109 protein-coding genes, 1 tRNA gene, 2 rRNA genes and 1 pseudogene (2 of these 113 cut by a window edge) are annotated in these 109,316 nt (G+C 48.4%); 54 read left to right on the forward strand and 59 right to left on the reverse strand.

Annotation, left to right across the window (positions count from 1 at the left end; translation table 11 throughout):
- The 4 genes from BCY86_RS07270 to BCY86_RS07280 form a co-directional block, all read left to right on the forward strand.
- Positions 1-685 carry the 3' portion of a segregation and condensation protein A gene (locus tag BCY86_RS07270; RefSeq protein WP_075277649.1) on the forward strand. 128 nt of this gene lie to the left of the window's left edge, so only the last 685 of its 813 coding nucleotides appear in the window; its start codon lies off the left edge, out of view; its stop codon occupies positions 683-685.
- Positions 682-1,290 carry an SMC-Scp complex subunit ScpB gene (gene scpB, locus BCY86_RS07275; protein ID WP_075277131.1) on the forward strand — a complete coding sequence of 203 codons (609 nt, stop codon included), beginning with the start codon at positions 682-684 and terminating at the stop codon, positions 1,288-1,290. The genes BCY86_RS07270 and scpB overlap by 4 nt, the downstream gene beginning before the upstream one ends.
- A 320-nt stretch (positions 1,291-1,610) precedes the next feature.
- Positions 1,611-1,742, forward strand: coding sequence for a hypothetical protein (locus tag BCY86_RS10550; protein ID WP_275935822.1), 132 nt, complete (start codon positions 1,611-1,613; stop codon positions 1,740-1,742).
- Positions 1,743-1,974: 232 nt separating this feature from the next.
- Positions 1,975-2,232 carry a hypothetical protein gene (locus BCY86_RS07280; protein ID WP_075277132.1) on the forward strand — a complete coding sequence of 86 codons (258 nt, stop codon included), beginning with the start codon at positions 1,975-1,977 and terminating at the stop codon, positions 2,230-2,232.
- A gap of 760 nt (positions 2,233-2,992) precedes the next feature.
- On the opposite strand, the gene BCY86_RS07285 is transcribed toward BCY86_RS07280, so the two are convergent.
- Both BCY86_RS07285 and BCY86_RS07290 read right to left on the reverse strand, forming a co-directional pair.
- Positions 2,993-3,373, reverse strand: a complete 381-nt coding sequence (locus BCY86_RS07285; RefSeq protein WP_075277133.1) for a hypothetical protein — start codon at positions 3,371-3,373, stop codon at positions 2,993-2,995.
- A gap of 27 nt (positions 3,374-3,400) precedes the next feature.
- On the reverse strand, positions 3,401-4,843 hold the full coding sequence (locus BCY86_RS07290) for a TldD/PmbA family protein (RefSeq protein ID WP_245776218.1): 1,443 nt from the start codon (positions 4,841-4,843) through the stop codon (positions 3,401-3,403).
- 207 nt (positions 4,844-5,050) lie between these two features.
- Between BCY86_RS07290 and BCY86_RS07295 the strand changes: the two genes are divergently transcribed.
- The 7 genes from BCY86_RS07295 (at position 5,051) to BCY86_RS07325 (ending at position 10,889) form a co-directional block, all read left to right on the forward strand.
- The gene (locus BCY86_RS07295; RefSeq protein ID WP_075277134.1) at positions 5,051-5,974 is read left to right on the forward strand and encodes an FHA domain-containing protein; all 924 of its coding nucleotides are present in this window, start codon (positions 5,051-5,053) and stop codon (positions 5,972-5,974) included.
- A 74-nt stretch (positions 5,975-6,048) separates the two neighbouring features.
- Positions 6,049-7,497 carry a zinc-ribbon domain-containing protein gene (locus BCY86_RS07300; protein WP_075277135.1) on the forward strand — a complete coding sequence of 483 codons (1,449 nt, stop codon included), beginning with the start codon at positions 6,049-6,051 and terminating at the stop codon, positions 7,495-7,497.
- A 123-nt stretch (positions 7,498-7,620) separates the two neighbouring features.
- Positions 7,621-7,770: a 50S ribosomal protein L34 gene (rpmH, locus tag BCY86_RS07305; RefSeq protein WP_075277136.1), complete on the forward strand. Its 150-nt coding sequence runs from the start codon at positions 7,621-7,623 to the stop codon at positions 7,768-7,770.
- A gap of 26 nt (positions 7,771-7,796) precedes the next feature.
- Positions 7,797-8,165, forward strand: coding sequence for a ribonuclease P protein component (gene rnpA / locus BCY86_RS07310; RefSeq protein ID WP_172824830.1), 369 nt, complete (start codon positions 7,797-7,799; stop codon positions 8,163-8,165).
- Positions 8,166-8,193: 28 nt separating this feature from the next.
- Entirely contained in the window at positions 8,194-8,496 is a 303-nt protein-coding gene (gene yidD, locus BCY86_RS07315) for a membrane protein insertion efficiency factor YidD (RefSeq protein ID WP_075277138.1), read from the forward strand.
- A gap of 51 nt (positions 8,497-8,547) precedes the next feature.
- Positions 8,548-10,251, forward strand: coding sequence for a membrane protein insertase YidC (gene yidC / locus BCY86_RS07320; protein ID WP_172824831.1), 1,704 nt, complete (start codon positions 8,548-8,550; stop codon positions 10,249-10,251).
- A 44-nt stretch (positions 10,252-10,295) separates the two neighbouring features.
- Complete coding sequence (locus BCY86_RS07325; protein ID WP_075277140.1) at positions 10,296-10,889, forward strand: Jag family protein; 594 nt, start codon at positions 10,296-10,298, stop codon at positions 10,887-10,889.
- A gap of 202 nt (positions 10,890-11,091) precedes the next feature.
- Here BCY86_RS07325 and BCY86_RS07330 read toward each other — a convergent pair whose 3' ends face one another.
- The 7 genes from BCY86_RS07330 to purQ form a co-directional block, all read right to left on the reverse strand.
- A complete protein-coding gene (locus tag BCY86_RS07330) occupies positions 11,092-11,427 on the reverse strand; it encodes a hypothetical protein (protein ID WP_075277141.1) in 336 nt (111 codons plus the stop codon).
- A gap of 458 nt (positions 11,428-11,885) precedes the next feature.
- Positions 11,886-13,007: an acyl-CoA reductase gene (locus BCY86_RS07340; RefSeq protein WP_075277143.1), complete on the reverse strand. Its 1,122-nt coding sequence runs from the start codon at positions 13,005-13,007 to the stop codon at positions 11,886-11,888.
- 29 nt (positions 13,008-13,036) lie between these two features.
- Positions 13,037-14,140: a LuxE/PaaK family acyltransferase gene (locus BCY86_RS07345; RefSeq protein WP_075277144.1), complete on the reverse strand. Its 1,104-nt coding sequence runs from the start codon at positions 14,138-14,140 to the stop codon at positions 13,037-13,039.
- Between the two features lie 13 nt (positions 14,141-14,153).
- Positions 14,154-15,479: an aminotransferase class III-fold pyridoxal phosphate-dependent enzyme gene (locus BCY86_RS07350; protein WP_075277145.1), complete on the reverse strand. Its 1,326-nt coding sequence runs from the start codon at positions 15,477-15,479 to the stop codon at positions 14,154-14,156.
- A 19-nt stretch (positions 15,480-15,498) separates the two neighbouring features.
- Complete coding sequence (locus BCY86_RS07355; protein WP_075277146.1) at positions 15,499-16,872, reverse strand: dihydrolipoamide acetyltransferase family protein; 1,374 nt, start codon at positions 16,870-16,872, stop codon at positions 15,499-15,501.
- Between the two features lie 68 nt (positions 16,873-16,940).
- Positions 16,941-18,278, reverse strand: coding sequence for an RsmB/NOP family class I SAM-dependent RNA methyltransferase (locus BCY86_RS07360; RefSeq protein WP_083604263.1), 1,338 nt, complete (start codon positions 18,276-18,278; stop codon positions 16,941-16,943).
- Positions 18,275-18,970 carry a phosphoribosylformylglycinamidine synthase subunit PurQ gene (purQ, locus tag BCY86_RS07365; protein WP_075277148.1) on the reverse strand — a complete coding sequence of 232 codons (696 nt, stop codon included), beginning with the start codon at positions 18,968-18,970 and terminating at the stop codon, positions 18,275-18,277. Before purQ ends, BCY86_RS07360 begins: the two co-directional genes overlap by 4 nt.
- A 49-nt stretch (positions 18,971-19,019) precedes the next feature.
- Here purQ and purL point away from each other — a divergent pair, with 49 nt between their 5' ends.
- From purL to sthA, 3 genes are all read left to right on the forward strand, one after another.
- Positions 19,020-21,383, forward strand: coding sequence for a phosphoribosylformylglycinamidine synthase subunit PurL (gene purL, locus BCY86_RS07370; protein WP_083604351.1), 2,364 nt, complete (start codon positions 19,020-19,022; stop codon positions 21,381-21,383).
- 1,917 nt (positions 21,384-23,300) lie between these two features.
- A complete protein-coding gene (locus BCY86_RS07390) occupies positions 23,301-24,926 on the forward strand; it encodes a mechanosensitive ion channel family protein (protein WP_075277152.1) in 1,626 nt (541 codons plus the stop codon).
- Positions 24,927-25,026: 100 nt separating this feature from the next.
- Positions 25,027-26,484, forward strand: coding sequence for a Si-specific NAD(P)(+) transhydrogenase (gene sthA / locus BCY86_RS07395; RefSeq protein WP_075277153.1), 1,458 nt, complete (start codon positions 25,027-25,029; stop codon positions 26,482-26,484).
- Here sthA and BCY86_RS07400 read toward each other — a convergent pair.
- Complete coding sequence (locus BCY86_RS07400; protein ID WP_075277154.1) at positions 26,481-26,969, reverse strand: DUF362 domain-containing protein; 489 nt, start codon at positions 26,967-26,969, stop codon at positions 26,481-26,483. The two genes, sthA and BCY86_RS07400, sit on opposite strands and share 4 nt — an antisense overlap.
- A gap of 242 nt (positions 26,970-27,211) precedes the next feature.
- Entirely contained in the window at positions 27,212-27,385 is a 174-nt protein-coding gene (locus tag BCY86_RS09885; protein WP_156865151.1) for a hypothetical protein, read from the reverse strand.
- A gap of 456 nt (positions 27,386-27,841) precedes the next feature.
- Between BCY86_RS09885 and BCY86_RS07405 the strand changes: the two genes are divergently transcribed.
- Complete coding sequence (locus tag BCY86_RS07405) at positions 27,842-28,222, forward strand: hypothetical protein (RefSeq protein WP_075277155.1); 381 nt, start codon at positions 27,842-27,844, stop codon at positions 28,220-28,222.
- A gap of 231 nt (positions 28,223-28,453) precedes the next feature.
- On the opposite strand, the gene BCY86_RS07410 is transcribed toward BCY86_RS07405, so the two are convergent.
- The 4 genes from BCY86_RS07410 to BCY86_RS07425 form a co-directional block, all read right to left on the reverse strand.
- The gene (locus BCY86_RS07410) at positions 28,454-28,633 is read right to left on the reverse strand and encodes a hypothetical protein (RefSeq protein WP_156865152.1); all 180 of its coding nucleotides are present in this window, start codon (positions 28,631-28,633) and stop codon (positions 28,454-28,456) included.
- A 250-nt stretch (positions 28,634-28,883) separates the two neighbouring features.
- Positions 28,884-30,167, reverse strand: a complete 1,284-nt coding sequence (murA, locus tag BCY86_RS07415) for a UDP-N-acetylglucosamine 1-carboxyvinyltransferase (RefSeq protein WP_075277157.1) — start codon at positions 30,165-30,167, stop codon at positions 28,884-28,886.
- A gap of 12 nt (positions 30,168-30,179) precedes the next feature.
- Positions 30,180-31,628 (reverse strand): bifunctional UDP-N-acetylglucosamine diphosphorylase/glucosamine-1-phosphate N-acetyltransferase GlmU, encoded by a 1,449-nt coding sequence (gene glmU, locus BCY86_RS07420; protein ID WP_075277158.1) that lies wholly within the window; start codon positions 31,626-31,628, stop codon positions 30,180-30,182.
- Positions 31,621-33,723, reverse strand: coding sequence for a lytic transglycosylase domain-containing protein (locus BCY86_RS07425; RefSeq protein WP_172824833.1), 2,103 nt, complete (start codon positions 33,721-33,723; stop codon positions 31,621-31,623). Before BCY86_RS07425 ends, glmU begins: the two co-directional genes overlap by 8 nt.
- 169 nt (positions 33,724-33,892) lie before the next feature.
- Between BCY86_RS07425 and BCY86_RS07430 the strand changes: the two genes are divergently transcribed.
- The 4 genes from BCY86_RS07430 to BCY86_RS10560 all read left to right on the forward strand — a co-directional run bounded on the left by BCY86_RS07430 (position 33,893) and on the right by BCY86_RS10560 (position 36,262).
- Positions 33,893-34,612, forward strand: a complete 720-nt coding sequence (locus BCY86_RS07430) for a metallophosphoesterase (protein WP_075277160.1) — start codon at positions 33,893-33,895, stop codon at positions 34,610-34,612.
- Between the two features lie 191 nt (positions 34,613-34,803).
- A complete protein-coding gene (locus BCY86_RS07435; RefSeq protein WP_075277161.1) occupies positions 34,804-35,478 on the forward strand; it encodes a 50S ribosomal protein L11 methyltransferase in 675 nt (224 codons plus the stop codon).
- Positions 35,479-35,531: 53 nt separating this feature from the next.
- The gene (locus BCY86_RS10555) at positions 35,532-36,002 is read left to right on the forward strand and encodes an RsmE family RNA methyltransferase (protein WP_172824834.1); all 471 of its coding nucleotides are present in this window, start codon (positions 35,532-35,534) and stop codon (positions 36,000-36,002) included.
- Positions 35,999-36,262 (forward strand): RsmE family RNA methyltransferase, encoded by a 264-nt coding sequence (locus tag BCY86_RS10560; protein ID WP_075277163.1) that lies wholly within the window; start codon positions 35,999-36,001, stop codon positions 36,260-36,262. Before BCY86_RS10555 ends, BCY86_RS10560 begins: the two co-directional genes overlap by 4 nt.
- On the opposite strand, the gene BCY86_RS07450 is transcribed toward BCY86_RS10560, so the two are convergent.
- Entirely contained in the window at positions 36,230-38,344 is a 2,115-nt protein-coding gene (locus BCY86_RS07450; RefSeq protein WP_156865154.1) for a hypothetical protein, read from the reverse strand. The two genes, BCY86_RS10560 and BCY86_RS07450, sit on opposite strands and share 33 nt — an antisense overlap.
- 154 nt (positions 38,345-38,498) lie before the next feature.
- Between BCY86_RS07450 and BCY86_RS07455 the strand changes: the two genes are divergently transcribed.
- From BCY86_RS07455 to BCY86_RS07465, 3 genes are read left to right on the forward strand one after another with little or no spacing between them, the layout of a single operon-like run.
- Positions 38,499-39,305 (forward strand): hypothetical protein, encoded by an 807-nt coding sequence (locus BCY86_RS07455; protein ID WP_075277165.1) that lies wholly within the window; start codon positions 38,499-38,501, stop codon positions 39,303-39,305.
- A 5-nt stretch (positions 39,306-39,310) separates the two neighbouring features.
- Positions 39,311-40,210, forward strand: coding sequence for a hypothetical protein (locus BCY86_RS07460; protein WP_075277166.1), 900 nt, complete (start codon positions 39,311-39,313; stop codon positions 40,208-40,210).
- A gap of 16 nt (positions 40,211-40,226) precedes the next feature.
- A complete protein-coding gene (locus BCY86_RS07465; protein ID WP_156865155.1) occupies positions 40,227-40,937 on the forward strand; it encodes a hypothetical protein in 711 nt (236 codons plus the stop codon).
- Positions 40,938-41,294: 357 nt separating this feature from the next.
- On the opposite strand, the gene smpB is transcribed toward BCY86_RS07465, so the two are convergent.
- The gene (gene smpB, locus BCY86_RS07470) at positions 41,295-41,780 is read right to left on the reverse strand and encodes an SsrA-binding protein SmpB (protein ID WP_075277168.1); all 486 of its coding nucleotides are present in this window, start codon (positions 41,778-41,780) and stop codon (positions 41,295-41,297) included.
- Between the two features lie 96 nt (positions 41,781-41,876).
- Between smpB and BCY86_RS07475 the strand changes: the two genes are divergently transcribed.
- The 3 genes from BCY86_RS07475 to BCY86_RS07485 are packed head-to-tail and all read left to right on the forward strand — an operon-like array spanning position 41,877 to position 43,817.
- Complete coding sequence (locus BCY86_RS07475) at positions 41,877-42,179, forward strand: hypothetical protein (protein ID WP_075277169.1); 303 nt, start codon at positions 41,877-41,879, stop codon at positions 42,177-42,179.
- A 20-nt stretch (positions 42,180-42,199) separates the two neighbouring features.
- Complete coding sequence (locus BCY86_RS07480; protein ID WP_075277170.1) at positions 42,200-43,120, forward strand: branched-chain amino acid transaminase; 921 nt, start codon at positions 42,200-42,202, stop codon at positions 43,118-43,120.
- Positions 43,113-43,817, forward strand: a complete 705-nt coding sequence (locus BCY86_RS07485; protein WP_075277171.1) for a hypothetical protein — start codon at positions 43,113-43,115, stop codon at positions 43,815-43,817. The genes BCY86_RS07480 and BCY86_RS07485 overlap by 8 nt, the downstream gene beginning before the upstream one ends.
- A gap of 41 nt (positions 43,818-43,858) precedes the next feature.
- On the opposite strand, the gene BCY86_RS07490 is transcribed toward BCY86_RS07485, so the two are convergent.
- Complete coding sequence (locus BCY86_RS07490; protein ID WP_075277172.1) at positions 43,859-45,682, reverse strand: 30S ribosomal protein S1; 1,824 nt, start codon at positions 45,680-45,682, stop codon at positions 43,859-43,861.
- A 346-nt stretch (positions 45,683-46,028) separates the two neighbouring features.
- Positions 46,029-47,027 (reverse strand): L-threonylcarbamoyladenylate synthase, encoded by a 999-nt coding sequence (locus BCY86_RS07495; RefSeq protein WP_075277173.1) that lies wholly within the window; start codon positions 47,025-47,027, stop codon positions 46,029-46,031.
- A gap of 311 nt (positions 47,028-47,338) precedes the next feature.
- Between BCY86_RS07495 and BCY86_RS10105 the strand changes: the two genes are divergently transcribed.
- Positions 47,339-47,500 (forward strand): hypothetical protein, encoded by a 162-nt coding sequence (locus BCY86_RS10105; protein WP_172824835.1) that lies wholly within the window; start codon positions 47,339-47,341, stop codon positions 47,498-47,500.
- A 224-nt stretch (positions 47,501-47,724) separates the two neighbouring features.
- On the opposite strand, the gene pheS is transcribed toward BCY86_RS10105, so the two are convergent.
- From pheS to rpmI, 3 genes are all read right to left on the reverse strand, one after another.
- Positions 47,725-48,786: a phenylalanine--tRNA ligase subunit alpha gene (gene pheS / locus BCY86_RS07500; RefSeq protein WP_083604266.1), complete on the reverse strand. Its 1,062-nt coding sequence runs from the start codon at positions 48,784-48,786 to the stop codon at positions 47,725-47,727.
- Between the two features lie 143 nt (positions 48,787-48,929).
- Entirely contained in the window at positions 48,930-49,283 is a 354-nt protein-coding gene (gene rplT, locus BCY86_RS07505; RefSeq protein WP_075277174.1) for a 50S ribosomal protein L20, read from the reverse strand.
- Between the two features lie 43 nt (positions 49,284-49,326).
- The gene (gene rpmI / locus BCY86_RS07510) at positions 49,327-49,524 is read right to left on the reverse strand and encodes a 50S ribosomal protein L35 (RefSeq protein ID WP_075277175.1); all 198 of its coding nucleotides are present in this window, start codon (positions 49,522-49,524) and stop codon (positions 49,327-49,329) included.
- A 190-nt stretch (positions 49,525-49,714) separates the two neighbouring features.
- On the opposite strand from rpmI, the gene BCY86_RS07515 reads away from it, so the two are divergent.
- The gene (locus tag BCY86_RS07515) at positions 49,715-50,437 is read left to right on the forward strand and encodes a rhodanese-like domain-containing protein (RefSeq protein ID WP_083604267.1); all 723 of its coding nucleotides are present in this window, start codon (positions 49,715-49,717) and stop codon (positions 50,435-50,437) included.
- 5 nt (positions 50,438-50,442) lie between these two features.
- The gene (locus BCY86_RS07520; protein WP_245776219.1) at positions 50,443-50,964 is read left to right on the forward strand and encodes a Fur family transcriptional regulator; all 522 of its coding nucleotides are present in this window, start codon (positions 50,443-50,445) and stop codon (positions 50,962-50,964) included.
- A 4-nt stretch (positions 50,965-50,968) separates the two neighbouring features.
- Here BCY86_RS07520 and BCY86_RS07525 read toward each other — a convergent pair whose 3' ends face one another.
- From BCY86_RS07525 to xseA, 13 genes are all read right to left on the reverse strand, one after another.
- The gene (locus BCY86_RS07525) at positions 50,969-51,619 is read right to left on the reverse strand and encodes a 5-formyltetrahydrofolate cyclo-ligase (protein ID WP_083604268.1); all 651 of its coding nucleotides are present in this window, start codon (positions 51,617-51,619) and stop codon (positions 50,969-50,971) included.
- A complete protein-coding gene (locus BCY86_RS07530; RefSeq protein WP_075277177.1) occupies positions 51,582-52,457 on the reverse strand; it encodes a DNA adenine methylase in 876 nt (291 codons plus the stop codon). The genes BCY86_RS07525 and BCY86_RS07530 overlap by 38 nt, the downstream gene beginning before the upstream one ends.
- 5 nt (positions 52,458-52,462) lie before the next feature.
- Positions 52,463-52,831 carry a hypothetical protein gene (locus tag BCY86_RS07535; RefSeq protein WP_075277178.1) on the reverse strand — a complete coding sequence of 123 codons (369 nt, stop codon included), beginning with the start codon at positions 52,829-52,831 and terminating at the stop codon, positions 52,463-52,465.
- A 44-nt stretch (positions 52,832-52,875) separates the two neighbouring features.
- Entirely contained in the window at positions 52,876-53,178 is a 303-nt protein-coding gene (locus BCY86_RS10110) for a hypothetical protein (protein ID WP_075277179.1), read from the reverse strand.
- Between the two features lie 169 nt (positions 53,179-53,347).
- Positions 53,348-54,106: an amino acid permease gene (locus BCY86_RS07545; protein WP_075277180.1), complete on the reverse strand. Its 759-nt coding sequence runs from the start codon at positions 54,104-54,106 to the stop codon at positions 53,348-53,350.
- On the reverse strand, positions 54,106-54,294 hold the full coding sequence (locus BCY86_RS09895) for a hypothetical protein (RefSeq protein ID WP_156865156.1): 189 nt from the start codon (positions 54,292-54,294) through the stop codon (positions 54,106-54,108). The genes BCY86_RS07545 and BCY86_RS09895 overlap by 1 nt, the downstream gene beginning before the upstream one ends.
- 110 nt (positions 54,295-54,404) lie before the next feature.
- On the reverse strand, positions 54,405-54,884 hold the full coding sequence (locus BCY86_RS07550; protein ID WP_245776221.1) for a DUF3293 domain-containing protein: 480 nt from the start codon (positions 54,882-54,884) through the stop codon (positions 54,405-54,407).
- A gap of 66 nt (positions 54,885-54,950) precedes the next feature.
- Positions 54,951-55,664 carry a response regulator transcription factor gene (locus BCY86_RS07555; RefSeq protein WP_075277182.1) on the reverse strand — a complete coding sequence of 238 codons (714 nt, stop codon included), beginning with the start codon at positions 55,662-55,664 and terminating at the stop codon, positions 54,951-54,953.
- Between the two features lie 36 nt (positions 55,665-55,700).
- On the reverse strand, positions 55,701-56,663 hold the full coding sequence (locus BCY86_RS07560; protein ID WP_083604269.1) for a sensor histidine kinase: 963 nt from the start codon (positions 56,661-56,663) through the stop codon (positions 55,701-55,703).
- 73 nt (positions 56,664-56,736) lie between these two features.
- The gene (locus BCY86_RS07565) at positions 56,737-57,582 is read right to left on the reverse strand and encodes an ABC transporter permease (protein ID WP_075277183.1); all 846 of its coding nucleotides are present in this window, start codon (positions 57,580-57,582) and stop codon (positions 56,737-56,739) included.
- Positions 57,583-58,392, reverse strand: coding sequence for an ABC transporter ATP-binding protein (locus tag BCY86_RS07570; protein ID WP_216636011.1), 810 nt, complete (start codon positions 58,390-58,392; stop codon positions 57,583-57,585).
- Positions 58,373-59,356, reverse strand: coding sequence for an ABC transporter substrate-binding protein (locus BCY86_RS07575; protein WP_075277184.1), 984 nt, complete (start codon positions 59,354-59,356; stop codon positions 58,373-58,375). Before BCY86_RS07575 ends, BCY86_RS07570 begins: the two co-directional genes overlap by 20 nt.
- 184 nt (positions 59,357-59,540) lie before the next feature.
- Positions 59,541-61,127: an exodeoxyribonuclease VII large subunit gene (gene xseA, locus BCY86_RS07580; protein WP_083604270.1), complete on the reverse strand. Its 1,587-nt coding sequence runs from the start codon at positions 61,125-61,127 to the stop codon at positions 59,541-59,543.
- 89 nt (positions 61,128-61,216) lie between these two features.
- Here xseA and metG point away from each other — a divergent pair, with 89 nt between their 5' ends.
- The 20 genes from metG to BCY86_RS07680 all read left to right on the forward strand — a co-directional run bounded on the left by metG (position 61,217) and on the right by BCY86_RS07680 (position 80,273).
- The gene (metG, locus tag BCY86_RS07585) at positions 61,217-63,214 is read left to right on the forward strand and encodes a methionine--tRNA ligase (protein ID WP_075277185.1); all 1,998 of its coding nucleotides are present in this window, start codon (positions 61,217-61,219) and stop codon (positions 63,212-63,214) included.
- A 17-nt stretch (positions 63,215-63,231) separates the two neighbouring features.
- A complete protein-coding gene (locus BCY86_RS07590) occupies positions 63,232-63,822 on the forward strand; it encodes a hypothetical protein (protein WP_075277186.1) in 591 nt (196 codons plus the stop codon).
- The gene (locus tag BCY86_RS07595; RefSeq protein ID WP_075277187.1) at positions 63,819-65,222 is read left to right on the forward strand and encodes a KamA family radical SAM protein; all 1,404 of its coding nucleotides are present in this window, start codon (positions 63,819-63,821) and stop codon (positions 65,220-65,222) included. Before BCY86_RS07590 ends, BCY86_RS07595 begins: the two co-directional genes overlap by 4 nt.
- A complete protein-coding gene (locus BCY86_RS07600; RefSeq protein WP_156865157.1) occupies positions 65,161-66,111 on the forward strand; it encodes a hypothetical protein in 951 nt (316 codons plus the stop codon). Before BCY86_RS07595 ends, BCY86_RS07600 begins: the two co-directional genes overlap by 62 nt.
- A 16-nt stretch (positions 66,112-66,127) precedes the next feature.
- Positions 66,128-66,337, forward strand: coding sequence for a hypothetical protein (locus BCY86_RS07605; protein WP_156865158.1), 210 nt, complete (start codon positions 66,128-66,130; stop codon positions 66,335-66,337).
- A gap of 60 nt (positions 66,338-66,397) precedes the next feature.
- On the forward strand, positions 66,398-66,589 hold the full coding sequence (locus BCY86_RS07610; protein WP_075277190.1) for a Flp family type IVb pilin: 192 nt from the start codon (positions 66,398-66,400) through the stop codon (positions 66,587-66,589).
- A gap of 89 nt (positions 66,590-66,678) precedes the next feature.
- Positions 66,679-67,239, forward strand: coding sequence for a prepilin peptidase (locus BCY86_RS07615; RefSeq protein WP_075277191.1), 561 nt, complete (start codon positions 66,679-66,681; stop codon positions 67,237-67,239).
- Positions 67,229-67,750, forward strand: coding sequence for a pilus assembly protein (locus BCY86_RS07620; protein WP_075277192.1), 522 nt, complete (start codon positions 67,229-67,231; stop codon positions 67,748-67,750). The genes BCY86_RS07615 and BCY86_RS07620 overlap by 11 nt, the downstream gene beginning before the upstream one ends.
- A 9-nt stretch (positions 67,751-67,759) precedes the next feature.
- Positions 67,760-69,139 (forward strand): hypothetical protein, encoded by a 1,380-nt coding sequence (locus BCY86_RS07625; protein WP_075277193.1) that lies wholly within the window; start codon positions 67,760-67,762, stop codon positions 69,137-69,139.
- Positions 69,140-69,346: 207 nt separating this feature from the next.
- A complete protein-coding gene (locus BCY86_RS07630; RefSeq protein ID WP_216636012.1) occupies positions 69,347-69,814 on the forward strand; it encodes a hypothetical protein in 468 nt (155 codons plus the stop codon).
- Positions 69,815-69,817: 3 nt separating this feature from the next.
- Positions 69,818-70,738, forward strand: a complete 921-nt coding sequence (locus BCY86_RS07635; RefSeq protein ID WP_075277195.1) for a hypothetical protein — start codon at positions 69,818-69,820, stop codon at positions 70,736-70,738.
- A gap of 44 nt (positions 70,739-70,782) precedes the next feature.
- Entirely contained in the window at positions 70,783-71,592 is an 810-nt protein-coding gene (gene cpaB / locus BCY86_RS07640) for a Flp pilus assembly protein CpaB (protein ID WP_075277196.1), read from the forward strand.
- Positions 71,592-72,959: a pilus assembly protein N-terminal domain-containing protein gene (locus BCY86_RS07645; RefSeq protein ID WP_075277197.1), complete on the forward strand. Its 1,368-nt coding sequence runs from the start codon at positions 71,592-71,594 to the stop codon at positions 72,957-72,959. Before cpaB ends, BCY86_RS07645 begins: the two co-directional genes overlap by 1 nt.
- A gap of 15 nt (positions 72,960-72,974) precedes the next feature.
- Positions 72,975-74,678, forward strand: coding sequence for a TadA family conjugal transfer-associated ATPase (locus tag BCY86_RS07650; RefSeq protein WP_083604271.1), 1,704 nt, complete (start codon positions 72,975-72,977; stop codon positions 74,676-74,678).
- Positions 74,679-74,721: 43 nt separating this feature from the next.
- Positions 74,722-75,552: a type II secretion system F family protein gene (locus BCY86_RS07655; RefSeq protein WP_172824836.1), complete on the forward strand. Its 831-nt coding sequence runs from the start codon at positions 74,722-74,724 to the stop codon at positions 75,550-75,552.
- The gene (locus tag BCY86_RS07660; RefSeq protein WP_075277199.1) at positions 75,552-76,454 is read left to right on the forward strand and encodes a type II secretion system F family protein; all 903 of its coding nucleotides are present in this window, start codon (positions 75,552-75,554) and stop codon (positions 76,452-76,454) included. Before BCY86_RS07655 ends, BCY86_RS07660 begins: the two co-directional genes overlap by 1 nt.
- 11 nt (positions 76,455-76,465) lie before the next feature.
- Positions 76,466-77,353 carry an FHA domain-containing protein gene (locus tag BCY86_RS07665; RefSeq protein WP_075277200.1) on the forward strand — a complete coding sequence of 296 codons (888 nt, stop codon included), beginning with the start codon at positions 76,466-76,468 and terminating at the stop codon, positions 77,351-77,353.
- 39 nt (positions 77,354-77,392) lie between these two features.
- Positions 77,393-78,022, forward strand: coding sequence for a tetratricopeptide repeat protein (locus BCY86_RS07670; protein ID WP_075277201.1), 630 nt, complete (start codon positions 77,393-77,395; stop codon positions 78,020-78,022).
- Positions 78,019-79,140: a TadA family conjugal transfer-associated ATPase gene (locus BCY86_RS07675; protein WP_075277202.1), complete on the forward strand. Its 1,122-nt coding sequence runs from the start codon at positions 78,019-78,021 to the stop codon at positions 79,138-79,140. Before BCY86_RS07670 ends, BCY86_RS07675 begins: the two co-directional genes overlap by 4 nt.
- Positions 79,137-80,273: a hypothetical protein gene (locus BCY86_RS07680; RefSeq protein WP_075277203.1), complete on the forward strand. Its 1,137-nt coding sequence runs from the start codon at positions 79,137-79,139 to the stop codon at positions 80,271-80,273. The genes BCY86_RS07675 and BCY86_RS07680 overlap by 4 nt, the downstream gene beginning before the upstream one ends.
- A gap of 213 nt (positions 80,274-80,486) precedes the next feature.
- Here the strand turns inward: BCY86_RS07680 and BCY86_RS10565 are convergent, their stop codons facing one another.
- The 11 genes and pseudogenes from BCY86_RS10565 to dapA form a co-directional block, all read right to left on the reverse strand.
- Positions 80,487-80,621, reverse strand: a complete 135-nt coding sequence (locus BCY86_RS10565; RefSeq protein WP_275935823.1) for a hypothetical protein — start codon at positions 80,619-80,621, stop codon at positions 80,487-80,489.
- Between the two features lie 109 nt (positions 80,622-80,730).
- The gene (locus BCY86_RS07685) at positions 80,731-81,003 is read right to left on the reverse strand and encodes a hypothetical protein (protein WP_075277204.1); all 273 of its coding nucleotides are present in this window, start codon (positions 81,001-81,003) and stop codon (positions 80,731-80,733) included.
- A 900-nt stretch (positions 81,004-81,903) separates the two neighbouring features.
- Positions 81,904-82,791: an SEC-C metal-binding domain-containing protein gene (locus BCY86_RS10835; RefSeq protein ID WP_420814556.1), complete on the reverse strand. Its 888-nt coding sequence runs from the start codon at positions 82,789-82,791 to the stop codon at positions 81,904-81,906.
- A 186-nt stretch (positions 82,792-82,977) separates the two neighbouring features.
- Positions 82,978-84,969, reverse strand: a pseudogene (secA, locus tag BCY86_RS10840) (preprotein translocase subunit SecA); the annotation flags it as partial.
- Positions 84,970-85,140: 171 nt separating this feature from the next.
- Positions 85,141-86,127, reverse strand: a complete 987-nt coding sequence (locus BCY86_RS07695) for an NAD-dependent epimerase/dehydratase family protein (RefSeq protein ID WP_075277206.1) — start codon at positions 86,125-86,127, stop codon at positions 85,141-85,143.
- A gap of 33 nt (positions 86,128-86,160) precedes the next feature.
- Entirely contained in the window at positions 86,161-87,327 is a 1,167-nt protein-coding gene (locus BCY86_RS07700) for a hypothetical protein (RefSeq protein ID WP_245776223.1), read from the reverse strand.
- Positions 87,328-87,353: 26 nt separating this feature from the next.
- On the reverse strand, positions 87,354-88,295 hold the full coding sequence (gene truA / locus BCY86_RS07705; RefSeq protein WP_172824837.1) for a tRNA pseudouridine(38-40) synthase TruA: 942 nt from the start codon (positions 88,293-88,295) through the stop codon (positions 87,354-87,356).
- Complete coding sequence (locus BCY86_RS10115; protein WP_172824838.1) at positions 88,261-88,548, reverse strand: hypothetical protein; 288 nt, start codon at positions 88,546-88,548, stop codon at positions 88,261-88,263. The genes truA and BCY86_RS10115 overlap by 35 nt, the downstream gene beginning before the upstream one ends.
- A gap of 384 nt (positions 88,549-88,932) precedes the next feature.
- Positions 88,933-89,535: a 16S rRNA (guanine(966)-N(2))-methyltransferase RsmD gene (gene rsmD / locus BCY86_RS07715; RefSeq protein ID WP_075277209.1), complete on the reverse strand. Its 603-nt coding sequence runs from the start codon at positions 89,533-89,535 to the stop codon at positions 88,933-88,935.
- Positions 89,532-90,332: a 4-hydroxy-tetrahydrodipicolinate reductase gene (gene dapB, locus BCY86_RS07720; protein ID WP_075277210.1), complete on the reverse strand. Its 801-nt coding sequence runs from the start codon at positions 90,330-90,332 to the stop codon at positions 89,532-89,534. Before dapB ends, rsmD begins: the two co-directional genes overlap by 4 nt.
- The gene (gene dapA, locus BCY86_RS07725; RefSeq protein WP_075277211.1) at positions 90,332-91,252 is read right to left on the reverse strand and encodes a 4-hydroxy-tetrahydrodipicolinate synthase; all 921 of its coding nucleotides are present in this window, start codon (positions 91,250-91,252) and stop codon (positions 90,332-90,334) included. The genes dapB and dapA overlap by 1 nt, the downstream gene beginning before the upstream one ends.
- A 200-nt stretch (positions 91,253-91,452) precedes the next feature.
- Here dapA and rplU point away from each other — a divergent pair, with 200 nt between their 5' ends.
- Together rplU and rpmA are read left to right on the forward strand one after the other, a co-directional pair.
- Positions 91,453-91,767, forward strand: coding sequence for a 50S ribosomal protein L21 (gene rplU / locus BCY86_RS07730; RefSeq protein ID WP_075277212.1), 315 nt, complete (start codon positions 91,453-91,455; stop codon positions 91,765-91,767).
- Between the two features lie 9 nt (positions 91,768-91,776).
- Positions 91,777-92,061: a 50S ribosomal protein L27 gene (rpmA, locus tag BCY86_RS07735; protein WP_075277213.1), complete on the forward strand. Its 285-nt coding sequence runs from the start codon at positions 91,777-91,779 to the stop codon at positions 92,059-92,061.
- On the opposite strand, the gene feoB is transcribed toward rpmA, so the two are convergent.
- Genes feoB through recD2 form a run of 3 tightly spaced genes read right to left on the reverse strand, consistent with a single transcriptional unit; the run spans position 92,034 to position 96,661 of the window.
- On the reverse strand, positions 92,034-93,965 hold the full coding sequence (gene feoB, locus BCY86_RS07740; RefSeq protein WP_075277214.1) for a ferrous iron transporter B: 1,932 nt from the start codon (positions 93,963-93,965) through the stop codon (positions 92,034-92,036). The genes rpmA and feoB overlap by 28 nt on opposite strands.
- Before the next feature lie 41 nt (positions 93,966-94,006).
- Complete coding sequence (locus BCY86_RS07745) at positions 94,007-94,387, reverse strand: FeoA family protein (protein ID WP_075277215.1); 381 nt, start codon at positions 94,385-94,387, stop codon at positions 94,007-94,009.
- 39 nt (positions 94,388-94,426) lie between these two features.
- Entirely contained in the window at positions 94,427-96,661 is a 2,235-nt protein-coding gene (gene recD2 / locus BCY86_RS07750; protein ID WP_075277216.1) for an SF1B family DNA helicase RecD2, read from the reverse strand.
- A gap of 59 nt (positions 96,662-96,720) precedes the next feature.
- Here recD2 and BCY86_RS07755 point away from each other — a divergent pair, with 59 nt between their 5' ends.
- Together BCY86_RS07755 and BCY86_RS10845 are read left to right on the forward strand one after the other, a co-directional pair.
- Positions 96,721-97,038, forward strand: coding sequence for a MarC family protein (locus BCY86_RS07755; protein ID WP_275935857.1), 318 nt, complete (start codon positions 96,721-96,723; stop codon positions 97,036-97,038).
- A complete protein-coding gene (locus BCY86_RS10845; RefSeq protein ID WP_083604275.1) occupies positions 96,965-97,156 on the forward strand; it encodes a MarC family protein in 192 nt (63 codons plus the stop codon). Before BCY86_RS07755 ends, BCY86_RS10845 begins: the two co-directional genes overlap by 74 nt.
- Positions 97,157-97,267: 111 nt before the next feature.
- Here BCY86_RS10845 and BCY86_RS09900 read toward each other — a convergent pair whose 3' ends face one another.
- The 6 genes from BCY86_RS09900 to BCY86_RS07795 all read right to left on the reverse strand — a co-directional run bounded on the left by BCY86_RS09900 (position 97,268) and on the right by BCY86_RS07795 (position 101,848).
- The gene (locus BCY86_RS09900) at positions 97,268-97,435 is read right to left on the reverse strand and encodes an SCP2 sterol-binding domain-containing protein (RefSeq protein WP_156865160.1); all 168 of its coding nucleotides are present in this window, start codon (positions 97,433-97,435) and stop codon (positions 97,268-97,270) included.
- A 1,005-nt stretch (positions 97,436-98,440) separates the two neighbouring features.
- Entirely contained in the window at positions 98,441-100,069 is a 1,629-nt protein-coding gene (groL, locus tag BCY86_RS07770) for a chaperonin GroEL (RefSeq protein WP_075277220.1), read from the reverse strand.
- A gap of 74 nt (positions 100,070-100,143) precedes the next feature.
- Positions 100,144-100,437, reverse strand: coding sequence for a co-chaperone GroES (groES, locus tag BCY86_RS07775; protein WP_075277221.1), 294 nt, complete (start codon positions 100,435-100,437; stop codon positions 100,144-100,146).
- A 408-nt stretch (positions 100,438-100,845) separates the two neighbouring features.
- The gene (locus BCY86_RS09905; protein WP_156865161.1) at positions 100,846-101,073 is read right to left on the reverse strand and encodes a hypothetical protein; all 228 of its coding nucleotides are present in this window, start codon (positions 101,071-101,073) and stop codon (positions 100,846-100,848) included.
- Positions 101,051-101,236, reverse strand: a complete 186-nt coding sequence (locus BCY86_RS10850) for a response regulator (RefSeq protein WP_083604276.1) — start codon at positions 101,234-101,236, stop codon at positions 101,051-101,053. Before BCY86_RS10850 ends, BCY86_RS09905 begins: the two co-directional genes overlap by 23 nt.
- A gap of 183 nt (positions 101,237-101,419) precedes the next feature.
- A complete protein-coding gene (locus tag BCY86_RS07795) occupies positions 101,420-101,848 on the reverse strand; it encodes an SCP2 sterol-binding domain-containing protein (RefSeq protein WP_075277224.1) in 429 nt (142 codons plus the stop codon).
- Positions 101,849-101,994: 146 nt separating this feature from the next.
- Between BCY86_RS07795 and BCY86_RS07800 the strand changes: the two genes are divergently transcribed.
- Positions 101,995-102,068, forward strand: a tRNA-Arg gene (locus tag BCY86_RS07800).
- 953 nt (positions 102,069-103,021) lie between these two features.
- Here BCY86_RS07800 and BCY86_RS09910 read toward each other — a convergent pair.
- The gene (locus BCY86_RS09910; RefSeq protein ID WP_156865162.1) at positions 103,022-103,195 is read right to left on the reverse strand and encodes a hypothetical protein; all 174 of its coding nucleotides are present in this window, start codon (positions 103,193-103,195) and stop codon (positions 103,022-103,024) included.
- A gap of 273 nt (positions 103,196-103,468) precedes the next feature.
- Here BCY86_RS09910 and tadA point away from each other — a divergent pair, with 273 nt between their 5' ends.
- The gene (gene tadA, locus BCY86_RS07810) at positions 103,469-104,023 is read left to right on the forward strand and encodes a tRNA adenosine(34) deaminase TadA (RefSeq protein WP_075277660.1); all 555 of its coding nucleotides are present in this window, start codon (positions 103,469-103,471) and stop codon (positions 104,021-104,023) included.
- A 47-nt stretch (positions 104,024-104,070) separates the two neighbouring features.
- Here tadA and BCY86_RS07815 read toward each other — a convergent pair whose 3' ends face one another.
- The 3 genes from BCY86_RS07815 to BCY86_RS07825 all read right to left on the reverse strand — a co-directional run.
- Positions 104,071-106,257: a biosynthetic peptidoglycan transglycosylase gene (locus BCY86_RS07815; RefSeq protein ID WP_156865163.1), complete on the reverse strand. Its 2,187-nt coding sequence runs from the start codon at positions 106,255-106,257 to the stop codon at positions 104,071-104,073.
- A 54-nt stretch (positions 106,258-106,311) separates the two neighbouring features.
- Positions 106,312-106,428: ribosomal RNA gene (rrf, locus tag BCY86_RS07820) — 5S ribosomal RNA — on the reverse strand.
- A 75-nt stretch (positions 106,429-106,503) separates the two neighbouring features.
- Positions 106,504-109,316 (reverse strand): 23S ribosomal RNA (locus BCY86_RS07825); it runs 150 nt beyond the window's last position.

Below are 109,316 nucleotides of genomic sequence, written 5' to 3' on the forward strand. Positions count from 1 at the left end.
GGATGTGCCCATCGCTTTTGTCACAGCGAAGTATCTCGACTACCTCGCGCTGATGCAGCATCAACATCTTGACATTGCCAGTGAGTACCTTGTGGTGGCAGTGACACTCGCTCACATCAAATCGAAGATGCTCGTCCCCTCCCCCTCCCTTCAAGAACAACAAGAGGCGCAAGAGCCAGAAAGAGATCCCAGAGAGGCTTTGATCCTACGCCTACTCGAATACCAAAAATACAAACAGGCCGCTCTCGAGCTTTCCCAATTCCACCGAGAGGGGGATGATGTGTTCTTTCGAGCACTTCCTCCCGAAGAAAATAACCGTTCGTCTCTGCCACCAGTTCTTGCAAGCGGTTCTCCGTTTGCTTTAATGAGTGCACTCCACCGATTGTTTTCCAAAGAGCGCATCAAACGAGTGCATACCGTGACAGTAGAACCGACCACTTTAACAGAACGCATTCAACAGCTAACTCATCTTCTTCTCGAACGCCGCCATTTTGCTTTTCACGAGCTCTTCAAAGGGATAGCCACACGAATCGAACGCGTGATCACGTTTCTCGCATTGCTTGAAATGACGCGATTGCATCAAGTGCATCTGATGCAGGCCACTCCGCTCGGCCCCCTTTACATCCACGAAGTGGAACCCAAGAAGAAAGAAAAGGAACTGAATCAGGAAAACGATCGCGCATGAGTTCACTGAATAAAACATCCAATCAGACCGATTCCACATCACCTGAAGAAAGCTCTGATGACGATCATCCACCCGAGTTTTCTCATGACCATCTAAAGGGGCTCCTCGAGGCTCTCGTTTTTGCAAGCTCTCAGCCTCTGACTACCACAGAACTTACGAAGATTGCGCCTGCCTCATCCAAACAGATCAAAGACATCCTCACTGAACTCAAGCAAGAGTCTCAATCGCGAGGGGTTCAGCTGAGAGAGATCAATGGCGGATGGATATGGTGCACCCACCCCGCATTCGGTTCATTTGTAAGGAAGGTCAGCAACCAAAAACCGACTCAACTTACGCGTGCCCAATTAGAAAGCCTCGCGATCGTCGCCTACCGACAGCCGATCACACGACCTGAAATCGATGAAATTCGAGGGGTGGATTCTGGACCCATGCTGAAAATTCTACTCAAGCACGATCTGATCCGCATTCTCGGGAAAAAAGAGGAACCCGGACGCCCTCTCCTTTACGGCACAACCTCTTATTTTTTAACGCTCTTCGGCCTTAATTCCCTCGAAGATTTACCATCCCTCCACGAATATACCCAGCTAGAAGGGGACCTATTTTAAGAAGGCGCATGCTTTGGACGCGTCTGCTCTCTATCTTTCACACCAGCATACCCATCTTAAACCGAGACAACCACCGAACCACCGTACTTGTCGAAAGAGTAATGGCAAACACACAGACTGACATGTGCCGGTAGCCCATATCGAGCAGGATTGCAACGAGCTCGAATCCCCAAGTCCTTCAATATCTTTCGCTATTTCATGACGAAAGCAGAGAAAAAAAGGCAGAAAGTTGCATGAGGATTAAGACATATCAAAACATATGTATCTTTCTGGATGTAGGCAAGTTAACAGCAAGCTATTGACTGTAGTGAGGAGCTATCATGAATAAGCAGCAACAGTGTGTCTATGTGTTAAGTACTGCCTTGTTGGTAGGTTGTGGGCAAGGAACAGAAGGGCAAGAAGTTGCTTTTGGTACTGCTGCTTTTGCCATCACGCAGAGCGAGCCAGCCTAGGGTCTAACAGCTCAACACAGGAAATATCAATAGAAGCTTGTATGCGCCAATTGGCTGAAGCTTTAGTAGTGATGCCTTCTACCTACAGCGCAAGCGAGTAGCCCTATCACAGGGGTGGAAGTGTTGATTAAGGTGGAATCGACATCCTTTCCCCTGATTGCTCAACATGAGTTCATGACAAGAAACAAAAAGCCAACTAAAGAAGAGTACCGATGAAAGGGAAGCACGGATCATGCTGCATGCGCTCCTACGACAGGAAATGCTGAACCCTCCCTCCCCACTTCAGAATACTAAGCCTAAACCTTCTTACTTATCTGCCAAATATGGATTTATTAATTTTCAAAGCAAGTTGACAGTCGTTGGTCCGGAAGAGAAAACCAAGAGGAATCGCACGCTGTTCGCCAACGATATGTACGGAGATGTGATTCTTAAGTTTAATTTGGATTCAATTCGAAAGCTAGAACGACTTACACATCCGGAGATATCCTAGGGATTGCCTCGCATAGTTGAAGCGACCAGTTTAACTTTCGACCACTTAGCGATTTGAGCAGCATCGTTAAGATACAAACGGGAGAGAAAACATCACCAAGTCTCCCCTATTTTGAAGCGCAGATATGGAGCCCTATCTCTTTCGCACAAGATATCACAAGCCAGTTTATCTGATTTCTCCAGAACGCTACTACGATATCCATCCTTTCTACTCTATATCGAAAAAAATGCGATGCTTTGCATAATGAGAAGTGTGAGCCCTCTATGCCTTTATCTGCTAAACAACTTGAAGAGAGACACTCTATTTTAAGGGGAGGGTGCCTTGAACAATAATAAAAAGGGGAAGCTCTGTCTGTATGATGAAAGAAAAGCAATCGCTTCCAATGTTGACCACCATGCGCACTCTGCCAAGAGACAGAGAATTGAAAGAGTAAAAGCAAGCAAAATGAACCCCGCTTTTTTAAATTTGGTCAAACTATTCGTCTGACGATGCTCATTTTGCAGCAGATCGATGTATTTTAATCATGTCGGATGTTTTGCCAGAGCAAGAGCAGGATCAATAAGCCTCTAGCTACGAACAACTTAATGATAGGCTGCGTTGCCGGCGCGGCAACGATAGCGTTCAACCTTTTTAAGGACTAAAGCGGATATGTCCACTTTGAATTCTTCCTTCCCTGCTTGATCATGGATCCCGTCGCGAGTAGCAATCGGGTACTCATCCAATCAGCCGCAGATGATGATGGTCAACAAGCCCTATCCCGTTAACTACTGTGCACTGCAGGCGGCTTAAGGCAAGTTTCCGAAAAAGGGGGGCAAGAAGAGGTTCTTTCCGGTGCAGCCACTGGATCAGGGTAGTCGGCAGCTACCTTCTCAACCGCTGTACGCAAGACTTGGTGCACTACGATTTTTCGAATTCGAAAAAGTGTCCACAGCTGAGGGTCGGCAAGCACCTTCACGAGAAGATCTGCCGCGAGAAGAGGAGTGGAAGCCGGAGTCATTTTCTTTTGGATCAGTTCATTCATCTGCTGCACATATTTTTTTTTGGAGAAGAGTTCCCCTTTCTCCCATGCGAGGACGGTTGCCCGATCCACACCAAGCGTCTTGGCAAGGCCTTGGGCAGTGCAGGCAAGCTGACGCCGCACCCCTTCCCTTTTTGCTCAGGAGCCATCCTATTCTCCCGCCACGGTCATCTTCCCCACGCGAATCGTTGGCGCAGCGATCGAGGTACGCAGATCCAGATCGCTCCCTACCGCATCAACTCGCTGCCAGAGCTGATCGAGGTTGAGAGAAATGGTGACCTCACTCACAGGGAATGCAAGCTCTCCCCTTTCGATCCAGAAGCCACTCGCCCCTTGAGAAAAATCGGCTGTCACTGGATTAAAGCCAAATCCCATCAAGCTCGTGACGTACAGGCCTCTCGGCGTCCCCTTGAGAATTGACTCCTTCGAGTCGACCCCAGGCTTTAATACCAAATTGGTCACGCCGGGAGAGACCTCACCTCCTCTCCCTCGGAATGCATTGGCCGTGCTCTGACGCGAAAGTTTGCGAGCAGCGTAGCTATCGCACAAATAGGTGCGCAAAATGCCATTTTCAAGGATGGTATTGATCCTGCTCGCAAGCCCTTCCCCATCAAACGCTCGAGAACCAGGGGCACGAAGGAGAAGAGGATCATCCAAGATGGTCACCATTGAACTGGCCACCTGAGTCCCCTCGCGATCAGCTAAATAGCTAGCCTTCTTCCAAATAGCATTCCCCATGATGCAACACGACAACATACTGAGCAACGTTCGGGCAGCTTCTGGATCGAAGATCACGGACACTTCACAAGTTGGGATAGAACGCGCCCCTAATTTCTCAAGGGTGCGACGGGCAGCTTCTTGACCCACTCGGATTGGATCATCGAGTTCGTTCAAGAAACGTTTTGCAGTCCAATGGCACCCTCTCCTATTCTTGCCTCCTTGATCGGCGGCCAACGGACTTACGCTGAGCGAATAGTAAGAACCCGTGGAAATTCCCCGGAATCCACCAGACAGGATCATCGCACGCCCCCCCAAGGTACAAGCAAAGGTAGCCCCCTCGCTATTGGTGATCCGTGAGTCAAAAGCAAGCGCTTCCTTTTCAGCAGCAGCAGCTAGCGCAATCGCCTGCTCAGTTTTAAACTCATGAGCACATGGATCGAACAGTTCAAGATCAGGTTGTTTTGCTGGATTACAGAGAAGCGAAGGAGGGGCAGGCCCTGCACATTCGTCTTCTTCCGCGAGCTCAACAAATTCCAACGCATCCTTGAGGAAACGCTCCAGTCCCTTTCTAGTCAGATCGCTGGTCGATGTCGACACAACCCTCTTCCCTTTCATGACTCGCAACCCCACAGAGCGGGTAGTCGATTGTTCGACTAGTTCTGTCTTACCCATACGCACACGTACCGATAAATCCGCTCCCGAAAGGAGCACGCATTCAGCAACACTAACCCCCCCCTTAAGAGCATTCGAGACCATTTGATCGCCAAGCTCCAGAAGGGTGGTTAATTCAGCAAAAAGAGGGATATCCATAAAGAAAGAAGCATAGCTCAACTCTTGCCAAGATACACCTTCTTTTAAGGCTAAGCGAAACATGCGATCGATCGTTAGTCAATCTGCGTTCCGCCGCAATTAGGATATATCCAGAGTGCTTTTGATAAGCTATAATGACAATCGGACACGCTTGATCCGACAAAGAAAAGAGCTTGCTGGCATTGACAGACAAAAAAGTCTTCTGTTTCGATACTTCCTTGATCGAACAAAATTGATAGGAATATCACCTTCCTTAAGTTCAACAGACCCATGTGGCAACTAGTCATCCAAAACGAGGAGAAGCATCAGACCACGACAATCAGGCTATCCTGTCAGGAATACAGTATTGGTCGCGATGAGACGAATGACATCCGTCTGAAAGAGCGCAATGTCTCGCGCAATCACGCCCTCCTCCAATGCCACAAGAATAAGCAACATTCTTATCCAGACACTTATGGATTCTTGCTCAAGGATCAAGGCAGCACCAATGGGGTCTTTGTCAACGGCATGCGCTTAGTAGCTCCTTATGAGCTCAAAGCAGGGGACCGGATTCAGATCGGTGATTTTAGCCTCCTTTTTGAAAAAATTAAAGATGCCCCGATGCAGAAACAACCGAACGATACTACCCGCTCTTATTCGCCACGCTTTATCCAAGTTTCCAATCCTGTGGAGATTCACCAATTGACCCCTCGGTTGATCATGCTGGTGGGTCCTACGCCTGGGAGCCAGTTTGTGCTTGACCAGCCAGTGATAACCATAGGGCGCAGTAAAGATGCCCACATTCGCATCCATCACAATTCCGTATCACGATTACACGCAGAAGTGCACTGTATAGGAGAAGGAAAGGCTGAGATTTTAGACAAAGGATCAGCAAATGGGATTCGTATCAACCATGTACCAACCAAACGAAGCATCATGGATACTGGGGACACCATTGAGTTGGGTGACATCCGCTTGATGTATGTAGGTCCTGGACAAATATTCTATCCCGATAAAACTGAAAGCGAACAATTGGCCTCAATTGGCAACCGCACCACCAATACGATCACCACTGGGCTGTGGCGAAAAAAAAGAGTCATCTCTTATCTTTTATTCGGTGTGATTATCGTAGGAGGAATTATCACTTTATGGCTTATTTTTCACGTTTGCTCTCCACTCCCCTCTCACACTAACTTTTCCAAGCCCCCCAATTGAACCACCTTAAAGACTTGATCTGTTACAAATGTAGCCCTAGTCCAATTGACCACGTGAAATGAAAGTAGCCGGTGATGAAAATTGTATGTGCCTCTTGTAGAGCAAAATACGCAATCGCAGATGAAAAGATCATAGGTCGCAAAGTTAAAACAAGCTGCAAACGATGTGGACATGTTTTTACGATTGACGGAACGCAAGAGCAGAGAGAATCACCTCCTTCTGCCGCTTTTGATCAGCCACTCTCCCAAACGTTCTGGACTATCCTCGCTCAGGATAATTCCCAGCAAACTCTTTCCACTCAACAGGTCGTCCAATACTTCCGCTCAGGGCTCATCTCCCAAGATACCTACTGCTGGAAAGATGGCCTCCCAGAATGGTTGCCTCTCCACAATATCCCAGAACTCGTGCAAGCCTGTTCAGATGTAATCCCCCCTTCCTATGAAGCGCCAGCATCGCCGGCAGCGCATCCCCCTTCTCCCCCTCCTGACAATCTCACATACGGGCAGGCTTATCTATCCCCTTCTTCTTCTGAGACTGGAAAAAAAACGGATAGCCTGTCAACCCAACATCCTCTCATCGGCAAAGGGCCTACCAGTCTTCCCCCCCTAGCCGCACTCAAAATGACGGGGCGACGCAATGACAACAGCGTTCTTTTTTCTCTTTCTGCGCTGACGAAAGCATCTCAAGCCAGCCCACAAAGCGCAAGAGAGCAATCTTCCTTTGATCCATTCTACACTAACAGCGCGAGCGGAGGCGTGCGGATCGTTAATGCGCCACGCAATCATAAAGAGAATTATCAGCCACCCGCTACCAACCCTCCCATCCCAACCTCAATCCTATTCGAGCAGCTCCCCCCTGCTATTTTTCCTGAATATGAAGCAACTCAGGAAAAATCAAAAGGAAGGAAGAGACGCTTGATGGTTATGCTCGCCGCATTGTTGGTATTGGTCGGACTTGGTCTTGCCTTGATATTCTCCTCTTTGGGCCGAAGTCTGTCCTCTTCTTCCACTTCACCAGAGCCCCCTCATTCGAATCCTTCTAAACACCCAACAGAGCTTCCAAAACCCTTCACTTCTCAGGGAGAATCCTCTTCAGAACCAGCTAAAAAGGCTCAAGCGACTGCGGAACAGATTTCGGATCAAGAGCATGCAGCACCACCGACCTCCTCTCCCTCTCCAGAACAGACAATTACAGTTGAGGAGCGACACGGAAAAGGGGGAGGGGGGGACGCCAAAGGAAATGCCCACGAAGGGACAGGATTCAATCGACAAGCTGCAGCTATAGCTCTTGCAGAAATCGCTACAAGCGCTAACGAATGTAAAAAGCAAGAGGGACCTTCAGGGGAAGGACACATCAAAATCGTATTCAATCCGAAAGGGATCGCCACCAGCGTGCATCTCGATTCCCCTCCTTTTGCAGGGACAGCCGTAGGAAGATGCATTGCGAATAAATTCAAAGCAGCGCATGTCCCTCCTTTCGCAGAAGGAAGCGTGATTGTGGGTAAAACTTTCTCCATCCCCTGATTTAAGAGCGCTTGATGTTCACGCTTATTGCTATCTCCTGTAGCTTTCTGCTAGGGGTTCGTGTAGGAATATCAATCGGTTATCAGAAGGGGAACAGCTCTATTTTGAAAATGAGGATAAGAAATGAAATGCACTTACCAACCTCACAATGTTCGCCGTGCTCGTACGCATGGGTTTCGCGCACGTATGAAAACAAAGGGAGGACAAAAAATCCTCGCAAATCGAAGGCGTAAAGGTCGATGGCGCTTGGCCGTAAGTATCTATAAAAAATGATGTTTCGCTTTATAAAATCTTCTCGTTTGAGAAAGCGCAGTGATTTTCTGAGGATTCAATCTTCAGCACGCTGTATCCATACCCCTCATTTCATCTTACTCGTAGGGGCCCACCAAGCAGCAAAGCCTGCGCATAGTCTAAGCCCTCCCCCAAACAGAAGGCTTGGAGTCGTAACAACACGCAAATTGGGAAATGCTGTTCAGCGAAATCGGATTAAACGCATATGCCGCGAGTGCTTTCGACAATGGCCTAGCTTTCTTCCGGCCGGAACCGATCTTGTTGTCATTGCTCGAAAAGGGGCTGACCAACTCAGCACAAACGGAGTCAAAATCGAATGGCAAGCCGTGAGAAATCGTCTTGAGCAGCAAGCCCGTTGGGCGCTTTCTTCTCGTTGAGGATTCACATTTCCAGTGTGCAGGGCTTATGAGCATAAAGTCTTCCTTTTTCATTTCCTCGGTAATTGCACTTATCCATCTCTATCAGAAGTTTCTTTCCCCGTTACAAGGGCAGGTATGCCGCTTCGTCCCTTCGTGCTCCGAATATACACTGGCTTGCATCATACATCGAGGAGTTATTCAAGGAGGAGTACTGGCTCTGGTTCGTCTTTGTAAATGCCATCCTTTCCATCCAGGAGGGGATGATCCTCCCCCTATTCAAAGCGGGTTCAGATCACTCGATAGGGAAGGTTACAAAGAACAACCATTCACCTCACTATCTAACAAATAACCACAAAAGTAACCACAAAAGACGCGCAAAATATCTATGGATCGAACAGTCATGCGCTGGATTATGATTGCTCTTGGAGTCCTCCTGTTTTGGAAATGGGGACTGCCCACCTTTACAGGTAGTCACCTAAAAACGCAGGATATCCCTGTTGAGCGGTATGTTGATGCACCTGGTTTTATACCGGATCGGATTGATCCGCCTGCTCCAGGCCAGAACATCGGGGAAAAAGCTCCAGAAGGGACTTTATGTACTCTGCAAGGGAATCGATTTGCCGCTGAATTATCAACACGCGGAGCCAGCATCACCCATTTTTATTTACAAGAGGAGAAGTATGCACAAAGCGAAGCGAGAGATATGTCCACGACCCCCGATCACGAGCGCTGGCGATCACTGCGCACTCTTTTTCGAGGAGAAGAAGGATGGGATCAGGTTGCTTTCGATCGATTCGAATGGCGCTTAGCAGAGAGCAAGTCCGATGCATGTGTATTCGCTTATGAAGACGCAAACGTCAATATCCGCAAAACGATCCAGGCAGGCTCTCGGCCTTATGAATTAGCTGTAGAAACCATACTGACCAATCTCTCCGATCAGAGAAAATCCCATCGTTTTTCTTCTTCGATCTTCGCTTTTCGTTTCAATCGAGAGATCAAGGGACATTTAGGCCGTGTTTCCCCCTTCGTGACGGAGCTTTCCTGCGCAAAAACAGGAGAAGTGATTCAAAAATCGAGGGAAGACTTCAAAGAGGGAGGATGGTTTACTCAGAAAAACAGTAATCGCTATACAGCGATTTCCAATTACTACTTTGCGCAAGCCCTGGTCCCCAAAGAAGAGCAAGAAACACCGGATTGCCAAATTTTAACAGAGTACTGGACTCATGCTGGGCAATCCATCGACGACGATCAAGCGGGGAACGTGTATCACGCTCGCTTGCTCTATCCTGCTCGTTCACTAGCCCCTTCTGAATCGGCAACATATCGCCAGATTGCTTTTTTTGGGCCAAAAGATCGGTCCGTGCTAGCTCAAGCCGGAGGCCAAGGGGGGTTGAGCGATCTTATTAACTTGGGATTCTTTTCTCCCGTTGCCAAGGTATTGGTCTCTGTCCTTCTTTTTCTGCACGGCATCATTCCTGGCAAAAGTTGGGGGATCGCGATCATTCTCATGACATTGGGGATGCGTCTCCTCCTGTTCCCCTTATCCTGGAAGGGAATTCAGATTTCGTTGAGAATGCGCAGACTCAAACCAGAAATGGAGGCGATCCAGGCTCGCTTTGCAGACAATCTTCAAGCTAAAAACCTAGCAATAATGGAACTTTATCGGCAGCACGGGATTAATCCCCTAGGGGGCTGTCTTCCTCAGCTTGTGCAAATGCCGGTTTGGTTTGCGATGTATACAACGCTTCAAACCGCCGTAGAAATGTATAGAACGCAATTTCTTTGGTTTAAGGATTTATCTACTCCGGATGAATATTATATACTTCCTCTCGTTCTAGGAGGTTGTATGATTATTCAACAATGTCTCCTGCCCCAACAAGGAATGGATCCCCTTCAGCAAAAAATGATGGCCTACATTATGCCTGCATTTTTTACCTTGATGATGTTATTCTTACCTGCAGCTTTAGGGATCTACATGCTCGCCAATAGTTTGTTAGGAATTGTACAGCAACTTGCTGTAGAGCGGATCGTGCCTCGGTTGACTACTTCACCAAAAGGAGCAATCTTAGTGAAACAAGAGAATTCGTCGGAGACATCCTCTTAAATCCAAAAGACGATAACCATCCAATTAAAACAAAGGGAAAACTCGTGTCTGAAGAGAACCAAACAGAAGTCTTTAACTCTTCCTCAAACCATGAAGATAGTACGGATGGGCTGGATGCAAAGTATTTTGAGGAAGAAGTAGACCCACAAGCGGATCGTGCCCTCCAATTCTTGCGGACGCTCTTTCATAAGATGCAAGTCAATGTAGAGGTACACAGAACTTACCCACCAATTCAACCCCAAGCACAAGAAATACCACAAGAGGAAAACTTCGGAATTGAAGAGCTTAAATTCGATATTGAGGGGCCCGATGCAATCCACATTCTCGGGAAAAAAGGGGCTATCCTAGAGGCCATCCAGTATTTAACAAGCCGAGTCGTGCATTATCCAGGTGAGCCGCATCGTCACCTCTGTATTGATATTGAAGGCTACCGCGCCCACCATGAAGAACAGCTCGCTCAGATGGCCCGCCGTCTTGCTCAACGAGCGATACAAGAAGGAAAAGTCATTACTTTCGATCCGATGAACGCACGCGATCGACGGGTCGTCCACATGGCTCTTCGATACACTGAAGGAGTTCGCACAGAGAGCAGAGGAGAACCCTCCAGCAGACGCGTCCAAATTATCCCGATCTGCTAGTTCAATAAAGCCAAAGATACGAATTGCCTCTTAATGCTCCCCATCAAAATAAAGCACTGACTGCTATGATGGTAGCAGCACGAGTTACCCACTGGTCGAGCTTTCGGGCGTCGCAGCACCCCAGCACTTTCCGCTGTACTGCCTGATGCACCTTGAACCTCCGTACCTCCAACACCTTGAACAACACGCTGCACCTTCCCTTCTACTTTTCTCTCCCGTCACCTTGCCTTTGGCTCTTCCCTCCGCTTTCCGCTTTCCCTTGAGCAGTCAGCTCCTTCACAAATGCAGTGGTCACCATCGAACTGAATGTCCCTTTCGCCACCGAGGCTGTAGCGCTACAGTATAATGCCTTGACGTACAATAACAACACATCAAGCGATGATTCCTCCGTCCGACCCACCGCCTGCATCGCGTACTGCAATCCTCGTTCCTGATGGTGGTACGCTGTCGCTCGCAGAAGCAATCGCTCTACACAAACTACTGCCAGGCACCTAAGAGGGTCAAGAAGGAGGGGTTCTAATGCCACTCCGTACAACATTCGACCTCATCGCTCGATCGGGGCAAAGGCGGTGTGCAAACATCACCGAAGCAAGGATTCAGTCGGGGTGACCAGAATTAGGCGGCTGTGGCCGCAAAAGCGATACGTCATCGTGGCTAGGTACGGAGGCCAACTCCACTGCTTGTGTCCACTTCTTCGGTGAGTCTGTACTTCTACTAACAAGGCGTATACACTGCTTGCCTTTGAGAAATGCGTAGGATGAGAACAAGGTCGGCTTGCAGCTGGATGGCAGCGGATTGGTTCAATTCGTGGGATTCCATCTGTATGTAGACATAGGGGAAGAGGGAGGAGAGACTTCTCCCTTCCAAAGCCACCCACTGTTGCTTGCTTTCGGGCAAGCACACAGGGCTTCCACAGTCGATTCATGCCTCTGGGATAAATATACTCAAGTGTACTCTAAGCCCTCATCCCACTCTGTCAAGAGTTCTTTTTTAAAATTAAACACACAACATGTTCAAAAAGTCGGCGGATGGACAATTTGAAAGAAGGGGTGGATATTGGATAGAGGGAGGCCTCCGATCGACGGGACCATCAAGCGGGGGAGACTGAATCTTTCCAAGCTTAGCAAGACGGATCCAAGGGGGCACAAGGGCTCGAATGGCATCAGGATCAGGTGAGCCTATCGTTAATACAAGAGAAAAGAGCGGAGCAATCCGGGTAGGAAATTGAGCGAGATGCTCTAAGGGCATGAGATGGATACAGCGTCCTGGAGGAGCAAGAAAAAGAGAAACTGTCGGGTCTTCCACAGTGCCAATCAAGTGTTCTTTCCCTTTCCAAACTTTCCCTAGAAAACGCAGAGTTATTTCATATTCAGTACACTCTTGCTCTTCCTGTACAGAAAGTTCCCCTCTCGGTACCTTTAAAGCATACTGAATAAGAGCGTTATGAAGTGCATCTGCAAAAGAGTGAAGCTGCTCAACACCCCCCTCTACGAAAGCGATACGAGGGCTTAAACAGCCACGTTGGTCAAATGCACAGATGTCTTGAGCAAGAGCATTAGCCATTTCCTCTCGACAAACCACATCAGCAAAAAAAGGAATGACAGCAATCCCTATTCCCGTTCCATATCCCCTGACATAAACGTGAGGAGGAGAACGACGTCGAATAGCGTTAACCGTCTCCGTATGGCCATACACGTGGACTTCCCCACTCTGGATTTTTTCAAATGGGATTTCTGAAGTGATGCGAAGATGAGGGTCTTGCATCATCTCCACGATCGCAGAAGCAAAAACGGGTTCCCATCGAGAAGGACGGATCATAACGTAAGGAGCAGCCGCATACGCAGAGGCAAGCGCGCGTAAGGGAGCAGTAAATACGGTAGAAGCGAGAACTACATAAATCTGAGATGCCTGCTGCACCGAACTGACCAATGCCTCGAGATGATAAACTTCTGGATAGAGCTCAAGATGACGATGAAAGGAAGTTTCAATCGATTCAGGAGAAAGACCTGTATATCGTACCAGATCGGGGATCCAACGATGACGGGAAGCAAAGACAGCTCGTCCCGCCTCCACCACCTTTATGACAGCTGCTATTTGATCCTGAAAGTTCCTCACCATTCAATTATATCAATCCACTCAGCACTACTTCATCGCTGAAGCAATTCATCCATCCCTATGGAACAACCGCGCGGGGGCGCTCCCGGAAACCGTCCAAGCAATTCAAATCCACCTCCCTTGACACGGCGAACCCGATCAGGGACAAGAATTGCAAAAGCGCTGTCGACATTTAACAAATCTTCGATGCGAGCGATTCCTATTTCCCCCTCTTCCACCGGTATCAATGTTTCAGGATGTACAGGAATTACATTTGTCCATGGAGGTTCTTCATAGATCCCCCAGGGTGCAATCTGATTGCGGAGGATAGACTCATAGAATTGACTGGAGAGCTCCGTCATTCCATATTCCATCCCAATGGCTTTTTCATCAATGCAAAAAGTCGAGGCCATACGACTGCGCAGTTCGCCCAGAGGAACTTCCCTAGATTTCCCTTTAAATCCCCCCGTATGGATAATACGGCTACCGGGAGGGAGAGGACAGCGTTTAGATCCCAAAGCATCCAGAGCATGCACAAATGCAAATGAAGTTCCAAGCACAAGACAGGCAAGATGCTCTTCATCTACACATTGAAGAATTCTCCGTTGAAGCGCTTCAAGACACAATGCATTGCCCCTAACGAAATAAATTTCTTCTGAAGGGACAGGTAAACTAAATGCCTGTACGAACAGACCAAACATGTATGCCAGCGAAGAATGAGGAGCCTCTTCTGGAGAAGGGCCAAGGACAAGTATAGGAAGACGTCCCCTCAAGGCGAGCGCGATGCGGGCCCAAGCCACAGAAGCCTGCTGATAGGTGGCAATTTCGCGAATCCAATGTGTACCACACGCCCCTAAAGTAGTTCCGCTTGTTTGAAACTGCTTCTCTTCTTCCCCTTGGGGAAAAGTAGCAACACGAACCCATTTAAAGACAGAAGAAGGAACAGCAGGTGCCTGTGAACTCCTGGAAATATGGTCGAGGTCGATATCAGAAGAACGGCATAAGCGAGCATACCCCGGAATAAATCTAGCCTGAAAACGGACCAGATCAATCGCTAGAGCATCAAAGGATTCTGGAACAGGCCGACCTTGACAAGATGCAGTGACAAACGCACGCACCCGAACGTGAAGGGATTGGCTTTCGTCAGACCAAGCCATGTATCATCTCTTTCTAAAAAGGGATAGCACGAAGAACCTCAACCAATGCGCAATGGAACCCAGTGAGAAGTGACCGTTCAATATTCAACGCAGGGGTTAAAATGAGAGAATCACTTTTCTCCCCTCCCGATAAGACCAGATATCCATTCCTGAGGAGACGTTGGATCACAGCCAATGCTCTTTTTTGTCCACCATGTACTTCGATTCCAATCATAAGCCCCCGCCCGCTTACGGACTTAATGCCGAGGTGGCGAATCTCCTTACTTAATTCTAGCCGCCATTCTTCTCCTAGCGAAAAGGAACGGGCAATTAAATCCTTCTCGACGAGCGCGTCTAACAGGGCAAGGGCACACGCACAGGTCAATGGCGATCCGAAATGGGTTGCAGTATGAATTGCTCCTCCACCATGACAACCCCATACTGACATGACCTCCTCACTCCCAATACAAGCAGAAATGGGGAGCCCCCCTCCCAAGCCTTTCCCTAAGCAGATAAGGTCAGGGACCACCCCCTCTTCAAGACTGAGCAACCATGCTCCCGATCGCCCCAAGCCTGTCCAGATTTCATCACAAATCAATAAAGCTCCAGCTTGATCGCAAATCTGACGCAAGGCCGAGAGAAATCCACTAGGAGGGACGAAACATCCCCCCCGACCTAAGATAGGCTCAACAATGATAGCCCCCCGCCTACTGGACTGAAGCTCGTAGGAAACAGCCGCTAAAGTCCCTTCCACCTCTCTCTCTTCTTTTGGAAAGGGGGCAAAAGCGACAGAGGCCAGTTGTTCTTTAAAGGGAGTTCGAAAAGCATCATGAAGTCCACATGCAGCGAGTGGACCATGGCTCAATCCGTGATATCCACCTCGAAACGCAATCAGTCCTGATTTACCAGTAGCCAGTACGGCTGTTTTCATAGCTGCTGTGATCGCATCAGCACCGGATAACCCCAGAAGCACTCTTCCCCCTTTACCAGGATACAGAGCAGCAAGACGCTCCAACAATCTCACTTTTTCTTCGGATCCGTAGATATCCCCCAACGCAAGGGAGAGGCGAGCGGACTGCGCGAGGAGGGCCTGCTGAATTTCAAGCGCGCCATGCCCCAAGAGAAGTGCACCAAATCCTGCTGCAAGATCCACATAACGGTTTCCGTCCACATCGATGACATTGGACCCAAAGGCCTGAGCATATACGAGAGGAGCATGCGAGACACCACTGATCTCCTCTCGCTCAAGTCGCCGATACTCAAAAGCACGACACTCCACAGCCCTCAACCGAGAGCCCCAATGCTGCGACTGAGGCCCCGGAATAAAAACAGGGAGGTATGGTTCTTCTTGACCTTTCAAAAACCCTCAAGCGAGCGCTTTAGACCTCAAAATCACCCTTCTTAAGAAAATCAGCGACAGCCCACAAGAACTGATTTGCAGCAACGCCATCGACAATGCGATGATCATAACTGAGAGCGAGATACATAACAGAGTGAATGGCCATCTGATCCTCGCCATCAGGCCCTTCCACCACAACAACCCGTTTCTGGATTTCTCCCATCCGCAGAATACCGACGTTGGGCTGGTTGATAATAGCACCCCCAAAAAGATTCCCCTTGAGCCCTGGATTGGTCACAGAAAACGTTGCGCCGCGGAGATCGTCCGCCGTGATCTTGCCTGTTCTGGCACGGTCGGCGAGTTCTCCTATGCTGCGTGCAATCCCCCGAATACCAAGTTCATCAGCGCGGCGAATCACAGGAACCACTAATCCCGCTGGGGATTCCATCGCAGTGCCAATATTAATATCCTTAAAAAGAACATACGAATCTTCAAGAACCCGCGCATTGAGAACGGGACTTTCACGAAGCGCACGCACAACAGCGGCAATCACGAAAGCGAGCATTGTTAAAGAAAGCCCTTCTTTCTTATAGCGATCTTTATTCAATTCCCGTATTTTTGAGGTCTTGTGCAAATCGACTTCCGCCACCGTCACGACGTGAGGGGAAACCACCTTGGAATAGACCATATGATCGGCCGTGATACGACGGCGACGTGTAAAGGGGACAACTTGATCCCCTTCCTGCGAGCAATAGGGGGGAACCTTGAAAGCGCCATGGCCTACACCTGGAACAGGCATCACAAATCCTCCCCCTTCCCGAATGAGATGAGAAAGCTGCTCCACCGAAGAAGTGGGAACCTCCCGGGGCAGAGGTGCAAAAGAAGCCAGAGAAGCTTGCGCTCCTATTTTTTCGGATGCACGGACAACATCATCTCGCGTAATTCGCCCTCGATCGCCCGAGCCCTGGACTTGTTCAAGGGGGATGCTGTGCTCGAGCGCTGCTTTACGCGCTGTAGGGGTAGCTAAAGAACTACCCGTCACGCTCACTGAAGAAAAGTGAGACTCGTTAGCAGAGGGGGCTTCTCGATGGAGAGCACCCTTCCCTCGCGCCTGAGGAGATACTTCCGATGCATCTTTCGCTGTTTTTGAGGAACCCGCACTCTCTGCACGGGAAGCACCTTCCTCAATCTGACAGAGGATGCCTTTCACGGCAACGACCATCTTTTCCGCCCGCAGAATCTTGAGAACACGCCCTTCCACTGGTGAAGGGACCTCAGTATCAGCTTTATCCGTTGCTACTTCAAGCAGTGGTTGGCCTTTTTCCACGAAGTCCCCTTCGTGAACAAGCCACTTGATGATCGTTCCTTCGCTTACACTCTCCCCAAGTTGGGGCATCGTTACATCAACAACCATAGTTTAAATCCTTAAAAAACTTATTAGGCAAAAGGGAAAGATTGCGTCAAGAGCTAGGTGCAGAAGACTTAGTCGATTTTCCGAAGGCTTGCAAGAAAGTATCCATCCGTTCCATGCACGCTTGGAAGAAGGCGCAGAAAAGGAGAAACGCCGGCAAGCATTTGCCCTATCCCTTCTTCAAAATGGACCAATTGAAGAGCAGGCATCCGTTGAAGAAGGCGTTCAATCACTTCTTCCCCCTCTTCCCGCAAAATACTGCACACCGCATAAACCATCCGTCCCCCCCTTGCGAGCTGAGCTGCGGCGTGTTCTGCGATTGCCAGCTGCAGGGCCGGGAGATCTCCAAGGCCTTCCTCTCCTCGCCTCAACATCAGATCAGGACGACGACGCAACGTACCGATTCCTGAACAAGGCGCATCGACCAAAATGCGCTGGTAGACCCGCAATATCCCCTCTTTCTGAGTCCAATCCCTCTGGAAGCAATCGCGCGGAGAGAGATGAAGTCGCTTCAATTCATCCACAAGCATCTTTAGCTTAGAAGGGGAGACATCCGATGCATCGACTGCACCTTGATGACCCGCAGCTCGGATTAGCAACGCTGTTTTCCCGCCACGTCCTGCACAGACATCCAATACCGTGTCCCCCGGTCGGACACCGAGAGTGAGAGGTACAATCTGCGAGCCTTCCTCCTGAATGCTCCATTTCCCTTGATCCCACCCGACAAGCCTCTGCACCCCTCCCCCTTTTTCTACCAAAAGCGCATAGGGAGAGAAACGCCCCAAAGCAAACGTTGTATGTGGCATCAATTGTTGAAACCGAACAAGCCATTGATCGCGCTCTTGCGCATTTTCAATGCGGAGACAAAGAGGGGGGATATTGGCTGCATCATAAAGAAAAGACCGCGCGGCTTCCTCGCCAATAGCAGTTATCAGTTTTTCCACCACCCAAGGAGCGGACGATTCTCGAAACGCCTCTTCTTTGGAAATGGTCCCCTCTTGAGCAGCATCTCTCGCGAGCTTTCGCAGAATCGCATTGATAAACGAAGCAACTGCCTTTCCACGGAGATCGGTCACCGCCTGTACAGCAGTATTCACAGCTGCAAAGGGAGGGATGCGAGAAAAAAAAAGCTGATAAACACCGATGAGCAAGTGAGCGCGGCTGAGAGGGTCAAGAGAGCCGACACCACGAGGAGCATACACCTGAGCGCGTGCTTCGAGCCATGGTCTCACTCTCAAAGCACCATAGGCAAGCTCTGTGATCAGGCGGCGGTCCGGCACAGTTTCCCCTGCCTTAGAGCGCAAAGCTTCTTCTAAAAGAGGAGCAGCAAATGCCTTTTTCTGTTCTACTTTTGCTAGGACCTGCGCAGCCGCACACCGGCTTTCCAACCCTGTTTTTTTTCGCTTCAAGGCATGTGTTCGACAGAAGAAAGAAGATTGACAAACAGAGCGCGCCCATCCACCCCTCCAAGAAGAGGTTCACTGATCCGTTCTGGATGAGGCATAAGACCCAACACATTTTTGTTCGTTCCACCATAGACCCCCGCAATCGCATCAAGAGATCCATTCGGATTAGCAGCCTCTTCGATCGCTCCTTCAGAGGTACAGTAGCGGAGAGCAATCCGCCCTTCCTTTTTAAGCTGCTCGTACACATCCTCACTGGCTTGATAACGCCCCTCCGCATGAGCGATAGGGAGCCTCCAGACAACACCTACATCAGAAGTAAAAGGGCCAGCAGCAGTCACTTTGACAAAGCAATCCCGACATTGGAAGTGAAGCCCCACATTCCGCGTGAGAGCACCTGGCAACAGACCGATTTCTGTCAGAATCTGAAAGCCGTTACAGACCCCTAAAATATATCTTCCTTCCTCCGCATGACGCAGAATGGCAGGAATGATCGGGCTCGCTTTCGCCATCGCTCCGCATCGCAAGTAGTCGCCATAGCTAAATCCACCAGGGATGACCACCAAGTCTGTCCCTGGAGGGAGAGATATTTCTGTATGCCCAACGATCGTTGGAGATTTCTCGTACACCTGGTGCAAAGTACGCACCATTTCCCGATCCGCATTGGAGCCTAAAAAAAGTACCACACACGCTTGCATGCTTTTTTCTTACCATGAAAGACCATTTCAAGTAACAGAAGAAAACAAGATGAATCCTTCTCTCCCTTGCGGGGCAACTCCTCTACCTGGGGATCACCCTATTACACCGACGCTTCTCCGACATTATAAACTTTCCGAGCAGGAATACAGCCGCATCCAGGAGCTCCTAGGACGCGATCCCACCTATACGGAGCTTGGCGTCTTCAGCGCGATGTGGAGTGAACACTGTGCTTACAAATCCTCGCGTGTCCATCTTCGCAAGCTGCCCACTCAAGGGGCGCGAGTCCTCCAAGGACCGGGAGAAAATGCAGGTATTGTTGACATCGGAGATGGTTTCGCAGTTGTCTTCAAAATAGAGTCTCACAACCATCCTAGTTTCATTGAGCCTTACCAGGGGGCGGCAACAGGAGTAGGAGGAATCCTCCGCGATATATGGACCATGGGTGCAAGACCGTTTGCGCTACTCAATTCGCTTCGCTTCGGCTCTCTCGAACACCCTCAAACGCGACATTTTTTAACAGAAGTTGTCTCTGGCATCGGAGGATACGGTAATTGCATCGGAATCCCCACAGTAGGGGGAGAGGTGCAGTTCGACGCTCAGTACGAGAAGAATATTCTGGTTAATGCGTTTGCGTGTGGGATTATTCGATCGGACCGAATTTTTTATGGACGCGCCAACGGTGTGGGCAATCCCATTCTACATGTGGGCGCAAAGACGGGAAGAGACGGGATCCACGGTGCCATCATGGCATCCGACCGATTTTCAAAGGACAGTCAGAATCATCGAACGACCGTTCAGGTAGGAGATCCATTTCTGGGGAAGTTGCTCCTGGAAGCCTGCCTTGAGTTATTTGAAGCAGAACTTCTCGAAGGGATTCAAGACATGGGTGCTGCCGGACTAATCTCTTCCAGTGTAGAAATGGCGGAAAGGGCAGGGACAGGGATTGAGCTCGATCTGGATCAGATTCCACGGCGCGCAGCCCAAATGGCACCGTACGAACTTCTCCTCAGCGAATCGCAGGAGCGAATGCTTCTTGTCACCAAGCCAGGTTGTGTTGAACAGGTCATTGCCATCTGTCACCGATGGGGATTGGATGCTGCAGTCATCGGCCAAGTGACAGATACAAAGCGATGGGTTGTCAAAGCGACCCCTGGCTTTGACCCACTTTCTGATTCCAAATCATCCATCCCCCCGTCCATTGTATGCGATTTACCGATCGATGTCCTCACCACCAAGGCCCCCGTCTACCATCGGCCTTACGTCCCTTCAGTTCCTCCGATATCCATCGATCATCAGATGCTCTCCATCCCCACTGACTGGGAGAAGGAGTTTTTGGATATGTGTGGATCTCCGAATGGATGCTCCCGCCAGTGGATCTGGCAACAATACGATCATATCGTAGGGGGTGGTACTATCCTCAGGCCTGGCTCGAGCGCAGCTGTCATGCGTGTCATCTGCTGCACTCAAAACGGAGAAAAAATTGATAAATGGATCGCTTTTTCAGTGGATGGTAATGGACGTCACTGCGCCCTCTCCCCTAGGCAAGGAGCACGGATGGCTGTAGCAGAAGCCTGCAGAAATCTTGTCTGTTCCGGAGCAGAACCGATAGGGATCACGAACGGTCTCAATTTTGGCAATCCGGAACAACCAGAGGTCATGGGACAGTTTGTAGAAACTATCGAAGGGATGAGGGAAGCATGTGAAGTCCTCTCCATACCGATTGTCAGTGGCAACGTGAGCTTCTACAACGACACCGATGGATGTCCCATTCCCCCCACTCCAATTATCGGAGCGGTGGGGCAGCTTCGCTCCTCAGAAGACTGTGTAAACACTTGGTTTAAAGAACCAGGAGATGTAATTGTCTTGCTCGGAACACCCCCTCAAGAATACCGAGGGAAAGGTCCAAGAGGGTTAGACGGAAGCGAATACCTCGCACGAAAAGGAGAGCGAAGTCTGAACATTCCCCCCACCATCGACCTGGCACTAGAAGCACGCCTTCAGCGATTGATCCTAGAACTTGCTCGAGCAGGTCTACTCCACAGTGCACAGGATCTCTCTGAAGGAGGTCTCGCCCTAGCGCTTGCGGAATGCTGCACCAGCGCACCTGTCTACCAGCAAGACTACGGAGCCCGGATCGACCTAGATGCTCCGGCCACCCCCATCGAACTCATTTCCCTGCTTTTCGGCGAGGAACCGAGCCGAATCCTTGTCAGTATTCCCCCCAATCATTTGAAGCGAGTACTCACTTCCGCTCACGCAGCAGGCATCCCCACAACTGAGCTAGGGGTCGTGGGAGGCTCATCACTATCGATTGTCCTCGTCGAGCCCCACAGCCACTCTCTCCCCCTCATCCATCTTCCTCTCTCCTCCATCCGTCATACAAGGGAAGCCTCCCTCCCTCCTCCACCATGACCTCACAGGCATCGACTAGGAAACATTTTACATCCACGTCCAACTGCTTATTTAATTCTGCTATCCTTTGATAAGCAGAAAGTTCTCATTCATCGTCTTAGACAGTCTATTTACTTCAATGATTATTTCAACCGCAGCCAATCTTTATTTTCAATAATTCTTTACTCAATTTTTGAATCCACTTGATTTACATTCTCAAATTCTACAATTAGATTTCAGCGCTCGGATTCTGCTGCTACAAGAGAATGCAGCAAGCCTTCTTTAATTTTAATATCCATACCAAAATATCCAAAGGTATTTATCTAAGATGTTCTGAAAGGCCTAGAAGTATAGTTCGTCTGTCTATCCAAGAGCCTGGAGGAAAAGATTCTAATCAAGGTTTAACATATTCAATAGAGCATAAGAGTTGGCGCAAGGAGCAGCTCAGAACTCATCTATTGAATGATGCTACATGGCGAGAAAAAAAGAAGTTATTCTTTCAGATCACAATTAGAACCAGCTGAAGCATATTAGGATACTCGACTTTTCTAACCTAATCCTTTTGATCCTGGGAATTTTCAATAAACAACGTTTAGCGATTTCACTAAATTCTTGAGGACATTCAAGTGCTATTTCAAACACAATATCTGGATTGGCTTCTTGAATTACTCGAAGTTTTTCTATTTGATCTTCATATTCATCGATTATGTTATACTTTAATAAAACAAACAATACCCCAGCAATTTTAATTAGAATTCCCATCTGAAATATTAAAGATACCATTCGAAAATCTGTCGAGGCTCTGGATATGATTCTCTTCACACTCCCCCCTATTACTATAATTCGTCATTCTATCTAATTGTGTCCGGCAATTGATTGACTTCTGAATCGCTAAAGTAATTATCTGGAACAAGTGTATTTATTCCCCTGCTCTATTCAATCCATTCGATTGCATCGCAAAAGAGACTGTGTCAGCTCACTCTTCGATGATGCTATCCTCTCCTCCACACCCTAGTAAGAGAGATACAACTGAATCTTCCGATCACCCCATTCCAGACCCCACTACTAGTCTTCTTATTTATCTATCCACCCTTCTCTTTAACATACAGATCGCTTTTCCATGGAGCGAAGCAATCTTCTATCAAATAAAATTTGCTCTTTGCACACCACACTTCCATCTGACCGAATAGCGAATAGAGAGAAGGGGGCATTGGCCATTTCCATCAACCTTCCCTCCTTCCCAACGCCGCTGGCTGACAATAAGGTGACCGCAAGAGCAATCCCAGAATTCCTGCATGGACGTCTTTGTGAGAGGGTCAACACCTCAGTCATTAAATGGAGGTAGCACTCATCTACTCTCCAGCACGCGCTGAATTTTCTGAGGCAACTGCTTGATCCTCTTTGTTTAATAACGTGAACTCTTCGGTCACTTCTACATCGTTAGCAGCACCCATTATCGCCCCAAGGTACACATCCAGCTTTCTGTGAAGACATTGGACTTCCAAATTAAAAGAAGTAGCAGGGCACTCCTGATAGACTTCTTCAAGTTTGTTTGCTGAGCTGAATTTTAAAATTGTTAGTCGTCCTATAGTCCAATACGACAGGTAATAAATCCACCGTGTTGTTCTTGATCATATCCCTGAGTTGATCGGAAGTCGTATTGCGCAGATCAACTGGCTCGAGAGCCTATCCAGAAGGGGAAGCCGCAACTCCATATTCTTTTTTTCCACTGATTCACCTGGCACGCATTGAAGAAAAAATCACGCCCGTTGGCTCTCCCATTCATTCGTTTCCACTCCACACCCCGGCAAAAGACCACATCCTAAGCTACTAAAGAGCCATTTGTTCGCTTTTTGATCCACTCGGCCCCCTCTCTCTTCCCATAAAGAACTACTAAAGGATAGACGAAAAGCGATACAAGAAGTAATTGATCCCTTGATGATCAAGCTAAAGCAATCTCTTCGTCTACTAGGCCTGTTGAGCGTGCTCTTTTTGGGGTTGATGTGCTCTCCAAAGAATACTCTGACCCCCTCTCTTACTAACAATACTAACAATGCTATTGCTCTTTCTGAGTCACGCGCAGCAGGAGAAGAAGAAGAAAAGGTAGCTCCAGATTCCCCTCGCGCTTCCATCGCGGCGTTTTTCTCCCTGACGCGACGATATCAATTCATCGAGGCGGCAAGATATCTCGATCTTCCCCGGTCACTCCCCGCTAACAAAAAGATACAGCTCACGCAGCGACTCGATGCTGTTCTCCGACGCCACCTCTGGATTGATCTGGAGACGGTTTCCCCTCTTTCTTCAGGGGATCCGCATGATCAACTCCCCCCTGGCTACGATGAGCTGGGAAAGATTCCGTCTTCAGAAAGGTACCTCGATCCGATTCGACTGATCAAAAAATGGGATCCCGAAGGGCAAAGCCGTTGGGTGTTCACGCGAAGTACGGTTGAACACATTGACGAGTGGTATGACTCCCTCAGCGACCGCTGGATTCGAGAACATCTACCCCTCCCCTTACTGCGTATAGGACCTTACGATATTTTATGGTGGCAATGGATCTCCTTTCCTTTGATCGTCCTAGCCTCTTGGATAGTAAGCTCTCTCTTAGACCACCTGACACGGTCCTTTATCTCCCATCTGATCCTCAAAAGAACTTTCCTCAAGCAGACCAATCTCTTCCCAATGCTCGCTGGACCTCTGCGACTCGCCTGGGGGACAGCCCTGTGCAGTCTCTCCGTCCCCTGGCTTGCTCTCCATAAGGCAGCTGATCACTGGACACGCGGGTTTCTCCAGGCTATCTTTCTGTTTACCCTCTTCTGGGCCCTTATACGGATAGTCGACCTATTCCTATCCCTTGCCACCCAATCCCCTTGGGCCAAGCTGAACCCCCCTGCCACCAGTCTCCTTCCCCTTTTCGGCAGATTCATCAAAGTCGCCCTGTTCATCCTGGCCATTGGTGAATCGGTATCCACGTTAGGATATCCCGTCGTTAGCATTCTGGCAGGTCTCGGAATCGGAGGCATCACCATCGCCCTCGCTGCAAAAAATACAGTCGAGAATCTCTTTGGAACACTTGCCCTAGGGATCGATCAGCCTTTCCGGATCGGAGACGTCATTACGACAGAAACCATTACGGGAACGGTCGAAGTGCTAGGCTTGCGCTCCACACGGATCCGAACCTTTGACCGCACAATCGTCTCCTTCCCCAATTCCAAAATTGCTGATATGCGCATTGAGAACCTGACTGCGCGCGATCGGTTCCGTCTTGCAAATATGCTGACGCTGGTCCACACTACAACCCCTAAGCAACTCGAGCAGATCGTGCAAAACGTGCGCACCCTTTTCCAGAATCACCCCCACCTCGCAGACGACAAACCATTCGTTTTCCTCAAGGAAATCAATAAATATGGGATTGATATCGAAGTAGCAGCATGGTTTCAGGTAGCCAACTACGCAACCTTTCAACACGTACGCCATGACGTGCTTCTACAAATCCTCAGCATCATAGGAGAAACAGGCTCACAGCTCACAGCCCCCCTTATCCAGACATCCCTCCCTTTATGATAGCAGCAATTCACCAGGATTCATTCATCCCCTCCCTTTCGCATTCATCGTGTGACTCTTTTACTTCCTTTCAAAAACCAGATGCTGATATTCTCTGCGGATGACTACAAGCTATGATTACGATCTGATTGTCTTAGGTGCCGGTCCAGCAGGAGAAAAAGGTGCCGCACAAGCAGCTTTCTACGGAAAACGAGTAGCTACTGTCGAAATGGGCAAAGAGCCAGGCGGCGCTGCTGTACATACAGGCACACTCCCTTCGAAGACTTTACGCGAAACCGCTCTTTATCTTTCGGGTTACCGGCAGAGTGAACTGTATGGATTAGATGTACATGTCAATCCCGATCTGGCCGTCCCCAAAATGCTCTCCCGCAACGACGTCGTGCGAGGGCTAGAAGTGGAACGCATTCGATGGAACCTCGACCGCCACCGCATTCAATTATATCATGGTTTTGCACGGTTTTTAGATCCTCACACAATTGAAATTACATCAAAAGAAGCCCCGCCTGTCCATTTAACAAGCCATTTTTTCCTGATCGCTACTGGCTCTGAACCATATCATCCACCTTTCATCCCTTTTGATGATCGGGATGTTCACGACTCTGACTCCATCCTCTTGCTCGATCGCCTGCCCAAGACTTTGATGATCCTAGGGGGAGGGGTCATTGGATGCGAATACGCTTCCATGTTTGCTGCGCTTCACGTCGATGTCACACTGATCGAACCACGACCCCATCTCCTCTCTTTCCTCGATCTCGAAATGGGTGAAAGATTGCGCGGAGCACTCGTTTCGCTAGGTATCAATCTCCGGATGGGGAAATCCGCTGTCAAAGTCGAACGCAAAGAGGCCGGGCCTGTCGAATTGACACTCGCTTCCGGCGAAACCCTCGAAGCAGAAAAACTCCTCGGATCGCTTGGACGAAGCGGACGCACCAAAGAGTTAGGTCTTTCCGCGATCGGAGTCGAGACCGATTCGAGGAGCTACATCAAAGTCAATGAAGACTTCCAGACAGCTATTCCAACAATCTATGCAGCTGGTGATGTGATCGGTTTCCCTTCACTCGCGTCCGCTTCGATGGAACAGGCACGGGTGGCTATCTGCCATGCGTTTGGATTCACCTACAAACGCCAGGTATCTAGTTTAATTCCTTATGGAATCTACACTATCCCTGAAGTGAGTTGTATTGGGATCTCCGAACAAGAAGCCCAGAAAAAGAATATCCCCTATGTTGTTGGACGAGCGTTCTACCAAGACAATGCCCGCGGTAAAATCATTGGAGATAAGGAAGGGATGATCAAGCTTCTCTTTCACAAGGAGAGCCGCAAGTTAATTGGATGTCATTGCATTGGCGATCGCGCATCCGAGCTCGTTCATATTGGGCAGACCGTGATTATCCTCGGTGGAAGCATCAATACCTTCATCGATATGGTATTCAACTATCCAACTCTTTCCGAACTCTTTAAATACGCTGCCTACGATGCTCTCTCCGAATTTGCCAAATTGGAAGATGCAAAGAACATGCTCTCGAATCCGTATGCAGCTCCATTCCCCAATACCTAAACCCAATTCGTAAGCTGCATAGATATAAGAGGGCATGCGGCTCTCTCTTCTGAGAGAAGCAAGTCTTCTTTCTTCATGGAATTTTTCCACGATGTCCCATCCCACGCGGTCCATCGCACTGGATCCGTAGTGGCAAAGACCACCTCATGGGGAACTCGATATTGAGGTAATTTATCGAGCGGACCCCTGTGATACATCACTTTGAAGCCACCTGTAATGCACAAACAAACGCCCTGCGCACACAAAAGCGCAATTTGAGGAGAAACCTGGTGAGCATGAAAATCGTGAGGATTGATGGTAGTGCCATGGCTCATGCTTTTTAAATAGCCTGTATATCCACAGATCGAATGATCTTTGATCAGAGCAATATTAAAAACAGCAGTCGCCTCCGTCAAATGGCGCACGAACTTTGTCCAAATCCCGGTTTCTTTGAGTCTGATCACACGACCCCCCATCATGGCATTGCCATTTGCATGGACTGCCACCTCGACTCCTGGAGGAACACTATTCGCTGTGATCCGAGCCCCCTAAAGGAAACTGTTGTACTGCTCCAGTACGGTGATGTTCTCAGGCAGGATCCCAACCCGGATAGAGGCTGAATCAGAGAGAGTATCTATTCTTTATTGGTTGCCATATTACGCAGCGCAATCCCTATTCACTTTGATTAGAAGTTTATCTTTGATGTGAACAAACTTGCTCACCGCTTCTTGCAGCGTAGACGTCCCTGTCAACTCACGTAAGTACACACCATCCGCTCGGCATCTTCCGGTTTCGGATAGATTTGGTTCTGCATCAGGCAGCCGGCTTTTGAGACTCGGACGATCTCCCCAGGGGCATTGAAAGGGAAAAATCCATCTGGAGGAGTTGCTGCTAAACTGACAGGTAGAGCTGAAGAAGTCATGCGATTCTTCTTCGCTTCCTGCGTATGAGCTTCTTCCCAAGAAGAAAATCTAGCTGCTGCTGTATACGGCTAGCGATTCCTTAAAAAAGGAACGTCGAGAAGAGCGATTCTCCTCCTGTGGAAAGGGGGAATTCGACAGAGCTTCCACCCCTTGTTTGAGATCTTGCTGGTTCTTTCTTGTGGAATCCACGTACACTTTATCATCTTTAAATGGATGTTTCTATTGTGGAACCAACAGGAAGGAAAATTAAGACACCATCGAGCGACTCACGGGGGATCTGATCAGCCTTCATGGCACAGGATGTCAGTCCTATCCACCTTTTCTGCACGATGGATACATAGAGCCTTCCATCCCAAGATAGGCATAGCTTGTGCTTGATTGAGTCTGGAAGTACTGATTCACAAACGAATAGCGTGATGGAAAACACATGAACGCATGAAGGAGTAAAGAACAAGATGGAACATTCCGGTGAGCAAGAAGCAGGAACTCCCTTTCCCAACCAAAGCGCACGAATGAAACTGGTTGACACCGTGACGGAACGAGCACCTGGCAAGACCCATTGGACGCGAGTAAGCATGGGATCCGCCAATTCAGATGGTTCGATTAATGTAAGGCTTGACGCGATCCCTATTAATGGAACCCTTCAGTTGAGAGATTGGGAACGACGCGAATCACAACGCAAGATAAAACGAGAAGAAAATCGATCCGATAAAGTGAAGAATCAAATCCCTCCTTATTATGTTCCTTATCTTTTGAGCAATAACTTTGCAATCATCTTCACACTCCTCTTGCTTCCCTACTTCTTTCATCTCACTGAAAGCACCATGAAGAATTAACCCCTTTGCCAACAATTGGTATGGCATTAGGCTCGTGAAATTACTAAGCTAAGAGCCTGAATGGGGGGGGCGATTTCATCGAATAGAAGATCTTTTACGGGTTAAGGTAAGGGGATGGGACGTAAAAGTTTCACGAAGCTTGTCCTCTTTTGCAACTTGATCGGACCCCTACATTTAGGAGAACAGCAAGATAACGAAAAAATCTACCCAAACTAATTCAAGCCATCTCAATTATAAGGAGACATCCTCAGAAGAAACTTCGGAAACCACTTTCTTCTTCCCCTCGTGGTCATCTTCCTTCTCATCCTTGCTCTCTAAAACAACATGACCACCATCTTTTCCTTTTTGCTCCTCCTTATGGCCACTGGCTGCACTCATTTCAGAAGAAGCTGCAAAAGAAGCAGACTCCATTCCTGTAAACATTTGCAAAGCCTGGCAAAGAGCCGTACCACAAAGAACTTTTTTGCTAAAGAAACCTCCCCATCATTATACTTGATTTTACTTCATAGACCCTTTTTAAAGAATCGACAGTAAATGCAATCCGAAGCTATATATCTATAAGTAAGGTACAAGCAACCCACTTGAAGGGGCTCGTAGAAAATCAGTTTACACGTCTGAATGAATGGACGCTACAATGAAAAATAAGAAAAGTCCCTTTTTTTTAGGCATCCACTCCTTTCACCCGCTCAATAGTAGCTCCTACTCCTCGAAGTTTTTCTTCGATCCTTTCATAACCGCGATCGAGGTGATAAACTCGCCGGACTTCAGTCTCCTGCTCTGCGCAAAGTCCAGCGATAATTAAAGAGGCGCTCGCGCGCAGGTCGGTAGCCATTACGCTAGCGCCGTACAATTTATCGACCCCTTGTACCATTGCTGTCTGTGCATGAAGCGAGATGCTCGCTCCCATTCTCCGCAACTCGGGAACATAGGTAAAGCGATTCTCAAAAATGGTCTCGGTAATGACGCTTTCCCCTTTGGCGAAACACATCAACACAAGAAACTGGGCCTGCATGTCCGTAGGAAAGCCAGGATACGGAGCTGTAATAATATGAACGGGATGAAGGGGATGGGAGCGACGCACAGCCAGCGCACTGGCTTCACGCTCCACTTCTACCCCTGCAGCGCGCAACTTCGACACAATCGGGTCTAGCATGCTGATCTCCACTCCCTCCAACGTTACCTCGCTTCCATGAATGACGGAAGCTGCAATCATATAGGTTCCTGCTTCGATCCGATCAGGCATTGTGGCGTGATCGAAGGGAAGTAACTCCGCAGGATCGGAACCCCGGATCCGAATTACATCAGTCCCTGCTCCGTCCACTTGGGCCCCCATCTTATTGAGGACCTTTCCAAGCTCCTCCACTTCTGGCTCGCGGGCACAGTTGATCAGTGTAGTCTGCCCCTTTGCAAGAGCAGCCGCCATCATCAAGTTTTCGGTTCCCGTCACTGTAGGAAGGTCGAAGCAAAACTCCGTCCCATACAATCTACCCCCTCCATGAGGACCAACAACCAGCACATTACCACGCTCCAGCGTAATTGTGCATCCCATCGCTTCAAGCCCCTTGAGGTGTTGATCAACAGGACGTGCTCCGATCGCACAGCCTCCAGGGAGTGAAACTTTGGCCCGACCAAACCGCGCCACAAGTGGACCCAGCGCTAGAAAACTAGCACGCATTTGTTTGACGAGCTCATAAGGAGCTTCCGGCCGGACTCGAGATCCTTCCGTAATATAGACCTCAGAGCCGGCCACGTCCACTTTACGTCCCAAGAACGTGAGGAGGGCAGCAGTTGTGTGGATATCTCGAAGGCGAGGCACATTGCGCAAACGACTTGCTCCATCGGATAAAAGAGACGCGTACAAGATAGGGAGGGCAGCGTTCTTAGCACCGCTGATCTGAATTTTTCCACGTAAGGGATTCCCCCCTCGTATTCGAATGGCATCCATCAAAAGAGATTCCTACTGTTTATTTTCATGAGATGTATTTATGTGCGATTGGCGTGAAGCGTGGATTCGATCTGCACAGCCCTCTTTATTTTGTTGGGGTACACGGCTGATCGCAAGCGCACCGGGAGGGACATCTTTCGTCACCGTTGTTCCTGTCCCCACATAAGCCCCCTCACCAACTTGAACAGGAGCAATCAGATGGGAATCACTCCCGATAAACGCTCGTTTCTCGATCACGGTAGTGTGTTTGGAGAAGCCATCATAGTTGCAAAAAATAGTACCTGCCCCAATATTCACATCTTCCCCGACGATACCGTCCCCTAAGTAAGCCAGGTGATTTGCTTTTGAGCCTTTCCCAAAACGGATATTTTTCGTCTCTACAAAGTTACCGATCTGAGCTTCCTGTTCCACCACACTCCCCAAGCGAAGACGAGCAAAAGGACCAATCCTTGCCCCTCGTTCCACACGAGCGTGTTCCAACACAGAGTAAGGGTAGACAACCACTTCATCCCCAATTTGGGTATCGAAGAGAACAGACCCGACTTCTATTTTAGCTCGCTTTCCCACAGTTGTGTTGCCGCGCAACACAGCCCCATGTGCAATCATGCAATCGGTATTCAACACCACAGGTTCTTCGATCCAAGCGCCCGACTGCACAGAAACACCCGCAAGCCTCCACTTGTTAGCAATGCGCTCAAACATTTTCTGTTCCACTTGCGCAAGGTCATGGCGGTCGTTGACACCACTCATCGCCTCAAGAGCAATAGGGGCAGTGACCACTTTAAAGCCATGACTAAGACCAAGCGCCACAATATCCGTTAGATACAGCTCTCGTTGGGCATTGTTGGTCTTTAGTTGAGGGAGCGTTTTTCGAAAAAAAGACGAAGGCGCAACGTAAATTCCCACGTTGACTTCCTGAATTGCGCGCTCTCTATCCGTAGTGAGGTCTTTTTCCTCTCGTATACAGATCACATTCCCCTGCGTATTTCGGATCACGCGCCCATACCCAAACGGTTCAGGATGGAGACAGGTGGCCATAGCAAGCGTAGGTCCCCCCGCAAGCCCTCTACTACATGCTACTACATCCAAGAGATGGGCTGCACTGACAAGCGGTGCATCACCGTACCATAACACCACATGATGAGCAGCATGCGTCATCGCTTGAATCCCAATCCAAGCTGCATCTCCACTCCCCCGCTGCTCCTGTTGAACAGCCGTTTTCACCTGATCCCCAAAGGTCTTCTCAAGATAATCTGCTACCGCCTGTTTCCCATGCCCAACGACCACAACAACTTCTTCACAGCCTGCATCCAATGCGGCACGAACCGAAAAATAAATAAGAGGACGTCCAGCAATCGCATGAAGGACTTTGGGAGTTTCACTTTTCATACGCTTTCCACGGCCCGCAGCGAGAATCACAGCAGTCCAGGGGAACGATGCCCTCACTCGAACATCACTCATTAGAATAAGATCCCCCTAACACATTTACTTTTAGAGGGGGATCCCCTTTCTTCGAAGTAGGAACATAAACAATCACAATCTCCCCCCCCTTTAGACGTTCCGAGCGGCTGCGGTGGTTGATACGCTCCATCGATCCGGGGGAAAGGCCGTACCGTTTCCCTATCATCGCAATGGTTTCTTGAGGCTTAGCCCTCACACCAATTCGTTTTCTTGATTTCTTCCCCTCAAAATGAGCAAAAAATTCTTCCGTGTTATTTGCGATCACGTCAACTTCTTGCTCTTGGAGGAATCTGACTCGAGATAAATCCACTGTAGGATGAACAAATAATTGCAACGTCATCCCTTCTTGCAAGCAAGCAGAAGGATCCAGCCGATTCCACCGCCATAGATCTTCCAATGAAACACCAAATGCCTCTGCGATCGTTTGCGGGACATCACCAACGAGAACCCGATAAAAAACCCTCTTGCGATCCGGATAAATAAACACATCCGGAGGAACCACAACAGTCGCTTTAGGAGAAGAGACGGGGTGAAACGGAAAAGGAGAGGAGGTAACAGACCTGCGGGGCACAATCAGAGTATCCCCACTGCGGACCACTCCACCTGGAGCAATGCCATTGAGTTCCATCAGGGTAGACAAAGGGATCTTTCGATCTTCTGCGATCTGTTCCAGGGATTCACCTAAACGCACGGTATACACCTCAAGCAAATAACGGCTAGATGGGAGACTCGCAAGGTGCCGAGCAACCCTATCCCCCCTCCCAACCGGAACTCGCATCATGTAAAAATCGACATTCCCCGATGAGACGGGGGGCACACGGTTCGTCAAGATCTGAGGATTCAGATGGCGGATCTCTTTAACAGTACATCCCGCCCCAGCAGCAATCGATTGAAGAGGGGTTGCCAATGGGACCGAAATCAAATCGGCTAAAACAGGAGGCTCCATACGGAGTGCACTGTATCCAAATGTATCTACATTGTGGGCGACGATGGCGGTTGCGATGATTTTGGGCACATAGAGCGCAGTCTCCCAAGGGAGAGCCCCCTCCAATCGACTGAGCATCCAAAAATCATTGGTATTGTATTTTCGAATGACCTGAGTCATCCCCACATATCCCATGTTGTACGCTGCAAAGGCGAGCTCCCAAAGCCCAAACCGTTTTTGGAGGTCTGTTAAAAAATCGAGCGCGACTTCTGTTGATAGAACCACATTGAGTCGCTCATCTACCCATCGATTGCACGCAAGCCCATATGATTTAGCCGTCTGCTTGCTAAATTGCCATAAGCCAACCGCTCCCGCAGGAGACCGAGCAAGCGGGTCGAACCCGCTTTCAATCATCGCTAACCACATCAAGTCCTCAGGGAGATTCCTTCGACGAAGGGCCCGTTGAATCAAATCCCGATACCGACCTGCGCGCTGAAACAGATTGGCAAAAACCGTTCGTCCACGAGGATCATACCTATAAAATTCAAGGTATCGGATAACCCGCGGGTCCCATTGAACAGGTAAACTAGGGACTCTGAGCTTGCGGAGCCAGCTGCGATCCTTCCCCGCTTTGCTGGACCAAAGGGAGTCCTTCAGATCAAGGAAGGGGGGGGCCCCTCTCGACTCAAGACGGGGCCATTGCGCCCCTTGAGGGATAGAAATCTCCGAAGGCCATGGAAACCCGGGAGGGGCAGCTGCAGGGGGGAACATTTCACGCTCCGCCTCCCGAAGTGAACGGAGCTCTGGAGACTCCACACCGAATTTTTCTTCTTCATGAGAGGGAGGAACACTAGCGACCTCCCGACAGACATACGTATCTACAGGCCGCACTACCCCCTGCTGTTCTTTCGCAACTCCCTGTTTCCCTTTCGTGTCAGGCTTGGATGCATGCGAAGGTACAGGAGGAAAAGATTTTTTAGGGGCTGCGAGAGAAGAGAACGGAACTGCCAGGACGCCTGGTGAGGAGGGGGGCCCCCCTTTCTTAACAGGTAGCGGTTTCCTCCCTTTGTTCTGAGATTCATGCACGCGCGCACGCACCTCCATCCCCCTTGCCCCCTTCGCTTGCTCCGAAGCAGCACTTCCTGAAATGACTGCACAACCGAAAAACATAAGAAGTGTCTGGACTTTCTTGATCAACAACCATCCCTCGTACGACATTCACTACACGCTTTGCAGTAGCATCTACGAGAAGAAATGATAATATAGGCAGCCCTTAGAAAAAAGAAAGATTGAACAAAGTTCGTTTTTTTGCTCCTCTTGAGTTATAGCGTGGAGTATCATGAATCGTACCATTGTTGTAGGAGACGTTCATGGATGCCGAAAAGAGCTTGAGGCATTGCTTGAACAAGTCGCTTTTACCTCTAGCGACAAACTCGTCTTTGTAGGGGATCTGATCGCACGTGGGCCAGACTCGCGTGGCGTCCTTCAAGTTGCCCGGCAGGTGGAAGCTGTTGTCGTCCGTGGGAATCATGAGGCAAAGCTGTTGGCATGGCGATCGCATTCGCCCGAAAATCGATCCAGCCCACTGATTCAACTCTCCCCGATGCATTTGGCAATCGCTCAAGAGCTAACAGAGGCCGATTGGGCGCTGCTCGAGTCGACTTCACTCTGGCACAATCTCCCCGAGCATGAATTATTAATTGTCCATGCTGGATTGCTCCCTGGCCTCCCCGTTGAACAACAGGAGCCTTGGACCTTGCTCCACATTCGAGGATTGACCCCTCAGGGCACTCCCTGCGCAGAGAAGCAGAATCAACGGTGGTGGGGAGCAGCGTATCAAGGTCCTCCTCATGTTGTATTTGGTCACAACGCTTTTTCCGAACCTCAGATCCATGCCTGGGCTACAGGAATTGACACAGGCTGCGTCTACGGAGGGAAATTGACAGCGTTGGTTCTTTCTCAAGGAGAAAAACTCCCTCGAGGAGAACAAGTTAAAGAGCTTCTAATTTCTTATACAGCAGCGCAAGCCTATTGCCCGCGCAGAGGGTTGCGTCCATAAGCATTCCATAGGGAGAGAAAGCCCCACCCGCATGAATATCCCCCTATCCAAGCACCCTTTTGTCACAGTTAAAATTCAGGAGCACGAGGTAGAGGGCCGCTCTTGCACGCTCTTCGAATGGGGTGCGCTTGGGATTGAACAGCGCGATCGCACTACCCTTCTCAAGCCTGTTCACCAGGCGATAAACCTGTGTGCAGCCGTTTGCAACGGAAGAAGAAGCTGAAAACGCTGTAGTGCATCTACCCTCTTCGTGGTCTCCACACATGAATCACATTGTGGGGGACAGTCGGCGAGACGAATGGAAAAAATATCTTCGTCCCTTTCTGCTCTGCTCCCATGTTGTTGTCTGCCCTCCGTGGGAATCGTACATTCCGAAACCCAAAGAAACCGTAATTCAACTGGAACCAGGCCGTGCTTTCGGAACGGGACTTCACGAGAGTACCCAACTCGCAGCTGCTGCGCTTTTGATCCATCGGTCCTCATTTTACAGCAAAGAGACCCTCGATGTAGGGTGTGGAAGCGGCATTTCGGGTTTAACAGCGCTCGCTCTCGTTGCATCTTACGCGCACGGCACCGACACTGACCCCGATTCCGTTGCAACCGCACAAGAAAATGCTGAGCGGAATGGATGGCATTCGAAAACCAAATGGATGCTCGCCGACTCAAATATGGAGCTCGGCCTCTATGACACAGTGGTTGCAAATATCGAACAACTTACTCTGATAGAGCTCGGCCTCTTTCTCATTCGACACCTCGCACCTCATGGAATCCTAATCCTTTCAGGACTGCTGGTCCTTCAAGCTCCCTCTTTGATCGAAACATACAATTCTCTTCTGCTGCTCGACACTACCATCCAAGGGGAGTGACTCTCTCTCACCTTCCAATAATCAGGACCAAACACACCTCGAGAGGGAATCAGGTGATTCGGCTCCCACTCGAAAACCTCGAGGAAGGCGCACGGGAGCTCGATCGCGCATCGTCCCATTACTTAGGTCATGTGCTCCATCTACAAGAAGGGGAGGGACTGATTGCTTTCGATCCTACTTCCAAGCTTCAAGCAAAAGCCATCGTAGTGGCTTGCACGTCTGCACACTGGACGATTGAGGTGGATCGTCTGGCACCAAGCCCACAACAAGCTGTACACTCCATATGCTGGATTCAAGGGATACCAAAAGGGGAGAAATGTGATGCAATTATGCAGGACGCAACCGAATTAGGGGCAACCGATTTTTGGATCGCTTCCTACGAGCGAAGTATTGTTCGTCTGGATCATCTACGAGCCAAAAAAAACGTAAGCACTGGGAGCGGATTGCGATTCAAGGGGCCAGGCAGTGCAACCGATTCGAGCCACCCCGCATTCGAGGACCATTGCCTTAGACTACCATATTGAACGATATCGAATGGAACGTTGCCTGTTTTTGTCTTTACGAAGAAGCCACAACCGATTTTGCGCCGTTGCTCTTTTCTGCACTACATCACTGCACGCCTCTCGCGATCGTTGCAGGACCAGAAGGGGGATTCAGTCAAAAAGAGGTTTCCCTAGCCTGTGAACGAGGATGGACTCCTGTTTCATTGGGGCCTTCTATCTTGCGAACGGAAACAGCTGCGGCCGCTGTGTTAAGAGCTACCCCTCTGTTTCGGCAGAATTGATAAGTCGGACACCCTAACAACATCTCCTAAAGACACAGCAACCAGCTGTACGATCATATCCATCAACTCCGCGTCCTCGCCAGGGAAGGGATATTCGAGCAGGACTGCTAAGGCAGCAGGCTCAATCCCGATAGAAAATCCTTTCTGCCTCAATCCCTCACGCGCGAGTCCATCAAAGAGAAGAGCGCGCACATCCTCAGGACGGTCAAACAAACGAGGAAGCCATAGAGGCTCCTCGGCATGTTCTTGAATCCATTGAGCGAGAGTAAGCTCAAGATAATTTTCGAGATCGACAGACGAAAAGATTCCCCCATGCGTAAAGACAAAAATAGGAGCACAGAACACCGGAAAAGCAGAAGGATAACCCTTCTCTTTTGATCCTAGCAAGATGGCGATCTCTTTCTGCACAGAACCAGGAAGAGCAGCTCCATCGCGCAACACCCATGTACCTTCACTCGCTAAAGAGATAGGTGAAAAAAGAGGATCGAGCCATCGCTCTACCTGATGTTCCCGCACCATCGTACCTTCAGTGATCACAAAAGGTCGATTCGGATCCCCGCTTTGAAGGTGCGCGCGCGCAAGGAGAGGCAAGCTATCTGACCCCTTCGGGATAAGAAGCAGAGTAGGTTTGCAAGAAGCGAGTCGCTGTTCCAAGGATTCCAATAAAAGACGCGTCGCAGGCGTGTAAGCGTTGGCAGCAGCTAGCGAAGCAAGGCGCTGTAACTCCTGGTAATTGCGTGCTTTAAATGTAATCACTTCCTGCTCCATGCGAGCCCGCTCAGAACGCGACTTATCCGCCTGCTGTATGGCTTGTTGGGCACGGGCAAAGCTTTCCATCAAGGAGTACTGTTTCCCATAAAGAGCAGCAAGCGTATCCGCAAGCTTCCTGATCGCCTCCACTTCTTCAATCGAACTGGAGAGAGACGGCGCTTCTCGAGGCAAAGTGAGGCCGATCTCTACCCCTTCCTCTCCCCTGCCGAGAATGAATGTCGAAGCCTGCTGCTCTTCCAACCACTGCAGGATTGCACCGAGATCGAGACGCCTCGTTTGCCCTTTGCGAAGGGCTGCACTGCGGAGAATACCGTAAGGTTCCTGACGTACCTCTCGAAGAACAAAAGACGGAACTTCAGAAGGGCGCTCAACTAGATAACCAGCTATATCAATTGTAAAGATTCGAGGAGGGGCAAACGTCCAAAAAGCAGGTGTGGAATCGATTCCACCAGGTTCTCGGAGGATCCAGAGGAGTCGTGCGATCGTTTCATAAAAATCGGGCTGGCGGAGGGCTGCATCTGTTAAAGACACGGTTTGCACCCAACACCCTCGGTTAGGGCGCAAAAGCTGCTCTACCCATCCCGCACTTCGGCTGATCAGCCAACCGAGCGCGAAGGTTACCGCCCACAGAAACATGCGCTCTACAGTGGCCCCCCCAAAGAGAACTCTCCCTACCAAAACACCTGCCGTCGCTAACATACAAGTGATAAGGAAAAACGTAAAAGCAGATCGGGCAAACGGAGCTAACGAAGACTGATAGGGGGAGCGAGCAACCCAAGCGACCAGAGCGAGACCAATTGAATTGGTTACGTAAAAAAACCATTCCCTTTTTTGAGGAAAAAATTGAAAGCAAAGAAACATCAGTAGAAAAGAGAGCCAAGAGACTCCCACCGCGATGCGGATGCGAGTTAAAACCCCCCATTCCAAGCGACGCTTGTGAATGGTTTGCGCAAGCACGATCGCCACAATCAACCAAGAAAAGAGGAAAGAAGCCCGGAAAAAAAATTCCCCGCTCCACAGAGAGAGAATAGGCCATAGAGGCAATTGCTTCTCGACGAACCAAGCCAGCGATGGAAACCATCCGAATAAGAGAGCAATCAGTGGAAAAGCGATATTCCCCAAAGAAACAGAGAGAAACGACTGAGGAGACGGAATACGATGGACCGCCACCAATGCGGTACACCCTAAAGAAATCCCCCCTAGAACGAGAAGACAATGAGAAACAGAAAGAGATAAAAGTCCAGACTCAGCTGCAAGGACCATCATCAAGCCACTTGAAGCAATCCCTTCCTCCCGGTAAGAAAGGTTCATCCACCAAGTGGAAACACGACGCCTGATGTTTTCTCTCTTAGACAGATAACTCAACATAGGCAACAACAGATTCTTCCTCAAAAAGAGCTATCCTCAGCCATCAAGCACCAGAATCAAGGCTTTCATAGTGTATAAGAAAAATAAGTTGGATTCCATGCGCTTATTTCATTTTCCAAAAAATTTGCGAGAGAGATGGCTCGCCTGTTTTGAACTAGGGATTGTACAAGCTTCGAAAAGTACAACTGCAGTCATTGCTTGGTGGGGAGCCTGCCTTCTTTTCTTATTTTTTCTTGCAGCTGCTGCTTTCTTCACATCTTTTGAAAAATCGAGCTCGGTCTCCCCTGCTTTTCTCCTTTATGTCACGTTGGCACTTTCATGGGGACCTGGCCTTCTATTTATCTGGGGAGCAACCAAAAACGGATTTGATCTCGATCGCTCGCATGGACTTATTCAACTCGCTTTTTCAAGAGGAGTCCCTCTCTGGATCTATTTGCTCGGACGCATGGGAGGATTGTCCTTGATTCTTTTGATGATATCACTCAGTGGAGCCTTGCTTTTTTTAATCCTAACCTACACTCATCCGATTGCTTTTTACCACGCTTCCTGGGCGGATCAATTCGTACGCTGTTTTTTTTACAGCTCTCTTTTTGCACTTACTCTTCCTCCGCTCGCCTTCTCGATCGGTACCACGTCCTCGCGTCTCAAAAAGCTCGGACTCTTTGTCCTTTTATTCTACTTGCCCGCCTGGCTCCAACTTGTAGGCCTTCCCACTCTTTTTCCCTCCTCCTCGCTAAAAAATGCAACTCTCCCCTTCACTCTAATTCCTCTCTACAGTATCTCCACATCCGATGAAGCCTCTCTCTTGGAACGCTTCCAAGCATGCATTATGCTCTTCTCGGTGGCTGGCGTCGGACTCGCTTTAACCAAACGTCATCTCTCTGCGAGCACAAAACAAGGATAAATTCCATGATCACATTCAATGAAGTCACCGCAGAGGGGGAAGGAGCAAGCCTCCACCATGTTTGTTGCTCTTTGCAAGAGAAAGAAGTGTGGGCCACCATCGGTGGGCAAGATGATGGAGTTGCTCTCTTTTTCTCTCTCCTTGCAGGACACACTCGACCTCAACAAGGATCCATCCAAAAATCCTTTTCTATCCCTCACACAATCCCCTCCCAGCGAGCAATTGCTTGGATCCCACTCATCCATCGCAGTACAGAGGCAATGAGCGTTGAGAAATTATTGGAGCTTTGCTCTCTTGTGAGAGAAGAGCCCCTTCAATCTCCTGCAGAGCGACTCGCCTTCTTAGGTTTGTCCTCTCTCCTCAAAAAAAGAGCAGATGCGCTCTCCCCTTCTGAAATGCGGGGAGTCGCGCTCAGCGAAGCGCTCACATCACAAATCGTCCGGCTCATTCTTCTGGAAGAGCCCTATTTGAATGTGGAGCCGCATGCGATCGCCGCCCTTCCATCTGCTTTACAGCATTATACACAACGTGGAGGTTGCATCATCTCTTCCTTTTCGTGCCTGCAGCAGGCTCACCGATTCACCGATCATCATCTCTTCTTTCAGAAGGGATTGGTCTACGTTTTTTCTCCCAATCAGGAAACATCTCCCGCTTATCCTGTACGGTTCCAGATCCTCTCTTCCGATCCCTCTGCTTTGCTCAGCGCTGTTCTCGACGAGCCATCATTGACTTCGATCACCCGTAACTACTCGCTAATCCTGCTCGAAAGCGAAGATCAGCTGGCTGCAAGCGCAGCGATCCAACGGGCAGTTCTCCGATCTCATGTCGAGGTTTACAGTCTCACCTCAGAACCGATCCTATCCAGGATGAAACCACCTTCTAGCCAGCAAGGCCATGCGATTTAAGTGCTCCCTTCCCCCGATGATAAACGTCCTTCTTAAATTGGCAGCGGCACGCCTTCTGAAAAAGAACTACGGTTGGCTCACCTTAACCGGATGGGCATCTTTTTCCCTTGCATCCGCTTGGTATAGCACCCATTGGAATAGCTCACCTGCAGTTGAACGAGCCCTTGTTGCAGGCTACGCAACTCTTGCTGTCCCCTTTCTCGAATGGGAAATGACCAAAGCCATTTTGGTAGAAAAAAATGTGATGCAAGCTGCCCACACGATCACCTGCTGGGGGCTCATCCCCCTTGAAGCTTATTTCTATCACCTGTGTCTTCTTTTCGGCGCCAGCAGCCTCGTGTGCGGTGGACTCGGCGCACTCACTTGTTACGTGGCTCACGGTTTGTCCACATCCCCTTTAGGAGATATGTTGACCACTGCACGCGTAGGAGCGCTCGCAGGAGCAAGTTACGCTGCGTACTTCTTGATCGGATCTACAGGGAAGCGCCCCGCGCTGGGACAAACTTTGCTCCTTTTCATCGACTGGTTTCTCCCTTCCACAACAGGCCTGCGGGCGGCGATCACCCCCCGTGCTCACTTCCACAACTTGCTCGGAGTCCCCCCACTTTCTTTCTGTTCTCAACCTGCAAGCACCGTCGTACTCACGCTGTGGATAGGAGGTGGTACACTCTTTACACTCTTGAGATTCTGCTGTTCAAGATCGAGCAACGCAACTCGCACTGACTGAAGGATAAGCCTATCTTGATTCCGACGATTCCCGGTTCACCGTCAAGAGGGAACACATCGCTTCGAGTTGCCCGCGCACCGGCTTAGCAATCCCCTGGAATCGAGCAGAGGTAGATCACAGATACACTTTTTTAGAACTGATCACTTTTAAACAAAGGAGAAATCCTCTTCCCTTCTTAGCTAATACAACGTCCCTTTGAACGCGCACCCGCGCTTGATGGAAAGGGACAGTAGAACTTAAAACACATTACCTTCTCTCTACTCGAACGACATATCCATACCCATCCCCTCTCCACACAATCCGAGCCATCTCTATCCTCATTCGCGAGTCTCACGTATAAACGCGAGACAGACCTATCTATCCCCCTTTTTGCGCGCGGCGTAAAGAGGCACGCGTTTCTCGATCTACCTCTCTGCGCAAAATCGTCATCCTTTTATCCACATTTTTCTTCCCCCTCGCAACAGCCAACTCCACTTTTGCCCGCCCCCCTTTAAAATATAATTTAACTGGTATGAGCGTATATCCTCTCCTGGTGATCATCCTTTCCATTCGCATAATTTCATGCTTGTGTAGAAGTATTTTACGCACTCTCTGTGGAGTGTGAGGAAAGGCTTTTGCCAATGCAAAAGGATCAATATGAAGCTGTTTGAGCCATACTTCTCCCCCTTCGATGGTAGCAAAAGCATCTGTTAGATGGACGGTACCCACCCTCAGAGATCTGACTTCACTCCCAACCAGGGCGAGCCCTCCTTCATACGTATCCTCGATTTCATAGTCGAATCCAGCCCTGCGATTTTTAACAATGAGTTCATCTCCTGATTTTGTTTTTGATGGACAGTGCATGGTTAACTCCTCTTCTTCAAGGATCGAGAATACACAATCACGCGTATTGTAAATTTTCGTAGATCCAACATCATGTTCTTCTTTGAGGCAAACGAAATGGAAAAACCGAATTCTCTCCCCCCTCTCGCATGGGATACCCTCGAACATCTACTCAATGAACTCGAAGAATTACAAAGCCAAAAAGTGATCGACCTCGCTCGCCGCATCAGGCCTGGATTAACTCTGGAAGACATCAAAAACCCTCACGATTTTCCTGAACTATCCGAGCCGGATTGGCACTATGAAGATGGAATTCTGACTGGAATTCAAAGCGTTATCAGCGCTATTCGCTCGCTCAAACACCAACTCAGATCAAAAGGGAATCCCTCTTCCAATCCCTCCGCAGCATCATCAATTTAAATTATCAAAGGAGTCCAATCATGATTGAAAAAGAGAAAAAAATTTGGATGGATGGTGAATGGATCGATTGGGAGCAAGCGCAAGTCCATGTTTTAATCCATTCGCTTCATTACGGCCTCGGCGTCTTTGAAGGGATTCGAGCCTATCGCCATCCCGATGACCGTCCCGTTATTTTTCGCTTAGAAGAGCACCTCACTCGTCTTTTTGATTCGTGCAGACTGATCTCGATGGATCTCAAGTGGACCAATGAGGAGCTGACCGAAGCCTGCAGAAACATCATCTCTCTCAATGAAATGAAAGAAGGATACATCAGACCCCTGGTATTTGCAGGGGATCATGCGATGGGGCTATATGCTCCAGATAACCCTATACGCGCATGCATTATCGCATGGAAATGGGGCCCCTATCTCGGAAGGGATTCCCTAAAAGCGGGGATCCATTGCAAGATCAGTTCGTTCGCAAGACATCATGTAAACATCAGCTTAGTCAAAGCGAAGTTGACAGGCCAATATACCAACAGCATCTTAGCTAGAAAGGAAGCTAAACTGGCTGGGTACGATGAAGCCATTCTCTTGGATAGCCAAGGATATCTCGCAGAAGGGACAGGGGAAAACCTGTTCCTGATCAAGAAAGGGGTACTCTACACACCGGATGCATCATGCTCTATCTTGGATGGCATCACGCGAAATACGATTTTGACACTCGCTCGAGAGGAAGGGATCCCCACTGTAGAAACCCGACTGACGCGGGATCAACTCTACCTTGCGGATGAAGCTTTTTTAACAGGAACTGCAGCAGAACTAATCCCCATTCGAGAGGTCGATAACCGCCTGATTGGAGAGAGACAAGCAGGCCCCATCACGCGACACCTCCAACAGCGTTATTTCAATATTGTCACAGGACACGATCAAACGCATCCAGAATGGTACACTTATGTTTAGATCAAACATACACTCGCTGGTTTTCTTTCTCGGGCTCTCCATAGCGGGGAGCTCTATCGGCTGCCACGGGATCACCCCCTCCACCTCCGGAGAAGCGAGCGATGACATCAAAAGAAAAACCACTTTTGGAAGTGGAGAAGAGACAAAAGGTACTTTTCGTTCTCAGCGATTTCGATTGTCGTTCTCTTTACCTGACCTTTCTGGATGGAAAGTCGATGATCTCTCTCGCCCTTATCTCCTCGCAATCCATCCCAAAAGCCACTCGCAGCTCCGCCTGCAACTCACGCTGAATCAAGATTTAATGAGCCGTCAACGCTGTGAAGCGAACGCAAGAGAGGCGCAATGGATCACCCCAGACGCACAATGGAATCCTCAAGATAAAGAGCAGCGTCCTATAGAAGATGAAATTGTATCTTTTCCGGATGGATATGAGACCCACCTATGGGTGATCATCAAAGCAGGCCCACAAGACTCAGATCCGGTTCGAGGCTATCTCTTTGCATTTGGAGGTTCGATCCGTAAGTGCCTCTTTTTTTCCTACACAAGTGTAGCCTACTCGGAAGACGGGGCCGAAGAATTGTCTACCATGCTTGCCAACCGTCTAGCAACCGCTCGAATCAACCTATTCGATACGCTCACGCTCGAATCTCTGGAAGACATCCCACGCCTCCCCCCTGGGTCTTCTTCCACACGCTAACCATTTGTTAAAGCTCTCTCTTTCTCTACCGGAAACGCTCCTCACTTATGATTGAGAGGAGAATACCGATTGTGAAGGACCTCCCCTAAAGTAAAGCGCGCTTCCTTGGAAACCTGCTGCCGATATTCCTGATAAGCAACCCGCTCTGCCTCCGTTTGAACCGCTCTAATAGATAACTTCACTTCTCCTCGACGTGAATCGATCTCGACCACTTTGGCATCAAGCAAGGTACCATTCGGAAAGGCTTTACGCAACTCTGTTCCGTGCGGCACGCTTGCAAATACCGCCGGGATAAAACCGCGCGCATGTCGACCTGTCACCCCAAGCAACCGAACAAAAATCCTACCGGTTTCCACCCCCATCACAACAACCCTAACGACTTGGTGAGGTTGCACGCGTTGCGGGTTCTCATGAGCTGCCTCTCCTGTAAGAGAAGGATGCAAGGTAATCCTCCGCGCCTTGTGATCAATAGCAACGACTATCACATCAATAGACTCGTTAATTTGGACTGCTTCAGAGGGATGTTTAATTCGATTGAAGGAAAAATCAGGCGTATAGATCAAGCCATCCACTCCTGGTTCCAATTCCACAAATGCTCCAAACGGCTGCATTCGAACCACTCGTCCCGTCATTCGAGAGCCCAGCGCAATCTTCTGTGCGACGGCTAACCACGGATCCTCCATCAGCGCTTTTCGAGAAAGCCACACTTTCTTTTTTTCATCAATTCGAAGGATCTTGACATCAACTGTGTCCCCTACCTTGAACAGATCATGGGGTTTGTCACCTCTGTTGTGACTCATCTCTCCGAGAGCGATCAATCCTTCAACACCCCCCACATCAACAAACACACCAAAGGGAACTACACTCTTGACTATCCCTTGGACGTGAACACCCACCTTCAGTTTCCCTAACGCCACCTCGCGGTTCACTTTAGCTTCCGCTTCTAAGAACGGTTTGCGGGAGACGATTATATCCCGCCCGGACTTATGATACTGTTTGATGAAAAAAGGGAGCCGCTTCCCAATTAGCGAAGAGAGATCAGCTCCAACCCGCATATCGACATGAGAAGCGGGAGCAAACGCGCGAACTCCTTCGAAACTCACTTCCACTCCACCGCGAATGACTCCGGTGATCAGGCCCATCACCTCTTTTTTCTGTCGGGCAGCCTGTTCCAACATAGGTTCTGTCTGGAACGCCCGTTCGGGGTGTCTTGTTAAGACAACGTTCCCTCCACGCCCCTCATCAAAGCACACCATCCCTGTAAAATGAGCACCCACTTCAAGAACGATAGGGGATAAATGTACAGGCATCTTGGAAGCACCGGTCTCGGACAGTTCGACAGAGTGAGTATCCCACTCTAGCTCTTGACGATCGAAGATCGCCTGCGCCTTCCCTAGCAAGTCTATCAATAAAGCTTCTTCTAGAATCGCAACGATTTTCCCGAAGACCATATCCCCTGGTGCAAATGCCAGTCGCTTTCGACCATCCTGTTGTGGATTCCACACCCAGCGTCTCTTCCTGCTGCCCCCTTTCCCCTTTTTCTTATCTTTATCGACCAGAGACGCCTGCGATTCTTCCTTGGCAGTTGAAGAATCCTCCACTGCACCAGAAACATGCTCTTGAGCGGACGACTGAACACTCCCTTTACGGTGTCTGCGACGTTTTTTTGTTTTTTTCTTGCCTACTGCTGCAAATAGCTCGGCCTGAGCAGCCGTCGACTCTCCTTTCTCTTCCTTTTGTGTTGTCTCTTCTTCCACTTGCAAATCCTGAGAAGTTGTATCAGGAGGGACAGAAGAATTCTGCTCAGCCCCAGGGGATCGCGGGAAAGGACCATCAGAGGTACTGGGTAAATCAGAAATGCTCATTGGGGGGTCCTCTCGCCGTCAAGGGAGTCACACCCATCATTGGTTTTAACATTCGAGAACAACGGAATGCATTCTTTTTTCATTCCATCAGACCTATTTCTTCCTAAGAAAACGACAATGAAAGACTCTTATCCTTGCGGGCTCACTGAACTCCTTTCAAAAGAAGCTCAGGGAAAGAAATTAGCTTTGATTCATGACCCACTTTCCTATTGCCCATCCCTATCCCCTAAGTCGATAGGATTCGTGGTAAAAAAAGAAAAACTCTACAGTTTCATTTTATCATGCCTCATTTTAACGCCAACATTATCTTTCCTGCGATTAGCTGTGCTCTTTTACGATATATTTTTTAAGAAGCAACAGAGGCGCGTTGAATCCTGTCGTGGATGGCCCACCATTGTTCTTCGCGGGGAGGCTCTTCAAGCAGAATTGTATCAACCCCTCGCTGATCGAGACGATGCAACGCAGCATAAAAATGCTGCGCATATCCAAACGGATCTGCAGGAAGAACTTCCATGAAGATCTTCTGCTTTAAGCTTTCCGGTCTACCCAACAGAATCACACCACTGCTCATCCCTTTGCTTTCCCTAGAATACAGGAATTCTTTCAGGGAATCACGCCCTTTTATTGGATAACAGCACGCTTTTGGCGAATAGTGCCGATTACCTAAGCCAGGAGAGGCGGTAATGTCTCTTTTTTCCGGATGAAAAACAGTGCAAAAGAACCCTTTTGTTTTCAGTAGAGCCGTATCGATAGCACCCAACCGAAGAACACGAAGGGAGTCGGTTCGGACATCCAGGACTGTCGATTCAATTCCCAGCATACATCTACCCCCATCCAATATCAGATCCACCTGATTTCCGAGCGATGAAAGCACATGAGACGCTTCCGTAGGAGAGATCGATTGGTAAAGGTTTGCGCTCGGAGCAGCAATCGGCTCTCCAAGCATTTCAATAAGAGCCCGAGAAATTAGATGAGTTGGAAATCGGATTGCGATCGATTCACCCCCAGCTGCAATCACAGCAGGCACGTGCGAAGCGCGGTTTACCACCAAGGTTAAAGGACCAGGCCAAAATGCAGCCGCCAGACGCTCTGCCACCTCAGGCCATCCATGGGCGAGTGCGTGTGCTTGTTGAATGGACGCAACGTGGACAATCAATGGGTGATGAAGAGGACGCCTTTTGACTTCGAAAATGCGTCGCAGCGCATCCTCATGAAAGATTCCAGCCCCTAAACCGTAAACAGTTTCTGTAGGAAAGGCGACAATCCCATTCCGACTCATCACAGAAGCCGCCTCCCTTATTATTCGAAGATCTGGCTTTACTGCATCAATGGGGAGAATACGCATTTTAGCAGATACAGTCCCTTCCTTCCAAACATAAAGAAACCCACCGTCTTATGTTTCATGTGTCGGCCAATCTATCTTGTATTCAGCTTTTTTCCTAAAGTATTTTGTTTTTTTCATAATCCGCCGGAAAATTGAAAAGCAAACCGTGTTTCCAACACAGAAACTCACTACGAGTAGAAAAATTCTTTTTTCGACGCTCCACGATTGACAGCACAGGAAAGGAACAGCATGGTTGTTCGTTAAAAAAAATAAGAAATGAGAGGATTTAACTCTCTAGGAATCCAAGTTATTAATCGGTGAGGTCAACCATCATGGTTTCTTCCACTCAGCAAAGCAAGCGAATCAGAAACCGCAAAGCCACTACCCAAGGGAAACGAAATAAGCGAGAACGACGACTCAAAGGGACTCCTTCTTTCCCAATTCACCCTGTTGGCTACAATCCTTCTGCACCAGATGCAAAAAAAGGGGAATGATCTTTTTCTAGATGCTTCTTCTAACGGATTATTTTCGAAACTGAAATTTGACTCTTTCACTTATGCAGCTTGAGACGCAAGGGGAGGTTCTTTTATTTATCCAAAAGAAGCCAATTCGAATCAAACCAACACTGGCATGATACATGCTAGTTATAAAAGCAACGGTGTTCGAGGTTCCCCCCCCCTAGCCTCGGACATCGTTTTTTTATGCAATCGCACCGTTATTAAAACTGAGATAAAAATCGGGGATCATTCTCATAAAAAAGACGAATGGAAGGGATCGCATACCGAATCATCGCCAGCCTTTCAATCCCCATCCCAAATGCAAATCCTGTCCACGCCTCAGGATCGAGTCCACAATGCTCAAACACAGTAGGATGGATCATTCCACATCCTAAAACCTCTATCCATCCTGTCTGCTTACACACACTGCAAGGATTCGTTGTAGGAAATTCTCTTCTCTTACAGAAGATACAGCCAATATCGACTTCCGCACCCGGCTTTACAAAAGGAAAATAGCTGGTTCGAAATCGCATCGGCGTAGAAGGGCCATAGAAACCGCGGATGAATTCCGTGAGAACCCCTTTCATCTCAGCAAAACTCACTCTCCTATCGACAAGGAATCCATCAATTTGATGAAACATAGGAGAATGCGTTGGATCATCATCGCGACGATAGACTGCACCCGGCGCAATAAAAGCCATAGGAGGTTTTTGTGTAGACATCACCCTCGCTTGAACATTGGTAGTGTGAGTGCGCAATAGAAAACCTTGAGTCGTCCAGAAGCTATCTTGCATATCGATTGCTGGATGATCATCAGGAAATCCTAATTTTTTAAAATTGTTGTCCGCATGCTCAACCTCAGGCCCATCGCAGACCGCAAAGCCTAAGCAACGAAAAATATCAACGATCTCTTCAGAAACAAGATTTAGCGGATGCTTATGTCCACAAGGGACAGGAATCCGAGGTGGCAAGGATAGATCCACAAGCGGAGTGCGAAGCTGTACCTCCCGCTGATGCAGAACAATTGATTGCAAGCACGCTTGGAAATGACTTTCAACCTCCTTACGTAGGGCATTGATCGCTTCCCCAATACTCTTCCTCTCCTCAGGAACAGCATTGCGAATTGTCTTGAGCAACTCCGTAAGGTTCCCTTTCCTTCCTAGGATTTTTGCATACTCCTGTCTCAGTGCTTGCTCTGTCTCTGCTTGTCGAAACTGAGACAGACACCGATCACGTATCGCAGCAAGCGTCGCCTCTGTGGCAGCAAGAGTCCTATCAGCCATGATCACAATTGCCCAGCAGCAATGGCACTCACATTTGCAGCGCTATGTTCTGTTGACTTCGATCTCGAGGGGCAATTCACACGCACATTATCTTTCTATCTAGGACAAGCCAAAAGAGGACTCTATCCTTCTGACTTAACGCTTTAGATAGCCCTTGATGCAAGGCGAGCAATTTCTGCAAACCCAGAGGGATCCTTCACAGCGAGATCCGCTAAAATTTTGCGATCGATGAGGATCTTTTTCTGTTTCATCGCGTGTAAGAGGCGGGAATAAGTCGTGCTGTTTGCACGACTAGCTGCATTGATGCGGGTGACCCAAAGCCTTCGGAAATCTCTCTTCTTTCGCCTTCTGTGCGCATAAGCATACACCCACGCTTTCATCACAACTTCTTTTGCGTACGCAAAAAGACGCGATCGGGGACCCTGGTACCCAGAAGCAAGCTTTAGGATACGATTTCGACGACGGCGAGCTTTAAACCCTCGTTTGGCACGCGGCATAGGTTTCCCTCATTTGCTTTTGGATTTTTAAGAACAATTCCTTTCAACCATAAGGAATCAGCTTCTTGACATGTCTCTCTAACGTTTTGTCAACCATATCATTCGCTCGGAGACGGCGGTTGCGCTTGCGGGATTTAAGGTACATCCCATGATTACCTCCTGCCTTGGAACGGCGAACGCGACCGCCTCCTGAAATTCTGAATCGCTTTGAGGCAGCCCTATTTGTCTTCATTTTTGGCATTTTTCTGTTCCCTGCCCTGTTGCCCAAAGTAATATTTCTCGCTGGCAGCAAATGAATTAAACATTATAAAGAATAAATATCCTAATTTACGAATTCTTTCTTGTCAAGAGACGATTCCCTTGTTAATTTTACCCCTATTCGATACAGTGAGATAATATAGCATATTCTCTCTACCAAAGAAAGGGCGAAAATGTCTATCTTCGAAAGGATTGAAAAACTAGGGAAGAAAGCTATCTCCTCAAGAACGTTGACTTCTCCTGGTCACGAGAGCAACCAATTCTCTTCCATTGCAACCGTTTCTGAAGCGAATTTCGAGCAGGAGGTACTGCACAGCAAGTTGCCAGTCCTCCTTCAATTCTGGATGGAAGAGCAAGGCTCTTCAAGCGAATTAGAAGCCTTCGCTGAAGAGATGAAAGGGAAAGTGAGAGTTCTGCGGGTTGATATCCATCGATCTCCGTTCTTAGCACGCCAGCTTAGGGTTCAAGTTATCCCCACCTGGATAGTCATTGCCCAGGGACAAGTCATAAACGCAACGACAGGGGAATTTTCACGGGCTCATCTTTTAAAAGTGATTGAGCCGTTTCTCCCACGCCCTCAGGAGAGTATCCAGCCACGCGAACTAGCTCAACTAATTAAAACAGGAGCCGCCTTGGCAATCGATACCCGAGATGCAGCAGCCTTTGCAAGAGCCCGGATACCGAACGCTCAGCACATACCCATAGAAGAGATCGAGACTCAAAAACACCAACTCGCCCCTTCTGGGATCTACCGTGTTCTCTACTGCCGCACTGGGGAAAAAACTAAAGAGTTTGCACAAAAGTTAGCTGGGCAGGGGGTAGGAGTCTATTTTCTGGAAGGAGGGATTCTCGCTTGGGAATCTGAGAATCTCCCCATAGAACGATCTACTACCTGAAATTGATGATGGGTTCGAGAAAGACGAAAGAAGTTCAGTTTCGAAATGTGCTGGAGGTCAATCGCCTTCGAAACCTCTTGCAAGACTACATGATCAAACAAGGGCTGCGCTCCACCGACCAGAGACGGCTTATTGTAGATACCTTTTTTGCTGCTGAAAGCCACATCAGTATTGAAGAGCTGTTAGCTAAAGTGCGAAAAGTGGATGCAAGAGTCGGATATGCAACAGTCTACCGAACCCTTCGGCTTTTAACGAAGTCTGGCGTCGCCCTTGAGCGCCACTTTGGAGATGGACTCACACGCTATGAGCTGGCAGATAGCGCAACCGATCACCATGATCATTTGATCTGCATCGAATGCGGTGCGATTCAAGAGTTCAAAGAACCTTCGATCGAACGACTGCAAGAAGCGATTGCGATTCAGTACGGTTATGTGCTGTGCAACCACAAACATGAAATGTACGGCATATGTCCGCTCTGCCAGAAACAATCCCTTCCCCCCCACGAAAAGTCTATCCACCCCGCTTAGTAGCCTATCCCCCGCTTGCTATTTCCGCTTCTGCAGATATGATTTTCCGATCTGTCACTACCCAATTCAATCCCTGATCATGAGGAGCAACAGGGACTTCCACGATCAATTGGTAATCGAAGACAACCCCTATCGTGCGGGCAGGCGGGATAAAGCGAGGCAGGGTTCTATCATACCAACCAGAACCATAGCCAATTCGATAACCCCCCAGGTCCATCGCCAACCCAGGAACGATAATGACATCCAGTTCGCCTCGGTCGACCTCTCTTGATGCAGCGCTGGGCTCTTTCAAAAAACCTTTTTGTTCTAATAGAGAGATATCATTCGCTTCTCGAAAGGTCATCTCTCCCTTTTCTTGATCGATAAAAGGATAAAACATCGTTTTTCCTCGCTCCTGCAGAAAGAGGTGAAGTGGCCGCAAATCCACTTCGTTTTTCTTCTCCATAGGCCAGAAGAGGGCGATTGTTCTCGCCTCCAAAAGAGGAGGGAACTGCATCAAAAAGGAACGGATGCAAGCTGACCTCGCCTCACAAGCAGCATCAGAGATCAACAAGCGGAGGTTTTGCATCCGACGACGCAGTTGATTTTTCGCCTGCACACGCAGCAGCCGCTCGCTCTCATCCACAGTATGACTCCACTTTCTCCAGATCACCATCCTCCCTCCAATTTTGGATTAGCACCTCTTGGAAGCGCCTTCGACGGCTCGCATCTGCATGAATGGTGCGAGGAGCATTAACCGAATAGGCAGTAAAATCGCAATACATCGAGCGAACGAAAGGCGTGTCCGAATTAGAAAGCAGAGCGCGAACTCCGTTCTCCCCAAGAGTCCGAAATGCCTCTGCAAGCCGCTGCTGATCCGCGGATTGAAATCCTCCGGGAACATACGAAGTAAATCGGGAAGTCCTGCTCACAGGCTCATACGGAGGATCCAAATAGGCAAAATCCCCTGCGCGCAATTCTTTAAGCGCCTCCATAAAATCACAGGCCATCAATTCAGCCTTCTGAAGGACACAAGAAGCCGCTTGAAGCCGAGCCTCATCGACGATGCGCGGATTTTTATAGGCTCCAAAAGGGACGTTAAATTTACCCGTAGCGTTCACTCTCCAAAGTCCGTTGAAACAGGTGCGATTCAGAAAAATAAAGCGAGCAGCCCGTTCAGCATCTGACATCCCTCGGGTATCTTGCTCCCTTACTTTATAGTAAGTCTCTTTGTCATACGAATAGAGAGGGAGTATTTTCAGCACCGCACCAAGACAATTTCGCACGCCGCGATAACAGGCCACAAGCTCTTCATTGCTATCCACCAAAAGCGCTTGTTTGAACGAATACTTCGATTCGCTCCCAGCAATAGCAAAAAAAAGAGCGGCCCCACCCATAAAAGGCTCACAGTATATTCTCATCGTACGAGGAACATATGGCACCAATTCTTTAAGTAAGCGTGATTTGCCCCCAGCCCACTTAACGAATGGCCTTACGAATGGCCTCGCGTTCATGCATATCACAGTCTTTCTCCCTTAATGGAAGGGATTTTGCTTCCGAGGGGAAGCAGAAAGGTAGGCTTCTTCAGATTGATCTGGATAGGAAGCACGATCATAGGAATGACTAACTGCTGAAGCCGCCACTGAACAACAATCGCCGTCTCGTTATGGAGGATCCGCTTCCAGAGTCCGCCTCTGTCGAAAATCAGCCTCCCCCCTACAAAAAGACTGTGAGGGTACAACCTCTTGAGATCGAGTGCGATTTTTTCAGCTTTGAGAGCTACCTCTGTCCCCACGGATAATGCGCCAGTCGCGGGGACTCCCAAAGACCACGCATAACACTCATATTGCAACAAGCTCTCCCACATTTGTTCTTCTAAGACAGCCAACTGTTCAACCTCTTTAAAAGAATCGGAATCGATTCATTCAACACTCACAAAGACAATCCCACCAAAATAATTGGGGGATAAAATAGACTCAACGCAGAAAACTCCCCAAGGGAGCCATATGGACCGACGGTCAAAAACGCAACAGACTTCTGAGGATCCGGAGCGTGATCCGTGTGATGTGCTTGTAGATATCCCTCCTGATGCTTTTTAAGCTTACAATGACGTTTGCTCAACATACACAAAACAATCAAAACAGTCGTCACAAAGAGTGTGCTCCAATCTCCTTCTGCAAATTTTTCAATGATGGCGATCAAAAGGATTAACATGCACAGCAATAGGGCAACCAAGTGAACCGACGTGTGCTGCTTCCACTGGGGCTCTTTCTGACGACGCCAAATCTACAAGCGTACCATTACCAAATTGGCAAGGCTAAGGTCAAAAAGACATTGATCGAACACATGATAACCAGCTTAGTAACATCCCCACCCGTATAGAGCAGTGCAATTCCCGCTAAAGTCACGAGTCCACTGCCATACTCGCCATGACACGGAGACCATCTAAGAAGCCGGTCTGCGCCTCTACAAAAAGGAGAAGCGCTTCGCTGAGTAGAGTGAGTACGAAAGCTCCATATCCCAGTGGATCTCTTGGATAGCACCCTCCGACCAGACGCTCCAGCAGCACTGTATTCATCGTGTTACCGGATTCAGGATGAATTCCCACAATCAAGCAAGAGAACAAGATACCTGAAGCCATGATCACCAAAGAAGACGCAAGCAATACCATGACACGTTTTGCAGTCGTGACTTGCGACTCCCGCATCAGAGAAACACCCTTTGAAACAGCTTCAATTCCGGTATACGCACCCCCCCTTCCAATCGAATAAACACGCACAAGCAGATGAAGCATGCCAGTCCAACTAAGCGTATGCATGGCGTTCAGCAAGTTGTTTTTGATAGCGCGATTGGTCGATCCGATCTGGAGAAAATAAGTGCTGAGTACAGCGATTAGCAAAATCGCATGCGTAAAGAGAAATATGACGAAGACAGGAACCAGCATTGCCACCAATTCTTTGAGCCCCCTCATATTGAAAATCATTAGGGTCACGAGCTCCATCATTGCAAAACTCAATTTCCAAGGGTGTACCCATGCGGGCAATAGACTGAGAAGGGCATCCGCTCCACTAGAAAGGGAGACGGTGACCGTCAGAACATAATCCACCACCAGCGCTGCACCAGCAACCAGACCGATCTCCTCCCCAAGCAGGTAACTAGTCACTACATATCCTCCCCCCTCCGGGGAATTGCCTGATGATTCTGCTTGTACCCATAGCTGATAATCAAGACGATAAGGGCAGCTGCCAAAGCCAAAAAAAGAGCGAGTCCAGAATGGTGACCGAGAATGCGAAAAGACTCATCAGGCCTATGGGCGGACGAAGAAAGACCATCCACCCAAGCCCAACCCATGCCAAAAGGGCAACCAACGAGAGCCGATAAAAGACCTCAGGGGAACATCCTTGGGAGGAACAAAGAGGAAGCGTCAAAGAAAGGCACGCATTCTGGCTATAACAAGGTGGTTAGACACGCATTCGCCAGTTGCCGGTAATCGTTTTTCCCACATCATCGAACGTAGTGTCCGTCACAACGAGTTCAGGCCTCCCTTCATGGCACACAATAATACAATTTTGCCGAAATACACGGCCAAAAGCGATGGCTTCGTCGCGTTCAATACCGTGAATAAGCCAGGAAGGCTCCCGCCAGACCCCCTCAGTTCCTTCTTCACTCCCAACACAGGCTTCTACTCGGTAACATCCCAGGATTAGGAGATCGCGCAACACAAGGTGCCGAGCCTCATTGATTCTTCTGGGGAGCAACATCGAGCGTGGATTATACGCGGTCAGCACGCAGAAGGGACGGATCAAAAGTTCAGGAAGGGAACTGGGATCCATCACCATGTCTCCATCCATCGAGGCCCGGATGACTCCTTGAGGAGATGGAAATTCATAAACGGTTGCTAAATACTGACGAAGGAGAGATTGATCCATGGCTTTGAACATACCACATAGGGAACGAAATCCTTCTCTTTTCCTTCATCCCAATGCTCAATGGGAGCAGTTAATCGATTAGGTGGCGAATCGATATCCAACCCCTCGCACTGTCTGTAAATAACGGGGGGACTGTGGTTCATCCTCTAATTTAGCGCGCAGTTGTTGGACGAAGTTGTCGATCGTGCGCGGGGTTCCATGGTGGTTGGGACCTCGGACACGGCGGAAAATCATCTCGCGCGAAAGCGCTTCCCCCCTCGCTTGCACCAAACAAGAAAGGACGTCGAACTCCGTCGTAGTCATCTCCACAAGACCCCCCCCCCTCCGAACAAGACGAGCACGAAAATCGATTTCAATGGAGCCCACGGTATAGCAAGTAAACGAATCTATTTGACGGCAGCGGCGGAGCGCTGCGCGAACGCGAGCGAGGAGTTCCGCTAGGCTAAACGGTTTTGCGACATAGTCCTCCGCCCCCAGCTCAAGACCCGTAACTTTATCCATTTCACCTGTCCGTGCGCTGAGAACGATAATCGGCATGCGATACTCCTCTTGACGTAGGACAGAAATCACCTCAAAGCCATTGAGTTGAGGTAACATAACGTCCAGGATCACCAGATTTGGTTTGTATTCTCGAACCATTTGAAGGCCAACTATCCCATCCAGAGCAGACAGAACGGTATACCCTTCACTTTTGAGATTCATAGTGAGCCCCAGTGAAATACTTGGATCATCTTCAATCACCAGAACTGTTTCAGAGGATTGCGCAAATGGATAAGACTGGGGGGGAGACATGGGAGAGCCTATCTATTACAAGATAACTCAAGCTTCTTATCGCGATTTTTTACGGAGAGGAAGCACCATTCGAAAGAGACTCCCATCCCCTTTTTCGCTCTCAACAGCTACCCAACCTTGATGTGCCCGAACAATATGCTGCACAATGGCAAGTCCAAGTCCACTCCCCTCCCGCATCCGAGAGAGCCGATCGTCAATCCGATAAAATTTTTCAAAAATGCGCCGCTGCTCTGGACGCGGAATCCCCTTCCCTCGATCGCTTACCTCAATGGAAATCGCATCTTTCCACTGATACACGCGAAGTCGGATAGAAGGGGGTGTCCCTCCATATTTATGGGCGTTCGACAAAAGGTTAACGAGCGCGTCCACAATAGCGTGACGATCACACCAAAGAGACGGGAGATCCGGCTGGACTTCATAGTGGAAATCGAGCAATTCACCAGAACGTAAAGGTGAAAAAGCACACAGAGCATCTTCTACGATGGCAGCAACAGACTCTTCCTTCTGTTCGTAATACTTGCGATCCGCCTCCATACGCCCCCAATCCAGAAGTCGTTCAATGCGGTTGGTGAGACGGTCGACCTCCTCCGAAAGCGTTGCGAGACAGGATTGCTTGATCGATTCTTCCGTTGTGCGCTCTAACGTCTCGACAAAAAGGCGAATCGCTGTAAGCGGTGTGCGAAGCTCATGACTCACTTTAGAAACAAAATCAGCCTGTAATTGGCTCAAATTGGCCTCACGGCGCACGAAGACAAGAACCAAGACCGTCCCCGTCACAAGAGCCGAAAGAAAACTCAGCATTAAAATTCCAAGAAGGAGGTTGTATCTCGCCTCCCCCAAAAACATTAGAAGAATTCCCAAGGAAAGAAGAAGAACCGTAGGAATGATGTTGAGGTACACAAGTAGCTGAACAATACGGCGATACCCAATCCTCTGTCTATTTTGACGCTCGAAGGATTGAGACCCGAACATCCAAGGGAAAAACAGAAACCGATGCATTTCCCCTACCCCGGCTGACGCCCAGAACGAGAGGATAGTCCTTCCACCTCTCGGATATCAAACGGCAATATCATCATAGGGGTTTGGGATGCATTTTAAGAACGCCTAATACAATTCCCCCCGTCAGTAACTTTAGATCGGAAGGGGCCAACCCGAGCGCAAGCGCCAATCCTTGAATTTGCTGATAGAGAGCAGCCCCTAGAACAGGCAAAAAAGGTTGATAAAGAACGGCGTTCACTTTGAGAAATCGTTCTCCTATCATCACACCAGCCAGGGCATGAATAACAATACCGACCCCCATGTTGATGTCCGCATACCCTTGCACCTGCACCATCAGGCTTCCAGCAAGACCACACAAAGCATTTCCAACGAATAAACCTACCAGAATATGCAGCTTTAAAGAGATCCCTTGGCGTTCAGCAAAGCTTGGATTCAAGCCAACAGCGCGAAAGCGAAGCCCCTTTTCCGTTCTCAGAAAAAAAGAGAGCAGAAGCACAATTCCAGCAACAATACTCGCGATGAATCCAATCTTCATCCACTCGTTTTCCGAAAATGATGAAAAGAAAGTGGATTGAGAAAACAGCGCGATATTGGGCTTCCCCATCCACCTCAGGTTGACACTGTAAGTCATCGTACTGAGGATAATTCCAGCCAAAATGGAATCGACGTGAAAATAAAAATGGACCATCCCCGTGCAAATGCCGAGAAAACCAGCGCTAATGCACGCGACTAAGACAGCCACAGCAGGAGAGATCCCTGCTACCAAAAGGCTGCTGCAGATCGCTCCACCGACCGGATAAGAACCTTCCGCCGTTAAATCAGGAAAATTCAATAGACGAAAAGGGATAAAAACTCCCAACGCGACGATCGATAGGATCAACCCCTGCAAAAGGCCAGTCTGAAGCAACTCGATAGGCATTTAACAGCCTGCCACTTCTATAGGCTCATTTGCAAAAAGTCTATCTTCATACTGATGGAATAAATTGAGGAGCTGATGAATCGTGAGCTTGGCTTTCTCTTCCCCCTCCACATCAAACACGATCTTCCCTTGATGGAGCATAACCAGCCGATCTCCATACTGAAGCGCTTCTTCCAATTTATGGGTGATCATAATGGTTGTAATGTGATGTTGCCGGATCTGCTGTGCCGTGTATTCCATCAAACGTTTTTGAGCTTTGGGATCCAAAGCGCTCGTGTATTCATCCAACAACAACAGAAAGGGTTTTGATAAAAGCGCCATCAGTGTCGCAATCATCTGCCGCTGTCCACCCGAAAGGGAGCTCATCGAACAGTGAAGCGATGCTTCGAGATTCATCCCTAGTCTTTCGATCTCTCGCTTCACCTGTTCAGCATAGACATGGTAAAAACGAAAGCGACTTTCCCCCCCCCGCATCAAACTCAACAAGACATTTTCAAGCAGGGTCATTTCCTGTACCGTTCCTTTGGTGATGTCCTGCGTCACACTGCTCATCAGCTTTACTCGCTGATGAACGGGTTTGTGAGTGATTTCCTCGCCTGCGATCAAGATACTGCCACTATCCGCTTTATGCTCGCCCATGATGAGCTTAAAGAGGGTCGACTTGCCTGAACCATTGTTTCCAATCAGAACGCAAAATTCACCTTGCTCTAATTCAAGATCAAGCTGTTGGAGAACAGGATCAAACGTCTGGGGGAACGACTTGGTGAGATTGTTGATGGCTAGCAAAGCCTTACTCCACAATGGTGACATGAGGCAATTCAGTAGGGAGCGCAATTCTTAAGAAATTCGCTTTGACTCTGCTTATAAATCCCTGATGTTCCTCAAGGGTAGGAAAAACAGGTTGGATTTGCTCAACAGATTCCCCTCGAAGAATACGGGCGACCATCTTCCCCGTATGGGCCCCTACCTGATTGTACTTAACTCCGCAACTCCCCAATGCCTGATGTGACTTCACTGCATCGGAATCCGCATTGAAAACGGGTAGTTTCATCTTATCCGCCTCAGCCACAATGGCAGGCAGGGTCGGTTGAATAGCTCCGCTGGTCCCTACATAGAGGAAATCAACCTTATCGCGAAACGCCTGCATGCGAAGGGGAACATCGCGCGCTTGCTCAACCGGAACAGTCACTAGCCGCATCCCTTCCTCTTGTGCGGCTCGTTCCATCATTTTAACAAGAGCTGTATCGTTCGCTTCGGCGGTCGAGTAAAGCATCCCAATGACCTTTGCCTTGGGCAAGATCTGTTTGGTCAACTGCAATAAGGCTGTCAGATTCTGCCGATCAGCAACCCCCGTCATATTACTAGAAGCGCGGTCGGCTCGCTCCAAAAGACCTGCCTCGACAGGATCGGTCACCGCACTGAAAATCAAAGGGATGTCTTTAACGGTGTTCTTAGCGGTCTGTGCAACCGGCGTAGACAACGCGATCATCACATGCGGTCGACTCGCTTTGAGCTGGGAGAGCATCTGCGGAATCAGCGCCGCATCAAAATGGACACTCTTCACTTCAACGCGAAGGTGCTCCCCTTCTCTCAATCCCTGGCGATCTAACTCATCCTTAATACCTTTAATGGTTTCATCTAACGAGGCATGTGAACCCCAGCTTGCTATCGCTACGCGCAACACCCCTTGTTGCCTGCGCAGAAAAAAAAGACAAGCAATAACTACAGAGGCGATAACAAGAAAAGTCGATATTTTTCTGAATTGTAAGGGCATATTTCATCCTCATCGCATTAAAAATAAAAAGCCAAGCTTGCTCACTCGCCAACACACGCCAGCGCCACCACTTGCCTATTGTTCTTTTAACGATGCGAAAAAACATGCTGCTTGTCTTAATCCTTTAAAAAAACTGTACTGCTTCCCTTTTTTATAGATCAATTTTTGTAAAGATTCAACTGCTTTACAGTTCCTCTGTTTCTCGCTGATCGGTTATTTGAGCATCAAGATAGCCTCGACTCAATCGGATGGTTATTTTCTCTTCTTTTTGTACTTCATCTGCTGCCCGAACTACTCGACCATGAGATTGCGTAACGATCGCATACCCTCTTGCTAATACGTTGAGAGGACTCATTGCGTGCAACCTTGCAGCAAACGTGTGGATCGCCGTTCGATCTTGCAACAAGCGAGCATTCGAACACGAAACCAACTGATCTCTTTTCTGGACAAGCCTCGCTCGATCGCGAGCGATCACTGCAGTGGGATGAAATGTCATCAATCGATGGCTCATCCGGTTTAATTGCTCCCGCTTCTGACTAAACCCTTTGGTCGTTACGGTTTCGAGACGATTGGTTTTATCGTCAAGACTCTGTTGAAAAGAAGCTATCGTTAGTCGAGGATCCCCCATCCGCTGGATCAGCATGTGCAGCTTTGCTTGTCGCCCAAGGACAGAGGCCTGAACTGCTCGACAGAGCCGTACCTTCGTCTGCTTGAGCCATGTCACCCGCTCAACCGCATCAGGAACTATTATTTCTGCAGCTTGAGAGGGGGTAGCTGCTCGAATATCCGCTGCAAAGTCCGTTAGAGTGATGTCGATCTCGTGTCCCACTGCACTGACCACAGGCACACGACATGCAGCCACTGCTCGCACGAGGTCTTCATCGTTGAATGGACTTAGATCATCGGCGGATCCTCCACCGCGACCTACAATAATGACATCGACTTCGGGAACTTTCTGAAGAAGAGTCAATGCCTGACGGATCGAGACAGCGACTCCTGCCCCCTGAACCAAGGCGGGCGCCAATAAAATATGAGCCCCTCCACGGCGAAAGGCAACCTTGCAGATATCGTGAATGACAGCCCCTCCTGCGCTCGTGACTACTCCGATCACACGAGGTTCCGAAGGAAGAGGGCGTTTTCGCTCAGCAGCGAACAGTCCTTCTTCCGTCAAACGCGCTTTGAGTTTCTCAAGAGCTTCCAAGAGAGCACCCCGCCCAGCAAGCTCCGCCCGTTCTGCAACAAACTGAAGTCTCCCTCGCAGAGGCCAAAAAGAAGGGCGGCCCCGCAGCCGCACCCGTGTCCCATCTTTGATAAGCGCACGAATACTTGGGTTGAGAGAAAGTTTATAAATCGCCACATCGATGGAAGCATCTTCCTGTTCATCCTTAATGCAAAAATAGAGGTGCCCGCTCATCGCGGCTTTGACCCCAATCACTTCCCCTTCTACCCAAACCGACTGCTCAAATGATCTGTCAAGCAGTTGCTTGATGGTCCGATTTAACTCGCCGACTCCAAAGACATGAGGCTCTTGAGGTTCTGAAGGGGGAAAAGGCTCCAATTCCTCTTGCGGTTCTTCCCACTGCACTTGGACTGTTGAAACAGAATAAATCCCTCCCTTCTTTTTTAGAAGAGCTCCCTTCTCTTGAAGAGCAATGGATGTGGATTGCGACTCCGGAGTTTTTTCTTCTCTCGCAACGTTCACCTCAGGTGGAGATGAAAAATCGAAAGGGAGTGTATCCATTTTCGGAGGGGATTTACGAGAACTAACCATCGCTATACGCTATCATAGGGAATAAGGAGAGAGAAACCGAATGCGCATTCCTCTCTCGTTATCTGATATCGTGTGCTAAGGGGCATGGCATGGCAAGCCGCTTTTATATCACTACTCCCGTCTATTATGTAAATGACCTTCCCCATATAGGGACGGCTTATACGATGATTGCAGCCGATGCTTTGAAGCGCTATCAAGCATTGCGTGGAAAACAGACACGTCTGCTAACAGGCACAGACGAATATGGTCTCAAGATCAGTCAAGTCGCCAGCGAGCGCAACATCGATCCCCAGTCTTTTGTGAATACCATGAGCCTTTCCTTTCAGAAAGCATGGCCCCCTCTTTTGATTCATGTAGATGATTTCATCCGCACCACACAACAACGGCACCGCGATTTCGTGCAGGATCTCTGGAAAAAAATTAAGAATAATGGCGACCTCTACTTAGGAGAATATGAAGATTGGTACTGTATAGGCTGCGAGTCTTTTAAAACGGAGAAAGAGCTTACGCCCAAACAAATATGTCCGATCCATCAAAAACCCGCCCAACGTCTAAAAGAAAAAACCTACTTTTTTAGGCTTTCCAAATGGGAGAAACCACTCCTCCAGTTTTATCATGAACATCCTCAGTTTATTCAACCCGCTTACCGGCGAACTGAGGTCGTTCGTTTTGTAGAAGGAGGACTTCGCGATTTAAGCGTGTCCCGTACGACTTGCCAATGGGGGATTCCTGTCCCAGATGATCCAGAGCATGTCATGTACGTTTGGTTTGATGCATTGTCGAATTATCTGAGCGCTCTCGGCCCTGAAGACAGCGAATTACGTGCTTTTTGGCCTCTCCATGGGAAAGTCGTCCACCTGATCGGAAAAGACATACTTCGTTTTCACGCAATTTACTGGCCAGCCTTTCTACTTTCTGCCGGATATTCCCCCGATCAGCTCCCCACTCACGTGTTTGCTCATGGCTTCTTGACCATTCATGGGCAAAAAATGTCGAAAACACTGGGCAACTCTGTCGATCCTCTCCAGATCTCTCAAGCGATAGGTCCTGATGCATTGCGCTATTATCTCCTTCGAACAGTCGCTTTTGGCCAAGATGGAGATTTTCATCTCGAGGCTCTGATGAATCGCTATAATGCCGATCTAGGAAAGAATCTTGGCAACTTAGTACATCGATTTTTCGGCCTCATCATGCGTCTTACAGGCGGGAGGCTCCCCTCTTATGAACAACCCACCCGTCTTGAATACGATTTGATCGCTACGATAGAAGCAGCATTAGCAGAAGGTGCCTGCGAGTGGGAGCAATTCGCCCCTCATCGAGCGCTCGAAGCGACCTGGAAACTATGCGATGCGGCCAATCAATATATCGATCGAGCAGCCCCTTGGGTGGCATCAAAAGAAGGAGCAACTACACGGGTGCACACCATTGTGGCAACTCTTCACGAGATCTTGCGCCTCTTAAGCATCATCCTATGGCCTGTCCTCCCTTCCAAAAGCGATGAGCTGCGTCTCCAACTGAAGCTGCCTCCACTTAATGCCCAACCTGATGTAGATCACTGGCCATTTACATTTCGGCCCAGGACACAAGGGGAGACCTTCTCCACAGGCACCCCTCTTTTCCCCACTTTCGATGAAGAAGCAACAGCCTCTTTACTCAAGACATGGCTCCCCGCGGTTGCCCCTGCGCCAACCCCTGCCGTCCCTTCCCCTCCAGCAGAAAAGACTTCGCCTGGTGAAGCTACACCACCCCCCTCCAAGGAGACCATCTCCTACGATCACTTCACCTCTTTAGACCTCCGAGTAGGAGTGGTCCTCTCCTGCGAACAAGTACCGAAAAAAGATAAACTGTTGTCCCTTCAAGTCGATATCGGTGAATCGAGTCCAAGGCCTATCGTAGCCGGACTGGCGCTTAGCTTCGAGCCACCCCAACTCGTGGGGAAGCGCGTAATCGTCGTGGCCAATCTCGCCCCCAGAACATTTGGCAAGGGACTCGTTTCGCACGGGATGCTCCTCGCCTCAGGACCCAGCGAAGCATTGCAATTGGTCACAATAGAAGAAGGGGCAACACCGGGTGCACGAGTCAAATAGCCTTTGTTCATACCACGATGCAGGTCTCTTTCTCCCCTTCTTATCGTCAGTTCTTGTCTTTTACATTCTGCCTGTTTCTTTCGGGTTTTACAGGATGCAGGCCAAAGAAGGCTTCGAAAGACTCCCCCAATTTATCCACCCGCATCAACGAGGATATGCTCTTGACTCAGTTTCTCGATCAGCTCCCCACTCCCGCCACGCAAACGGAAGAGCCGACTCACTCGCAATCACCCGATTCTCCCCATGTGGCTGATCTGGATGCATATATCCCTTCTTTAGAGACGAGTCATCTATCGCTTCAAGCTTGGATGAAAGCCTATGCTGTTCCCTCCATCACAGCAAAAGATTTCAAGGCGCTCGCGCAAGTCCTAATCCGCATCGCCGATTTTGCTCCTCAGGATAAGGATCGCTACCCTTACTGGAACTCCATTGCTCGCGATGGTGCAAATATTGCCTATTTAGCCGATCGCCGCACAAAAATAATAAGCGAAACAAAAGTGACTGAAGACCTTGAATCAATCCAGGCAGCCTGCCGTTCTTGTCACCAACAATATCGAAAACTGTACCAAGCAGCCCACTCCACCCTTTTCAAACAGTCCTCCCGATGACACAACAGATACTCTCTCCTCATGAGCCTAAGCAGAAACCCCCGATTGAACCCCAAATGCTCGCTCATCGAGAACTACTTACAGGCTCTTTCTGGCGAAAAATACCAGCCTATCGGACAATCAGCGAGGCTACTTTTTTAGATCACCGCTGGCAAGCACAGCAATCAGTCACCAATCTCGCAAAACTTCGCCAAACATTACAGGGGCTTGTTAAGGATGAATTTTTTCAAGATGTGCAAGAGGGGCTCCATCGGTCTCCTATGGGGTTGCGGGTAAGCCCTTACTTGATCTCGTTGATTCAATGGGAGGATCCCTACACCGATCCACTGCGCACACAATTTATCCCGTTAGGTTCCCGCTTGTTACCAGAGCACCCCTGCACATCATTCGATTCACTGCATGAACAATACCATACAGCAGTCCCTGGCCTGATTCACCGCTACGTCGATCGTGGACTTTTTCTCCCTTTGGACATCTGCCCTGTTTATTGTCGCTTTTGTACACGCAGTTATGCCGTTGGAACAGATACTGAACAGCTAGAAAAGATGCATTTTAACACTAATCTAGCGCGCTGGCAGCAGGCCTACAACTACATTGCATCCCGTCCTGAATTAGAGGATGTTCTAGTCTCGGGAGGCGATGTGTATCAGTTGCGACCCGAGCACCTTCAAGCGATTGGAGAAGAGCTCCTTCGCATACCACATGTACAGCGCATCCGTTTCGCAACAAAAGGGCCTGCCACCATGCCCCAAAAGATCCTCACAGATCAACCGTGGACGGAAGCTTTACTTCAAGTCGTGAAAAAAGGGCGCAAGCTCTCCAAGGAAGTGATGGTCCACACCCACTTCAACCACCCCTCCGAAATTACCAGCATCACCCAAAGAGCAACCCACAGACTGTTTCAAGAAGGGGTTACCCTGCGGAATCAAACCGTACTCCAATGGGGGGTCAACGATCACATCGATACGCTGAGTTTGCTCATCAAACGACTAAGCTATATCCACGTGCACCCTTATTATGTATTTTTACCTGATCTAGTCAAAGGGATAGAAGATTTACGCCTCTCTCTTCATCAGGCTATCCATTTAGAAAAAGAGCTCCGAGGTGTAACAGCAGGATTCAACACGCCAACATTCGTTTGTGATCTACTTGGAGGGGGTGGTAAGCGAGATATTCATTCGTATGAATATTACGATCGAAACACAGGGATCAGCGTTTATGTATCCCCTGCACTGCGACCAGGAAACTACTTCTTCTATTTCGATCCCCTGCACAGTCTCCACTCTTCCATTCAAGAACGATGGCTGCATCCCACAGAACAACAAATCATGATGGCAGATGCGCTCAAAAAAGCAAAGGAAGGAGCGCTTTCGAATCCATTATCCCTTTCCAGGTCATAACCCGCATCGCTCACCCCCCAACAACCTATCCGAGATGACCCCCCATCCATTTCCGAGATTCAAAAAACAGAGTTTCTCTTGGAAAAGAGAAGGGCCAAAGCAAAAAAATCTGCTCTCTTCTTGCTGTTGGGGGGCCGCTCCCCTCGCTCTTTTGCTCTTTGCGAGCATACTGCCGTCCTTTTTGACTGGCTGTCTCTCTCTGGAACCAGCACCCCCACCTCCTCACGTTATAGCGATCTACGTAACAAGCGATCCAGGTATCCCCGTTGCTGGTGCTGATCTGTTACTTCAGGGGAAACCCATCGCAAAAACCGACGCAAAGGGGATAGCGAAGCTAGCTCTGCGCGGCACCGAAGGGCAAAACGTCGACATTCAAATTTCCTGTCCTGCTTCCTTCACATCTCCGACACAACCACTTCAGATCACGCTGTTCCGGCTGATAGATCCCCTTAAAATCCCTCAATACGATGCTCGATGCCTCCCTCGCAAGCGAACGATTGTCGTCATTGTTCGAGCAGAAAATGGCCCTAATCTACCTATTCTCCATCTCAATCGAGAAATCGGCAGGACAGATACAAACGGCGTTAACCACGTTCTTGTTCGGATGAAACCGAATGACGAATTTCTGCTTACGTTATCGACCCAAGAAAAAGGGAATGAAGGACTTCATCCCCAAAATCCAAAAGCAACCTTTCGTGTGAAAGACCAAGACGATATTTTTGTATTTGACGTCAAGTTCACGACTTCCCCTGCCCCTCGCCATCACGTACACCGAAAGAAAGCTCCTAAAGGACCGATTAAGTTAAATTCCCTCTCCCATAAGGAGAAGCGTTATCCAAAAGAAAGTTATGGCTTTAGAATTGCGTCTGCTAGGAATGCATGTTACTAAAGGAGTAGTTTTAATTATGTTTATTTCTTGGCGAAGGGTCTCTTGCGCAATTACGCAAACCAATAAGTTTTTACTCAAAGCTCAGGGCGGAATTGCAAGCACTGAATACATTGTGCTCATTGGTACAGTAGGCATTATTCTTTCTGCAGCAACAGTAGCCGTAGGGAAAAAACTGATAGACGACTATAAAGCAGCAAGAGACTTTATTTTAATGCCTTTTCCTTAATAACTTATCGCATATGTTTCCATTCCACCTATGATTAATTCTATGAGGAGGCTACTTATCATGAGAGTCTATTCGATCCGTCAACTGTTGAAAGATACCCGAGGAGCCGAATTGGTCGAATATGTCGTCATTCTTGGTCTTGTTGCACTCATCGCCATCGCAGGTTTTAAACTCTTTGGAACAACTGTAACAAACAAGATTAAAGGCCAAGCAAACGCAGTAGAGTCAATCAATCAAAGTGCTGGTATATAATTCTTTGCATATCAAGTATCAAGTAGGGCGTTTCAATCTTAAGACGGGAAATTAATTCTCACACGTTTCCCACTATTGAGAGTTTCATCATGATAGCAGGTTTCCCTTATTTTTGTGCGAGTGCGCTCGCAGTCAGTGGGGTAGCTGCTGTTTGGGATCTCAAAACCGGCCATGTGCCTAATTTTCTTACATTAAGTGTGCTCGCTGCAGTTCCTTTCCTACACGGTATCGCAAGTGGCCTGCAGGGAGGAATTGCTGAAGGACTCTGGAGCACCGGTTATTCCTTGGAAGGAGCTTTGCTGTGTGGATTAATCCCATTCCTCCTTTATCAAGCCAATGCCATGGGGGGAGGGGATGTGAAGTTGCTTGCCGCATTGGGAGCGTTGTTGCGCCCAATTTCAGGAATCGAAGCAGAATTTTACGGATTTGTCCTCGCTGCTATAGCGATACCCGTTCGCCTCCTGTGGATAGGGAATGCCAAGCAGGTACTCAGCACTTCTTTTAGCCTAGCGATCAACCCTTTCCTTCCAGCTGATCGCAAAAAATCCATCGATCGTACCACACTCACGTGGGTCCGATTTGCACCCTTTACTTTTGGAGGGGTTGTTCTAGAAATTCTCTCCAATCTAAGGCACTTTCATGCAGAATAGCCAGGATTTTTCTCCACAGGCCAATCGAGCTGCCAGCGAAGGAGGTGTCTATGTGGAATTTCTCATCGCTTTTCTCCCCTTTCTCTGTTTTTTTTCAGGATTGGTACAACTCGCTTTTGTACAGGCAATCCAGTTAATCGTAGTGCATATGGCTGCCATAGGAGCGCGATCGGCAATTGTAATCCTCCCTGATGACCCCGCTTGGTATGGGCATGAGCCTCTAAACAGCGTTTCGACGAACCGTCTCAAAGAAATTACATACGCCATCAAAACACCAATTTGGTTTAGCTTTGATCCCAATCCCAATGTGCGCGTGACCTTCCCCACTTCACCCGGCTCGTCTGCAACACGCAATCAATTTGGGCCTCACGATCTTGTGCGCATCCGTGTGGATTACAGATATCCATGTAATATCCCTATTGGAAAGGATATTGCGTGCCCAGGTGGTATCAGAACGATATCTGCCGAAGCTGCCTTGCCTAACCAAGGTGCGAATTTCATCTACTATTGAGATTGTACCATGAACGATAATTTTCCTTCGCTTCGTCAAGATACAAGAGGGGCTATTCTTCTAGTCGGCATTTTTTTTGCTACTTTTTTGCTTGGAATGGTTTGGTTCATCGTGGGAATCGGAGATGCTATTGTTTATCGAGAACGCCTTCTCGATGCAGCGGATGCCACTGCATTCGCTGGCGCTGTCTACCACGCGCGCGGCATGAATCTCGTGGCTCTCATTAATCTCCTGATGGCAGCCTTCATGTCCATCATCATAGCACTCAAAGTATTACAAATTATTCTAGCAGCAATTATATCAATCTCTTGCCCACTATGCATCATCCTTGTCGGTTGCGCAATTTGCGTTCCTGCGAGCAACTTCGAAACAACCGTAAGTGATCTTGCCGTTAGCGTCACAAGAGTGGTCGATCCCATCGTAAAAGGGCTGGGATATGCCTCAACAGGACTTAAACACGGCATGCCCTACATTGCCGAGGCAAAGTCGGTCTATGTGGCTATGGTGAAGTACAAAGATATCACTTCAGGGGGATTCACAGTAAGTATTTCTATGATTCCAGGATTTGGGCTACCAGTAGAAAACGATGATCCCAGCGTATTGTGCGGCCAAGCAGGAAGGTTTCTGGCCGATTTAATCCTTGCTCCACTCAATTTACTGTCGTTCCTCAAACCCATCACCAACTTTTTTTCTAGTATTTTTCAAAGCATTATTGCAGCGGGATCAGGATTTTTCTGTGGTACGATACCCGATCCAGGTAAAGTGATCGCCCAAGGGAGCCAATCCCTCATCGACCAAATGATAAATGAGTGTGGCGACCGAAGGGATGCCATCGCAGCGAAGCCTAAAAGAAGCCATACTGCCCATGACAAGAACTTCAATCATGATGATTGTATCAATCAAGCAAAAGGGTCCAATTTGCCATCCAGCGGCGTCAGCGAAAACAGGGGGCCTTCAAAAAGAGTGCTCTCAAAAATTAAAGATGGAGGGAGTGCTTACTTTGCCATCCTTGCCGTCACGTGGGCCCCTCCCCTTGTGCAACAGAATACAGTCAAAAAAGCGCTCAAAATTGCAGCATGGAACCGCGCAACCATCGATGCTCCCTCCGCAATGGGCAGGATGCAATTTTCACAAGCGGACTTTTACTACGATATCACTGGCCACAATAGGACATGGTCGAGTTATAAAGCGGAGGTGATGTGGAACATGCGATGGCGAGCCCGCTTAAGAAGAATCCATCTTCCTCCTTTTTCTTCAGTGGATGGACTTTCCAATTTGCTCAAGGCAGCTCTAACGTCTCTTTACTTAATGTATTACAATGACTCCAACTTCGGAGACGAAATCGTTAATGTTCTGTTCTATAACAAGAAGATGGATATATACCACTGATCCTATCTCCTATCGCACACGTTATCTTTCGTTACTTTTTCTTTGATGAATCAATTTCAGCTAAAGGATAGCGCGCTCCGCTATCATGTCACATTGGAATAATCAGGAGAAAAAAGTGCGCGGAAAATGAAGTCCATTGTGCAATCAAAACAACAGCAAAGAAACTATACTTTCTGTAAAACCTGGCGGAGAAACCGCGGTGCGGCGATGCTCGAAACGCTCATTGTGATCCCAACCTTTATTGTTTTTTTTGCCGGGATTAATTTGCTGACACGACGTTACCAAGAAAAATTGACCCTCATGCAGTCCACTCGGGAAAAGGCATGGACCTCAGCGATTGACACCTGTGTAGGACAACAATCAGAGGGGTCGATCGATACTATTCATACTGTGGATCCAAAAACTCCCAGCGGCGTTGATCCCAGGCAAATCCAACAAGACATCAACAACATTATCAAACCAATCTCCAATCAGATATCGGAGACCGATTCCTTTTCCAAGGATTTTGGGTCTATCACAGTGACCCAATCGTTCAATTCCGCCGGCGATCCAACCCTCGGAGCTTCTCCACTCATACTCCGAAACTCATATGTATTGATGTGTAATGAAATCCCCGAAGATGGTGATTTATTCGGCATGGTCAAGGCCGCATGGCATTATCTCACCAATTGGTAGTCGATGTTGCGATTTTCGCTACGCTCCCAGCTCCTCTCCAGCCGTCTGCTTAAGGTAGGGCTTTATGGATTTTTTGTATTTGGGCTCGGCACAACCTTAAGTGCACGCTCTGTGTATGGTCATTTCAAAGAGACCGCACTTTCTATCGGTCAAGAACTGACCAAATTAGGGGATTCGATCGGAACAGAAAATCGAGTTCGCCTCAATGGCGAACTAATCCACCTGTCAAGCACGCTGACCAAAAATCCAATGCATGCTGTCCTCGATCAATTCGAAGCGCTTTGCCATGAACAATCTTCCGATCTGACAAAAGAGCTGCCCGACTTATCCCAGACTCTGCAAAAAAAAGTTCCTCCACTGACTCCATCCCTTCGATTTGGGATCATCCGCGAAGAAGAGAAAAACAAGAACGGTTTTATTGCGTGTTTCACACAGGATGAAAAGCAGCGAGGGGTTGGTATCCTTGCGCGCATGAAGAATTTTATAGAGACAGGCGATTTAACCTCTTTTGGAAAGTTCCATTACGTTGTTGTCAAAACAGTGCCAGAAAATCAAACTCACGTAGTTTCCGTATGGATCGATGAATCTTTTTCTATCTATCGTCTCTTTCCGAAGGAAGGAGATGCGCCAGGATCCGATCCTGAGCAAACCTACCGGCCTCCTCGCACAAGACGTCTATTAAGTGCTACTGTTGAAGGGATCCCTTATGGCGTACATATTTATACTTCGCCGTTTCAACCTCATGCAATTATTCAAGAGTATGAACAAATCATGCCTACCCTCGGTTGGGAACCAGTCAAAGGAATTCAGAATGTTCCTGGAAACGTACGAGCATTTATGCGAGAAGGAGCTGACATCATGATCTCAGTAGAAAGAAACGAAGCAATCAGTATTATTTCTCTGATTGAAATTCATTCACCCTAGCCCTGCCACTTAAACAATGCTCTGCAAAGAATGGAATTGTTCACGTGAATAAACTAGCTCTTCTCACAGCACTTATCATGTCTCTTCTCGCAGGGCTTTTGCTGTTTCTTTACTTGCGACGATTTGAACAGGAATCTTCAGGTGGCGCTCCTGTTAAAATACTGGTTGTAATTAAGCCGATCGATAACCATACGATGCTGACAGAAGACATGATCGCAACGCGCATCATTCCCCAGGCATATGTGGAGAGCCGCGCAGTGCGCGAACAAGAGCGCTTGCGGGTCTTAGGGCTCCGGGTTTCAAATAGTTTGCAAGCCAACCAAGTGTTGATGTGGACAGATTTAGCATCCACAACAGATGAACGCCGCGAGCTTAGTTCCCTTGTACAACCTGGGATGCGGGCTGTGATGGTGCAATTGCCCAGTGAAGACAAGAGTTATCTTCTCATTCGACCAGGGGATCGGCTTGACGTGCTAGCAACGATGCGAGCGGACCAAGAAAATCGCTCTGTTTCTACTTCTGTTGTCTTATTGCAAAACATACTTGTTCTCGCGGTGGGGGCTGATACAGGAGCGGATTTATCAGGAGGTGGTCCTACTTCCTCTCAGAAACAGGAGCGGATTCTTTCTCTTAGTGTCAATGTGCCAGAAGCTCAATTGTTGGAGTTAGCTCAAGAAAAAGGGAAGCTTTCCATAGCGTTGCGAAGCCCGAACGATGTGCGCATTGTTGAGGGATTGCCTGATTTGAATACGTCTTTCTTAACTGACACCAAAGCGCGCAGTGGGATCGAAGCCATTCGCAAGACAGGACGATCAGGTCCCATCAAGCTTGAATCTGTTGAGGTAAGTCCTTAATGGAAGTTCTTTATCCAACCAGACAGAAATGGTTGCGAGGAAGTTTCTTTCTTCTGACGGTCCTCAGTGTAGGAGGTATAGGACGAGCTGTTCACGCCGAGAAAGCAGCCCCCCTCCAGACACAACAAGAAGAAGCTCCAGAAGAAAAGAACGATACCACAATAGCTAACCAGCTCGAATTTGCGGTAGGTGAAAATCGGACGGTGTCAGCAATTGACGTAAAAAACTATTCTGAGGGAAGCCCTGGAATTGTGGATGTGAAACTGACAAGCGATAAAACAAAATTCGTTCTTGTCGGACTCAAGCCAGGGACTTCTTCTCTCCTCTTGATTAAGCGAGATGGACAGATCGTCAACTGGAAGATCAATATATTCGCTTATCCGCCTCAAATCATAGAGCAGGAGTTGAGACAGTTAATTCGGGACATAGCAAGAGTACGATTGCGTCGGATGGGATCCCGTTTTTTTCTGGAAGGGAGTGTTGCTAACGAACAGGAGTTAACTAGAATCAAACGGATTGTCTCCCTTTATCCATGGCAGGTAGAGTCACTAGTAGAAGTAGGGAGCGACACAACAGATCGTCAAACTAACATCCGAATCGACTTTTTCTTCATCCAGTATAACCGATCGTCTGGCTACATATTCGGTATTAATTGGCCTAAGTACATCGGCACCAGTGACACCTTTACAGCCAACGCCAGCTACGACTTCCTCAAAAACTCCATTTCGGCTAAAACCACTATTGTCAATCAGCCACTTCCCAGTCTCGATATCGCAGCCAACTATGGATGGGTTAAAGTAGTCAAACAAGCCACCGTTATTACAACAAGCGGCACAGAAGCCAAATTTTATAATGGAGGGGAACAGAATTTCCCTACAACCACTGCAACCAGCAATTCGATTCAGAAAATCTCTTTTGGAACATCGCTGACAGTCCTCCCGCGATTCTATCCAGTAACTCGTGATCTCGAAATTAACATGAATGCAGAAGTGAGCGATTTAACCCCCTCGATTGCGGGAACAGTTCTTCCAGGTAGACAACTGTCCAATCTCTCCACACTCGTCAAAATACGACTTGGACAATCTTTACTGCTTACTGCGATTAACACTCAAAGCCAACGCCATACCAACAAAGGCCTCCCTCTTTTTAGTCAGATCCCGATTTTAGGACCTCTTTTCAGCTCTCAAAACAACATGGATGAAGAACTTGAAGGAGCTGTCTTTATTGTTCCCAGCGTTGTCGACTCCCCTCTTCGAAACACCATCGACATTGTCCAGAAAGCACTAGAAGAATATGAAGATTACAGTGGAAGAATCAAAGGGATGGAGATTTACAACCGTCAGCCCTGGAGTGGGCCAAGCTCTTAACCACGGACTTCTCCTATGAAAGTTGAAGTGATTATCCGTTCTATCTCTGGAGAACGTACAGAACACATGGAAGTATCCAACATGCTCACGGTAGGACGTAATCCCCAATCCTCTATTTTCTTGGATGATGAAGTCATTTCTCGCCAACATGCAATTATTTATCTGGGAATGCAATGCCTCACCGTCGAGGATACGTCTAGCAACGGCACGCGCGTAGGCACGCAGCTTCTACGCCATCAATCCGCTGAAGTCCCCTTCGGGACACCGATCACAATAGGCCACTACACGATTTTCGTTTTCCCTGAAACCACAAACAATCCAGACACAGCGAATCTCCGAAGACCAGCAACTCCGAACCGAAAATCCCCTCTTCCTCTGACAACAGCCATTACATCACAGGAGCCAATACAACCAACCCCTGCAAAGGAACCGATTTCAGGAATCAGCACAGCGGAAAATGAAATCGCTATCCGGCGTAAAATCCACAAGCAGCTTCTCCAAAATCTCGATCTGGCCAGCCTCGATGCCTCTAAGCTCGATGACCCGTCCATGCGACCTCGGGTATTGCGCGCACTCCGTCAAATCGTTCTCCAATTGAATGCTCACATCCCCTCCGGTCAAGATCGCGATCAATTAATTGGAGAATTAGCTGATGAAGCGTTAGGGCTAGGACCTCTCGAGCGTTTTCTGGCTGATCCCAGTGTCAATGAAATCATGGTCATCGACCCCCAAACTATCTTCGTAGAAAGAGGGGGAAAGTTAGAATTAACCGACGCAAAGTTCACAGACGACGAACGAGTACGCGCCGTCATCGAGCGTATCGTCACCCCTTTAGGCAGACGGATTGATGAGTCGTCTCCTCTTGTAGATGCGCGATTAAAAAACGGAGCTCGCGTCAATGCTGTTATCAAACCGATCGCTTTGCGCGGTTCTTGCATTACTATCCGTAAGTTCGCGTCTACCCCTCTCACCTTGGAAAAAATCATTAGCTTTGGAACTCTCTCACCCGCCATGGGGAGATTTTTGATGCGAAGCGTCACATCGAAAACAAATATCGTGATTTCTGGAGGAACAGGAAGTGGGAAAACAACCCTTCTTAATGTACTCTCTGCTGCCATCCCTTCTCATGAAAGGATCATCACCATCGAAGATGCAGCTGAACTTCAATTGACTCAACCCCACGTGGTTTCCTTGGAAACTCGTCCTGCTAATATAGAAGGGCGGGGAGAGTATACCATTCGGGATCTTGTGAGGAACGCACTCAGAATGCGCCCCGATCGCATCGTGGTAGGAGAGTGCAGAGGGGGAGAAACCCTCGACATGCTCCAAGCGATGAATACAGGACACGATGGTTCCCTGACAACTACCCACGCCAATTCCCCTCGAGAAGCCATAGGACGTCTTGAAACCCTCTCTCTCATGGCTGGTCTTCAATTGCCTGACCGAGCGATACGAGAACAAATCGCATCCAGTGTACATCTGCTCGTTCAACAGACACGCCTATCGGATGGAAGCAGGAAAGTGACCTCCATTTCTGAAGTAACAGGCATCGAGGACGATGGAGCAGTAGGATTGCGACCTATTTTCGAATTTGTCCGAACAGGTATTGACAGCAATGGGAAAGTCAAAGGAGAATTTAGAGCAACAGGATGGATTCCCAGCTATATTTCCACCTTTATTGTGATGGGACTTATTAAAAAGGGGGAGCCCTATTTATAACACCATGTTACAGGGTCAGCTTTCTCTTTCTTTCCTCAAGTGGATGACATTACTCTTTGCGATGGCTTCTCTTTTTGTCCTTTCTTACTTTTCTTCCGCGGCTCCACAAGGATTTATCCAAGTCTATTGGAGACGCTATGTTTGTTTTATCGAAAATCGTCTGCAGCGACTGTTTTCTCCCATCACCGCTGAAACTTTTGCAAAAGGGCATGTTCTAATTGTTTGCCTGCTCACCATCCTTGCCCTTGCTACAACTCTACCTTACTGGTACATGGTACCAATTGTCGTAGCTTTTCTCCCTTCTCTTTACCTAGATCACGAATGTCAAAAGAGGGTGCAACGGATCGATAAGCAAGTCGATGGCTTCATGCTCGCTCTCGCAAATGCTCTTAAGACTACACCAAGCTTAGGAGATGCGATCAAATCCGTAGAGAATCTGATCCATGAACCGCTCTGCCAGGAACTGCAATTGGCTCTTAAAGAAATAAGGTTAGGCAGTTCACTCGATGAAGCGCTCCTCCTGATGGCAGCTCGCGTGGAGAGCCAGCAGCTTGAATCTGCTCTTTCAGCCATTTTGATCGGACGTCAGGTAGGTGGTAACCTAACTAAAATTCTCGAATCCACGGCAGCCTCCCTTCGAGAGATGAATCGATTAGAAGGAGTTGTTCGAAGCAAAACAGCAGAAGGGAAGACCCAATTACTCGTCCTTGCTGCATTTCCTATTGTAATTTGCCTTTTGTTAAAATTGCTCTCCCCGAATTATCTCGATCCCTTGACTAGTAGCTGGGCAGGTTATGTACTTGTTTTTATTTCTGCACTCTGCTGGATCGGTTCCCTTGTACTAGGAAGAAAGATCACTGATGTGGATATCTAATGCAATCGTTTGAGTATTTGCGCTTCCTGTTCCTTTCTTTTCTCATGCTTGCCATAGGAACTGCCCTTTACGGCGTTATGTCTGCACCCAGCCGCATCGCATCTCGCCTCGGGCTGCGCGGTCTCAAGCGACAAACCGCATTGCAAAGAGGGGGACTCTGGCCCCTGATGGAACCTATCGTACGTTGGTTAGGAGTTCGCGTAAGCGGCGCATTGGGGGATGAACTCCATGCAAAATTAGACCGACAGCTGCAAATCGCTGGCGATTACCTTGGATTAACACCAGAGGAATACGTTGCCATCACTCTCTTGAGCGGTTTTCTCATCAGTACGGGGGGCGTCTTGTTCGGCTTATTTGTAGGTGATCCCCTTCTGTTCTTTTTAATTGCAGCTCCTCTCGGAGCAGTACTCCCCTACATGAAAATCACAGGAGAATCTCAAAAACGGCTCAAGCAGATCAGTCGAAAATTACCCTATGTGATTGACTTAATGGCACTCAGCATGAGCGCAGGACTTGATTTCCCCGGTTCCATCCGCCAGGTGATTGAAAAATCAACAGACATCGAAGACACGCTCATCGAAGAATTAACTCACATTCTTCACGAACTCCAATTGGGAAGAACCCGTAAAGAGGCTTTGATTGGATTCATGATTCGCGCGCCTATCGATGCTGTCACCGAATTCGTGACCGCACTCATTCAAGCTGAAGAACGAGGCAATCCCGTCGCAGAAGTGCTGATGATCCAAGCGGATTCATCTCGATTACGCCGTTCTGAACAGGCAGAGGCCGCAGCTGCAAAAGCTGGCGTTGCGATGATGGGTCCTCTTGTCCTCGTCTTTATCTGCATCATGATTTTAATGATAGGTCCCACCATTCTTCAACTCAGTAACACCGCTAATTAGAGTGCACGACAATGGATAAGAACTCCCATCTCATTCTATTTCGCATCTACTATCCCAATGGTCGTCGAGAAGAGATCTCGGTCGAATCCAACGAAGCCTTAATTGGAAGCGGTTCCTACTGCGAAATTCGACTCCCTCCCGAACTGGCTTCAGAAGAGCATATTTTTATTAAACTTGAAGGGCGTGAACTCAGAATCCAAACCCGCTCTCTGAAGCCAATTCCCACTTTCAATGGAACTCCTTTTCAAGAGATCACGATCCATTCTGAAGGTGTCATCGGCATAGGGGCAGTCAAAATCCAACTTAACCTTTCTTTTCCGACGGAAGATATCGCTGTACGCCGTCGAAAAGACAAAGGGTCCTCCATTGTCAAAGTTGGAGGAACATCCGTATGTTTTGTTCTGATTCTATTCCTGTTGTTTTATGATCAAGGTTCTAAAAAAACGGAACCTCCTCCTAAAGAAGCGCCACCATTATGGGGTCCACCGATCACCCAATGTCCTTACGATCTGCCCGATCAAGCACTCGCTGCTGCTTACGAGAAAAAGGTCATAGCTGAGGGGAAACGGGAGCGACACCCCTTTCATGTTCAAGATGGGGTCGCAGCAGTCCCTCTATTTGAAACGGCTGCCACCTGCTTTAAAACAGGTGGAGACGCAGAAGCAGCCAATGAACAAGCCCAAGCGGCCGCTTCTTTGAGAAAAGAGATCAATATAGATTATCACACTCACCAAGTTCGTCTCGAACACGCTCTTTCAATCGAAGATTTTGCCTGGTGTCAAAAAGAGATACGTGTGCTTCGCGCTTTAACCGAAGGGGTTTCAGGTCCTTATGTCACCTGGCTCAATAATATTGACCGACAGCTCCAATTGAAAATAACCAAAGAACAGTCAAGCTGATCTCTTTTCACATCAAGAATACGATATAAGATAAGGAGCATGCGCCCAATCTCCCATCGTGACTTAAGAGAAGTACCCAAGAAGAAAGAAAAGGAGAGCAAGAGAAAAGTCCTAATTGTATGTCTCTGCTTCTGTTGTTGTACCTCAAAGCATTCCTCCCACATTACCCAGAATGTTCAAGCGATCTTGGCGGAAGAGACCTTCGAGAAGCTCAAAGAACGGGGACAAGCTTTTGCTGCTGTCGGAGATCTGACTCGCGCAGAACAATATTTTGCAGCTGCTTTGGAAAAGACCGATGACTATCAGCAGATTCTTCCTCTGTTGCTTCGTGTATGCATTGAAGGGAAACGATATCGAGTTGCCTTAGATTACGCTGAACCCATGTTACAGCGAAATCCAATGAACCACTCACTCCGTTTTGTTATAGGCTCTCTCTACAACCTAACTGGCGATTACAAAACAGCTCAATTTCATTTCGAAAAGGTGGTCCTCGCTGATCCCAATAACCCTAATCCTCATTACGTACTTGCTGTGTTGTTCCGAGACAATTTAAAGAAACCGCTAGCAGCAGATATGCATTTTCGAGAGTACTTACGCCTTGATCCCAATGGACTACACTCAGAAGAGGCAAGAGCCTCCCTCCTTAAAGAAATAAAGGAAGCGCAATGATCCCTCGTTATGTATTTGAAGAAACCCTTCTCGACTTTTTCGCTCCCATTCGGCAATTTCTCGAAGACCCAACCGTTAGTGAAATTATGATCAATGGAGCCACTCAGATTTTTATAGAGCGAAAAGGGATCTTAGAGCTCACAGATGCCAAATTCGACCAAACAGAAAAACTTGTTGCAGCCCTCCGCAATGCAGCCCAATACGTAGGGAAGCACATTGATGCAGAGCATCCTATTCTTGAAGGTCGTCTGCCTGATGGTTCACGTTTAGAAGCAGTGCTCCCGCCAGCCGCCCCAGGCGGACCGTGTGTCTCTATCCGCAGATTTTTTAAGGAGACACTGACTGTAAAACGGCTTATCGATTTCGGCGCACTCACAGAGGACGCCGCGCTCACATTAAAAGCATTCGTCGCTGGAAAGTTAAACATTCTCGTCGCAGGAGGGACAGGAAGCGGAAAAACTTCGATGCTCAATGCCCTCTCCTCCTTTATTCCTCACACCGAGCGGGTTGTGGTGATCGAAGATTCCCAAGAACTTCAACTGCAACGAAAACATGTGGTCCATCTGGAAGCACGACCACCCGATGAGCGAGGGAGAGGACAAGTCACGATTCGAGAACTCTTTCGAGCAACGCTTCGTCTTCGTCCAGACCGAATCGTAATAGGAGAAATTCGAAGTGGAGAAGCACTAGATCTCATTCAAGCGATGACCAGCGGGCACGGAGGGTGCTTGACTACGTTACATGCGACTTATCCGCGGGATACCTTGAGCCGATTGGAGACAATGGCGATGATGAGCGATCTATCCATGCCGCTAGCAGCGCTTCGAATCCAACTTGGATCCGCTGTCAATATTTTGGTGCAGACGGCCCGACTGCAAGACGGCTCTCGGAAAATTACTCATATCACCGAAGTGATCCATTTCGATCCTAAAGGAGGGGAATATCATTTGCAGGATATTTTTCTAAGACAGACCCACGGCATCAATGAAAATGGTAAGATTACCAATGATTTAGTCCCTACAGGAAAACTCCCTCAAACTCTCCCTCAAATCAAAGAACGTGGGTTAGACTTACCTGACTCTGTTTATCAAGCAGCCAAAGGGTACTCCACGACATGACTAATCCAAAAGGTATTTATCGGATTGGAATTTTAAGGGGGCACGGCACTCCAGATCACATCCTTGTGGTTGAAGGCCAGGTGGTTGAACCTACCAGTATTGGTAGAAAAGCAATGTGGTCTATTCAAGCGAGCGGTCTGCTCGATATCCACGCCTTCCTTTATTTTGACGGTAAGACGCTTTTCATCTGCAGTGCGACTACCCAATTCCCAGCTAAATTAAATCACCATCCCATTCCAACCGAATGGACTCCTATCCCCTACCCGTGCCAATTCCAATGTGGAGAAGCGACCTTTTCTTTTGAAGAAGCCCCCGATTCTGCTCTTTCAGCTCTTGACACCTCTATCCCTCTTGACAACTCGATCCTTGAAGAGGAGGAAATTCCGCTCTCCCTCATTCCAGAAATGGAAGCAGAGGAAGAGGAGCTAGAAGAGATAGAGCTCGAGGCTGCTGTTCCCTCTGTCTCTGTTCTCCCCCCAGTCATCTCTTCCTTATCAGCAGCCAGTGCTAAAGCCTCCACTGCCACCTACTCCCTGACCGCAGTAGAATCCCAAGCTCATATGCTCTCTCTTTCTACCAAGACAGATCCAGCAACCGGCCCACTGACTGACGGCCCACTTCCCGCAAACACAAATGCATCCAAACAGTTAACGCGTCTTCAAGTCCTTTTGTTTGCGGCCATCTTTATCAGTTTGGTAGGGGTAGGCTTTCTCTGGACGCAGCCAAAAAAAGCTGAGCAAGTATATACACTAGTCCCTAACCCTTCATCGCTAGCGTCTGCCTCACCTTCTACCAATACCTCTGTAAGTCCCCCTGTTGCCAGCAATGCAACTACGCTCCCCACCATTGAAGTCAAAGAGCCCTCCGAATCATCATCATACAATTCTTCTAAAATCAAGCCAATCCCTTCTGTCCCCTCAAGAAGTCATCCCCTCCCTAATGCAGCAAATCCAGCATCTACACTGTATCCAAAAAATCTGGAGCGCGCTGCTGCTGATGCTTTTATGCAAGGGGACCAGCAAGCCGCGATGAAACTGTATGACAGACTCGCAGCTGAAAATCCTACTAGACCCGTTTTCCAACAGGCAAGTCGAATCCTACACCGACGTCTCGAAGCTCCTTCCTTTCGCTAGGGCTGAAGATTCTCATCACTATCTCTTACCAAGGCATATGTCTGCCCCATCCGATGACACCCTCAGGTCATGTGAATGTCGTCTCAATTCATAATACGTAGAGTTTCTCACCTATTCTTGGGAATGCACTAGCCGCCACAACGCTTGAAGTGCTGGAATATCCTTGATAACTCTACGAGTCTGTGCGTGTACACCCCGGTGAATGCTCATCAATTATTTCCCCATCCATCCGAGTTGGTCAGGAGCCATGATCCATTCTATTTCTTCCCAAATGTCTTGGGTAGCACTAGAAGGAAGAAAAAATGTCTTCCGCGCTTCCTTCCACAAGAAGAGACCATAAGAAAGCATCCGTATCTTTTCCTCATTCTACGCATCCCTCCTTGCTCTAGATTCCTCAGTTCCTGGGATGTTTTGAAGCCACCCAGAATGGGCATGCCCAGCTGTTCCAGCTATCACATTAAGTCCGATGAAGACACCCTCCCAGCATGGATGTCAGTTGGTGCTTACTCACATCTAATTTCAATGTGTACTCAAAAGTTTCTTCTTTCACCTTCCACCAATTTTGAATATCAGGAGCGAAAGAAAGTGTAGAGCGAATGGCCAACCCGTGCTCATCAATAAAGAAAAACCAACTGGCCTTCTGACGCATCTGTGAATCTTCAAGGAGAGAGGAAAAAATCCACAAATTGCAAAATTCCCCTAGATTTACCTGAAGAAGCCATCGCTTCATCTTGTCTTCATCGATAACGCGGAAGGAGTTAACAGAACTGGGATTCAATGATTTAATTCGACCATCGGCCGCCTGTATGTACGGCTTATGGTATTAAAATAAAAAAGGTCATGCCGATAAGGGGCTTCCCATCCCCATCCATGGGGATGCTTCTTTTTCTTATACGGAAAGGTGCATGGAACACTCCTTCCAACGCCCCCAATGTAAAGTCACCATCCCCTGACCTGAATATTATTATTGTCATTCAGCAGGGAGTAAAGCACAAACAAGATGCCCAAGACAAATAAGGTTTAGGGCTATGCATCAAAGAATGTTTTGATGGTCTAAGAGCTGCCGTGACATGCTCCTCGGCAATCCGTAAGATAAAGTCAAGAGAGGGTGTGGGATTGTTTTGTAAAGCTTCTAGATAGGAAGGGGTTCTGTGCTGTGCTTCCCTCTAAACCTTTCTTTCGAATGCTGCTTTCAACGGAACTAGAAACGGGAAGGAGCGATCCCTGAAATCCACATACACTCCGGAATCATCAAACTGTTTATCGTGATGTTCCCGTTGATGCCGGCTCCACGTTTATTGAAGAGTCTGGACAATATTCCAATTATACGATTCGATATCCAAGAAGGGATTTGATACCCCCCTGTGAATCTCTTGGTGTATTGCCATCGCCTGCTTCCAAACCCACTCAGAAAGTTCTAATCACTTTTCATGGAATTTTTCTATGACTTCAGGGAGAAAACGCAAAGGGAAAGCTACTGTTGCAGTTCGCATCCCCCACATAGGCAAGACAGAAACAACACGAGCCCACTTCCACACCATCTTTGCTTATCCCTTTCTGCCATAGTCCACTCCCAGGCAACATGGTAAGCACTCCGGCTATTTTGTCTTAGAAAGTCAGTTTCAAGACATCAAGAGGATTCTTCATCGACACTATCTGGTCCTCCCTCTGCTAGCAAGCCATGACATTTTTTAAACTTCTGCCCGCTTCCACACGGACAAGGGTCATTGCGACCAATTTTAGGTCCATCACGGCGCACTTGAGCGGAGACCCCACTTACTCCACCTGCAACGAGTGATTCCACCCCTTCGCTGTCAAACACCTCATTGCCATGGCGCATTTGCATTAGATGCTCTTGAGCAAAATAGCGCGCTGCACCCTCTCGTTCCATCTGTTCGATTTCGTTCTCTTTCTGCGCCTTAAGCTTGAACACCTTGGCACATACATTACTGGAGACCGTAGCCATCATCTGGATGAAGATCTCATATCCCTCTTTTTTATACTCTTGCTTGGGATCCCGATTGCCATAACCGCGCAAACCGATCCCGTCTCGCAGATGCTCCATGTTGGTTAGGTGCTCTACCCACGCTCGATCGATCTCTTCCAAATAAAAATGGCGGAAAAGCCGCAGCAAAAGCTCAGGCCCTATCTTTTCTTCCTGGGCAAGAAAAGCTTCCTCCGCTTGCTGATAAAGAACGGAAGCAAGCTCCTGAATTTCATGCACTTCTTCGAGACCACAAGGCACGATCCCAATATGATCGGAAACACCAGTCTCTATCGACTTCCAATCCCAATCTTCAGGGGGAACATTTGATGGACAACTCTCTTCCACAACCGCTCCAATAATCTCATCTATTAAATCCAAAAGACGCTCACGCTGCTGCGTCAAGCTGGAAGCGATCTCCTCAAGAAGCCGCTGATACATACGCTTAGGCTCCTTGCTCTCCTGTCCTCCCCACGAAACGAGACACCCCCACAGATGATACACTTCAGCGCGGAGCCCATCTGGATTGATCATCTCCTCCACCCGATCGAGTAGGTCAGGGCTAAGGCTTTGGCCAACTTCTTGAAGCAAAGGCCTGCCGTAAGTAAGGCAGAGACGGAGAAGAGGTTCCTGCACTTGCTCTATCAAACGATCCAATGTCTTGATAGACCTCAACCGCCCTATCGATTTCCCATCCTGACCCAAAACATGAGGCGTATACTGACCAAGAAGGAGCTGCTGACGGATTTTGTACACCGTCCTGCGTTGCTCACTCATGACATCGTCATACTCAAGCACGTTTTTACGAATGTCAAAATTGCGCCCCTCTACTTTTGCCTGGGCATCGCCAATGGAACGCGTTACCCAAGGATGCTCAATAGGCTCACCATCAGGCATCCCCATCCTCTCCATCAGACTCTTAACGCGATCCCCTGCAAAAATTCGCATCAGATCATCTTCCAGCGACAGGTAGAACCGGCTCGAGCCCGGATCTCCCTGCCTCCCTGCACGCCCTCGAAGCTGATTATCGACACGCCGCGACTCATGCCGTTCCGTACCGATAATATGAAGGCCACCCGCCTTGCGAACTTCGTCCCCCTCCGCCCTACACACAACTTCGTATTGCTCGACCAATTTCTGGAATTCTTCTTGCTCTTGCTCGGGATCCCGTCCCTGCTCTTTGAACTGGACTTTGGCAAGCATCTCCGGATTTCCACCGAGCAAAATATCAGTCCCTCGACCAGCCATGTTGGTCGACACAGTGATAGCTCCTTTCCTCCCCGCCTGAGCGACGATATAAGCCTCCTTCTCATGATTCTTAGCATTCAACACCACATGAGAAACCCCTTGCTTTTGGAGAATTCGAGAAATCGCAGCGCTTTTATCGACACTCGTCGTCCCTACCAAAATGGGCTGACCACGATCATTATACTCCGCGATCTCTTTGCTGATCGCGTGAAATTTTTCCTTCTCCGTCTTATACACGAGGTCATCGTAATCGATCCGCTGCACAGGCCGATTCGGTGGGATCGAGACCACATTGAGTTTATAAATCGAATGGAACTCCGCCGCTTCCGTATCGGCTGTCCCTGTCATGCCAGACAGCTTTTTATAGAGACGGAACAAATTCTGGAAAGTAATGGTCGCGAGCGTCCTGGTCTCTTCCTGGATGCGCACATGCTCTTTGGCCTCTACAGCTTGATGCAATCCATCAGACCACCGCCTACCGGGTAGAACCCTCCCTGTAAATTCATCAACAATCAGCACTTTCCCGTCAGGTGACACGAGGTAGTTGACATCCCTCTTGTACAGAGAGTGAGCCCGCAAACATTGATTGAGAATATGGAGCTTTTCTAGATTGACAGGATCGTACAAGTTCTCGATTTCCATCGCTTTTTGAGCGAACTCCACCCCCTCATCAGTCAAAGAGACGGAATGCGCCTTCTCATCGACAACATAATGCTCTTCTTTCCGAAGACGTGGGATGATTTCGTTGATGCTCTTATAATGGTGACTCGAAGGCTCCCCCTGGCCACTGATAATCAAAGGGGTACGGGCCTCATCGATCAGAATCGAGTCCACTTCATCGACAATCGCAAAATGGAGGCCGCGCTGCACGTATTCCAATGCACTGAACTTCATATTATCACGCAGATAATCGAATCCAAATTCATTGTTCTGCCCATAGGTGATATCTGCTTGATAGGTTCTGATCTTCTCCTGTTCCCCTTGAGAATGCGCCACCACCCCCGTCGTCAGCCCTAAAAATGAATAGAGCTTCCCCATCCATTCCGCATCTCGGCGAGCCAAATAATCATTCACCGTCACCACATGAACCCCTTTGCCTTCCAACGCATTGAGATAACAGGGTAAAGTGGCCACAAGCGTCTTCCCTTCGCCTGTGCGCATCTCGGCAATTGCACCTTTGTGCAAAATCATCCCTCCCATCAGCTGCACATCGTAATGGCGCATGCGGAGAACACGCTTACTGGCCTCTCGACAAACAGCAAACGCTTCCACCAAGAGGGTGTCCAGACTTGCACCCACATCGATTCTCCGACGAAATTCGGTAGTTTTCGATTGCAATTCAGCATCGGACAACGCGCTCATGCGAGATTCCAATGCGTTGATAGCATCTACATGTTGCGCAAGCTGCTTGAGCTCACGCTCATGAGAAGTCCCCAACAGCTTTCTAAGAATTCGGGCAACCATTTTCCTTTTCTCTTTTGACTCCTTACACGCTCTCGGTCTTCTTATTGCAATCTCTCAGATTGTTCTCATTCCTATTCCAATCCAATGCTGTCGTAAGGAAGTATTGCACGCTTCCTGTTCCGAATCTTAATCCTTCAGCAACCACTGTGTGGTGTACTGCACTCATAGCAGTCACAACCAACCATGCTCTCGATACCACTGAACGGTATGCCGTGTCCCCTCTGGCCACATCACCGTGGGCAACCAATCCAAATCGCGCTGCGCCTTCTCCGAAGAACAAACCCAATGGGGACTGAGAAGCCCACGGAGCTTATCCCGATTGAGCATCACAGCTCGATTCGTTGCCTTTCCAAACAATTCAGTCCCCCAAGCCACCATTTTGAGCACAGAAAATGGGATCCCCGTCCGGATTATCGCTCTCTTTCCAAGAGCTCGCTCCACATCTTCTAACGCTTCTCGCCATGTATAAACAACACCATCATTGATAAAATAGGCACTCCCACTAGGCACATCGCGTTCGAAAGCTTTAATACAGGCTAAAGCTGCATCCGAAGCATAAATCATGCTCACGGTATTGTACCCCTCTCCAAACATTGGGAGAACCCCTCGAGCAACACTCTGGAAAACAGATAGGATTTCTTTATCTCGCGGACCATAGATCCCAGTTGGTCGCACAATCGTCAAAGGCAACCGATCTTTCATCGCCAAGGCAACGCGTTCAGCAGCCAACTTAGAACGGCCATAACACGTCACAGGATTCGGCACATGCTGATCGTCAAGCAGGGTTCCATCCGGCGAAGGGCCCACCGCTTCCAAGCTAGACACCAATACAAACCGCTTGAGCGAAGGGGCATGTCGAGCGGCTAAAGAAAGAAGATTCTGAGTCCCTTTGACATTAACATCAAAAAATTCAACTTCGTTCCTCGCTTTGACAAGACCTGCACAATGGATTACCCCATCGACCCCACGCAACGCATTAGCCAATTGGTCTACCTGCCCCAATCCCCCTTCTACGAGCTCTACTTGAGGAAGAGAAGTAAGATGAGAAGAATTTGAAGTGGCTCGGACTAATGCTCTCACTTGATAACCGCGCTCAATGAGCTGCTCAACCACGTGGCTCCCTAAAAATCCACTTCCTCCCGTTACAAAAATCTTCATGACCAACCTGTTCTCAAACCTATTTTTGGATCTCTAAAGCGTTTTTGAAAATATACGATATTTTTTATAGAGAGTCGCCCCCATCCTGCGGATCCCTGCATTGACGCGGGTATTGTCTTCAAGCGTCCAACTTAGCTCTCCAAAACGGATACCATGCGTTTTCCCAACGTAATACATCTCAGCATAGAGATAAGCAGAAAGTGAGCCATATCGTCTGACATGCCGATACTGCTTTCGAATCCCAAGAATGGGCACTCTCGCTGTAGTAGGTCCCTGTACCTTCAGCCGATAGAGCAATTTGAGAAGTCCAAAGGGGAATAGCTTCCCTTTTAGATCCCCTATCATTTCATTGATATTCGGCAGCGCTAAAACCACAGCCGCACTCTTCCCATTGATGAAGATAATTCGGGTTAGCTCCGGTATGAGGATTAACCGGAGGTCATTAGCCATCTTCTTGATCTCTTTCTGAGTGAGTGGAACAAATCCCCAATTTTCACTCCACGCATCATTGAAAATATCCACGACAAGCGCAATATCCTCATCGATATTTTTCAACGAAGCAGGACGCACCGTTACTTCAGGGAGGCTTTTAATCTCCTGGTGAGCTTTAACCACCCGCTCATCCAGAGATTTCACCATATACTGCCACGCATACAGGTCTTTTTCCTTTGCATAGCCAGCTTTCTCCAAGAGCTCCGCTTGATACGGGCGATGGTGTGGCATCATAATCATGGGAGGCGTATCAAAACCTTCCACAAGGCAGCCCAACTCTTCGTTGATGGAGAGCGACATGGGGCCAATAACTCGCTTCATCCCCTTTTGACGAAGCCAATCTTCAGCTCCACTCAACAGGGCTTGAGCGACTTCTTCATCCTGAATAGTATCAAAGAAACCGAAGAAGCCAGTATCGTTTTGATATTGACGGAGGTACTCGCGATCGATCTGAGCCGTGACCCGACCGACACAACACCCCTGCCGATAAGCCACCCACACAGCCCCCTCTCCATGTTCAAAAAATGGGTTCTGCTTGGGATGAAGGCGGCTTTTGATTTCTCGATCTAAAGGACGAACGTAAAAAGGATCATATCGGAAGATATCCTCAACGACTTCCAAGAAATCAGTGAGGTCTCCACCCATGAGTAACTGACGAATAGTAACCATTTGATCTAAGGGGTAGCTTGAACCGATACCAACCGTCAACTAAAGGCTTGCTTTTCTTTACTTTTCTATCCTCCTTTAAGCGCTATCTCAGACGAGGAAAACAAATGGGTGGAAGGAGGCCAGAGCTCCCTCATGTTCGATGGGAACTCCAAATCGACCTCTTCCAACGTAAGACCATGCGGGGGAGCAGTAAGCCCTGCATCCTCTCTTTTTCTCGATGTGAATGCACGGTAGAGAGCCCCCTCTTCCAGCTTGCCAGCCCCCACACAGACCAGGGTCCCGACAAGAATACGCACCATATGATACAGAAACGAGTCCCCCTTCATCCGAATGCTCATCCACTTCCCCTGAGTCTCCACCGAGACTTCATGAATTGTGCGGACAGTCGTTTCACGGCGATCCGAAGCACCTCGAAAGGCGGCAAAGTCATGTTTCCCCACCATGGTTTCAGCTTCTCGTTTGAGACACTCCGGATCGACAGCCCACAGCACACGCCAGGCGCGATAGCGAGAAAGGGGATCCCTCCCCTTATCGAAGAGCACCTGGTAGTGATAACGCTTGCTGCGACATGCAAACCGAGGGGTAAAGCCCACCGGAACCAAACAGGCCGACCGCACCGAAACGTCCTCTGGCAAATGATGATTCAAGGCTAACATCCAAGCGCGTGTGGAGAGAACACGACCCGTATCAAAGGCAACCCACTGCGCCTGTGCATGGACACCAGCGTCCGTTCTGCTGGTCCCGCGTATGCGCACAACAGAAGGATCGAGGACTGCAATCGCGTCTCGCAACGTTTGTTCCACCGTGCGGACATTGCGCTGAGAGGCCCATCCATGAAAACCAGTCCCATCATAAGCAACCTCCAAGAGAATCCCCATCCTACCGTCTGTCACAGAGGGGACTGCCTGCGGATATGCTGTAGGGAAAGAATCAAGCAAAGGGGGATTGAGCAAAGGAAGCGATTTCAACCATTCAACGGCGCTTGAGAATAATGGGGAGGTTAACATCAACGCATCTTGTCGTAGGGGGAGGGGGCGAACCCGCTTGCCAAAAGAGCCCCGCCACACAAGAAGCAATGGTAGGATGAGTAATATCATCCTCAATCACATTGGCAAGACATACTTGTCCCTTCCAGCCAACCCGGATCAGCAAGCCGATTCTCCCTCCAAGGGATGGGTCTTCCAAAAGGGCCTGTTCGCAACAACGCATCTTGCTCGCTTGACCCCCGAGGGCTGCCTCAAGGGCCTTTTCGCTTTCCACGTGCACTTCGCAGCTCTGCACTCTTCGATCATCGTCGTAGCGTGATCTGGCGGAGGATGCTTTGCTTCCCGGATCGGCTCGATAAGTGGAATGGTATCAACCTTCGTGATCTGGGGAAAAGAAAAGGAGGCAGTCTGGCGGGCAACAAACTGAATAAAAGCAATCTACTTCGATCGAATAACGCGAAAAAGCTCATTCCACCCAAGACAAGCAGCAAAACAATGATCCCGTAACGCCTCGACAACAGAGACACTTTGTTGGTGTGCAAAGAGAGTTGCGTTTCATATTGATTTATCATTGCCCCTCTACTTTATGTATCCCCTTTTACTACTTCCTAGCGATCACCTACAATTTTCTTCGCGTTTCATCTACAATAAGGGGGGGTTATTTTTCCGATTCTTCACGCACTTTTTGCTTCACCTTATCAGAGAGGCAATACAAACTAAGCGCAGTACTTCCATAGCACCATGTTGATATGTGATCGAGGTGGTGAAGAGCAGGAGGTCGCTGTTTCGCAGAATGCTCAAACAGAATCAGCGCATCCTCGTTCACCCAAAAGGGGGCGACTCCCACCGCTCTTATCACAGAAGATGAACTCGCTTGTTCACAGTCCCCATAAGGCGGATCTAACAACACAAAATCAAAAGGACCATGAGCGCGAATGGGAGAGAGTGCTTGCTCAACAGAAAGAGGCAGGACAGAGGCTCTCGATGCCAAACAGAGCATCTGGAGATTCTGCTGAATCACCTTGTGCATAGCTCGTGAGGACTCCACCATTACAGTCCCATCTGCCCCCCTGGAAAGCGCTTCCAAGCTGAATGCCCCTGTCCCCGCATACAGATCGAGAACGCGAGCCCCTTGGAGTGTTTTGCGAGCCTCCAGAATTGAAAAAGCAGCCTCGCGCACGCGATCGGAAGTAGGACGCACCGACTGTCCAGAAGGTCCAAGCAACCTACGCGAACGGTAAAGACCTCCTACAATTCTCACGACAGCAAATCAGCAAAACCATAACGACCCGGTTTCTGAGCAACCAGCCAGCGCGCTGCGTTGAGGGCACCCCGAGCCCACACATCTCGATTGTCGATCCGACACGTCAATTCAAGCCGCTCCTGCCTACCCACGAAATAAACCGTGTGCTCCCCGATGATCTCTCCTCCTCGAATCGCATGGATCCCGATTTCTTGCTCCTTGCGCGCACCCACTTGCCCCTGTCGACCATAGATCACTGGACTCTCCTCCTCCCTCACCGTTTTCACAAGGGAAGCCAGTTTCAGCGCCGTTCCACTCGGAGCATCCTGCTTATGCCGATGATGTACCTCCACAATCTCCACATCATAACTCGAGCCGAGCCATCGAGCTGTTTGCTGCACTAGCCGCCCCAAAATCTCGATCCCAAAACTCATATTAGGCTCTCGAAAAACAGGAATTGCGGCAGAAGCCCGCCCTATTTCTTGTTCTTGAGCTTCTGTAAGACCTGTCGTACCACTCACAAGGGCAATTTGATGCTGGCATGCAGTCGCCAAAAGATCTGGAATCACATCAGGGGCAGAGAATTCAATCACCACCTGTGCCTGCAACGTTGCAAGAGAAGCGAGATCAGGAGTGATCGATAGGCCAAGCCTGCGCTCTATCTCAACCAGGCCTTCTGATTCCCTCTTGCGCTTTCCCCTCCTCCCAATCGCGCAGACGATCTTTACCTCGGGCATGGCCGCAGCAAGACGGAGCACGCACTGCCCCATCCTTCCTGAAGCTCCGATCACAGCAAGCCGAATAGGAGCGCGCATTAGTAGTCTCTCTCGCGTTGTCGTTTGTGATACGTTTCGAGCACGGAAGACAAATGATCCCGAGTCGCCTGTTTAGCAGGCACAAGAGGGAGGCGAAGGCTATTCTGGATCCAACCTTGTAAAGCCAGTGCAGCCTTGATGGGGACAGGATTCGTTTCCTGAAGCATCGCTGCATGAACAGCCACCAACTCAAGATGAGCACAGCGAGCCTCTTCCAAACGCCCCTCCAACCCCAAGCGAACAACACGACCCACCGCTGCTGGCAACAAGTTAGCGGTCACGCTGATCACCCCTTTGGCACCCACTGCAATCATAGGCAATACAATCTGGTCTTCACCAGATAAGACAGCAATCCGATCTCCCCAGTTGCTCACAATTTGTTGCGTTCGAAGCACATTCCCAGTCGATTCCTTAACCCCTAGGACATGAGGAGCCCGATCACAGATCCGAGCGATTGTATCAGTCATCAGATCAACCCCCGTCCTCGCAGGAACATTGTACAGGATGAGGGGACACGAAACAGCCTCAGCAACCGCCATAAAATGGGCAAACAGCCCCTCTTGATCAGGCTTATTGTAATAGGGGGTAACCACCATCAGACCATGAACTCCATCCTTTTCAGCCAACCGTGCACGCTCGATGGTTTCTTGTGTACAGTGAGTCCCTATATTTGCAATCACAGCAATCCCCGTCCCCTTCAAATACTCAAGGGTGTGCATGAGAATATCCTGTCGTTCCCGGTCCGTAAGTGTCGGCGACTCTCCTGTAGTGCCACATACCACAATCCCTGTAACTTTCGCCTCGCGCTGCTCATCGAGGAGCCGATCGAGCGCCACCCAGTCGATCGTCTTGGAAGGGGAATCCACAAAAGGGGTCACTAAAGCCGTGAACGTACCCTGCAAAGAAGACAAAGTCAGCATTCCTTTAGCTTACTCTTTAACCCCCTCCAAAGAAACCGAAAATAACCCTTGCCACGGCTATAGGTAGACTGTACCCCTTTACAAACAGAAAAGAACTGATCTAAGAAAGGGGTTTTATTCATAAAAACTTGCTCCGGCGTTCTCTTTCTTAATGCAGATGAGAAAGTGCGGCTTTACGATGAAGATGAAGTGGGAGACGCATGACATATGCAATTTTTAAAACAGGTGGTAAGCAGTATCAAGCAGTAGAATCCCATTGCTTGCAGGTAGAAAAATTAAACGGTTCCGTTGGAGATACGATCACCTTTGAAGAGGTGCTGATGATCGGCGGAGACCACATTCAAATCGGCCAGCCATGGGTGCCTGGCGCAAAAGTACATGCTATGATTAAAGCACACGGCCGGAGTAAAAAAATCATTGTATTTAAATTCCGACGCCGCAAGAATTATCGCCGCAAGCGAGGGCATCGGCAACCCTTTACCACAATCCAAATCACCCAAATAGCGACTTCATAAGGTAGAACAATGGCACACAAAAAAGGGGCAGGGAGCACCCGGAATGGACGTGATTCCAACGCTCAACGCAGAGGGACCAAAGTATACGAAGGGCAAAGGGTCAGCGCAGGAAATATCCTGAGGCGCCAAGTCGGAGCCACTATCCATCCAGGTAAAAACGTAGGATGTGGCAAAGACTTCACCCTCTTCGCTAAAATCGATGGGATCGTCAAATACGAATGGAAAACAAAGACCAAAAAACAAGTCTCCGTTTATCCCATCTCAGCTTATCTAAACAGCTGCACTAGCCGATAGGCTAACCAAGCGCACGCATAAGCAAGCGCATAGGTGTATGCAAAAAGAAAGAGAGGCCATTTCCATGTCCTCGTCTCACGGTGTATTGCTGCTAAAGTGCTTGTGCATTGACAAGCTAGCAGAAAAAAAGTCAACAAGGCAAACCCTGTAGCTGCTGTATAAGCTGCTGTTCCATCTGGTTTGGTTGCCTTTTGTATCCTTTGAGCGAGAGGCAAAATAGGTTCTTTTGCCTCTTCCCCTTCCAATCCAAACACAACGCTCAAGGTGCCTACCATCACCTCACGAGCCCCCAGTGCTCCGATCAGGCCGACGTTAATCCGCCAATCAAAGCCAATCAGATTCGTCACAGGCTCAAGCGCTTTTCCTAGCGTCGCAGCGATGCTCTCCTCAATCGCAACCGTCCCATCCAATTCTTGCGAGTCGTTTCTCAATGAATGGATGGGGGAAGGGAGCGTCAAAAAGACCCACATCAGAGAAGAGGCGATCAGGATACTAACTCCCACCTCTTTGATAAAGCGGACGGCATCCCTCTTCGCTGCGCTCAGAATGACCCTCGCCTTAGGGAATCGATAGGGTGGAATTTCAGCCAAAAGCGGGAGAGAGCGGCCTCGGATTACCGTTCTACGGAGTAACCAAGCGACCACTAAGCCCATAGCGACCCCACACCCATACATCCCCAAGAAAAGCAATGCCTGAACCCACGGTCCCGCTGAAGCAAAAAAAGCAGAAATCAGAAGACTATACGTGGGAAGCCGAGCAGAACAGGTCATGAGCGGAATCACAAGAAGCGCAGTCAACCGTTCAAGTGTATCTCGAATCACGCGCGTAGCCCCGATCGCAGGGACTGCACAAGCATGTCCCATCAATAAAGGCAAAAAGGAACTGCCGCTGAGACCAAAAAAGCGCAGGAACCGATCGACCAAAAAAGCCCCGCGCACCAAATAGCCGCTCGCTTCCAGACATTCGATAGCAACCGTCAACATAACCACTTGCGGCACAAAAGCAAGCAGCGTTCCCCCCCCTTCCAGCAGCCCATTGATCAGGAAAGAGCTGAAGAGATGTTGACCCCATTGGTCGAGCAAGGCTGTCTCTATCCATGCCAAAACCTGCTCAAGCGTTTGTGTAATAAAATGAGAAACAAAGAAAATCGCAGCGAGCAAGGTTACCAAAAGACTACCAAACAGAAGAAGGCCTGCCACAGGATGGAGTAATATCCGGTCGAGTTGAGCTGAGCGTTGATCCCACTCAGAGGTGTTTTTCGGCAGAAAAGGGGTTAGCACGCGCTGGGTGAGTGTGTATGGGTCCCACACTGATTCGGAAGAGGAGATTCGTCGAACAGTTAAATCGATAAGCGTTTCAAAAAGAGGGGCGCGGCTGATCTCGTCGCGCGCATCAACAAGCAGAGCAGGAAGTCCCAGCGTTTGTTCAAGCAGATCAATATTAAGAGCTTGTCCTCGTTGCGCAAGCCGATCGGCCTGGGTGATCACCAACAAAGGCGCAAATCCTGCGTGGAGAAGCTCTCGCGTCAATCCCAAATGGAGGGGGAGTTGCGTTCCGTCGAGCACTTGGATGAGCGAGAAAGAGCACCCCTCTCCATTCACCGCTAGCTGAGAAAGGAACTGGTGTGTAATCTCTTCGTCTGTTCCCTGTTCATTCGCTGTTTTCATGGAATAAATTCCGGGTAAATCAAACAGGACAAAGCATTGATCCCCCACCACAACCGGTGAGCTCTCCAGTATATCCACGGTAGTACCTGGATAGTTCCCTACTTTTGCTGCCCCTTGAGTCAAGCAATTATAGAGGGTTGATTTACCTGAATTAGGTCGTCCTATCAAAAGGACATGACAAGGCTCTCGCTTCGATAATAGAGGTAAATAAGGGACTGATGCTGCAGCCTCTCTCATCTACCTTTCTCTTTCTCCAGTGCTAAGAAAACAAATGTCCTTCATTGCATAATTCCGGCAACTACAACGCCAATTTCTTTAGCCTCTGGACTAGCCAGCTGTTTCCTCCACCCAAAGAATGCCCGTTGCTCCAACTGCTCAGAAGAATCTGAACCCGTTTGTTGTTGCACTACTACACCCTTTGCCACACTTGCGTCGATTGCCAATTCAGCCCCCATATCCAGTCGCACATGAAGAGGTCCACCTAACATCGCCCGCCTCAAGACGACCAATCGAATCCCTTTCACCACACCGAGAGCAGATAATCGGGCTTTGATCTGTTCCTCAAGGTTAAAATTGATCACCAAAACAGGTGTATGGACAGGGATGCCGATCAACGACAACGTAGAAGTCAGCCAAGAACTAGGAGCTACTGCATACATAACTATAAATGGTACCTTTTTTGATTATGAAATTCAAATTCAAAAATTGCTTTCTGTACGGAGGCGCTGAAGGAGACATGTTCTCCGCCCTTCTTGACGACCTTGAGCAACCGCCATAGACAGCGCACGAGGAGTACTGACGAGCACCACCAATTGTTTGCCTCGGGTCATCCCCGTATACAACAACCTGCGCGATAAAAAAACAGCATGTGAGCTGAGCACGGGCATCACAACTGCTGGGTACTCACTCCCCTGCGATTTGTGAATGCTGCAGGCATAAGCAAGTGTAAGATGATCAAGCATAGAAGAAGTGTAGAAAACCTCTCTCTCCCCATCATCAAAACTGACACGCACTTTTTTCTCAGACACCCTCACTTCCTCAATCCAGCCAATATCGCCGTTCCATATGCTGTGATCATAATCATTGCGGAGCTGCATCACCTTATCCCCCTCTCGAAAGATGCGCCCTCCTTGCTCTACATAATTCCCTATTGGATTGAGAACATACTGAAGAGTCTTATTGAGCATTTGAACACCCACAGGACCCTGATGACAAGGGGTGAGCACCTGAATCTGCCGCAGAGGATCGAAGCCAAATTTATCGGGGATTCGTTTGGTGACAAGCTCCACAATGAGACTGCGCGCCGCTGCCGCATCGACACGCTGAATGACAAAAAAATCCGCAAGCGAATGCTCAGAAGAAGCGGTTTGAGGCAATTGACCAGCCTGAATGCGGTGCGCGTTCATCACAATCAGACTGGATGCATGCTGACGGAATACCCGCGAAAGTCGAACACAAGGAACGATATTGGAATCGATCAGATCTCCGAGTACCCGACCAGGACCGATGCTGGGAAGTTGGTCGACGTCCCCCACAAAAACAACTCGCGTGCCCGGCAAGATCGATTGGAAAAGCACATCCGCAAGAGGCAAATCGAGCATAGAAGCCTCGTCGATCACCAATGCTTGAATAGGCAATGGACAGCAAGCACCTCGCCCAAACGCTCTTCTACGCGGGTCAAATTCAAGGAGCCGATGCAATGTCATCGCCTCATGACCGGTTGCTTCACTCAAACGCTTCGCAGCCCGTCCCGTGGGTGCAGCCAACCGAACTTCCATCCCTGCTCTCTTAAAAAGAGTCAAAAGAGCCCGCATGACTGTGGTTTTGCCAACTCCAGGACCACCAGTCACGATGGTCACGGGAGATCGGCAGACCTCTTCAAGAGCAGTCCGCTGCTCAGGAGCGAACGACGCACCTGTGTCTTTTTGAAATATCCGAACTCCCTCATCCACACCCGACAAAGGGACGAGCGGAGCTTCGAGAAGCGCTCGTACGCGATGAGCTACCCGCATTTCCGCATGATACAAATAGGCGAGAAATACCTTTGTACAGTGAGGATTCGTTCGTTCACGAAACAAGACCTTTTTCTCTTCCAATCGATCCAACGCTTCTTCGATCGGCTGTTGACTTGATGGCTCAGTCGGAAGCTCCAAAAAAGTTGCTGTTTGCTCAATTAGTACCGACTCTTCTTGAAACGTATGCCCTTGATCCCGCTGTTCTTCCAACAAATGCCTGATGGCAGCTTGAATCCGTTTAAAAGAATGAGCGGAAATGCCTAAGCCTCTGGCAACTCGATCAGCCGTTAAGAATCCAACCCCAGACATTTCATGCATAAGAGAATAAGGATCCCGAGCCACAACCTCAAGAGAGCGAGAACCATATCGTCGCATGATGCGAACTGCAAGCGCAGAGGGGGAGAGGACATGCCCATCCAAAAGAAGCATCAATTCGCCAGCGATGCGCTGTTTCTCCCAAGCCTGCTTGACCTGTTCAATCCGCCTGGCTCCAAATCCATCGACCTCAGCCAATCGATGAGGTTCTTGATCGAGAATAGAAAGTGTTCGTAATCCGAATGTACCCACCACTTTCTGTGCTAGGATTTTTCCTATCCCTTTAATCCGACCTGAACCTAAATACCGTTTAAGAGAAGAAAGCGTCTTAGGGGCTAATTCCACAATACTTTGAGCAACAAAACGCCTACCATACTTGAGGCTATCCTCCCATGAACCACGCACACGAACGAACGCACCCACTATCAGCGGTGGAAGAATCCCAACCACCGTAATAGTACCCCCCTCCTCTCCTTTCATCTGAAAGACGCGAAAGCTTGATGTTTCGTTTTCAAAGGTGATCCTTACGATCTCCCCTTCCACCATTGCTGCAGTCGAATCGAGATAGTCACGCTCGTTGTTTTTAACTATCGGGACGTCCATGCATCCTCACGTTCTACGATAAGCTTCAAACAAACCAAATTCCACCTTCCGATACCATCATCTCTTTCAAAATAGCGGGTGGGATCCTGCTATTTATTGTCTCACTTCAGATGATGGAAGCCAAACATTCAAACACACGCATCACTTCCCAAGAGCAACTTGAAGCAGAAGACACAGTAGAGCAGCATAGCGGGACAGGGATTGTCCCTTTTGGACTTCCTCTCCCCTCGGGCCCTGGTGCAATCGTTACTGTCATGGTGCTCATCGCTAAATCCGAATCAAAAATGCAGCGCATCGGTGTCTATGCAGCCATTGCAGGAGTCAGCCTCTTTTTCCCGTTTCCTTCTTTACTTTTCCAACTTCCTATCCTGTTTTAAACAGACAGGTATCAACCTTATTGGGCGAGTCATAGGCCTCATTTTCGCAGCCATCGGGCTTCAGTTCACTCTCGATGGGCTCACCGAAGCCCTCCCCCTCCTCACCTCTCTCTCCTGATTCCACCCTTAACAAGATAGACAGAAAAGAACCAAAAAGACGGACTTACCTCCTCCCGTTTTAGAGATGAGATAAGATGAGATGAGAAAGGATAGCTTTCCGCAATTTCCCTTACAGCATCGCTCTCATGGGATCGAGTGCTCTTTCCACCATCTGTTTCCACTGAGCATAGGCCCCCACAATGACGAAAGATGCGTCATGCACCTCATCTGCCTTGACGAGCAAACAACTTCGACACTTACCGTGCTCAACATCTAAATGCTCAGTTTCAATCCGCATCCATCTCATCGAACAGGCGTCGGCTAACTCCCTCCGTGCGCCGATAGCCCCCTCACAATCCGGGTCAATGCAGGAAACAAAAAGACCTGCATATCCTCAAGCTAATACGTGCTTGGATGAGTCTGCAGATGCATCAGAGAGAAGCATGATTTGCATTCCTACTTATGCTCACTACAAAAAATTCTATTCCATTCATATCTAATCGATGAGATGCAGTATCAACCAGTGGCCATCCATCAGAAAGAGAAAACAAACATGAATACAAGAAAATGGACAGGATTCTTGGATGCCTTCATCCTCTGAACGAAGTCTGCTCAGAAGCTAGCATTTCCTTTGAAGAACTACCCACATCAGTAGAATAACTCCATTCTAAGCGCAAAGACCTCTCCAAGTTAGTATGGGACAAGGCAAAGAAGATTTCCACACAAGCTGAAAAGACAAGACAACCCAATCCTTTATAAAGGACTCCAATCGTATGACCCAAAGATCATTTGGTAACTACAAGACAAGTGGAGAGAGAGCATCAACAAAAGCGCCACAATGAGAACATCCGCTCTGCAACGCGCAGGTCTACTCATCCCCTCCTGGATAAGCTTTTCCACTCCCTGATTCGATGCAAAAAACAGCGCACAACTAAGATTACAAAAGACCGAAACACAGGCTCCCTAATACCTGACTACCTCCGTAACCTAGAGCATTCACAAACTCATTCCTTCCTATTCATCCTACACGTTGCTGAACAACATATCACTCAAGGCCCCAGCCCGCAGAANCCCGCAGAAGTCGCTGTCTGAATGATGAACAATGGATGCGCAAAGCGCTCAGAGAAGCAGACAAGGAACTTGAACATAGTGGATGGCTTCTGCTTCAGACCTCTTAAAGTCTGACCAAGAGACCAAGTGTGCTCTGACCACTATTCTCTTCAAGAACCCAATCAAAAAAACTGGCCCTATTGCTAGGACCAGTTTTCTATTCAGGACTAGGGCCAAAGCCCCCTTAATCTCCTTAGAAATCACCGTGAGCGTGATGTCCACCAGGAGGAGCCTGTTTCTCTTCTTTGGGAAGTTCAGCAATCATGCACTCCGTCGTCAACATCAAGCTAGCCACACTGGCTGCATGCTGAAGTGCGGTGCGCACCACCTTCACTGGGTCAATCACTCCCATCGTCAGCAAGTTACCATACTGATCGGTAGCCGCATTGTAGCCAAAGTCATGTTTCCCTTCCTTGACCTTATTCACCACAATAGAACCCTCCAGTCCTGCATTAGCAACAATCTGTCGCAACGGCTCTTCTATTGCACGGCGGATAATTTGAATGCCAAATTTCTGCTCTTCATCCACCTGAGTAATCATATCAAGAGCAGACTGAGCTCGGATAAGGGCAACCCCACCTCCTGCAACAATCCCTTCTTCCACCGCAGCACGCGTTGCATGAAGAGCATCCTCTACACGGGCCTTCTTCTCTTTCATCTCAGTCTCAGTGGCAGCTCCTACCTTGACAACAGCAACCCCACCGACCAACTTAGCAAGCCTTTCTTGGAATTTCTCTCTGTCATAATCGCTGGTGGTATTTTCAATCTGAGTTCGAATCTCAGCAATACGTCCTTTGATTTTTTCTTTCGAACCCGCACCATCGATAATCGTGGTGTTATCCTTATCCAACGTGACACGCTTGGCGCGACCCAAATCAGAGATGGTTACATTTTCAAGTTTAAGGCCAAGTTCTTCACTGATGATCTGACCACCCGTGAGAATAGCAATATCCTTGAGCATTTCCTTACGGCGATCCCCAAAACCAGGGGCTTTGACAGCAGCACAATAGAGAGTTGCCCTCATCTTGTTGACGACTAACGTCGCAAGTGCTTCCCCTTCAATATCTTCCGCAATCACGAGCAAAGGCTTTTGCTGACGTGCGATTGCCTCAAGCACTGGAAGGAGATCCTTCATGTTCGAGATCTTCTTCTCGCTAATCAAAAGATATGCATCCTCAAGCACGCATTCCATTCGCTCAGGATCCGTGACAAAGTACGGAGAGATATAACCGCGATCGAACTGCATCCCTTCAACAACTTCCAGCATGGTATCCGCGGTCTTCGACTCTTCAACTGTAATCACCCCCTCCTTACCTACCTTTTCCATTGCCTCGGCGAGTTTCTTGCCGATTTCTTTATCGCCATTAGCACTAATTGTACCTACTTGCGCGATCTCGTTCGGATCTTTGGTCTGTTTAGCCACCTTCTTGAGAGAGTCGACAATGGCTCCTACCGCTTTGTCAATCCCACGCTTGATCTCCATGGGGTTATGCCCCGCAGCAACCAGCTTAGAGCCTTCACGGTAGATAGCTTGAGCCAATACAGTTGCTGTTGTAGTGCCATCGCCTGCCACATCGCTGGTTTTGGAGGCAACCTCACGCACCATCTGAGCCCCCATGTTTTCGAAGCGATTCTCAAGCTCAATTTCCTTAGCAACCGTAACTCCGTCTTTGGTTACTGTTGGAGAACCAAAGCTCTTTTCAATCACAACGTTGCGCCCCTTGGGCCCCAACGTGACTTTAACAGCATCCGCAAGCGCATTGACGCCAGCGAGGATTAAGTTTCGCGCATTTTCTGTATAGACAATCTTTTTTGCGGCCATTGTTGATTTACCTCATGATCAAATTGCTAAATTTCGAAACAGGACAAAAAGAACTCGCTTTACTCGAGAAAGACTCAAGATTCAAGAATTCCTAGAATATCGTCTTCTCGTAGAATGAGGTGTTCTTCACCTTTAATCTTCACTTCAGTCCCACTGTATTTGCCAAACAGGACACGCTCCCCCACCTTCACTTCAAGCTTACGCACGGAGCCATCTTCTCGCACTTTCCCATTCCCCACCGCGATCACTTCCCCTTCAATGGGCTTCTCTTTAGCCGTATCAGGGATAATGATGCCCCCTTTTGTTTTTTCTTCTTCTTTGACACGCTTTACAATGACGCGGTCTTGCAGCGGACGAATATTTGCCATTTTGTTCCTCCGTGAGAGTACTTTAGTTCGATACACCACATTAGCACTCGAATTGAGAGAGTGCTAACAAGATACAATGGGGAGGTTAAGCTTCCTGAGAAAAGCGTCAAGGGGGAGCCCTCTCTTTTTTCGGTTAGATGCTCTAACTTCGCAAAAACCGAGAGGAAAGCAAAACAAGGAAGAGCTGTAAGAAAGAGAATAAAGCCCTCTTTGCCCACACTGAACGTATCGATGATCACGCTTGGTCAACCCGTTTATTTCACACTCCAACGTGGAGCGATTATTTCTTCTTTCCTTTTTTTTTCTGTTTTCCAGGCGCTGACATTTCATGTTGATGATCCGGATAAGGTTCTTGCTCTTCATGCAGAAAACGCACACCAGCCTTCGAAGAGTAAAAAGCTCTTGGTTTCAGTTCATCCCACAGATTTTTACGGTTAGTTTCCTCGTTGTAATCTCCACCTCAGTCACTTCAAACTCACGTCGCACGCGCTTTTCCTTATGATGCGCGCGCGCTTCCAGAACCTGCGTCACCTTTGCATCGAGATCGTCAAAATCGAAAGATTTGTCGAGGTACGGGTCCGCTCCGTACAGAGGACTTATCATCTGATTGAGATTAGCACCAATCCCCGTTAACATAAATGATACCTGTATGAGTCAAGGTTGGATTTTCCCGCACTTTTCTACAGACTTCCCATCCACTCAGTTCAGGCATCATGACGTCAAGCACAATAATGAGGTCAGGCAGATGCTTCTTAGCAAGTTCCCACGCCTCTTGACCATTCGAAGCTTCAAGAACCAGGAACTAAGATTTGAGAAAAGAGCAAGGTGGCGAGCAACAAGCTCACGCATGGTGGGCTTACCATCCACGATCAAAATAATTCCATTTTTTGAAGAGGAAACCATAGAATGCATTTTCATGCGATTAAACCAGCTCGGTCAAGTTGATGAGTACACGCTCACACTTTATCTCAAGACTTCTATCTTATGATTCATCGGGGAATTGCGTTGGTACACATGCAATTGAAGCAACCAGTTCCTTAGAGGCTTTGACATATTTAATAATGGTTGGCATGTGACCTTTGACCAGCTGCAATTTCCCTTGCAGCATTGCTTTAATAGGATCGATCTCTTTTTTTACCACCTGTTTCCACTGAGCGTAGGTCCCCACAATGACGAAAGATGCGTCATGCACTTCATCTGCCTTGACGAGCAAACAACTTCGACACTTACCGCGCTCAACATCCAAATGCAACGCCATCGATTCCGCCAGGCCAACAGAGGGCTCCTTTTCCACTACCATTGCTACTATGCCATGCGTCCAATCCTGAGCTGCTTCTCGATATGCTTGATTGGCGTTGATTGCTTCTCGATATGCATTGGTCCATTCTACAGACGGAAATCGGTAAGACATCGTACACTCCTTCGTGCATTCAAAGATGATTGATGATGCGGATTAAATCCATCAAACAACACTTTATACCAAGTCGTCTTAACACAAAAGTTGTATTTCCACCGTTGACAGACAACGGTGACTGAGTATTGTTTTTTTCTCAGTAGGCGCCCATAGCTCAGCTGGACAGAGCATTGGTCTACGGAACCAGAGGTCGGAAGTTCGAATCTTCCTGGGCGCGCTCTCAGCACAATGACATAAGACCAAGAGGAGAATCACTCCACCTCTATCTATCTTTCTCAGCTTAAAGGACTCCAATCGTATGACCCAAAGATCATTTGGTAACTACAAGACAAGTGGAGAGAGAGAGCATCAACAAAAGCGCCACAATGAGAACATCCGCTCTGCAACGCGCAGGTCTACTCATCCCCTCCTGGATAAGCTTTTCCACTCCCTGATTCGATGCAAAAAACAGCGCACAACTAAGATNACCGAAACACAGGCTCCCTAATACCTGACTACCTCCGTAACCTAGAGCATTCACAAACTCATTCCTTCCTATTCATCCTACACGTTGCTGAACAACATATCACTCAAGGCCCCAGCCCGCAGAATCTGAGTCAGAGTTCATTTCTTCAACAGAATTACAATTATTTATCTTGGATGTCATTGATCGTGCCCTATTCCCTCCTGAAGGTAATGTTCAAGAGGTGGGAACCTTATCATTAGGCGTACTTGAAGGAGCATTCCCAATTATATTCCCTTACAAGGAACTACACTTGTATGAAAACACCCTAATATATTCCACTTCCGATTAGTAGCAGCTCAAATTTTAAGCTCCCGACAGGCTCAGAGATGCTTAAGCAAGACGAAGAGGATGCCACCCTTTCACTGTCTAAGAAGGAAAAGAAGAGGAGCTAAAAGCATGGCAGCAGCGGATAAGCCTACAAGACTTCTTCAACCTGTGGCTTTTTGCTTCTCTCTCCGATGAACCGAACGTGCAGAAAAAGCAAGTTGGTTCTTCTTTACGTATCAACATGAATTCATTCCCTACCAAGATGTAGTTTCTCTTTATTCTTTAGAAAGATGATAGGAGACGGAACAAAAAATATTAAATGTAATCTCCAAGCGGCAATGAAGAATCAATCACCTGTCATACTCTTGCATCACGATCTACCAGAAACCATGTGGCAGCTAGACCAGATGTAAGTTTTTATCCCAGTTGAGTGTTTTAACGAAAACGGCAAAAAAGTAGAAATAAAAAGCTTGTAAAAGATCTTCGAGTGCTAGAAAAAGAACGTAATGAGAAGTCATCACAGCTGTTATTCTCTCCCCCACCATGTGAATAGGATGAGCAAAAACAATCATTTACTTATCCAGAAACAACAACACGATCAAATACACCTTTACTCCTAACCAGTTTCAGTGGACAGGAAATCAGCCTATAACTATCCATCACATCAAGATGTTTACAGAAAAGGTCTAGTCATAAAATAATCACACCAACATATTTATGGGAGGAATTTCATCTCATAAATCCAGAGGTTGTTTATGAAATACTAAAAAAGTATCTTCTGCAAAAACCAACTACCTTCCTTGCTTATCCTATCTCTATTCCACTCTATAATCTCGTCTGAGCCTATGCATGCAAGCCATCCTCCTAACCCAAAGAGCCTCATCGAATCATGTCGCTGTCTGAATGATGAACAATGGATGCGCAAAGCGCTCAGAGAAGCAGACACCGCAGCCCAGAAACAGGAAGTCCCTATCGGATGCGTGTTGGTTGATTCCAATCATCAGCTGCTAGCTAAAGGTCATAACCTGCGTGAAACGCAGCAAGACCCAACCGCTCATGCAGAAATCATCGCTCTTCGAGCTGCTTCCAAACGCATCCATAGCTGGCGCTTAGAAGGAGTCACTGCTTATGTCACGTTGGAGCCATGCCCCATGTGCGCAGGCGCGTTGTCACAAGCGCGTGTCAAAAGAGTTGTCTTTGGATGCACTGACCCCAAAGCGGGAGCGCTATCCAGTCTTTTCCGAATAGGAGATGATGAACGGCTTAATTACCGTTTGCTCATCACACAGGGGATCTTAGAAAAAGAGTGTGCCCAACGGCTACAAGCTTTCTTCGCAGCTCTCCGTTTAGAACGAAAAAATTATTCCATATCAAAATCCCTTTCCTTTGAGTCTTCGTAAGCGCGTTCAAAAACTCGTTATGACTTAAAAAAATCCCTCCCACTAGTTCAAGAGGAAAAAGGAACTTGAACATAGTGGATGGCTTCTGCTTCAGACCTCTTAAAGTCTGACCAAGAGACCAAGTGTGCTCTAACCGCTATTTCCTTAAGATGGTGAATATGCTTTACCCAATATTCTGGAACTTCACCCCGCCTATAAAATTTAGAACCACGGGCTGGATTGGAGAGTAAAGAAGCCAACAGCATGCATTCGGTCAGATTAAGATCAATCGGTTTCTTCCCAAAATAAACCTCCGCAGCATTTTTGATACCGTACATATGCACACCGAACTCAACAATGTTCATGTAAATTTCTAAAATTTCATCTTTCGAAAAAGTATTTTCCAAATAGTTTGCCAGAATCAACTCCTCAATTTTACGAGAAAGTGTTTTTTGAGGATAGAGAAACAGATTTTTAGCCAGCTGCATGGTAATTGTACTTCCCCCTCTCACCATTTTTCTTGCTTTGATATTTGCAATCAAGGAATCTCGAATAGAATAATGGCTAAAGCCGTGATGCGTGTAAAAGTGAGCGTCTTCTACTGTAAAAAGGGCAGCTTGCATAAAACGACTAACCTGATCGAGGGTAATCCAGTGATCTGTAGAGGGGCCTGTAATCCGATCGTCAACATTTCCATCTGAATAGAAAATCTTTCTTTTAAAAGAGGTTAATATCGTTTCCCGATCCCATGCAGAAGGCACATGGAGAAAGTCACAGCGATTATCAAAATGATAATTGAGCTTTAATTGATCAATATGCTCTGTATTCAATACCAACAGAAGATTTCCAGCGAATGTCCCTTTCCATTCAAGCTCCTGCAGCTCAGGGAGGAATCCCCTAGGGATTCTCTTAAACAGAAGGGGACAAGGGGTCTTAGGAATCCTTGCATGCACTTCCAACTCTACCTTTGATTTCTGCCAATTTCCTTGCAAACCAAGATCGAGGGGACCCACTTGAAAATGGCTGTCTTCCAGTTGCACACTCCCATTCTCTTTCATGTTTCCACGGAATAAAAACTGCATATCTATATCGCCCACAGCATTTTTGGCAAGCCAAGGATGATGCATATGGCTCAATCTGCATTCCCCTTTCCCTCGGAGTTGAAAGAAATTTTTCTCCAGATCGCATATCAAATCACCCTCCCCATGCTGGAGTGTACCATCTATCTCCATTCCCCGCGTTATTTGCCATACCTGTATGATATGAAGGGGGAATGACGTTTGGCGCAAAGTCAGAATGACTCGATGAGGCTCCTGAACCGACAAATCCCCTTTGTACTGAAATTCTTTTTGTTGATAGGTCCCTCGCCCTTCAAAAGAAAAAGAAGAGTGTAATAAACGATGAAGCTTTAAAAAAAATGCCCCTTTGTGAGATATCCCATAGGGATAACCACTCAATTGCCATCTCCACTCCTGAATATTGATTTGCACATCTGCTGAGGGAATAGAATTGAAGAGATACACCCCTCTTTTTACTTTCTCAGCAATCTCCGTAGCTGTAGAAACAAAAAGAGTTTGCAGAGGCACATTTACAGATGACGTTGCTGCCTTTTTTCTTTTAAAGTCAGCATCTCTTTTTCGTACTGTTTGAGACGTTTGAGACGCAAATAAAGAGGGATTCAGCGTCGACTCTTCCATCGAAATGCTTGTTTGACGTGAAGAGGACTCGTATTGCCCCTGAATTCCAAACCCTTCAAAATGAATAGAGTCAATATTCCCATAGGCCTTCTCACCGTGGAAAGAAAAAGTAGCATTCTCACATGAAACAGAAGCGCGCTTAAGAATAATCCGCGATACGTTTTTCTCATCAAGGCCTTCTTCTTCATGAGACGGATAGCCCCATGAAATTATCGCTTCTTCTGCTGCTAATCCAGCAAAACGTAAACGCCAATTGGTGAAAAGATCGACTTGATGGAGTTCTCCCTCTAAAAAAGGGGCCTCACGGCTTCTTACATCTACTTGCTGGAAAGAGATACGGAATAAACCAAATGATAAACCTACTCCCTTGACCTCCCATCGAGATGCAGCAGGCAGATGCCGCATCGCTACATTGGCGAGAAAATCCTTTTTCTGGCTGACGATCAAAATCGAAACAAAACAGACAAAAAAAATGCTGCCAAAAATGATTCTCTTCATTCCATAAAAAGAAGAGAAGAGCCATTGGCAGCGCTCCTTAGAGAGTTGATGAGAATTCAACCTAAGCAATCATATAATATAAAATGGTTGACTTACATCAGATACAATAAAAAAGCCCGGCAGCGTCCTACTCTCCCACACGGCTTCCCGTGCAGTACCATCGGCTCTGAAGAGCTTAACTTCCGAGTTCGGGATGGGATCGGGTGTGGCCTCTTCGATATCGCCACCGGAAAACTATGGATCGCTTTGATAGGGTATCTTGCAACCCGAATCCTACGTGCAACTTTCAATTAGTGTTTCAAAAATACGATCAAGCCTCACGACCTATTAGTACTAGTTAGCTCCGTAGATTACTCCACGTCCACACCTAGCCTATCAACCTTGTAGTCTTCAAGGGGTCTTTAGGGTCTTTCGACCGGGATACCTTGTCTTGAGGCCGGCTTCCCGCTTAGATGCTTTCAGCGGTTATCCGTTCCGTACATAGCTACCCGGCAGTGCCACTGGCGTGACAACCGACTCACTAGAGGTACGTCCAACCAGGTCCTCTCGTACTATGGTTAGCTCCTCTCAAGTATCCTACGCCCACGGCAGATAGGGACCAAACTGTCTCACGACGTTTTAAACCCAGCTCGCGTACCGCTTTAATCGGCGAACAGCCGAACCCTTGGGACCTGCTCCAGCCCCAGGATGCGATGAGCCGACATCGAGGTGCCAAACCGCGCCGCCGATATGAACTCTCAGGCGCGATCAGCCTGTTATCCCCAGAGTACCTTTTATCCGATGAGCGATGGCCCTTCCATGCGGGACCACCGGATCACTAACGCCTGCTTTCGCATCTGCTCGACCTGTCGGTCTCGCAGTTAAGCTCCCTTATACGTTTACACTCTTCGCCTGGTTTCCAATCAGGCTGAGGGAACCTTCGCGCGCCTCCGTTACTTTTTAGGAGGCGACCGCCCCAGTCAAACTGCCTACCAGGCAGTGTCCCACCTCCAGGTAATGGAGGTTGGTTAGAATCTCAGATCATTCAGAGTGGTATTTCAACGATGGCTCCGACAAGCCCAGAAGCTCGTCCTCATAGCCTCCCACTTATTCTACGCAAAATGATGCGAAATTCACTGCCAAGTTACAGTAAAGGTTCATGGGGTCTTTCCGTCTTGCCGCGGGTAGAGGGTATCTTCACCCCCAATACAATTTCGCTGAGTCCCTGGTCGAGACAGCGGAGATGTTGTTATGCCATTCGTGCAGGTCGGAACTTACCCGACAAGGAATTTCGCTACCTTAGGACCGTTATAGTTACGGCCGCCGTTTACTGGGGCTTCAGTTCAGTGCTTTGCTTTCGCTGACACATCCCCTTAACCTTCCAGCACCGGGCAGGCATCACACCCTATACGTCGTCTTGCGACTTTGCAGAGTGCTGTGTTTTTAGTAAACAGTCACAACTCCCATTTCTCTGCAACCTTCTCACGCTTAGCAGGCAAGCTGCATCACATAAAAAGGCACACCTTCTCCCGAAGTTACGGTGTCAATTTGCCGAGTTCCTTAACCAGGGTTCTCTCACGCGCCTTAGAATACTCATCCTGCCCACCTGAGTCGGTTTACAGTACGATTATCAAAGAGACTCCACACGCGGCTTTTCTTGAAAGCTTGGAATCACCAAGTTATTGAGCCGAAGCTCAACCTCATCACCTCTCAGCTTATTGTTTCGCCGTTTGTCTCTCTCGAGTCCTAGCAAAACAGCCTACGGGCTTGAACATGGATCCATGCACCATGCTTGGCCTATCCTTCTTTGTCCCCGCTTATTTCATCGTCTTCCTCGATAGTACAGGAATATTAACCTGTTTTCCATCACCTACGCCTTACGGCCTCGGCTTAGGCATCGACTAACCCTGGGCGGATTATCCTACCCCAGGAAACCTTGGGCTTACGGCGACCAGATTTCTCATCTGGTTTATCGCTACTCATGCCTGCATAAGCTCTTCTCAAATCCGACACTAGACCTCGCGATCTAGCTTGTATCTACTTGAGAATACTCCTCTACCGCTTATTTCTAAGCCCGTAGCTTCGGTGCCGATCTTTAGCCCCGTTATATTTTCGGCGCAGATGCGCTTGACCAGTGAGCTATTACGCTTTCTTTAAAAGATGGCTGCTTGTAGGCCAACTTCCTGGTTGTCAATGCACTTCCACATCCTTTAACACTTAGATCGGACTTAGGGACCTTAGCTGACGATCTGGGCTCTTTCCCTCTCGACAACGCAACTTATCTCGCGCTGTCTGACTCCTGGATATTACTCACTGGCATTCGAAGTTTGATTGGGTTTGGTAGTCTGGTAGGACCCCTAGCCCATTCAGTGCTCTACCTCCAGCGGTATTTGTCCAAGGCTATACCTCAATATATTTCGAGGAGAACCAGCTATCTCCCAGCTTGATTAGCCTTTCACTCCTATCCTCAGCTCATCGCCCGCATTTTCAACTGCGGTGCGTTCGGTCCTCCAAGCGGTGTTACCCAACTCTTCAACCTGGCCAAGGATAGATCGCTAAGGTTTCGGGTCTACATCCTGCGACTTTTCGCCCTGTTAGGACTCGCTTTCGCTACGGCTTCACCTCCTTTGGCTTAACCTTGCCACAAAATGTAACTCGCAGGCCCATTATGCAAAAGGTACGCGGTCACACTATCCCCTCACGGGGATAATACTTCCACGGCTTGTAGGCGTACGGTTTCAGGTACTATTTCACTCCCCTAACCGGGGTTCTTTTCACCTTTCCCTCGCGGTACTTGTTCACTATCGGTCAATCAGTAGTATTTAGCCTTACGGGATGGTCCCCGCAAATTCCCGCCGGATTTCACGTGTCCTGCGGTACTCGGGTACTTACTACAACTTATTTTAATTTTGATTACCGGGCTGTCACCGTCTACGGCTGGCCTTTCCATACCATTCATCTATCAAAACTTATTGATTTTGTAAGCCCCATGACCCTTCAAGATTATTCATCTTAAAGTTTAGGCTTTTCCCTCTTCGCTCGCCACTACTAAGGGAATCGAGCTTTCTTTCTTTTCCTCCAGGTACTTAGATGTTTCAGTTCCCTGAGTTAGTCATACATTACTATGAATTTATAATGTA

Origin of the sequence: Pajaroellobacter abortibovis (genome assembly GCF_001931505.1) — a bacterium.
Taxonomy (GTDB): domain Bacteria; phylum Myxococcota_A; class Polyangia; order Polyangiales; family Polyangiaceae; genus Pajaroellobacter; species Pajaroellobacter abortibovis.

What these genes read in the sequence shown, in the direction of transcription:
- scpB (WP_075277131.1), top strand. Translation starts at nt 682, where the DNA reads ATGAGTTCACTGAATAAAACATCCAATCAGACCGATTCCACATCACCT.
- BCY86_RS10550 (WP_275935822.1), top strand. Translation starts at nt 1,611, where the DNA reads ATGAATAAGCAGCAACAGTGTGTCTATGTGTTAAGTACTGCCTTGTTG.
- BCY86_RS07280 (WP_075277132.1), top strand. Translation starts at nt 1,975, where the DNA reads ATGCTGCATGCGCTCCTACGACAGGAAATGCTGAACCCTCCCTCCCCA.
- BCY86_RS07290 (WP_245776218.1), bottom strand. Translation starts at nt 4,843, where the DNA reads ATGTTTCGCTTAGCCTTAAAAGAAGGTGTATCTTGGCAAGAGTTGAGC.
- BCY86_RS07295 (WP_075277134.1), top strand. Translation starts at nt 5,051, where the DNA reads ATGTGGCAACTAGTCATCCAAAACGAGGAGAAGCATCAGACCACGACA.
- BCY86_RS07300 (WP_075277135.1), top strand. Translation starts at nt 6,049, where the DNA reads ATGAAAATTGTATGTGCCTCTTGTAGAGCAAAATACGCAATCGCAGAT.
- rpmH (WP_075277136.1), top strand. Translation starts at nt 7,621, where the DNA reads ATGAAATGCACTTACCAACCTCACAATGTTCGCCGTGCTCGTACGCAT.
- yidD (WP_075277138.1), top strand. Translation starts at nt 8,194, where the DNA reads ATGAGCATAAAGTCTTCCTTTTTCATTTCCTCGGTAATTGCACTTATC.
- yidC (WP_172824831.1), top strand. Translation starts at nt 8,548, where the DNA reads ATGCGCTGGATTATGATTGCTCTTGGAGTCCTCCTGTTTTGGAAATGG.
- BCY86_RS07330 (WP_075277141.1), bottom strand. Translation starts at nt 11,427, where the DNA reads ATGTTGTACGGAGTGGCATTAGAACCCCTCCTTCTTGACCCTCTTAGG.
- BCY86_RS07340 (WP_075277143.1), bottom strand. Translation starts at nt 13,007, where the DNA reads ATGGTGAGGAACTTTCAGGATCAAATAGCAGCTGTCATAAAGGTGGTG.
- BCY86_RS07345 (WP_075277144.1), bottom strand. Translation starts at nt 14,140, where the DNA reads ATGGCTTGGTCTGACGAAAGCCAATCCCTTCACGTTCGGGTGCGTGCG.
- BCY86_RS07355 (WP_075277146.1), bottom strand. Translation starts at nt 16,872, where the DNA reads ATGGTTGTTGATGTAACGATGCCCCAACTTGGGGAGAGTGTAAGCGAA.
- purQ (WP_075277148.1), bottom strand. Translation starts at nt 18,970, where the DNA reads ATGCAAGCGTGTGTGGTACTTTTTTTAGGCTCCAATGCGGATCGGGAA.
- purL (WP_083604351.1), top strand. Translation starts at nt 19,020, where the DNA reads ATGAATCCTTCTCTCCCTTGCGGGGCAACTCCTCTACCTGGGGATCAC.
- BCY86_RS07390 (WP_075277152.1), top strand. Translation starts at nt 23,301, where the DNA reads ATGATCAAGCTAAAGCAATCTCTTCGTCTACTAGGCCTGTTGAGCGTG.
- sthA (WP_075277153.1), top strand. Translation starts at nt 25,027, where the DNA reads ATGACTACAAGCTATGATTACGATCTGATTGTCTTAGGTGCCGGTCCA.
- BCY86_RS09885 (WP_156865151.1), bottom strand. Translation starts at nt 27,385, where the DNA reads ATGACTTCTTCAGCTCTACCTGTCAGTTTAGCAGCAACTCCTCCAGAT.
- BCY86_RS07405 (WP_075277155.1), top strand. Translation starts at nt 27,842, where the DNA reads ATGGAACATTCCGGTGAGCAAGAAGCAGGAACTCCCTTTCCCAACCAA.
- BCY86_RS07410 (WP_156865152.1), bottom strand. Translation starts at nt 28,633, where the DNA reads ATGGAGTCTGCTTCTTTTGCAGCTTCTTCTGAAATGAGTGCAGCCAGT.
- murA (WP_075277157.1), bottom strand. Translation starts at nt 30,167, where the DNA reads ATGGATGCCATTCGAATACGAGGGGGGAATCCCTTACGTGGAAAAATT.
- glmU (WP_075277158.1), bottom strand. Translation starts at nt 31,628, where the DNA reads ATGAGTGATGTTCGAGTGAGGGCATCGTTCCCCTGGACTGCTGTGATT.
- BCY86_RS07425 (WP_172824833.1), bottom strand. Translation starts at nt 33,723, where the DNA reads ATGTTTTTCGGTTGTGCAGTCATTTCAGGAAGTGCTGCTTCGGAGCAA.
- BCY86_RS07430 (WP_075277160.1), top strand. Translation starts at nt 33,893, where the DNA reads ATGAATCGTACCATTGTTGTAGGAGACGTTCATGGATGCCGAAAAGAG.
- BCY86_RS07450 (WP_156865154.1), bottom strand. Translation starts at nt 38,344, where the DNA reads ATGAACCTTTCTTACCGGGAGGAAGGGATTGCTTCAAGTGGCTTGATG.
- BCY86_RS07455 (WP_075277165.1), top strand. Translation starts at nt 38,499, where the DNA reads ATGCGCTTATTTCATTTTCCAAAAAATTTGCGAGAGAGATGGCTCGCC.
- BCY86_RS07460 (WP_075277166.1), top strand. Translation starts at nt 39,311, where the DNA reads ATGATCACATTCAATGAAGTCACCGCAGAGGGGGAAGGAGCAAGCCTC.
- BCY86_RS07465 (WP_156865155.1), top strand. Translation starts at nt 40,227, where the DNA reads ATGATAAACGTCCTTCTTAAATTGGCAGCGGCACGCCTTCTGAAAAAG.
- smpB (WP_075277168.1), bottom strand. Translation starts at nt 41,780, where the DNA reads ATGCACTGTCCATCAAAAACAAAATCAGGAGATGAACTCATTGTTAAA.
- BCY86_RS07475 (WP_075277169.1), top strand. Translation starts at nt 41,877, where the DNA reads ATGGAAAAACCGAATTCTCTCCCCCCTCTCGCATGGGATACCCTCGAA.
- BCY86_RS07480 (WP_075277170.1), top strand. Translation starts at nt 42,200, where the DNA reads ATGATTGAAAAAGAGAAAAAAATTTGGATGGATGGTGAATGGATCGAT.
- BCY86_RS07485 (WP_075277171.1), top strand. Translation starts at nt 43,113, where the DNA reads ATGTTTAGATCAAACATACACTCGCTGGTTTTCTTTCTCGGGCTCTCC.
- BCY86_RS07490 (WP_075277172.1), bottom strand. Translation starts at nt 45,682, where the DNA reads ATGAGCATTTCTGATTTACCCAGTACCTCTGATGGTCCTTTCCCGCGA.
- BCY86_RS07495 (WP_075277173.1), bottom strand. Translation starts at nt 47,027, where the DNA reads ATGCGTATTCTCCCCATTGATGCAGTAAAGCCAGATCTTCGAATAATA.
- BCY86_RS10105 (WP_172824835.1), top strand. Translation starts at nt 47,339, where the DNA reads ATGGTTTCTTCCACTCAGCAAAGCAAGCGAATCAGAAACCGCAAAGCC.
- pheS (WP_083604266.1), bottom strand. Translation starts at nt 48,786, where the DNA reads ATGGCTGATAGGACTCTTGCTGCCACAGAGGCGACGCTTGCTGCGATA.
- rplT (WP_075277174.1), bottom strand. Translation starts at nt 49,283, where the DNA reads ATGCCGCGTGCCAAACGAGGGTTTAAAGCTCGCCGTCGTCGAAATCGT.
- rpmI (WP_075277175.1), bottom strand. Translation starts at nt 49,524, where the DNA reads ATGCCAAAAATGAAGACAAATAGGGCTGCCTCAAAGCGATTCAGAATT.
- BCY86_RS07515 (WP_083604267.1), top strand. Translation starts at nt 49,715, where the DNA reads ATGTCTATCTTCGAAAGGATTGAAAAACTAGGGAAGAAAGCTATCTCC.
- BCY86_RS07520 (WP_245776219.1), top strand. Translation starts at nt 50,443, where the DNA reads ATGATGGGTTCGAGAAAGACGAAAGAAGTTCAGTTTCGAAATGTGCTG.
- BCY86_RS07525 (WP_083604268.1), bottom strand. Translation starts at nt 51,619, where the DNA reads ATGGTGATCTGGAGAAAGTGGAGTCATACTGTGGATGAGAGCGAGCGG.
- BCY86_RS07530 (WP_075277177.1), bottom strand. Translation starts at nt 52,457, where the DNA reads ATGAACGCGAGGCCATTCGTAAGGCCATTCGTTAAGTGGGCTGGGGGC.
- BCY86_RS09895 (WP_156865156.1), bottom strand. Translation starts at nt 54,294, where the DNA reads ATGGGTTGGGCTTGGGTGGATGGTCTTTCTTCGTCCGCCCATAGGCCT.
- BCY86_RS07550 (WP_245776221.1), bottom strand. Translation starts at nt 54,884, where the DNA reads ATGTTCAAAGCCATGGATCAATCTCTCCTTCGTCAGTATTTAGCAACC.
- BCY86_RS07555 (WP_075277182.1), bottom strand. Translation starts at nt 55,664, where the DNA reads ATGTCTCCCCCCCAGTCTTATCCATTTGCGCAATCCTCTGAAACAGTT.
- BCY86_RS07560 (WP_083604269.1), bottom strand. Translation starts at nt 56,663, where the DNA reads ATGCATCGGTTTCTGTTTTTCCCTTGGATGTTCGGGTCTCAATCCTTC.
- BCY86_RS07565 (WP_075277183.1), bottom strand. Translation starts at nt 57,582, where the DNA reads ATGCCTATCGAGTTGCTTCAGACTGGCCTTTTGCAGGGGTTGATCCTA.
- BCY86_RS07570 (WP_216636011.1), bottom strand. Translation starts at nt 58,392, where the DNA reads ATGTCACCATTGTGGAGTAAGGCTTTGCTAGCCATCAACAATCTCACC.
- BCY86_RS07575 (WP_075277184.1), bottom strand. Translation starts at nt 59,356, where the DNA reads ATGCCCTTACAATTCAGAAAAATATCGACTTTTCTTGTTATCGCCTCT.
- xseA (WP_083604270.1), bottom strand. Translation starts at nt 61,127, where the DNA reads ATGGTTAGTTCTCGTAAATCCCCTCCGAAAATGGATACACTCCCTTTC.
- metG (WP_075277185.1), top strand. Translation starts at nt 61,217, where the DNA reads ATGGCAAGCCGCTTTTATATCACTACTCCCGTCTATTATGTAAATGAC.
- BCY86_RS07590 (WP_075277186.1), top strand. Translation starts at nt 63,232, where the DNA reads ATGCAGGTCTCTTTCTCCCCTTCTTATCGTCAGTTCTTGTCTTTTACA.
- BCY86_RS07595 (WP_075277187.1), top strand. Translation starts at nt 63,819, where the DNA reads ATGACACAACAGATACTCTCTCCTCATGAGCCTAAGCAGAAACCCCCG.
- BCY86_RS07600 (WP_156865157.1), top strand. Translation starts at nt 65,161, where the DNA reads ATGCGCTCAAAAAAGCAAAGGAAGGAGCGCTTTCGAATCCATTATCCC.
- BCY86_RS07605 (WP_156865158.1), top strand. Translation starts at nt 66,128, where the DNA reads ATGTTTATTTCTTGGCGAAGGGTCTCTTGCGCAATTACGCAAACCAAT.
- BCY86_RS07610 (WP_075277190.1), top strand. Translation starts at nt 66,398, where the DNA reads ATGAGAGTCTATTCGATCCGTCAACTGTTGAAAGATACCCGAGGAGCC.
- BCY86_RS07615 (WP_075277191.1), top strand. Translation starts at nt 66,679, where the DNA reads ATGATAGCAGGTTTCCCTTATTTTTGTGCGAGTGCGCTCGCAGTCAGT.
- BCY86_RS07620 (WP_075277192.1), top strand. Translation starts at nt 67,229, where the DNA reads ATGCAGAATAGCCAGGATTTTTCTCCACAGGCCAATCGAGCTGCCAGC.
- BCY86_RS07625 (WP_075277193.1), top strand. Translation starts at nt 67,760, where the DNA reads ATGAACGATAATTTTCCTTCGCTTCGTCAAGATACAAGAGGGGCTATT.
- BCY86_RS07630 (WP_216636012.1), top strand. Translation starts at nt 69,347, where the DNA reads ATGCTCGAAACGCTCATTGTGATCCCAACCTTTATTGTTTTTTTTGCC.
- BCY86_RS07635 (WP_075277195.1), top strand. Translation starts at nt 69,818, where the DNA reads ATGTTGCGATTTTCGCTACGCTCCCAGCTCCTCTCCAGCCGTCTGCTT.
- BCY86_RS07645 (WP_075277197.1), top strand. Translation starts at nt 71,592, where the DNA reads ATGGAAGTTCTTTATCCAACCAGACAGAAATGGTTGCGAGGAAGTTTC.
- BCY86_RS07650 (WP_083604271.1), top strand. Translation starts at nt 72,975, where the DNA reads ATGAAAGTTGAAGTGATTATCCGTTCTATCTCTGGAGAACGTACAGAA.
- BCY86_RS07655 (WP_172824836.1), top strand. Translation starts at nt 74,722, where the DNA reads ATGACATTACTCTTTGCGATGGCTTCTCTTTTTGTCCTTTCTTACTTT.
- BCY86_RS07660 (WP_075277199.1), top strand. Translation starts at nt 75,552, where the DNA reads ATGCAATCGTTTGAGTATTTGCGCTTCCTGTTCCTTTCTTTTCTCATG.
- BCY86_RS07665 (WP_075277200.1), top strand. Translation starts at nt 76,466, where the DNA reads ATGGATAAGAACTCCCATCTCATTCTATTTCGCATCTACTATCCCAAT.
- BCY86_RS07670 (WP_075277201.1), top strand. Translation starts at nt 77,393, where the DNA reads ATGCGCCCAATCTCCCATCGTGACTTAAGAGAAGTACCCAAGAAGAAA.
- BCY86_RS07675 (WP_075277202.1), top strand. Translation starts at nt 78,019, where the DNA reads ATGATCCCTCGTTATGTATTTGAAGAAACCCTTCTCGACTTTTTCGCT.
- BCY86_RS07680 (WP_075277203.1), top strand. Translation starts at nt 79,137, where the DNA reads ATGACTAATCCAAAAGGTATTTATCGGATTGGAATTTTAAGGGGGCAC.
- BCY86_RS10565 (WP_275935823.1), bottom strand. Translation starts at nt 80,621, where the DNA reads ATGCTTTCTTATGGTCTCTTCTTGTGGAAGGAAGCGCGGAAGACATTT.
- BCY86_RS07685 (WP_075277204.1), bottom strand. Translation starts at nt 81,003, where the DNA reads ATGAAGCGATGGCTTCTTCAGGTAAATCTAGGGGAATTTTGCAATTTG.
- BCY86_RS10835 (WP_420814556.1), bottom strand. Translation starts at nt 82,791, where the DNA reads ATGATCAATCCAGATGGGCTCCGCGCTGAAGTGTATCATCTGTGGGGG.
- BCY86_RS07695 (WP_075277206.1), bottom strand. Translation starts at nt 86,127, where the DNA reads ATGAAGATTTTTGTAACGGGAGGAAGTGGATTTTTAGGGAGCCACGTG.
- truA (WP_172824837.1), bottom strand. Translation starts at nt 88,295, where the DNA reads ATGTTAACCTCCCCATTATTCTCAAGCGCCGTTGAATGGTTGAAATCG.
- dapB (WP_075277210.1), bottom strand. Translation starts at nt 90,332, where the DNA reads ATGCGCGCTCCTATTCGGCTTGCTGTGATCGGAGCTTCAGGAAGGATG.
- dapA (WP_075277211.1), bottom strand. Translation starts at nt 91,252, where the DNA reads ATGCTGACTTTGTCTTCTTTGCAGGGTACGTTCACGGCTTTAGTGACC.
- rplU (WP_075277212.1), top strand. Translation starts at nt 91,453, where the DNA reads ATGACATATGCAATTTTTAAAACAGGTGGTAAGCAGTATCAAGCAGTA.
- rpmA (WP_075277213.1), top strand. Translation starts at nt 91,777, where the DNA reads ATGGCACACAAAAAAGGGGCAGGGAGCACCCGGAATGGACGTGATTCC.
- feoB (WP_075277214.1), bottom strand. Translation starts at nt 93,965, where the DNA reads ATGAGAGAGGCTGCAGCATCAGTCCCTTATTTACCTCTATTATCGAAG.
- BCY86_RS07745 (WP_075277215.1), bottom strand. Translation starts at nt 94,387, where the DNA reads ATGTATGCAGTAGCTCCTAGTTCTTGGCTGACTTCTACGTTGTCGTTG.
- recD2 (WP_075277216.1), bottom strand. Translation starts at nt 96,661, where the DNA reads ATGGACGTCCCGATAGTTAAAAACAACGAGCGTGACTATCTCGATTCG.
- BCY86_RS10845 (WP_083604275.1), top strand. Translation starts at nt 96,965, where the DNA reads ATGCAGCCATTGCAGGAGTCAGCCTCTTTTTCCCGTTTCCTTCTTTAC.
- BCY86_RS09900 (WP_156865160.1), bottom strand. Translation starts at nt 97,435, where the DNA reads ATGCGGATTGAAACTGAGCATTTAGATGTTGAGCACGGTAAGTGTCGA.
- groL (WP_075277220.1), bottom strand. Translation starts at nt 100,069, where the DNA reads ATGGCCGCAAAAAAGATTGTCTATACAGAAAATGCGCGAAACTTAATC.
- groES (WP_075277221.1), bottom strand. Translation starts at nt 100,437, where the DNA reads ATGGCAAATATTCGTCCGCTGCAAGACCGCGTCATTGTAAAGCGTGTC.
- BCY86_RS09905 (WP_156865161.1), bottom strand. Translation starts at nt 101,073, where the DNA reads ATGTTAACGGGGATTGGTGCTAATCTCAATCAGATGATAAGTCCTCTG.
- BCY86_RS07795 (WP_075277224.1), bottom strand. Translation starts at nt 101,848, where the DNA reads ATGTCTTACCGATTTCCGTCTGTAGAATGGACCAATGCATATCGAGAA.
- BCY86_RS09910 (WP_156865162.1), bottom strand. Translation starts at nt 103,195, where the DNA reads ATGATTGTTTTTGCTCATCCTATTCACATGGTGGGGGAGAGAATAACA.
- tadA (WP_075277660.1), top strand. Translation starts at nt 103,469, where the DNA reads ATGCATGCAAGCCATCCTCCTAACCCAAAGAGCCTCATCGAATCATGT.